A 115,343-nucleotide genomic window follows, 5' to 3' on the forward strand; every position below is an offset into this window, starting at 1 on the left:
GCCACCGTGCACGTACAACACCACCGGCAGAACGTGCTGTACACCAACAGGTTTGACGATGCGCACGGCCACGTCACCAACCGGCGCGCTGACGGTGATCCACTTCTCGTCAACCTCGGGCAGCTCCACCGGCCCCGCCTGGACACTGTCCAGCAACGCCCGCGCGCCGTCCACACCCAGCTCGTACAGCAACGGCGGCTTGGCCGTGGCGTCGGCGAAGTCCTGCGCCGCACTTTCAAGAACGTGTTCGCTCACTGTTCTGCTTCCTCTCGTCCGGCCTCGAGCCCGGCGGCCGGGGTGGGCCGACGAGCATGCTCACGGATCAAGACCAGACAGCGACGGCCCTTGTGACGACGGGCCGCGATGCCTCACCGGACCGAGCGAGGTTGCGACCAACACTCCCACCGAGCCGAGCACGACCGCGGCGATCGTGACGGCGCAAGTACTTGCCACCGGCGTGCTCGGGTGAGACGAGAATGGCGGCGGCTCATGGTGAAGACGCTCAACCGACCGGCGCTCACCTTGCCGGGTGGTCTCGTCGAGGCAGGCGGGAAGCCATGCATGTTCAGTACAGCGTCGACGCCTCCGCCGCGATGCGTTCTGCGAAATCCCTCAGAACAAGATCGCTGTCGTGCGCAACCTGCTCAGGCCTGTAAGCCCAGGACTGCTCCGAGATGTGCGCTTGGCCTGCCCGAGGGCGCGGCGCCTGTCACTCAGCCCGTCGAACCAGCTCTGTCAGGAGACGCGTGCCCTCGCTTCGCGCGCCGCGAGTCGCAAAGTCTCCGCGGCTGAGTGACCCTAGCACCGTGAATTCGTTGTCACGGATGTCGCCCTCGAATCGTACGTACCACCGTTCCGCGCCCTCCGAGACACCCGCCCAGTAGCCCAGTTCGAACTCTGGCTTGAACTGGCCCGGAAGGCTCTCTGCGAGATCCACGAGCTCCCGCAGTGCCGCCGCTGTGTCCTGTCCACGTGCTCCAAGGTAGCTCAGGCATCGGCGCTTGGACCGTCCCGTGGCACCTGCTACGGCCCGAGCACACCACCGCGATCCGCGCGCAGCTGCTGACTGTCTACGCCGCGTCGACGGCACCACGCGGTCAGGCGCCGACGCCGACCGACACGTCGACGCCGGCGAGCTGGTCGTGCTGTTCGCGTCCTGCGCGGCCGACCCGCCGCCGGCCAAGCGCGCGCAGTCGGCCTCATCCACGTCCCCTACCCAGTACGCCCGAACGAAACGCATCACCCGTAGCCGGACGTCAGATGGTGAAGCCGTCGTCTCGCTGGCGCCACCGAACAGAGCAGGACAGCAATGACAGAGCTCGCATTGCGGAACGGCGTGTCGACTACCCGGAGGCTGTCCAGCGGCGGGCCTGTCAGGGAGCGTGCAGCGCCACGTGCTCTGTACGGCTGACCGACTCAGCCGTCGCGCTTCTGGTGCCGTGGGCCATGACGATGCCGGCCTGGTTGGTGGGGGTCACGCAGAACACGGCCGACTGCCCGAGTCTGCTCGGTGCCTTCCACTGGCCGTACAGCGTCGAGGCGCTCCAGTTGCAGCGGGCCCAGACCCGGTAGGTCCCGTAGCCGGACGTGCACTGCGCCCACGCCTTGACGCGGCGGTCGACGCCCGAGCTGCAGTTGGTCGGCGGGGACGGGCTCGCGACCCTCGGCCGGGGTGGTGGTGCCGACCGTCAGGGACAGGATCACCGCGGCGAGCAGCAGGACCATCGGGACCGCGGCTGACGTCAAACCGCCCGTACTGCGCCCGTACCGTACTGCGGCCGTACCGCAGTGCCGCGCGATCCCCTTTATAGAAAGGGATACAGGCATGAGTATTGGGTTAGCCAGCGACGTACGAGATGCAGTCAATCGCGGCCCAGCACGCTGTCATCCAAGCACTGTTGCCATTGCCCGCCGGCACCTAACATTGCGCGGTGCGATCCTCCTCTTTCCCCGCCCTGACCGCGACCGTGATCTGCGCCCTGGCTCTGTCCGGCTGCGGGGACGATGGCACCGCCCAGCCGCCGGCGTCCGATGCGCCCACGCCGGTCGCCTCGGCACCGGCCTCTGTGTCCCCGTCATCACCCGCCCCCGTGTCCGCCTCGCCATCCGCCTCCGTGTCCGCGTCGGTCTCCGCGCCGCCGACGCCCCGCTCGTCGCCCACGCCCAGCCCATCTGCATCGAAGCGGCCGCAGGCCCTCCCGAGCCCCGGCAACCCCGGCGGTGACGCCACGGTCCCCGCCGCGGCGCAGGCCGTCGACACCAAACGGCCGGACCGGGTCGTCGGCAAAGGCACGCCGGCCGGCTGTACGTCGGCGGCCGTGGTCGCGGCCGTGGCAGCCGGCGGGGTGATCACCTTCAACTGCGGGCCGGCCCCGGTGACGATCACCATGAACGCCACCGCCAAGGTCCGCAACGACCACGGTCCGGACGTCGTGCTCGACGGCGGTGGCCGGGTGACGCTCAGCGGCGGCGGCAAACGCCGCATCCTCTACCAGAACACCTGCGACGAGGCCCAGCGCTTCACCACCTCGCACTGCCAGGACCAGCCCACACCCCGGCTGACCGTGCAGAACCTGACATTCACCCGCGGCAACGCGACCGGCGAGACCGCCGAGGGCGGCGGCGGAGGGGCGATCTTCGTCCGCGGCGGGCGGCTGAAGGTGGTCAACTCCCGCTTCACCGACAACCGCTGCGACAGTACGGGCCCCGACCTGGGCGGCGCGGCGATCCGGGTGCTGTCGCAGTCGGAGAACCGGCCGGTGTACGTCGTGCACAGCACCTTCAGCGGCGGACGATGCTCCAACGGCGGCGCACTGAGCAGCATCGGCGTCTCGTGGACGGTGCTCAACAGCGTGTTCACCGGCAACAAGGCGATCGGCCGAGGCGCCAATCCGGCCAAGGCCGGCACCCCCGGAGGCGGCTCGGGCGGCGCAATCTACACCGACGGCAACACGTTCACCGTGAACGTCGAGGGCACCGTGATCCGCGAGAACCACGCGAACGAGGGCGGCGGCGCGATCTTCTTCGTCAGCAACGACCGGACCGGCACGCTGAGCATCGCCAGGTCGACGCTGAAGTCGAACCCCAGCGACGGCTTCGAGACCCAGCCGGGCATCTTCTTCCTGGGAGCGAAGCTGAGCCGCTAGAAATCGCGAGCGCGATCTCGTGGGCCGAATGCGCGTAGTTGCTCGGAGCTCATACGGCTTGGGCGCTTCGAGAGAAGAGCCCGGGACCAGAGTGGCTGGTCAGCAACGAAACTGATCAGGAGCGTGGTATGCCCTTCAAACCGAGAGGATCGCGAAACGGGATCGGCAGACGACCGGACGCGGACGACCTTGATAAGCGCACTTGCGAAGGAACTGCTCCGAAGACCGAGTGGTCCTCGCCGGTGCAAACGGAGCGGACGCACTACGCCTGCTCGCGGCATGGTCCACACCGTTGGGATTCATCGCCTCGGATAAACACACGGAACACCAAGGCTGACTGTCCGCAGGTTCGGCGGCCTTGCTCCGAACCGTGCCGTACACCGCGACGTGCTCATGGCCGAGTACTGGAACCAGCCACCAACCTACCGACCGCCCTCGCGGCCGGGACCAGGCTCGCTGGGTCAAGGGGGCGACCAACGGTGCGGTCGAGTACGGCGCCCGCCATCTCGCGGCGGACCTTGCCCCGCTGCGCGTCAATGCCATCTAGCCCGGGTCGTCGACCCGGGTGCTTGGGACCGGTTGCGCGACGGCACGGCCTGCCTGCTGAGCAAGAGTGCCGCCGGAACGCACCTTCGAGCCGCAAGCGTCTGCGAGGACGGGCGCTCCGTCTGGTGCTCGGCAACCCCGCGGGGACCTGCGGACCCTGTTAGGTATGACCATGACATCGAGGCGGCCGGACATGCCGCCTCCTGCCGTGCCGCCGGGGCCGTCCGACGATGAGTTGTGGGAGGCCCTGCGCCGCTGTGAGCCGGCCGCCCTGGGAGAACTGTTCAGCCGGTACTCCGGGATCGTGCACGCGTACGCCGTACGCCATACCGGCTCCTACGGGTCAGCGGACGACGCGGTGCAGGCGACTTTCATCACGGCGTGGCGGCAGTTCAGCCGGTCGGATCCGGGGCCGTTGCTCCAGGACAGCGCCCGAGCGTGGTTGCTGACGCTCGCGCGCAACGAGCTCCGCAACACCACCCGGGCCAAGCGGCGGCTGGCGCAGTTCGTGAGTCGGCAGCCAATGCCGCTGCACCACCCGGACCATGCGGACACCGTCGCTGCCCGGCTCGACTCCGAGCGGCACATCCAGGCCGTGCGGGCTGCCTTGAAACGACTCCCTGCGCACGAACGGGAGACGGTCGAACTCGTCTACTGGGCCGAACTGCCGCTCGCCGAGGCGGCAGCGGTCCTGGGGGTCGCCGAGGGGACCGTCAAGGCGCGACTCTCCCGCGCCCGACGCCGGCTGCCGGCTCTGCTCGACCACACCGGACCGGAGGAGGCCCGATGAACCTCAGCACCCCACCGCCGGTCGAAGAACTCGACCCGGACTACGCGGACCAGCTCCGCGCCGAACTGGTGAAGAACGCCCGGCGCAGCCAGCGCAAGGCTTCCGTCTGGGTACCGGTGATCGCCGCAGCCTGCGGAATCGCCGTCATCACCACCGGCGTGGTCGTTCTCGCCCAGCCGAAAGACAACCCAGGCCCTTCGGCGGCCACCCCGTCGACCACCTCCCCGAGCCCTGCCGGAGTACAGAAGGTGCCTGCCGGCAGTTCCCCGCGGGTGTCGCTCGACCTCGGCCCGGCCTCCGCCGCCGACGCCAAGGAAGCCGCCCGGAAGTGCCTGGCGCATCGCGAGGGTCACAACGGCGCACCGAATCCGGCTCGTCCGGCCGATGCCGAGACCGCGACGGTGCACCAGGCACGCTGGCTGAAGGTGCTGCCCGGTCACAACGGTGAGCTGCGACCGGCGAGGGACAGGATGCTCACACAGACCCTGACCACCCGGGACGGCGTCTGGGCCCAGTGTCTGGACTCGGACCTGCAACAGGTGTTCGACCCGGTCAGGGCGGGGATCCCGTTCGAGCAGAGGGCGGCCCTCAACGCAGCCGAGCCGATCAACGGTCAGTGGACGATCGCGGAGGTTCCGGACGGCCGGTCCACCGTGCTCTTCGCCGACTTCAGCTTCGCCACCATGCCCGACGTGGCACGGGTCGAGGTGCGGATCCGGTGGACCGGCGGCGCCTCACCCTGGTACGGCGTACCGGTGGTTGCGGGCGGCGGCTACGTGGCCGCGTCGCAACCGGGCGCGGTCCACCGACGCCGGGCGATGGAGATCGACTTCCGTACCTTCGACAAAGCCGGCCGGCAGACCTTCGCCGGCGTCGAGTACGGGTAGCCGACCTGCCGGCCGGACCACTCTGGGGGGCGGTCCGGCCGGCGACTTCGGCTGTGACGACGTCGAACCGGCGGATCCACACATCGCCGTCCGGGTTCTCCTCGTCCACGAACGACGCAACCTCGCGCGGTGAACGTTCAGGAAGCGAGGCGCAGGACGAGCTTTCCGCGGGTGCGGTTGGACTCGCCGCGCAGATGAGCCGCGGCCACCTGCTCGAGCTCGAACGCCTCCTCGACCTCCACCATCACCTCACCGGAGTCGATCAGTACGCCGATGGCGGCGAGTGCGGGCCCGTCCGGCTCGACCAGGAACGGCGTCACCCGCCTGCCCTTCGCCTCGGTCGCGGCAGCCAGCTCGGGCGACACACCGGCCGGCACCGCGACGAGCAGGCCACCGGGACGCAACGCGTCCAGCGACCGCGTGCTCGTGTCGTGGAGATCGCCGACCAGGTCGACCACGACATCGACGTCGGAGACCACCTCCTCGAACCGTACGGCGGCGTAGTCGATCACCTCGTCCGCGCCGAGCTTGGTGAGCCACTCATGGTTGTTCGCACGAGCGGTGCCGACGACATAGGCACCGAGGTGCTTGGCGAACTGGACAGCCAGGTGGCCCACACCGCCTGCGGCCGCGTGAATCAGCACGCGCTGCCCGGACTCGACATGGGCGGTGTCCACCAGGGCCTGCCACGCGGTGAGAGCGGCGAGCGGTACGGCGGCAGCCTGCTCGTGGCTGACGGTCGAAGGCTTGCGGGCGAACTGCCGAGCCGGCGCGGTGACGTACTCGGCGTACCCGCCGGCCGCCCTCGGGAACCAGGGCATGCCGTAGACCTCATCACCTTCCCGCAAGGTCGTGACGCCGAAGCCGACCTTCTCCACGACACCGGAGACGTCCCAGCCAAGGATGAACGGCGGCTCGCCGAGCACGCCCGCCATTCCGGCTCCGGCCCGCGTCTTCCAGTCCACCGGATTGATGCCGGCGGCATGCACTTTCACCCTGACCTCCGTCGGCAGCGGTTCGGGGCGGGGCTGTTGCTGCACCGAAAGCACCTCGGGACCGCCGAGGGTGTGCTGGACGACAGCGCGCATCGAGGTGTCAGACACTGGTTCTCCTTGGATCGGTTGCAGGAAAGATCCCAGTGGGCTTTCCTTGGAGCCCGGAGAAAGTAACTGCGGGGAGATAGTTACCCGCAAGGGCTGGAACTTCCCAACGGGAAGCATCGAGGTGAGAGGCTTGCTATGCCCACTATGTGCCTGACCGGACAGCATTCCGACCACGACGTGTACGCCGCGCAATGCCCGTGCCGGGCGATGCTGGACCTGCTGGCGAACAAGTGGTCCGCGCTGGCCATCGGCGCACTCGAGGACGGACCCCGGCGTTTCGGCCAACTCCAGCGCCATCTGCAGGGAGTCAGCCCGAAGGTGCTGACCCAGACACTGCGGCGCCTGGAGGATTTCGGCTTCGTCGATCGCACGGTCTACCCGGCGGTGCCCTTGCACGTCGAATACTCACTCACCGAACTCGGCCACAGCGCGGCGGTGCCCCTCAAGATGCTACGCACCTGGGTCGAGGACAACATCGACAGCGCTGCCCACGCCGGGGCGCCCGCAGCGTCCTGCGCGACCGAAACCGCCGCGCCTCACTGACCGACCCCAGCCGACGTTCGTCTCCAGAACCCCAATGCGCTGGTGCCCCCGGCCGGCGTCTTTCGCCACATCGCGGCCAACGCGCTCGCGGCCGACCGCACCGACGCGCTGCGCACACTGAAGATCCCGACGGTCGTCATCCACGGCGACAGCGACCCCCTGGTCGACGTGAGCGGCGGACGTGCCACGGCGGACGCTGTGGCCGGCGCCGAGCTTGTGGTGATTCCCGGCATGGGACACGAGCTGCCCGAAGCACGTGGGGCCGGATCACCGACGCGATCGCGGCGAACGCCGCCAAAGCCTCAACCAAGCGGTGACGTCGACCCCTGGAAACCAGTCCCCCCGCCGGTCGACGTCTCGGGCCCGGTGGCCGCGCGCTCGAGGTGAGCGAGGAACAACTCCTCGAGCTGCGACAACGGACGATCGCGATTCCGGATGACGGTGACGGGCCGGTCGGGCGGCGCCGGATCGAGGTGAAGCTGGGCAACGCGGCCGGAGGCGAGCGCGTCGCGTACGGCGACCCGGGGCAGGCAGGAAATCCCGAGGCCCGCGGCGACGGCGTTGGTGATCGCCGACGTGCTCGCCATACTGCTGATCGTCGACCGTGGGATCCGCCACTCGGCATACAGCCGTTCCTGGTAGCGGCGAGTGCTCGAGCCGGGCTCACGGACGAGCACACTGGTCCCGCGCAGGTCGCCGGGCTCAACTCGCTGGCCCGCGAGCGGGTGCGAGCCGGACACGATCACGATCTGCTGCTCGGTCCCGACCGGTCGGCTGATCAACAGTGCCTTGTCGACGTCGTCGCCGACCAAGGCCAGGGCGAGCGAGCCGTCCAGCACCTGGCGCACCGTATCGGCGGTGTTCGACACCGACAGCGCCAGCGTGACGTCGGGATACCGCTGAAGGAAGCTCTGCAGCCGTTCCGGGAGGATCCGCTCGCCGGACGTCGTGGTTCCTCCGATGGTGAGCGTCCCGGTGACCGGTTTGGTGCTCAATCGGGCGAGCTGATCGAGCGCCGCCTCGGTCAGCGCGAGGATCTGGCGGGCGTACCCGAGCAGCGATTCTCCGGCCGTTGTCAGACGCAACGAGTTCCCGCTCCGGTCGATCAGTACGGTTCCCAGTTCAGCTTCGAGCCGCCGTAAGTGCGTGGACACCGTCGACTGGGTCAGTCCCAGCCGTGGTGCGGCGGCAGAGAATCCGCCGGCGTCGACGATCGCGACGAAAACCCTCAGCTGATGGAGATCCGGTGATCGCACGGTGGCTCCGGTCAGCCCGCGGCCGGAGCCGTGTGGTTGAGCACGAGGTCGTGGATGTCGCGGTTCCGCAGGATTCCCGCACGGTACCGCGCGGCCAGCGGTCCGGCGATCTTCTGACTGACGATGAGTGGGACCGGCTGCTCGTGCCGCCCGCCGTGAGAGCGTAGACGACGGTGTAACTGAGTCAGGTCGTGGTCCGCCGCGGACGCTCCCAGAGCCGTGTCGGCCGCCGCGGTCACCGCGAGGTCTCCCACTCGGTCCACGGGAAGTTCGTACAGCGTCGCCGCCGTCTCCGCGTCCAAGATCTCCTCGATGCCGGGTACGGCGGCGAGAATCTCACGCGCGGGGCTCCGGTGCTCGGGGTCGAGGTACAGCCACGCGAAGGAGCCGAGGGCGCCGTGGTGGCGGGGATAAGGATCGGTGATCGGCAGTACGACTTCGTGCACCGGAATCCCGGCGGCAGCGAGCAGATCCTTCAGGAACCGCACCCGAGGTCGCCCGGTTTCGCTGTCGTGCTTGGCGTTCATCCCGTGGTCGGCGGTGATCGCCACCGTGCAGCCCGCGTCGAGATACTCGCCCACCAGCCGGTCGAACTCCGTGAAGAACCGATCTGCTTCGGACTCGCCGGGAGCGTACTCGTGCTGGACCCGGTCGGTGAGCGAGACATAGAGCAGACGCAGCTGCGGTACGGCGCGGAGCGCGGCCAGCCCGAGGCGCATGCCGTAGTGGCTGGAGAAGGTGTCGTAGACGTGTGGGGCCGGATCTCCGACGAGTTCCTCGAGCGATTCGATCCCGTACGCCGGCAAACCAGCCCCCGCGGCACATTCCACGCTCACGCTCGGCACTCCCCCGTTGCCGAGCAGCTGTCGCAGTTTGTCCTTCGCTGTGATCATCAGGGTCGCAACGCCGGCCTGTTCGAAGCAGGCGTGGATGCTCGGTGCCCGGAGGTATCTGGGGTCGTTGAGCAGGACCAACTCGCCGTCCGGGGTTCGCATGTAGTTGCCGGGGATGCCGTGGAGGGCCGGCGGCACACCGGTCACGATCGAGATGTTGTTCGGGTTGGTCAGGCTCGGCACCTCCGAGGCGCCGACGCCGAACTCTCCGCCGGCCTCGAGCATGCGCTGCAGCCGCGGCATGATGCCGCGCTGCAAGCCGTCCCGGAAGTACCGCGGGTCCCCACCGTCGACGGTGAAGACGACCACCGGCCGGTCTGGCACCTGGTAGGTACGGTCGTTGGCGATGACGGTGGTCATTGGTTTTCCTCTTCCGAGTGGTTCGATCCGGTCCCCGCGCCTACTGGTTCAGGGGCGACTTGATGGGCCTGCTCCGGGTCGTTCGTAGACGTTGTCCGGTCGAGTTCGCGGACGTACCCCGGCGCCTCCCCGGTCATGATGCGCGTCACCTGCACCGGGGTGATCTCACCTTCGAAGCGAGCGATGACGAGGCCGGCGATGGCGTTGCCGAGAGCGTTCACGACCGCACGGCACTCCGACATGAAGCGGTCGATACCGAACACGAGCATCACTCCCGACACCGGGATGAGCGAGAACGACGAGATGGTCGCAGTGAGTTGGACGAAGCCGCCACCGCTGACACCGGCGGAGCCCTTCGAGGACAGCAACATCACCAGGAGCAACGCCAACTGCTGACCGAAGTCCAGCCGCAGATCGAGAGCCTGCGCGATGAACATGGAGGCCAGCGTGAGGTACAGGCAAGTGCCGTCGAGGTTGAACGAGTATCCCGCCCCGACACTGATGCCCGCCGTACCTTTCGACACCCCGACGTGCTCGAGTTTGCGGATGATGCCAGGCACCGCGACTTCGGACGAGGACGCGCCCAGGGCGAGCACGATCTCCTCCTTGAAGTAGGCGAACACCCGCAGCGGGTTCAGCCGGCTGAGCAGCAGGACGCCACCGAAGACCACCACGACGAACACGATCGACGTTGCGTAGAACGTCGCGACGAGTTTCACCAGGCCGCCGATGGTCGTGGCCCCGAAGCTGCCCAGCGTGTACGCCATCGCCCCGAACACGCCGATCGGTGCGACACAGGTGACGAACCGGACGACGGTGAAGAGCACCTCGGACAGCCGCTCGATCCCCCGGGTGATCGGCCGGCCCCGTTCGCCGAGCACCGCCAGCGCGAGGCCGAACAGCACGGCGAACACCAGGATCTGCAGGACCGCGCCGTCGGCGAAGCTGGCCACGATGTTGCTCGGAATCGCATGCGTGAGATGGTCGAACGCCGACAGCGGCTGGGCCGACTCCACCTTCTGCGCGGCGTCCTCACTGACCACGAGACTCGCGGGCGAGATGTGCAGGCCGGCACCGGGCCGCACCAGGTTGACCACGGCGAGGCCCAGCAGCAGAGCGAGCGTGGTGATGACCTCGAAGTACACGATCGATCGAAACGCCACCCGGCCCACCTGCCGCAGGTCGGCGACGGCTCCGATGCCGGCGACAACCATGCAGAACACGATCGGGCCGAGCGTCATGGTCAGCAGACTGACGAAGACCTCACCCAGCGGGGCCAGCGCCCGCCCGAAGCCGGGAGCGACGAGTCCGGTCACCGCCCCGCCGACCGCGCCCACAAGGATCCAGATCTGCAGGCGCCGGTACCACGGGCGGCTTCGCGTGCGAGCCGGCCGCAGCGATGGTTCTGCCTCCATGACGTTGTCCTCCTGGCGTTCCGACTCGCCACGGCCCGAAGGCCGTGGGCGATCGCCGAAGTTCGGCGCCACCGATCGTGGGCCGGTGCTCACGACGGTCGCTGAACGACGGGAGAAGCAACAGTGAACACGGCGGGGTCATCACCCCAGCCGTCAATGACACCTATTGACAGGGATCAGCCGAGCTGGGCGCCGGTGGGAAAGTCGGTGCTGACCGTCAGCTTCTCCCATCGATCGATGTCGGCGTCGACCGCCGAGCGACCGGCCCGGACCAGGCGAAGGGCGTCGGAGCCAAGGACCAGGTGAGCAGGCGGCTCCGGAGAGTTGAAGACCTCGAGTACGGCGGCCGCCGCCTTCGCTGGGTCGCCCAACTGGTTGCCGCTGGCGGTTTGCCGGGCGGCGCGAATCGGCTCGAAGAGTTCGTCGTAGTCGGCGATCGTGCGCTCGGCGCGGACCATGGACCGGCCGGCCCAGTCGGTACGGAACGAGCCCGGTTCGATCGCGGTCACGTGGACGCCGAAGCCGGCCACTTCCTTGCCGACGGCCTCCAGCATGCCTTCGACGGCGTACTTGCTGCCGCAGTAGTACGCCAACCCCGGCACGGTCATCAGCCCACCCATCGAGGTGACCGCGAAGATGTGCCCGGCCCGGCGGCGTCGCAGGTACGGCAGAACCGCCTGCACGGTCGCGGCCACACCGAAGACGTTCACGGCGAACTGATCGCGCAGTTGCGACAGCGGGGACTCCTCGAACACCCCCTCGTGGCCGTAGCCGGCGTTCGCGATCACCGCGTCGATCGGGCCGACCTCCTTCTCGATCTCCTCGACCAGCGCGAACACTGCCTCGTCGTCGGTGACATCGAGCAGCCGGGCATGCGCCCTGGACGGGTGCAGAGCCGTGAAGGCCTCGGCATCGGCGGGTTTGCGGACCGTGCCGATCACGGTGTGACCGGCGGCCAGTGCTCCTTCGGCGAAGGCGCGGCCCAGGCCGCTGCTCACGCCGGTGATCAGAAATTCGGGCATCAGTTGTTCCCTCGGATCGTCGCGCACCAGATCTGTGCGCAGATGTCGGCAGTGCGGTCGAGGTCGTCGCCGTTGACGCTCGCCCAGTAGAAAGTGCGCTCGGTCATCCAGCACAGCGCTTCGGCCACCGCCGGATCGGGTACGCCGGCCCGCGCGAGCACCTCCGTCATGGCGGCGGCGTACCGGTTCACCGTGCCGGTCCACAGACCGCGGATGGCCGGCGTCACCGGTGTGAGGTCGACGGCAGCGCGCATCACCAGCCCGTGCTCGCGCCACGAGTTCGCGGTGTGCCGCACCGACGCCCGGACGACGTCCTCGACGGACTCGTCCGCGGCCTCGGCGACCTCCGCCTGGGCGGCCAGCGCGTCGACCGTCCGGCCCACCAGCGCCGTCAGCACCTCCAGCTTGGAGCCGAAGTAGAAGTACAACGAGGCCCGCGAGATTCCGGCGCCCTTGGCGATCGACTCCACCGTCATCAACTCGACGCCTTCACGCCCGAGCAACTCCTCGGCCGCGTCGAGAATCGCCTTCTCGCGCAGATCTCCCTTGCGCGGACCCTGCCGTCGCTTACCGCTCGTCGCCGCAGTCACACCAGAGAGTCTACGCCGTGTTGATAAAACTCGACACCGCGTCGATTGTGATCTGAGGTACTCCCCTGCCGATCGTCAGCGGCGGGCTTGGATCTTCAAGTCGCCCCGGGTCTGGATGCGGATGTGGTCGCTCGCGAGCATGGCGTGTGGGAACCCGAGGTCGATCGCGCTGACCTCGTCCAGACGCGTCAGCTGGGACGGCGTGAGCTCGACCTCCAACGCTCCCAGGTTCTCCTGCAGCTGATCGACGGTTCGGGCTCCGATGATCGGCGCCGTCACCCCTGGGTTCTGCAGGGCCCAGGCGAGCCCCACCTGGGCCGGCGTACGGCCGGCTTCGTCGGCGACCTCCTTCACCACGTCGACGATGGCGAGGCTGCGCTCGGTCACGCCACCGAGGGCGACGTTGAAACTCTTGCGGACGCTCTCGCCCTCGCCGGACGGCGTCGCGGCCAGGTCCTGGCGGCTGTACTTGCCGGTGAGTACGCCGCCGGCCAACGGCGACCACAGCACCGTTCCCAACCCCAGCTCCTGGGCCATCGGGATGAGGTCACGCTCGCCGGTACGCTCCACCAGGTTGTACTCCAACTGCAGCGCGACGAACGGCGACCAGCCGCGCAGATCGGCGATCGTCTGCATGCGCGAGATCTGCCAGGCCGGGGTGTTGGAGATCGCGACATACAGCACCTTGCCCTGCTGCACGAGGTCGTCCAGCCCGCGGAGAATCTCATCGACGGGCGTGGTGGAGTCCCACACGTGCAGGTAGAGCAGGTCGATGTAGTCGGTGTTCAGCTGTCGCAAACTGGTTTCGACCGCCCCGAAAAGACTTTTCCGGCTCGCACCACCGGAGTTGGGGTCGTCGGGCCGACGCAGCGTCGTGTACTTCGTTGCCAGGACCAAGCTGTCGCGCCGGTCCTTCGCGAATTCACCGAGCATGCGCTCCGACGTACCGTTGGTGTAGGTGACCGCGGTGTCGATGAAGTTCCCGCCGCGCTCGACGTACAGGTCGAACAGCTTGCGTGCCTCGTCCTGCTCCGCACCCCAGCCCCATTCGTTGCCGAAGGTGGCCGCTCCGAGAGCGAGCGGCGAGACTCGCAGGCCGGAACGCCCCAGCTGCCGGTAGGTGTCGAGGGTGAGTGTCATTGTCTTCTCCTGGTGTGATTTCGAGTGCGTGGAAGAGCGTGAGTTTCAGACACCGAGCCCGTAGCCACCGGCGACGGCGACGTCCTGACCGGTGACGTAGCCGGCGGCATCGGATCCGAGGAAGGCGACGACTTCCGCGACCTCCCGGCTCGATCCGAAGCGCTCGAACGGGATGTTCGCGCGCATCGCGTCCCGGCCACTTTGGGGAACTGCGAGCTTGTCGAACAGCGGAGTCTCGGTAGCACCGGGACTCACGGCATTGACGCGGATCCTGCGTGGCGCCAGCTCGAGCGCCAGCGACGGCAACATCGCCAGCAGGGCACCGCGTGTCGCGGCCCCCAGCGTGGCGCCCGGGCTCCCGCGACGGGCTCCGATGCCCACGGTGAACACGATCGATCCGCCGTCGTTCATCAGCGGAAGGGCCTTCTGGAGCGTGAAGAACTGGCCCTTGAAGTTGACGTCGACCTGCTCGTCGAACGCTTCCTCCGTCACGTCGGCCACCGGTGCGGGCTGGAAGATCCCCGCATTGAGGAACAGCAGGTCGAGACGCCCGAACCGTTCGGACACGGTCGCCGCGAGCACCTCGGTGTCGGCCAGGACGCGCGCGTCGGATCGGACCACCAGGACGTCGCCGGGAAGTTCGCGCCGCGCTCGCGCAAGAGAGTCGGGATTCCGCCCGGTGACGGCGACCTGGTAGCCGCGAGCGTGGAGCAGTTCGGCGGTTGCCCTGCCGATTCCGGTCGTACCGCCGGTGATGAGCGCTGCGGGCATGACGGGCCTTTCGTCGGGAGCGATCGGGATGAACAAGCGGGGAGGTCCCCGATTACCTCACTGTAGACTATCCGGGGATGTCCCCGTTTCAACCCTCGACCCCACTCCTGATCGCGAAGGCCATGACACCTCCACGAAGCACCCTGCGCGCCGATGCCCAGCGCAACCGAGCGCACCTGATCGCCACGGCCGCTGAGGTTTTCGCGTCCGGACAGGCGATCTCGCTGGACGCGATCGCCAAACGCGCCGGCGTGGGCAACGCCACGCTGTACCGGCACTTCCCCACCCGGGAGGACCTGGTCGAAGAGGTCTATCGCGACCAGATCCGCCCGTTGCGCGACGACGCGCGAGCGCTGCTGGCCACCGAAGAGCCCGCCGAGGCCCTGCACGCCTGGATGCTCCGCTTCGCCGAATGGGCCGGTGAACGACGCGGCATCTGTGAAGCGCTGGTCGCGATGAGCGCCACCGGCCGCTTCGGCACCGGCCCGGTCTGCGACGAGGTCCAGCAGATCCTGGGCATGGTGCTCGAGGCGGGCGCCGAAGCAGGTGAACTGCGCCGCGACATCGATCCGGTCGACATCGGCGGCATCCTCGCCGGCGTACTGTCCGTGGCCGGCGCGCCCGACCAGCGCGCCCAGCTAGAACGCATGCTCACCGTGGTCGTCGACGGACTGCGTCCGCGCTAGGTACGGCGGGCCGTCGCCTCCGTCGTCACCATGTACACCTCGGGCGCATGCGACACGTACGTCGTACCGTCGAAACTCGTGCTCAGGATGACGTCGCGCTGCTGACCGCAGGCCGACGGCGCGAGGGCCGGGTCATCGCTTCCAAAGAATCTTGAACCGCTCGGCGACGTCCGGGTACGCCGAGAACCCGCGGGTGGGATCGAAGGTGATGTCCTCCGGACGCAGGAACTGGTGCACCAGCGCATCACCCTTGACCACGTTCGGCTGCAGCTTCTGCCCGACGATCAGGCGGGCCGCGGTGTCGATGGCGGTCCAGGCGAGCGTGTTGAGGTCCGCGCCCAGCTCGACGGTGCCCTGCTTGTCCTTCAGGTACTGCAAGTTGGTCGGCAGCGGGTTCGCCCCGACGATCTGCACGTCCTTCAGCCCGGCGACCTTGAGCTTCGCAGGCAGTCCCGTCGCCGCCGCTGAGGACTGGAAGACGACGGCACGGGTGTCCGGGTGCGCTTGGAGGTCGCTGACGATCCGCTCCGGAGCCTTGTTGCCGACCTCGGTGATCGGGATCTGCACGACTCTGGCCGTGCAGTCAGGGCACAGTTTGTCCAGCTCACTCTCGAACCCCTTCTTGACCGCCGCGGCGTAGGCGAGCTCGTTGTGTTCGTACAGCACCGCTTCGACCGACTTGTCGTTGTTGGCCACCAGCCAGGCCGCTTGCAGCCGGCCCTGCCGCTCGAACGCCGCTGCGCCGTTCGGCTGCACGAGTCCGCTGCTCGCCGGCGCCACGGTGCCGAGAGAGACGACCGGAATTCCTTCAGCAATGAGCTGTTTGCGCTGGTTGTCCCACAGGGCCGGATCGATGGCGGTGTTGATCACCGCGTCCGGACGCTGCTGGACAACGGTGCTGAACGCGGCCTGTACGCCGCTGGCCGAGGTGCCCGCGCGTACGGCGTACAGGTCGACACCGAGTTCCTTGGCGGCCGGCTGCATGAGCCGGAAGATCAGTGAGACCAGCGCGTTCCCGTTGTCGATGTAGGCGATCCGCGTGCCGGGCGGGACCGGCGAACCGAGCCGCTCGGTGATCGGAAACGCCCCGGGCCGGCCCTCGTACGGCCCGACCAGCTCCTTCGCCTTGGCCTGGGCGTCGACACTCAGAGCCGTCGCCGTTTCCTGCCCGCTGCTCCCGCAGCCGGCAACCAACGCCAGTCCGGCCAGCGTCGCGGTGGCCCCGAGGGCGAATCTACGTCTCATCATGGCAGTTCTCCTTGCAAAAGTTGTGCTTGAACGAGCTGATCGATCCGGCTCAGGCGGCACGTTCGGCGGCGACGGGCGTCGCGGCCCTGGCCGAGCGGGCCCGGCGCGCCGACCCCTGCCGACGGTTCACCGCCACGGCCACCAGCAGCGCGACGCCGTTGAAGAGCTCCGGGATCCACACCGGCGCGCCGGCCAGTTGCAGGCCCTTCACGCCGGTCGCGAGGACGTAGACCGCGACGACTGTCCCGAGTACGTTGAACCGGCCGTTGCGGAACTGGGTCGATCCGAGGAACGCCGCCGCGAACGCCGGCAGCATGTAGCCGGGGCCGATCGTCGGATCACCGGTCGCGAGCGACGAGCTGAGCAGGATGCCGGCGACCGCGGCCAGCAACGAGCAGCTCACCAGGCACGCCACCACAACCACCTCGGTCCGTACGCCGGCCAGTCGCGCCGCCTCCGTGTTGCCGCCGGTGGCGTAGACCGCCCGGCCCAGGTGGGTGTTGTCGAGCAGGTACCAGACGCAGGCGGCGAGCACGAGCATCACGTAGACCGACAGCGGCACTCCGAGGATCGGGTGGGTCGCGATCTGCTGGAAATCCGTCCCGAGATCCAGGATCTGGGCGTCGTGCGAGATCCACGAGATCCCGGCCAGGATGATCGAGCTCATGCCCAGTGTCGTGATGAACGAGCTGATCTTCGCCTTCACGATCAGCAGGCCGTTGATCAGCCCGACGGCCACCCCGACCACGAGGGTGCCCAGGATGGAGATCCACACTCCGAGGTCCTGAACCGACAGCATCCACGCCACCACGATGGCGGCCAGGCCGAGTTGCGAACCGATCGAGAGATCGAAGGCACCGGCCGCGAGCGGGAGGACCAGGCCGATGGCCAGGATCGCTGTCAGAGCCTGGTCGGCGAGCACGATCCGGACCGTGTCCACCGTCGGGAACGTCTCGGGCACCAGGATCGAGAACAGGATCACCATGGCGATCCAGATGTAGACCGCGCTGATGTTGTGGAAGGCAAGAGTGTGGCGCAGGCCGTGCCAGCCATTGCGCGTCTGGTTCGTGCTGATGGCGGACATGGGGGCCTGATCTCCTGACGTCGTGGGGTTGTTGTCCGAGGCCGGTTTCCGGCCGGTGTCGGTGGCGCTCATACCGGCACGCTCGCGTGGAGGATCCGGGCCTCGGTCAGCTCCGCGCCCGCGACTTCGTCGACGACGACCCCGTCGGCCAGGACCAGGACGCGATCGCACAGCTGCGCGAGCTCTTTCGCCTCCGAGGAGGCCACCAGCACCGCGGCACCCTGGTTGGCCGTCCGCACGATCAACTGGTGGATCACCGCCTTGGCCCCGACATCCACTCCCTGCGTGGGCTCTTCGAGCAGCAGCAGGTTCGGGTGGGTGCGCAACCACTTGGCCAGCACCACCTTCTGCTGGTTGCCGCCACTGAACTCAGACAGCGGCATCTCCGGCCGGCTCGGGACCACCCCGCACGCCGCGAACCATTCGGCGATCTCGCGTGACTCGTCGAGCTTCCTGACCCGCTGCCACCGTCCCTCGACGCCTGGGACGCGGACGGACTCGAGGTTCTCGGCCGCGGTCATCGTCATCACCGCCCCGTGCTTGTGCCGATCGCCCGGTACGAACGCGGCACCGCGGCGGATGGACTGGCGCAGGTCTCCGGGAGCGAGGTCGTTGTCGCGCAGCCGTACCGTGCCGTGGGTCCTTCGACGCCCGCCGAAGATCGTGGCGCACACCTCGTCACGCCCCGAGCCCAGGATGCCGGCCACGCCGACAATCTCTCCCGCGTGCACGGTCACGTCGAAGTCCCGGATCGCCTTGCCCTGCAGGGCCGTGACGTGGAGCACGACATCGCCACGTTCGGCAGGGCGGCGTTGCAGCTCCTCGACCGCGCTGCCGGCGACCAGTTCCACGAGTCCCGCGTAGTCGGTCTCGGAGCAGGGCAGATTGCCGACCACTGCCCCGTTGCGCAGCGCCACGACGGTGTCGGCGACGCCGAGGACCTCGTCGAGGCGATGCGAGATGAACAGCACGCCGGCCCCACGCTCGGCCACCCGGCGGACGACGGCCATCAGCCGGTCGACCTCCGTCCCGTGCAGCGCGGCGGTCGGCTCGTCGAGCACAAGGACCACGTTCCGTTCCTCGTTCCAGCCCCGAAGCGCGCGGGCGATCGCCACGATCGTCTGCTCCGCCGGCGAGAGCTCCTGCACCAGCGCGTCGACGTCGAAGTCGACCCCGAACTGCGCGACCAGCTCGATGGCCTGAAGCCGCTCGGCCGCCTTGCGCAGGCGCCGCCACGGCGGGCCGTCCGAGGCCGAACCCAGCGCGAGGTTCTCCACCGTGGACAGGGATCCGACCAGCCCCAGGTCCTGATGGATGAAGCGCAGCTCGGTCTCCTCACCGTCGTCGCCACGCAGGCCGATGGTGCCGCCGTCGGGGGTGTGGAACCCGGCCAGCAGCTTCACCAAGGTCGACTTGCCCGAGCCGTTGTGCCCTACCACGGCCAGCACCTCCCCGGCGTGCACCGTGAGGTCGACGTGGTCCAGTGCGCAGGTGGACCCGAAGAACTTGGTCAGCTGCTCGACGCGTACCAACGAACGGCGCTGCTCGCTGATCACGCGAAACTCCTGGCCGTGAACCTGGCAAAGACATCGACCCACATCTCGATCTCCCGATGTAACGTCCGCTATACGTGTATGTAACGTCCACTACACAGTAGAGGACAGCGCGCCCGCTGTCACTGCCTCGTCGGCGAACTTTCGGGAGGCGTCTTCGGGGTCAGCCGTCGACGACGCTGGAGGTGCGCAGAGCACTTCTCGAATGAACAGAATTCACACCAGCGCGACGAGAGCCAGCGGAACGCTGTACAGGAAGAGGCTGCCGGTGACGTGGCCGTACGCCTCCTCGACCACTGCGAGAATGCCTGCGCGCGTAGGGGTGGTTACCGCGCCGCTTGCTCGATGAGCTTCGTGACGGCGCCGGGACGACTGAGCATGACCGCGTGGGACGCGTCCACCTCGGTGACGCGGGCGTGTGCCCGGCTGGTCATGAAGCGTTGCAGGTCGGGGAAATGGCGTGGTCCTGACGAGTGAGCAGCGCCCAGCTGGGGATGGTGCGGAAACCCTCGGTGACGCTGGCGTCGGTGACCGCCTTGGTGTTGGCGGGCCGCTGGGTGGTGGCGAGGTCCGTCGCGGCGGTTCCGTCCAGGTCGGCGGCGAAGGCCGAACGGAACTGGGCCGGCTCGAGGCTGACCTCCGTGCCGCCCGGAACCTGGGTGGAGATCAACGGCAGCGGCGGCGTCGACTTGGCCGCGAGCTCACCGATGGTCTCGCCCTTGGCGGGGATGAAACCCGCGATGTAGACGAGCGACTTGACGTCGGGGACGGCGGTGGCGGCGTTGGTGATGACGGCGCCGCCGTAGGAGTGACCGACCAGCACCTTGGGACCGTCGATCGTGGACAGGTAGCTGGTGACGTAGGCGGTGTCACTGGTCAATCCCTGCAGCGGATTGGCGAGGGCGCGGACGGGGTAACCGTCGTGGCGCAGCCGCTCGATGACGGGGTTCCAGCTCGAGGAGTCGGCCCACGCACCGTGGACGAGCACGATGGTCGGCTTCGGCGTTCGGTCCGACGTGCCGACGGCCGACGCCACGGACGGCACGGTGGCGGCGAGCAGGGCGAGCGCGGTGGCACCGGCGACCGCGAGGCGGGAGAAGCGCAAACGCATGACGAACAGACCCTTTCGGGGAGAGGGAGAAGAAGGTTTGCCCGGTGTCCGGTCCCGGTGGATTCACCGGGGACGGACACCAGTGGGGCGGCTCAGCGGCCGTAGGCTTCCAGCAGCCGCAGCCAGACCTCGCTGACGGTGGGGAACGCCGGGACGGCGTGCCAGAGCCGGTCGAGCGGAACCTCGCCGACGATGGCGATCGTTGCCGCGTGCACCATTTCCGCGACGTCCGGACCGACCAGGGTGAATCCGACGATCACCTTGCGGTCCTCGTCGACGACCATCCGGGCGTGCCCCTGGTAACCCTCGGCGTGCAGGGACGATCCGGCGGTGGCGGCCAGGTCGTAGTCGACGACCCGGATCCGCAGCCCGGCGGCTTCGGCGGCGGCCGCGGTCAGTCCTACCGACGCGATCTCCGGATCGGTGAACACCACCTGCGGCACCGCGCGCTCGTCGGCGGTCGCCGCGTGCCGGCCCCATCGGCCGTCCTCGACCGGTCCGCCCGTCACGCGCGCCACGATCACGTCGCCGACAGCGCGGGCCTGGTACTTGCCTTGGTGGGTCAGCAGGACCCGCCGGTTCACGTCGCCGGCGGCGTACAGCCAGCCGTCGCCGTGCGGCGCGCCGTCCAGCCCGACGACCCGCATCGTGTCGTCGACCGCGAGCCACGCTCCCGGCGTCAGGCCGACGGTGTCGAGCCCGATGTCCTGGGTGTTCGGCGTGCGGCCGATCGCGACCAGCAGTTCGTCGGCGTCGAGCTGCTCGCCGTCGGTCAGGGTGATGGAGACCGAGCCGTCGTCGTTGCGCTTCACGGCAGCGGCTTCGGCGCCGATACGCACCGACACTCCCTTGTCCCGCAGCGAATCCGCCACCCGCTCACCGGCGAACGGCTCCGCGAGATGCAGTACGCCGTCACGCGCCAGCATCGTCACCGACGAGCCCAGATCGCTGAACGCGGTCGCCATCTCCGAGGCCACAACACCACCACCGATGATGGCGAGCCGGCCCGGAACCTCCTTCGCCGCGACCGTTTCCCGGCTGGTCCAGGGTGCCGCCGCGCGGAGGCCTTCGATGTCCGGGACCAGCGCGCCGCTCCCGGTCGCGACGACCACGGCGTGCCGCGCGGTCAGCGTCGTCGCCGTACCGTCGTCCGCGGTCACCTCGACGACCCGCTCGGAGCTGATCCGGCCGTGGCCGCGGTACAGCGGGACGCCCACCGACTCCAGCCACGACGCCTGTCCCTCGTCCTGCCAGTTCGAAGCGAAGGAGTCGCGACGGCTGAGTACCGCGGCCACGTCCAGGTCACCGGTCACGGCTTCCCGGGCGCCGGACACCTGACGGGCCGCCCGGAGCGCCGCCGCGCTGCGCAGCAACGCCTTGGTCGGCATGCAGGCCCAGTAGGAGCACTCGCCCCCGACCAGTTCCCGCTCGACGATGGCGGCGGTCAGACCGCCCTGCACGAGGCGGTCGGCGACGTTCTCGCCGACGGGACCCGCGCCGATGATGACGACGTCGTACGTGGTGGTCATGTCAGTTCCCCTTCGCGGCGCGGCCGAGCCGGATCGCCGAGACGAGGAAGAAGATGCCGCCGAGGATCGCGTAACCGGCGATGTTGGTCAGCTTCGGGTCCTCCGCGGAGGCGCCCGCGACGAACGACGCGCCGGCCAGCACGGACAGGCCACCGCTCAGGATCATCGGCCACTGCCCGCCCATCGCGCGACGACCGACGGCAACGATCAGCTGGACCAGCCCGGCTACGATCGCCCAGGCGCCCCACACCCGCAGGACGGCCGGCACACCGGACGTGCTGGCGATCGCCAGGCCGATGGTGGCGATCAGGCTGATCGCGATGTTCACGTACAGGCCGCGCGCGGACCGGGCCCCCTGGGACGATCGAGCGTCGACGACCGCCGCGGCGACGTCGAACAGCGGGTACAGCACGACCAGCGTGACGCCGAGCGGACCGAGGTCCGACTTGGTGGTGAACAGCAGGATCGCCCAGACGATGGCGAAGCCGAACCGCACGAAGTACAGCCGGCGCAGTGCGGCCGCTACTCCTCCGGTGGCAGGTGATTCAACGGTGCTCACGAGGTTCCTTTCGAAAGATGTGCGAAGAACGCGGTTCAGAAGTAGACCGAACGTTCCGTACACACAGCATGTCGCGAGCACCGTTCAATGTCAAGACAGAACGTTCTACCTGCTATGCCCAGCTTCGGTAGTCGTCCACGGGCAGCGGGTGGTCGACCGGGACGACCCGCGAGTGCACCGCGGTCAGGCACCCAGGGCAGAACAGCTGCCGGAAGACGATCTGGGCGTCGACGTACTCGGTCGGGTCGTGCCAGATGTGCGGGCCCGCTTCGGTCGGCGCCGCTTCACGGCGAGCCAGCGCCGCGACGAAGTCACCCCCGGCCAGCGGCCCGATCTCGGTGCCGCAGTGGGCGCAGGCCACTGTCCCGCCGTCCGGCGAGTCAAGGACGACGAGGTTGTCGTCGAGCCGGCGCGTCTCCTCGAGCTCCGGCGTGCTGATCGCCGCGGGTGGGGTGCTGGGTAGTCCGGCACCGGAGGCGCGCCTGGTCCGCAGTTCCTGGCGGAGGCCGTCGGTTGCCGCCGGATCGACCTCGCCGTCCTCGCGAAGCACGACGCCGTAGACGTCCCGCGCGGCAGCCGTCGACACCCGCACCTGGAGTACGTCGTCGCGAACGTCTTCGGCCGGGCGGAGCAGCGGGTCGCCGTACCCGCCGCCGGCTTGCCAATGCAGGTAGAGCGCGTCACCTGGCCCGAGGGTCGACTCCCCCTCGCAGGGCAGCACCTCGACGTGGCCGCCGAGCTCGTCCAGGCCGCCAGGGATGGTGGCCGCGTCGACGAGCTGGGGCAGGTCGACGTCGCGCACCACCAGGTCGAGCTGCGAGTTGCCGGGATAGCCGCCCGCCAGGCCGACGTTCTGGTTGGCGACCTTGCCTGTTCCGGACACGACCAGCGACATCGTTCCCTGCTGATCGGGGTGCTGGACGTAGCAGACCGAACCGCTCATCCCGCCCCGCTGCCGGCCCGGTCCCCCGGAGTCGGTCTGCTCGCGGCGCCACAAAGCGACCAGCGGGTAGAGGTACTCGGTCATCTCGACGTCTGGTGCCCGCGCCGAGGGGATGATCAGCCGGCCGCCGGTGTCGACACCGTCGTGATACACCTGCGCGCCGTAACCACCGGCCATCACGTCGAAGACCGGCGACACGAAGCCCTTGCTGCCACCGCCGCGCACGTCGACCCCGGACACCACACAGAGGTCGGTGGTGCCGTTGCAGATGGACTGTACGTCGGTGCGGTGGTCGGGCTCGGCGTCCAGCATCTTGGCGAGCACCTCGGCGACGAGATTGCCCGCGCCCCACGCCGGACCGAACGGCCCCTTGCCCACCGCGGCCGGGAACGACGCGTTGGTGATCGTGTCCTCGTCGGTGACGATCTCGAAGCAGCGCATCAGCCCGCCGGCCGCCCAGGGGATGTCCCCCGCGAGCAAGGGCAGCATCGTGAAGACGATCCCGGCCCGCAGCCCGGGGTAGGGACAGTTGATGATGCCGGTCTGCCCGGCGGTCCCGCGGAAGTCGAAGACCAGCCGGTCGGCCTGCTTGGTCATCGCGACCTTGATCGCGTACAGGCCGCGGTCTCCGGTCCCGGACTGCTCCTGGTAGCCGACCGCGGTCCACGTCCCGTCGGGCAGGGTCTCGAGCTTGGCCCGCAGGCGGCGTTCGGCGTCGTCCATCATCCGGCGCATGACGAGCTTGACGGTGTCGGCGCCGTACTTGGTGATCAGCCGGAGGATCTGCTCGGCCGCGTTCTTGTTGGCGGCGATCTTGGCGCGCAGGTCGAGTCCCACCAGGTGCGGCAGCCGCGACCGGCGAACCCAGGCCTCGGCGACGTCGCGCTGCAGCACTCCCCCGCGGACCACCTTCAACGGCGGTGTCGGCGCCGCCTCGCCGAACACGTCCTGCGCGGACGGGCTGAACGAGCCCGGCCGCGGACCGCCCAGATCGACCTGGTGGGCGATGGCCGTCGTCCAGCCGAACAGCTTGCCCTCGTGGAAGATCGGCGCCAGGATCGCGGCGTCGTTCTGGTGCAGCCCACCGCCGATCCACGGGTCGTTGCACAGGAACATGTCACCCTCGGCGATGCCGGGGTTGTCGCTGCGGTTGCGCAGGGTCCACACGATCGCTAGGTCCATCGAGCCGATCAGGCCGATGTTGAAGGTGCCGACCTGGACCTGTTCGCCGAGCTCGTCGCAGATGGAGAAGTTGAAGTCGTTGGACTCGGTGACCACGTGCGAGCCCGACATCCGCCGAAGCGTCTCCCCCATCTCCTGGGTGATCGCCCACAGGCGGTGCCGGACCACCTCGTACGTCAGGGCGTCGACCGCCTCGGCCCGCGCTTCGTCGACCTGGTGCAGCGGCAGGGTGGGCGAGATCTGCCGCAGCAGCTCCTCGCGGGGCATGGGCCGGCTGGTGAATTCGTCCGCACCGGGGATTCTGGAAGTCATCGAAGGTGTCCTCACTGGTAGCGCAGTACGAGGTTGCCGAGGTGGTCGACGCGACCGGTGACTCCGGCCGGCACCACGACCACCGTGGTCGGTACGTCGACGATCGCTGGGCCGACGAGCTCGTGGCCGGAACGGAGCAGTGCGTAGTCGTAGACCGGGGTCGTCACGAAGCCGATCTGCGAGTCGAGGCAGACGGAGCGATGCCCGAGCAGCGCGTCGGCGGGGTCGGGGCCATCGGCCGCCGGGATCTCCGGGAGCGTGACAGGGAAGCCGAGACTCGCCTTCGCCCGCACCCGGTAAGTGATCGCCTGGACACCGGCCTCGCGATAGCCGGAGCCGCTGCCGTTGATGCGCTCGTACTGTTCCTCGAACCGCTCGAGGATCTCGTCCCCGGTCCGCTCGCTGAAGTTCCCGTCCGGAACGGCCGTCGCGAGTTCGGTGGTCTGCATCGAGTACCGCAGATCGATCTCCCGGTGCAGCGACACGTCGTGGAACTTCACCTTCTGCCGGTCCAGCGCGCGGTGCAGGTCCGCCTCCAGTTGGGCGAAGTGCGACTCGAGCACCGTGTGGTCGACCGGGAACGTCACCGGGTCGGACAGCTCCGCGCTCAACGCGACGTCCGATGCCGCCAGCCCGTACGCCGAGAAGGCGGACGCCACCGGCCCGAGCGGCACGACGACCTCGCGCACGCCCAGGTCCTGGCAGTAGCCGGCGCAGTGCGCGGGCCCGGCACCGCCGAACGCGTAGACGACGAAGTCGCGCGGGTCGTATCCGGCCTGCACGACGGCCCGGCGTACGAGGTCACCCGCTTGCGCGTTCTGCACCTCGTGGATGGCGATGGCGGCCTGCTCGACGGTGAGGCCGAGCGGCTCGGCGACGTGCTCGCGGATCGCTTGCCGGGCCAGGTCCAGGCTCAGCGGCTTCCGGCCGCCGAGCAGCCCGCGCTCGCTCAGAATGCCGAGGACAAGGTTGGCGTCGGTGTTCGTGGGCCGGGTGCCGCCGTTGCCGTAGCAGGCCGGGCCGGGGACGGCTTCGGCGCTCTGCGGACCGAGCCGCAGGTTCCCGCCGTCGTCCACCGAGGCGATCGCTCCTCCGCCGGAGCCGATGGTGTGCACGCGGATCGTCGCCGCGTTGATCGGGAACTGGTTGACGATCGAGCCCGGCGCCATCACCGGCTCACCGTCGACGATCAGTCCGGCCAGGAACGTCGTACCGCCGACGTCGGTGGTGATGACGTTGTGGTGTCCGAGCTGCTCGGCCAGGCGCATCCCGCCGATGACGCCGCCGGACAGGACCGATCCCACCGTGGTGATCGCGTGCTCAGGTGCCCGGTCGGCGGTGATGGTGCCGCCTTCGCTCTGCATGACCAGCAGCGGTCCTTTCAGCCCACCCTCCTCCAACTGCTGCTGCAGCGGGAGCAGGTACGTGCGCAGCCGCGGCCCGATCTGAGCGTTCATGATGGTCGTGGACGTCCGTGCGAACTCGCGGATCCGCGGGCTGACCTCCGAGGAGAGCGTGACGTACAGGTCCGGCGCGATCTCGTGGATCAACTCGCGGACCCGCTGCTCGTGAATCCCGTTCTTGAACGACCACAACAGGCAGACCGCGATCGCTTCGACGCCCTGGTCCACCAGGGTCCGGGCGACCCGCCGGACCTCGTCCTCGTCCAGCGGCACCAGGATCTTCCCGGCATGGTCGACCCGCTCGGTCACCTCCAGGGCCCGGTACTTCGGGATCAGCGGCGCGGGCTTGCGACGGCGCAGCGTGTCCTGGATCTCGTGGGCCGAGCGGCCCAGGGTCCGGCCTTCGGCGTTCATGATGTAGATCGCGTCCCGGTGGCCCTTGGTGGCGATCAGCCCGACGTCGGCCACCTGGCCCTGGACGAGCGCGTTGATCGACGCGGTCGTGCCGTGCGCGATGTAGTCGGTCCGCGACAGCAGTTCACCGACGCCGATGCCGAGCTCGCCGGCGAGGTCCTCGATCGCGCGCATCACACCGACCTCGCGGTTCGGCGGGGTCGTCGGCGTCTTGGCCGACACCATCCGGCCGGCGCCGTCGGAGGCGACCGCATCGGTGAAGGTGCCGCCGACGTCGATGCCCAGTGCGTATGGCATGTGCGTTCTCCTGGTGATCTCTACCGCTGGTGGGCGGTGACGTGGCCGGTGACTGTGGTCAGGAGCTCGTCGGGACGGGCGTCCCCGCCGCCCATCCAGGCGACGTGCTGGTCGGGGCGCACGAGCAGCAGCGCGGTGGGATAGCGGTCAGGCCACTGCTGGGGCAGGTCGACCACGGTGAAGGGGATGCCGAGTTTTCGTGCGGCCGCGGTCCAGAGCTCGACGTCGCAGCCGGGGTCCGTCCTCAGCAGGGTGAAGCCGGGACCGAGAACATCGAACACCGAGCGGCCGTCGTCGAGCCAGACGTGCGGCAACCGGAACCCCGGCTGCGCGCGATCCTGGAAGCCGCCCATGGTGATCGCGGCCTGCCCCTCGCCGCCGACGACCAACGGCGAGCCGGCGTAGTGGTAGCCGAAGCTGAAGCCGTCGGGGGAATACCGGTGCCGCTCACTTGCCGCGAGCCGATCGGCGAACTCCGCCCGAGCTCGCTGCCCCTCCGGACCGGACAGATGGATGTCGGTGGAGACTTCCGCGAACGACGTCCGCGCGGCCGAACCCACCGCGTCGGCGAACTGCTCCCCCACCGGTTTGCGCTCCAGCTCGTAGGCGTCGAGCAGCTCCGGTGGCGCCCACCCGTGGTGGACCGCCGCCAGCATCCAGCCGAGCGTCGCCGCGTCCTGGATCCCGGCGTTCATCCCGAATCCCCCGACGGGGATCCAGATGTGGGCCGCGTCGCCGGCCAGGAACACCCGCCCCGAGCGGTAGCGCTGAGCAACGAGCCGTCGCCCGGTCCAGCGCACCACGCCGAGCACCTCGTGGTCCACCGGCTGCCCGACAGCGTCGTACAGAAGCTGCTCGGGATCCTCGCCCTCGGTGTCGTGATCGGGGCCGAAGGCAACGTGGTTGAGCCACAGCGACTCGCCGTCGATCGCGATCAGCGACGCGATCCGGCGGCCGTAGGTCCAGTACGTCCAGGCGCGGTCCCGGGCGGCCAGCCGTCCCAGCTCGGGCGAGCGGACGAAGGTCGACACGAACTGCTGTATCGCGTCGACGCCTTCGTAGCGGATCCCCAGCCGGCGCCGAACGGCGCTGTGGGCGCCGTCGCAGCCGACGACGTACCCGCAGTGCACGGTACGGCGCACGCCGGCGTTCTCGACGATCGCCTCGACGTGGTCGTCGTACTGCCGGAACTCGACCAACCGGGTGCCGCGCTCGAGCGTCAGCCCGGGAAGCTCGCTCGCGCGCCGCTCCAGGATGGGCTCGAGGAACAGTTGCGAGATCCGGTGCTGCGGCTCCGGCGTGGGCCAGTCGTCCTTGCCCGCACCGGCGAGGACTTCCCCGGACGAGGGCAGATCGATGCGGAAGATGTCCTCGCCGCTCAGCATCGTCCGGTAGTGGATCGAGGTGGGGTGGTCCGCAGGGAGCCCGGCCCGCCGGATCTCGTCGGCGAGTCCGAGCCGCCGGAAGATCTCCATCGACCGCGCGGACGTGGTGTTGCACCGTGGATTGACGGGTCGCTCTTCGGTCGCCTCGACGACGTGACACGCCACCCCACGCCGGGCCAGGTCGATGGCGAGGGTCAGGCCGGCGGGACCGGCGCCGACGATCAGGACGTCGACTCGGTTCGCGCTGTTGTCGCTGGGCTGTGTCATGCGCTCAGGAACTCCCCTACCAGGCCGCAGAACTCGTCCGGCCGGTCGACGTGAATCCAGTGCCCCGCTCCAGCCACCACGGCGAGTCGGCCGTCCGGCAGCGCGTCGACGAGCCGCTCGGAGACCTCGACCGGCGAGACCCGGTCGAGCTCCCCGTGCAGCGCGAGGACCGGCGTGCCGATCGACGCGAGATCGACGGGTGGAGGGCCGTCGGCGGCGTCGGCGAACATCGACCGGAACGCCGCCTCGGCGCCAGGACGCAGCGCCTGCTTCATCCGAAGGCCGGCGAGTTCGTCGAGCAGCTCCCCATGGACACTCTCGTCGGCGACCAGCCGGGCGAGCGTGGCCCGCATGGACTGCTCGGTCGGATCGTCGTAGAACGGCACCGCCGCGGGCAACGGTCCGGTTCCGGCTCCTCCCATCACGACCGCGCGGTCGATTCGGTCAGGCGCCAGGGCCAGCAGCGCGAGCGCGGCAGCTCCACCCGCGGCCGAGTTGCCCACCAGGTGCACTCGTTCGAGACCGTCGCTGTCGAGGAGGTCGAGGACCTGGCGGGCCCGAGCCAGCGCCCACGCCCGCGGCCCTTCGATCCCGCCGGTTCCGGCGATCCGCCCGCCGAACCCGAGCAGATCGGGAGCCAGGCAGCGGAACTCGCCGTCCAGCCTGGAGCGCACGCTCGCCCAGTTGCTCACGGCATCGACGCCCGGCCCACCACCGTGCAGCAGCACGACAACGGGGCCTGCGCCTGGCTCGGCTGCAGACACTGGAGCCTCCTCAACAGATCGTACGTCGGGGTCGCGGTTCACGGCAGCCGGGCGAGGAACTGCTCGGTGCTGGTCAGGCGTGAGCTCGGGAAGGATCTCCACCCCGCGCTCGCGTCGACCAGGGCCTCGCCTGCGAGCACCGCCGTCCGGGCCACGTCGATCAGCGAGCTGCTCATGCTTCCGCCTCCGCGCTCTCGCCTGTATGTAGCGCTCACTCTACGATCTCGGGAAAGCGTTGGCTAGAGCAGCGACGTCGACCACTGGACTTTTCAGACCGGCCGGCCGGTGGTGCTCTCGCGCAGTTCGAGGGTGTAACCGGCCGAGATCTCGGCCGGATCGGAACGGTCGCCGTCAAGACGGTTCAGCAGCAACTGAACGGCGTTCTTCGCGATCTGGTTCTTGTCCGGGCTGATGGTCGTCAGGCTGGGGGTGCTGTAGCGGCCGTCCTCGATGTCGTCGAAGCCGACCAGCGCGATGTCCTCGGGCACCCGCAGGCCGCGGCTGAGAATGGTGCGCAGGGCCCCGAGTGCGAGCAGGTCGTTGTAGCAGAAGACCGCGTCCGGCGGCTCGGGAAGCGCGAGCAGCTCGGCCATCGCCGCGGCGCCGTCGGCCCGGTGGAAAAACTCCACCGGGCGGACCAGTTCGGCGATCACCTCCCGGCCGGCCGATTGCAGAGCGGCTCGATAACCCTGCGTACGCAACTGACCGGTCCGGCGGGTCTCGTCGAACTGGTCGCCGATCGCGGCGATCCGCTGCCGGCCGAGGTCGATCAAGTGCCGGGTCGCCAGCTCGGCCGCGCCGACGTTGTCGATCATGATGTGGTCCAGTCCGCCCTGGACGACGCGCTCACCGAGCAGCACCACCGGCGTCGACGACGGCCGGTTGCGCAGATCCGCGTCGCCGAGCGCCAGCGGGTTGAAGATCAGCCCGTCGAACATCGCGGCCCGGCTGCCCCGCATCACCAGCTCGCGCTCGCGGACCGGATCGCCGTCGGTCTGGTCGACCACGACCGTGTAGCCGGCCACCGCGGCCTGCTCGATCACGGCCCGGGTCAGCTCCGCGAAGTACGGTACGTCGAGCTCCGGCAGCACCAGCGCGATCAGTCCCGAGCGGCCGTTGCGCAGCGTCCGGGCGACCGCGTTCGGCTGGTAGCCGAGCTCGTCGAGCGCGCGCTGCACCTTGGCCCGGGTCTCGGCCGCGACCTGGGGGAAGTCGTTGACCACGTTCGACACCGTCCGGACCGAGACGCCGGCTCTCTCGGCGACCTCGCGCAGGGTGGCGGCCACTGTGCACCTCGTCTCGTGGGCGGTGAAACCTTGACACTTGCAACGTTGCAACCTTAGCGTCTCCAGCACTACTTGCAACGTTGCAAGCTCAGCAATAGTCGTGAGGAACGACAACATGACCAATCCCCTGAGCCCCACCCCGTTCTCCCGCCGGACGCTCCTGCGCGGCACCGGCGCCGCCTTGCTCGCCGGCGGTCTCGGCGCCTGCGCTCCAGGCAACACGACCGGCAGCAACCCGCTCCCGAGTGCCGGCGTGACCAAGCCTCCGTCGGGCGAGATCACCATCTGGGACCGCACCGGCGACCTGTACAAGGTGTTCGACAAGGCGATCGCGTCGTTCACGGCGAAGTACCCGCAGGTGAAGGTCAACCACCTCGCGGTGGACGTGAACGCCAAGCTGCCCGCCACGCTGATCAGCGGCGCGGGAGTCCCCGACGGCGCCTTCTACGACGACGCGCTGCTGACCGGTGTCGCGCCCCACCTGCACGATCTCAGTCAGTTGATCGAGCAGTACAAGTCGGACATCGCGCCGTACAAGCTCGGGGTGGTGACCGTCGACGGCAAGGTGATCGCGGTGCCGTGGGACCTCGACCCCGGTCTGCTGTTCTACCGCGAGGACGTCGTCACCCGGGCGGGCGTGGATCCGGCGAGCCTGACCACGTACGACGCTCTGCTCGACGCGGCGCGCACGGTCCGGGACAAGTCGCCGGCGGCCAGACCGATCCACCTCGAGAACGACCAGTTCCTCGGCCAGCTGTGGGTCGACATGTTCGCCAACCAGCAGGGCGGCGCGATGATCGATGCCGACGGCAAGCTCACGATCGACTCGGCGCCGTACCGTACGGCGCTGACCTGGCTGGACAAGGTCCGGTCCGAAGGACTGGGCACGCTGGCGAAGTACACCCAGCCGACCGACCTGCAGACTCAGGACAACGGCACCCAGGTGTTCGTCCCGTGGGCCCAGTGGTTCGTGTTCACGCCGCAGCAGTTGCTGAAGACGAGCAAAGGCAAATGGCGGGCGACCACGTTGCCGGCGTGGCAGGCAGGCGGTGCGCGCGCGGGAGTGATGGGCGGTTCGTCCTTCGTCATCCCGGCCAAGGCGAAAAACCCTGAACTCGCCTGGCGGCTGTACGAGCACCTCGTGTTCAGCAAAGAGGGGTACACCACCGTCTACGGGCCGAACCAGGTGTATCCGGGCGGGCTGAACACCTCCATCCCGTCGTACCTGCCGGCGCTGGATCCGGACACGCCGCTGTTCAAGCCGATCGGCGCGCTCGGCGGCCAGGACCTGTGGAAGATCGCGGTCGAGGCGGGCAAGCAAGCACCGGGCGGCTACACGATTCCCACCTGGTGGGGGAAAGCCGTCGACTACTTCGGCGTCAACGTGCAGAAGCTGCTGGCCGGGCAACTGACGCCCGACGAGGTGCTCAAGACCTCGGCGACCCAGATCCAGAAGAACCTGATGGGTCCCAGCTGAATGGCGACGCTCACCGAAGCGGCAACGACCCGGCGCTCGGCCCGGCCGGTACGGCGACGCCGGGTCAGCGCGGCGCCGTACCTGTTCGTCGCACCGTTCATCCTGGTGTTCGCCGCGTTCAGCGCGTACCCGATCCTGTTCGCCCTGCAGCTGAGCTTCACCAACTGGCACGGCGCCGGCGCGTTGGAGATCGTCGGGCTGGCGAACTACCAGTTCCTCCTGACCAGTCCCGACTTCTGGCAGTCCATGGCGACGTCGGGCGCGCTGTGGCTGCTCGTCGTACCGGCGCAGGTGCTGCTGGCGCTGACCATCGCGGTCGCGTTGCGCAAGGCACGGTTCCGCGGGTTGTTCAGTGCGGCGCTGATCGCGCCGTTCGTAACACCGCTGGTGGCGATGGCGCAGGTGTGGATCATCTTGTTCGACAAGGACTTCGGCGCGGTCAATCACGGACTGACCTCGCTCGGGTTGCCGGCGATCAGCTGGTTGACGAGCGGAGTCTGGGCGAAGGTGACGATCGCCCTGCTGGTGCTGTGGCGCACCACCGGGTACGCCGTGATCCTGCTGATGGCCGGGTTGTCGTCGATCCCGTCGGACGTCTACGAGGCGGCCCGGATCGACGGGGCCGGCGCGTGGCACCAGTTCTGGTCGATCACCGTGCCGCTGGTGACGCGCACGCTCAGCTTCGTCGTCGTGATCGGCACGCTGACCGTCTTCCAGCTGTTCGCCGAGCCGTACGTCGTGACCGGCGGCGGACCGTTCAACGAAACCCGGACAGCCGGGCTCTATCTCTACAAGCACATCACGAACTCCGACCTGGGGCTCGGCGCGGCGAACTCGATGCTGCTCGTGGTGATGGTGCTGGCCTTGTCGATCGCTTCGATCCGGCTGCTGCGCTCGAGGGAGGACTCATGAAGCTCGCAAGCGCCGGTCGCTACGGCCTGCTGACCGTCGCCGGCATCATCAGCCTGGCACCGCTGCTGTGGATGGTCGCGTCGTCGTTCAAACCCGGCGCCGCGATCATCTCGAGCCCCTTCGACTTCGACCCGGGGCAACTCACGCTGGCCAACTTCCGGTCGATGCTCGAGACGATTCCGATCGGCACCGGGTTCCAGAACACCGCGATCGTCGTCGTGGTCAAGGGTGCGCTGACGATGATCTTCTGCCCGATGGCCGGGTTCGCGTTCGCGAAGTACGCCTTCGTCGGCAAACGAGTGCTGTTCGCGACCGTGCTGACCACGTTGATGCTGCCGACCCTGGTACTGCTGATCCCGTTGCTGCTGGAGATGAGCCAGCTCGGCTGGGTGAGCACGTTCAAGGCGCTGATCCTGCCCGGCGCGATCGATGCGTTCGGCGTGTTCTGGATGCGTCAGGTGATCATGGCGATCCCCGACGAGCTGCTCGACGCCGCCCGGGTCGACGGCGCGAACGAGCTGCGGATCTTCGCCAGCATCGTGATCCCGGTGATCCGGCCGGGGCTGGCCGCGCTCGGCGTACTGACCTTCATCAACATCTACAACGATTTCGTCTGGCCCGTGGTGGCGGTGAACGACGAGCAGCACCAGACCCTGCAGGTGATGCTCGCGGCACTCGCGCAGAACATCCGCTCGGGCCAGCTCGGTGCCGACTGGACCAGCGTCTGGGGGCAGTTGCTCGCGGCAAGCACCGTCGCGGCGATCCCGGTGCTGATCGTCTTCGTCGTCCTGCAACGTCACCTGATCAAAGGCGTCATGGCCGGCAGCCTCAAGGGCTGAGACCTGGAGAAACTGTGAACACACGTCCCGAGTACCCACGACCGCACTTCGACCGATCCGATCGCTGGCTCAATCTCAACGGCGAGTGGGAGTTCGCCCGCGAGGCCGACCACTTCGCCGAGACCATCGTGGTCCCCTTCCCCTGGGAGCACTCCGATTCCGGGGTGGTCGCCCACTGGCTGCCGACGGCCTGGTACCGGCGGCAGCTCGAGCGCCCAGCCGACTGGGCCGGCGAACGGACGATCCTGCACTTCGGCGCCGTACACCACCACGCGACCGTCTGGGTCAACGGTGAGCTCGCCGTCGAGCACGTCGGCGGTTACCTCCCGTTCGAGGCGGACATCACCGACCTGCTCGACGCGTCGGGGCGGGCGGAGCTCGTCGTACGGGTGGATGCGCCGGTCGACAAGCGGTTTGTCCCGCACGGGAAGCAGCGCAGCCTGCCGGCCGACGACTACGACGGCTGCGCGTTCACCCCGTCGAGCGGGATCTGGCAGACGGTGTGGCTCGAGCCGCGACCGGCGGCGTACATCTCCCGGCTCCAGCTCCGTCCGACCGACACGCTCGACGGCATCGAGGTCACGCTCACCGGCCCTTCGCCGGTGCGGATCGAGATCCCGGGCGTCGCGGTTCGCGAGTACGACGAATGGCCGGGCACGGCGATCGTGCCCATCCCCCAGCCCAGGCTGTGGAGCCCTGACGATCCGCACCTGTACGACGTGATCGTCACCGCCGGCCAGGACACCGTCCGCGGCTACACCGGGCTGCGCAAGGTGGAGTGGCACGGCAACAACCTGGCGGTCAACGGCGTACCGACGTACGTGCGCGGTGTTCTGGACCAGGGCTTCTGGCCGACCGGTGGGCACACCGCTCCGAGCGACGAGGCCTTCCGGCGCGATCTCGAGCTCGCGCGCGAGGCCGGGTTCAACCTGGTCCGCAAGCACATCAAGCTGGAGGACCCACGCTGGCTGTACTGGGCCGACCGGCTCGGCATGCTGGTCTGGGCCGAACCGCCGTCGACCGGGCGCTTCACGGCCGAGGCCGTCGCCGCCTTCGAGCAGGTGACGGCCGGCATGGTGGAGCGGGACGGCAACCATCCGAGCATCGTGATCTGGGGCGGGTACAACGAGGAGTGGGGCCTGGACTGGGACGTGCCCGGCGATCCGGCCAAGCAGGACGCCGTACGGCGGGCGTACCGGATCATCCGGGACGCGGACCCGACCCGCCCGGTCGTCGACAACTCGGGCTGGGCTCATGTCGAGACCGACCTGGTCGACTGGCACTACTACGACGACAACGCCGGCTCGTGGGCCGCGATCGTGGATCGACTGGTCAACACCGCCGACGGGACCTTTCCCGTGCGGCTCGGTCCGGACTTCGTGGCGCACAAGGAGATCGCCGCGCCCGGTTTCGACGCGACGGGCAAGCCGCAACTCAACGGCGAGTACGGCGGTGGATCGACCAGCGTGGACCGTGGATGGCACCTGCGCTGGCAGACCCAGGAGCTGCGGCGTCACCCGCTCAACGCCGGGTACATCTACACCGAGTTGTACGACATCGAGCACGAGACGGTCGGCATCTACACCTACGAACGCCGCACGAAGGACCTCGGCGGTGTGGTCCCGGCCGACGTGCACGCCGAGACCGTGCTGATCGTCGACCTGGTGCCGCAAGCCCCGGGGCGCGATCTGGTCCTTGCCGGGGACGGCCGCCCGGTCGTCGTACCGGTTCGGGTCTCGCACCACGGCCGGGATCCGTTGCTCGGGACCCTGCACTGGACGCTCGGCAGCGCCTCCGGTTCGGCGCCCGTCGACGCCAAGCCGTTCGAGGTCACCGATCCCCTCGACGTTGTGGTGCCGTCGACTTCCGGGCGACTGCTGCTCTGGGCGACCGACGCGTCCGGCGTCGTGGTCGCGCGGACGGCCGTGGACCTCGCCGACCGACGCTCCACCTGAGATCTCGCCGGCGCCCACGGGCGCCGGCGCACGGGGAACCTTCGCTCGACTCATCCGCCCGATGTCAGAGGAGGACCATGTCTACCGCCACCCGGCTGCTGGCCGCGGCAGCACTGCTCGCCGCAGGTCTCGTCGCCACACCCGCCACCGCGGCGCCATCCGGCACCGTGCTCTACAGCCCGAACCTGTCCACCTTCCCGACCGCCGACGCCAGCTACCCGCGGGCGATCCGGCTCGACCACGACGGCAACGCCGGCCGGACCGTGCTCGCGACCTTTGCCCGGCGCAACGAATCCGGTCCGAGCAGCTTCCCGATCTACCGCAGTACCGACGGCGGCGCGACCTTCGCCGCGAGCCCGATCAGCACGATCACCTCTCACACGCCTGGGTGGGACCTCGGCGCACCGGTCGTCTACGAGATCCCGCGGACCGCCAACGGCCTGAACGCGGGCGACCTGCTCGCCGCCGGTACGGCGTGGGACGAGGGCAACTTCACCGCGCAGAAGATCGAGGTGTTCAAGAGCACCGACCGCGGCGCGACCTGGCAGTACCTGTCGAACTGCACCCAGACCAGCGGCCAGCCGAACACCATCGGCCAGGGCATCTGGGAGCCGTGGTTCCTGCTCGCACCGAACAACACCCTGGCCTGCTTCATCTCCGACGAGCGCCCCGCGGGTTCGCCGACCAACAACCAGATCATCGGCCACTACACGTCCACCAACGGGGGCGTGAGCTGGAGCGCGAGCATCACCCCGGATGTCGCGTTCCCCGCCGACAACCTGGCCCGGCCGGGGATGTCGATCATCACCGCGCTCCCGAACGGCCAGTTCCTGATGACGTACGAGCTGTGCCGGGACGCCACCAACGCGGACCACGCGTGCGAGGTGTACATCAAGACCAGTCCTGACGGCCTCAACTGGGCGCCGACGAACAACCCCGGCACTCTTGTCCAGACGACTGACGGCCGTCACCTTCTGCACACGCCGTACGTCGCCTGGGTTCCCGGCGGTGGGCCGAACGGCACGCTGCTGATGTCCGGTCAACGGGTCGTCACCGGACCCACAGGCAACAAAGCAGTCATGGCGGAGTCCGGATCGGTGCTGCTGGCCAACACTTCCCTCGGCTCCGGCAGCTGGACCGAGCTGGAAGCTCCGGTCAACATCAATCCGACGGGCGGCTACGCCTCCGGCGTTCCCAGCTGTCCGGGCTACAGCTCACCGATCGTGCCCTTGGCCAACGGAACGTCGTTCCTCTACCTGGCAGCGACGTGGCTCGGAACCGGCAACCAGTGCCAGGTGCGGTTCGGAACCGGGGTCGTCGGCGGGCCGACCGGCGCGATCACCGGCCCGGCCGCCGCCGGCAAGTGCCTGGACGTCGACCACAACACCGCGGTCAACGGCAACGCCGTCCAGCTGTGGACGTGCAGCGGCGCGCCGGGTCAGCAGTGGACGATGATGGCCGACGGCACCATCCGCTCGTTCGGCAAGTGCCTGGACATCGTCGGCAACGGTACGGCGAACCTCACCAAGGTCCAGCTCTGGGACTGCGGCCCGGCCGGCGGCCAGCAGTGGCGTCCGCAGGCCAACGGTTCGTTGCTCAACCCTCAGTCCGGTCGTTGCCTCGACAGCCCTGGCGGCGCGACCGCTGACGGCACGGACCTGCAGATCTACGACTGCACCGGCCTCGATCCGCAGAAGTGGAACCTGCCCGGCTTCCCGACCGGCCCGATCACCGGGCCCGCGGCCGCCGGAAAGTGCGTCGACGTCGACACCAACACACCGACGAGCGGCAACGCCGTCCAGCTGTGGACCTGCAACGGCGCACCCGGACAGCAGTGGACGATGTCGACCGACGGCAAGATCCGTGCCTTCGGCAAGTGTCTGGACATTGTCGGCAACGGTACGGCGAACCTCACCAAGGTCCAGCTCTGGGACTGCGGCCCGGCCGGCGGCCAGATCTGGCAGCCACAGCCGAACGGGGCGCTGCGCAACCCGCAGTCCGGACGTTGCCTGGACAGCCCGGGTGGCGCGACCGCTGACGGCACGGACCTGCAGATCTACGACTGCACCGGCCTGGACCCGCAGAAGTGGAAGATCCCGGTCTAGAAGTAGATAGAACGGTCGGTCCTGCGATGCGGTAGAGTGAACGCTACATAGAGCGGCCCTTCGCTCTGGTCCGTCACTCGACCGCATCAAAGGAAACTCATGCCCGACGAAAACCCCGGCCAGGCCATCGCGGCCTCCCTTCGCGCGTTGCGCCTCCGCCTGCCCGCCGGGCAGGTCCACGACTCAGGCCCCGGCTACGACGACGGCATCGCCTTGTGGAACGGCGCTGTCCAGCGCCGGCCCGGCATCCTGCTGTCCTGCACCTCGACCGCCGACGTGGTGATCGGGGTGCTCACCGCCCGGGAGTTCGGTCTCCCCCTTTCGGTCCGCGGCAGGGGCCACGACTTCGCCGGCCGCGCCTTGGTCGATGGAGGCTTGACCCTCGACCTGAGGCCTCTGCACGGCGTACGGGTCGACCCAGAAGCACGGATCGCAAGAGTCGGTGGCGGCGCGTCTGCCAACCACCTGCTGGCGGCGGCCGACGAGCATGGCCTGGTGGCCGCGACCGGCACGATCGGAGCGGTCGGGGTGGCGGGGCTCACGCTCGGCGGCGGCTACGGGCCGCTCGCCGGACGGGTCGGCCTTGCCGCGGACAATCTGCTGGCCGCCGAACTGGTCACAGCCGACGGATCGGTCCTGCGCACTGACGCCCGACACGATCCCGAGGTGCTGTGGGCTTTGCGCGGCGGAGGCGGCAACTTCGGGGTCGTCACGTCGATGACCGTGCAACTGCACGCCGTACCGGCTGTGGTGACCGGCATGGTGCTCTATCCCTGGAAGCAAGCCGGGCAGGTCCTCGAGCGAGTTCGCGAGGCGCAGCAGGACTGCCCGGACGGCTTGACGATTCAGGTCGGTGCGATCCCCGCGCCGGACGGCGCGCCCGCGTTGCTGGTGTTGCCGACATGGTCTGGAGATGTCGCGACCGGAACGGATCCCTCGGGGCCCGTGATGGCACTGACTCGACTCGGCGATCCCCTGCTCGCCCAACTCGACGCCGTTCCGTACGCCGCGACTGTCGCCGGCAGAGACGCGATGTTTCCCGACGGCAGGCACGTCACCATCCGGACTCGCTCGGTGCCCGAGCTGAGCGACCAGGTGATCGGCATCGTCGACCGGTTCGGAGGCGAACTGCCGACACCGATGTCCGGGATCTCGCTGCACCACTTCCACGGCGCGGCCGCCAGGATCGCGCCGGCCGACACGGCTTTCGTCCTGCGCAGACCGCACCTGATGACCGAGACCATCGGCGTGTGGACGGCCGAGGACACCGGTGAGAACGCTCACCGCTGGGCCGACGAAGCATCGGCGGCGCTGGCTCGCCATGCCTTCCCCGGCGGATACGCCAACCTGCTCGGGCCGGACGCCGTCGACCAGATCCCCGACATCTACGGGGACAACCTCGCCCGCCTGCGGCAGATCAAGACAGCAGTGGATCCGGACGGAATTTTCTCGGGAACGCCGCTGCCCCTGGCCTGACGAGGGCCGGGCCGCCCTCGCCGAGGGCGGCCCGGACAACCGCCGGCGACGCGGTCAGGAGGCGCTCCAGCCTCCGTCGAGAACCAGTTCGGTGCCGGTGACAGATGCTGACTCGGGCGAGCAGAAGTACGCCACCGCGCCGGCCACCTCGTCCGGCTCGATCAGGCGCTTCACCGCCGACTTCGCCAGCAGTACGTCGGACAGCACCTCGTCGATGCCCATCCCATGCACCGCCGCTTGGTCGGCCAACTGGTTTTCCACCAACGGCGTACGCACGTACCCGGGGCACACCGAATTGCTGGTCACGCCGTGGGCCGCACCTTCCAGCGCGATGACCTTCGACAGGCCCAACAGGCCGTGCTTGGCGCTCACATAGGCGGACTTGTAGGCACTGGCCCGCAGGCCGTGCACGCTGGCGATGTGGACGATCCGCCCCCAGCCCCGCTCGTACATGTGCGGCAGGACGGCACGGCTCAACAGGAACGGTGCCTCCAGCATCAATCGCAGCATGAACGCGAACCGCTCGGCCTCGAACCGCTCGATCGGCGCGACGTGCTGAACGCCGGCGTTGTTGACCAGGATGTCGGCGTCGAAGTGCCGCTCCGCCAGGTCGGCGGTGTTGCTGAGATCGATCGCGACGGCCTCGCCACCGATCCGCTCCGCGGTCCGCGCCGCACCCTCGGCGTCGATGTCGCACACCACCACCTGCGCACCGAGTCCGGCGAGCCGGGTCGCCACGGCGGCGCCGATCCCGCTTGCCGCGCCGGTCACCAGGGCGCGGCGACCGGACAGAATCGTCCCCGGCGACGCCATGGTCACGAGGTCGGGGTCGCGAAGGGATTGGCGTCGGCGTGGTGGTGGCCCCATTCGTCCGGGCGCCCGAAGTCGTGCGGAACCCAGTCGTCACTCACCTCGATGCCACCGCAGCCGATCTCCAGGTGGAAGCCGCTGGGATTGCGGACGTAGAACGAGATCGCCTTGTCGTTCATGTGCCGGCCGAGGCTGATCGAGATCGGTACGCCGTTGGCCTTGGCCCGGTCGTAGGCCCGACCCACGTCGTCGATCGAGCCGTGTTCGAACTCGAGGTGGTGGATCGACGGCGTCTCCGCGGTGGCGAGCGCGATGCTGTGATGGGTCCGGTTGCAGCGGAAGAAGAACAGCCCGGGAGCCCGGTAGTCGGTCAGCTCGAACTCGAGGACCGACTCGTAGAGCTCGCGAAGCTCTTGGAGCTTGGGGCCGGCCAGCACGAAGTGGCCCAAGCCGGTGACGCCAGGCCCACCGGCCGGGCGATCGGCACCGAGGCGCACCTTGGCTTCGCCGACCGCGAGCTCCACCCGGTACCCGACCGGGTCGCTGAACCACCGCAGGTGGGTGGCGCCGCGCAGTTCCTTGTCCTCCGCGGACCCTTCCGCGACGGCGAAGCCGGCGTCCTCCAGGCGCTGGGTGAGCCGGTCGAGTTCCCGCGGTGAATCGACGATCCACCCCAGCTCGCGCGGAGTGTCCTCAGCGGACGGATGAAGCGCCAACCGGTACTTGAACTCGTCGAGCTCGGCCAGCACGACCTCGTTCGTACCGGCCTTGGCCGAGGTGACACCGATGCCCAGCGTGCGCCCGAGCAGGTCGGTCCACGCGTCGACGTCGGTGACGTTGAGCCCGACGTATCCCAGCTTCCTGATCCCCACGATGAGTCATGCCTCCGATGGGGCGGCTGCTCCGCCCCGCAGAAATTCGCGGACGATGTGGTTGAACTCGGGCGCACGCTCGTACTGCACCCAGTGCCGGCAGTTCGGCAGGACGCGCAGCTCGGCGTTGGGGATCCCCTCGAGAATCCGGGGCGCCCAGCTGACCGGAACGGTCTGGTCCTCGCGGCCCCACACGAGCAGGGTTGGCGCGCCGATGCGGCCCAGGTCGGGCGTCAGATCGCCGAAGTTCGGCGGGATCGGCATCTCGGGATGGGCCCGGAGGCTGGAGGCGTACCGCTCGTCGATCAGCGCCTCGGTCGCGAGGGACTCGTCGAAGACCATCAGCCGGACGAACTCGGCCATCGCCTCGCGCGAAGGCTTGTCCGCGGCCATGTAGGCGAAGAGACGCTCGAGCCCGACAGGCCACGGCGGCGCGTCCGGCGGAAGCACTCCGCCCGGCGCCATCAGCACGACTCGGTCCACGTGCTCGGGGTACTGCATCGCGATCCGCATGGCCACGGCACCGCCGTAGGAGTTGCCGACCAGGTGGGCTCGCTCGATCCCGAGCGCCGTCATCGCGCCGTACACCCGGTCGGCGGCGTGGAAGATCAGCGGTTCGTCCGTCCCGGGCCGCGGCGAGTCTCCCCAGCCCGGCAGGTCGATCACGATGTTGCGGAAGTCCTGGAAGGCGGGCAGGTTGCCGCCGAAGTTGCTCATCCCCGACGCGCCCGGCCCCGAGCCGTGCAACCAGATGACCGGGTCGCCCGAACCGGTGTCGCTGTAGGCCAGTCGCGCGTCCGCGACATCCAAGGTGCTCGTCACTGCGCCCACCTCTCTCGCTGTATGTAGCGCTCACTATACAGCGATCGGCAGTGTGAGCAAGGTCGGCTTCGAGGCCAGGTGATGCGGGGGCTGGTCTGCGTCAGCGCTTGCGCTTCGCCGTAGCGCGCCGCTGCTCCGCCAAGCCGCGGATCAGCGCGACGAACGGCTCGACCTGCGAGCTGTAGCTCATGCCGTCGAAGCTGTTGGTCACCGAGAGACCGTCTGTCAGAGCGCGCCCGAGAACGGCCAGCTGCTCGACCAGAGCCTGGTTGTTCTTACCGCCGTTGGGCGCGAAGATCGGCGTCAGCGCGTCCACCCAGGAGGCGTGCGCGTAGTCGCGGACGCGGCGTACGGTCTGCTGAACCGCGTCGGCGTCCTTGTGCGGGCCGACGCTGATCGCGACCAGCAGCCGCAGATAGTCGGGCCGCTGATCCAGCGACCGGCAGGCCGCCGTGAACCAGGCTTCGAGACGCTCCAGCGGGGGCAGGTCGTCGAAGGAGGTGGGATTCGGGAACAGGCCGTGCATCTCCTCGAAGGTGCGTTCGAGCAGCGCCGCCAGGACACCGAACTTGTTGCCGAAGTGGTAGTAGATCGAGCTCGGCGGCAACCCGGACTGCGCGGACAGGTCCGAGATGGCCATGCCGTCGTAGCCTTTTTCACCGATGAGGGCGCGTGCCGCGTTCAGGATGTTGTCTTGACTGCTCGAGCCGGCCGCAGCCGGCGCAGCGCCGGATTCCCTCACCATGCGGTCATGATAGGTCCGCGCAGGCGCCACTCCCCCAGCGGCACGCGGCCGCGTCGCCAGCCGACGTGCCTCAACTGCCGAGCCCGGCCTGGACAGTTCGCCGGTACGGACGGAAGAACTCCCTCAGCTCCTGGGCGTACAGTTCCGGTTCCTCGAACGGCGCGAAGTGTCCACCACGAGGTGGTTCCGTCGCCCGCACGGTGTTCGCCACCCGGTCGAGCCACGCCCGCGGCGGCCGGACGATGTCGCCGGAGAAGATCGCGAAACCCGACGGCACCTCGACGCGGCGGGCGAGTTGGGCCGGCGGGATCGCAGCGTTCGCCCGGTACATCCGTAGCGAGGACCCGATCGTCCCGGTCAGCCAGTAGAGCATGACGTTGGTCAGGATCTCGTCCTTGCTGTAGCTGCGCTCGAGGTCGCCGCCACAGTCGCTCCAGGCGCGCATCTTCTCCACGATCCACGCCGCGAGTCCGGCGGGGGAATCATTGAGCCCCACGGCCGCGGTCTGGGGTTTTGTCCGATGCATGGCGGCGTACGCACCCTCGGCCGCTCCCCACGACGCGGCGTTCGCCAGCCACTCGCGTTCCTCCGAGGCCAGTTCGGCCGGGTCGCCGGCGAAGATCGGCAAGCCGGCGTCCATCCGGTGCACCGCCACCACGCGATCCGGATGATCGAGCGCCAGGTAGCGGCTCACATGGCTGCCGATGTCGCCACCGGCGGCGCCGAAGCGGCGGTAGCCCAGCACGTCCATCAACTCGGCCCACAAACCCGCCACCGCGATCGAATCCAGCGGCGTACCGGGGCGGTCGGAGTATCCGAAGCCGGGCATGTCCGGCACGATCACGTCGAACGCGTCAGCGGGATCCGCGCCATGGGATCCCGGGTCGGTGAGCAAGGGGATGACCTTCGTGTACCGCCAGAACGAGTCGGGCCAGCCGTGGGCGAGAACGATCGGCAGGACGGGCCCTTCCGGGGCGACCGCCCGGACGTGCGCGTAATGGATCCCGAGACCACGCAGTGACACGCGGAACCGGCTGATCGCATTCAGCTCCGCTTCGCGGGCGGGCCAGTCGAACTCGTCCGCCCAATAGGCGACGAGCTCGCGCAGATAGTCGAGGTCGATACCGGCGGACCAGCCGGCATCTTCAGGCGCATCCGGCCAGCGGGTGGCGCGGAGGCGAGCCCGAAGGTCATCGAGAACCGCCGGCGCGGTCTGCGGAGCGAAAGGGCTTGGAGTGGACACGGGATCAATCTTACAAAGCCTTGTATAGTGGTCGTTCCATACAGACATTCGATCACGATTCTCGGCTCTCCCGAGAAAGCGAGGACAGCACTTGAGTACGAGCAGCAAGCTGGCGCGCGGCATCGCAGTCACCGCCGTGGCGGCCGGCGCGATGTCACTGGCCGTCTCCCCGGCGACGGCCACGGAGGTTCCGCTCACATCGCAGCCGTTCAGTGGCACGCTCGCGACGAACAAGTCGTTGGGCAAGCTCGGCCCGCTGACCGACCTCGTCATCGAGCGGCTTCGTGTCAGCGACGACGTGGCGGCGTCCAAGTTCGGTACCGACTCACCGATCGAGAACCCGGTCCGTGAGCAGCAAGTACTGGACCAGGTACGGGCTCAGGCCGAGGTCCTCGGGCTGGATCCGAACGACGCGGTCGCGTTCTTCCGCGACCAGATCACCGCGAGCAAGGAGGTCCAGACCGGGCTGTTCGCCCGGTGGACAGCTCACCCGGACCAAGCCCCCACCTCCCGTCCGGACCTCGAACAGATCCGGCTGCGGCTCGATCAGCTGACCACGGCCCTGCTCCAGCAACTCGCGGCCACCGTGGACGTGCGCGACAGACCGATCGCCTGCACCATCCAGCTCACCCTGGCGGTCGATTCAGGTGCTACCTCCGAAGAGCTGGACACCCTGCACCGCCAGGCGCTCGGGACCGCGGTGCGTAACGTGTGCACCACTACCGCGCGCTAGCAAATATGTTGCCGATGGCACCGGTCAGCGCGAGGGCGCGCGAGAGCGACGCGGTCGCGCCGTCAGCCCTTCGCCGCCGGTGGGCGCAACGTGCGCGACAAGCCGAGCGCGGCCGTCCGCACCGCCGGGGCGAGGTGCGCCGGCCGGAACTGTTCCCGCGGGACGGCCACCGACAAGGCGGCGACGGCAACCGCGCCCGAGAACACGGGAGCGGCGATACAGCTCACCCCGAGCGCTGCTTCCTGTTCCTCGTACGCGAGCCCGGAGACCTGGATCTGTTCCAGCGCCGTTCGCAGGCGAACCGGATCCGTGATCGAGTACGACGTCAACTGCGGCAGCGGGTCCGCGAGGACGGCGTCCGCCAGCTCGGGCCCGGAGAACGCGAGCAGCGCCTTGCCGATCGCCGTACAGGTCAGTGGCAGCCTGCCGCCGATCCGAGACGGCAGCGGGACGGCGTCGTGACCGTGAATGCGTTCGAGGTACACGACGTCGCGGTCGTCGCGGATTCCGAAGTGCACGGTCTGCCGCGTGCTCTCGAACAAGTCCTGCAGGAACGGCAGCGCGGTCTCGCGCAGGTCGTGCCGGCGCGGTACGAGCGATCCCAGCTCGAACAGCGCGCCGCCCAGCCTGTACCACTCCCCCTCACGGTCCAGCAGGCCGAGTCGGACAAGCTCGCCGACGAGGCGGAACGTGGTGGTCTTGCTCAGCCCCGCTCTGGAGGAAAGTTCTGTGAGACGGAACGATCCGCCGTCCGGTCGATAGACATCCAGGATGGCCGCTGCTTTGTCCAGCATGTTGCCGGCCGCCAAATTCCGTGTCACGGAACGAACTTTGGCACAGCCAACCGCTCCGGCCTATATCTGGGCCATCACACTCCAGACCTCGGAGGTACCCGATGAGCACTGCCGTTCACAAGGCCGCGGACCTGCTCGCGACCGCGGCCGCCACCGGCACACCGTGCCCGCCGGTCCGCGACCTGTTCACCGACGGCGACATCGACGCCGCGTACGGCGTCCAGCGCCTCAACACCGAGCGCCTGGTCGCTGCCGGGCACCGCCTCGTCGGCCGCAAGATCGGGCTGACCTCGCCGGCCGTGCAACGTCAACTGGGTGTCGACCAGCCCGACTTCGGGGCGCTGTTCGACACCATGGCTGTCGCCCACGACGGAGTGGTGCCGGCCGGGCGGCTCTTGCAGCCCAAGGTCGAAGCGGAGGTCGCGCTGGTCCTCGGTGCCGACCTCGCCGGCAGCGACTGCACCCCGGCCGACGTACGCGCCGCGACGGCGACCGTCTCCCCGGCCCTGGAGATCGTGGACAGCCGGATCGCCGGCTGGGACATCACCATTGTCGACACCGTGGCCGACAACGCCTCCTCGGGCTTGTTCGTGCTCGGGGACGCCCTGTCCCTCGGCGACGTCGAACCGGCGGACGTAGGCATGCAGCTGTACCGGGGCGCCGAGTTGGTCTCGCAGGGCACCGGGCGCGATTGCTTGGGCGACCCACTCAACGCCGCGGCTTGGCTGGCTTCGACGCTGGCGCGGCGCGGCGAGCCGCTGCGCGCCGGCGACGTCGTCCTCACCGGCGCTCTGGGACCGATGGTTCCCGTCGTGCCCGGCGACGTCTTCACCGCGGTGATCTCCGGCCTGGGCTCGGTCCGGGTCAGCTTCGCCCTGGAAAGCGACGCGTCATGAGCGGCCGGACCAAGGTGGCGATCATCGGTTCGGGCAACATCGGCACCGATCTGATGATCAAGGTGCTGCGGCTGTCGGAGCACCTCGAGATCGCCGCGATGGCCGGCATCGACCCCGACTCCGACGGACTGGCCCGGGCCCGCCGGTTCAAGGTCGCCACGACGCACGAAGGCATCGACGGTCTGGTCCGGCTGGACGAGTTCGCCGACGTCGCGTGCGTCTTCGACGCGACCTCGGCCGGCGTCCACCGGCGGCACGACGAAGTCCTGCGCGCTCTGGGCCGTACCGTCGTCGACCTCACGCCCGCGGCGATCGGCCCGTACGTCGTACCGCCGGTCAATCTGGACGAACACCTCGATGCGCCCAACATCAACATGGTCACCTGCGGCGGACAGGCAACGATTCCGATCGTGGCCGCCGTCGGCGCGGTCACGCCGGTGCATTACGGCGAGATCATCGCGTCGATCTCGTCGCGCTCGGCCGGTCCCGGTACGCGGGCCAACATCGACGAGTTCACCGAGACCACCGCGTCCGCGATCGAGAAGGTCGGTGGCGCCGCGCGCGGCAAGGCGATCATCGTGCTCAATCCCGCCGAACCTCCGCTGATCATGCGCGACACCGTGCACTGCCTCGTCTCCGGCGCCGACACCGAGGCCGTCACCGCCTCGGTCGAGGAGATGGTGGGGCGCGTGCAGGCCTACGTGCCCGGATACCGGCTCAAGCAGAAGGTTCAGTTCGAATCCGTCGCCGCCGACGACCCGCTGCGCCGGCTGGTCCCGGCCGGCGCGCCCGCCGACGCGGTCAAGGTGTCGGTGTTCCTCGAGGTCGAGGGCGCCGCGCACTACCTGCCGGCGTACGCAGGCAACCTCGACATCATGACGTCAGCAGCCTTGCGAACCGCCGAGCGTATCGCCGCCCACCGGCAGGAGAGCCACCGATGACCGCGTTGTACCTCCAGGACGTGACCCTGCGGGACGGCATGCACGCCATTCGGCACCGCTACACCGTCGAGCAGGCGCGGACGATCGCCGGAGCCTTGGACGCCGCAGGCGTTGCCGCAATCGAGATCGCCCACGGGGACGGACTGTCCGGCTCCAGCATCAACTACGGCGTCGGCGCCCACACCGACTGGGAGTGGATCGAGGCGGTCTGCGACGTCGCCCAGCAGGCCGTCCCGACCACCTTGCTGCTGCCCGGCATCGCGACCTTGCACGACCTGCGGCAAGCGCACCGACTCGGCATCCGGTCGGTCCGGATCGCCACGCATTGCACCGAGGCCGATGTCGCCGCGCAGCACATCAGTGCCGCCCGCGAACTGGGCATGGACGTCGCGGGATTCCTGATGATGTCGCACCTGGCCGGGCCGGCCGAGCTCGCGTGGCAGGCCCAGCTGATGGAGTCGTACGGCGCCCACTGCGTCTACGTGACCGACTCCGGCGGCCGCTTGACGATGGACGGCGTACGGGACCGCATCCGCGCTTACCGCGACCTCTTGAACCCGGAGACCGAGATCGGCATCCATGCCCACCACAACCTCGCCCTCGGCGTCGCCAACAGCGTCGTCGCGGTCGAGAACGGCGCGGTCCGGGTCGACGCGTCGCTCGCCGGTCAGGGCGCCGGAGCCGGCAACTGCCCGCTGGAGGCGTTCATCGCCGTGGCCGACCTGATGGGCTGGAACCACGGCTGCGACCTGTTCCCGCTGATGGACGCCGCCGACGACTTGGTGCGCCCGCTGCAGGACCGCGAGGTCCGGGTCGACCGCGAAACTCTCAGCCTGGGCTACGCCGGGGTGTACTCCAGCTTCCTCCGCCACGCCGAAGCCGCGGCAGCACGCTACGGTCTCGACACCCGCACGATCCTGGTCGAGGTCGGCCGGCGTGGCATGGTCGGTGGTCAGGAAGACATGATCACCGACATCGCGCTCGACCTCGCCGCCTCGAGAAGCTGACCGGAGCCGCTCATGTCACAGGAGACCCAGATGACGATCAGCGCCGAGGACGTGTACGCGCTCGCACCGTTCGCGCGCACGCTCGGCGTGGAATTCGGTGAGCTGAGACCCGACACACCGGTCAGCGCCCGGCTGGCCTACCGCCCGGAACTGTCCACCACGAACGGCGGTCTCCACGGCGGCGCGCTGATGAGCCTTGCGGACATCAGCGCGGCTGTTTGCGCCGTCCTGCACGCGCCTCCCGGCGCGCTGCCCGCGACAATGGAGTCCAGCACCCACTTCATGAACCCGGTACGCGGCGACGCCTCGGCAACAGCCACCGCGCTGCATCTCGGACGCTCCGCGATCACCGTGAACGTCGACGTCACCGACCCTGAGGGCAGGCTCTGCGTCCGGGTCACACAGCTCGTCGCGGTGCGCGTACCCGGGTGACCTGGCGGCTTGCCCCTGGCCTCGGCGAGCCAATCGAGCATGTGCCGACGGACAACTAGAAGACCGAACGTTCTATCGCTAAGATAGAGCGCATGACCCCAAGCGAAACCGAAACCCGGCCGTCCGAGGCGCGGCAGCGGCTGCTGGCCACGGCAACCAGGATCTTCTACGCCGAGGGCATCCATTCGGTCGGCGTCGACCGGCTCATCGCCGAGGCGAAGGTGACCCGGGCGACTTTCTACCGGCACTTCCCCGGCAAGGAAGACCTCGTGCTCAGCTACCTGCGCGAGGTCCACAAGATGGAGCGCACTAGGGTCGAGGCGGCGATCGCCGACAACCCGGACCCGGTGGACGCACTCCTGGCCATCGCACGGTCAATTGCCCAGGGCATCCAGTCGCCCGGGTTCCGCGGATGCGCCTTCCTCAACGCCGCGGCGGAGTATCCGGCCACCGACCAGCCCGTCCACCAGGAGATCATCGCCCACCGGCAGTGGTTCCTGGACACGCTGACCACGATGATGGCGCAGGTTCACCGCGACACCGCGGACGCGGCCGCCCGCCACTTCGTGATGCTGCGCGACGGCGCCATGGCCGCCGGCTGCCTTTTCGACCCCGCCTTGGTGGCCGAGACGTTTCTGCGCGGGATCGAAGGTCTGCTTCGAATCAACGCCGAGCGCCAGTCATCGGAGTCCGCCCGCTAGCCCCACGGCCTGATCTCAAAAGAGATAGAACGATCGGTCTTGACAGGGGTGATCTCCCCACCTATCGTCGATGTGACAGAACGTTCGTTCCACCATCCCGGCGGATCGGACGGCCACTCGGCAAGGAGACCTCATGCCCACCAAGATCACGCTGATCATCGACAACCCCGCGAACCCGGACGAGTTCGAGCGCGCCTACGCGGACATCAAGCTGGCCGCGGCGAAGTTCCCGAAGCTGCAGCGACTCGAGTCGGCCAAGGTGTGGCCGAAGGAAGACGGCACCGCCACGCCGGCGTACCGGACGCTCGACCTCTACTTCGACAGCTACGAGGACGCCTCCGCGGCGGTCGCGACGCCCGCCGCCGCTGATCTGTTCGGCACGCTCATCGGCACCGAGGTGCCCTTCAAGGGTTTGTTCTCGGACCTCGAGCAGGCGTAACGCCGCACCGGCCTCGCTGCCCATCCGGCCATTTCGGACAAGACCTCCGGCGAGTTGTGAGCTGCTGACGCACGCACGACCGGAGGTCTTCGGCGTTTCGACTCGATCTCCGTTCTTCACCTTCACACCCGCGGACCTCGCGGAGCGCCCGTGTCCGGGCCTGCCCCGGGGACCGTTCGGGTGTGGTCACTGCCCTGGAAAGGCATGTGCGGACCGACCCGAGCCCGGCTGCGACGAATCGGGCTCGGCGAGGGCACGCAGCCGCGGTTCACCGACCTGGGTCAGCATGTCCAGATGTAGCGGTTTCCACCCCAACTCGGCGCGGCTGCGAGGGTCGCGCGAGCGGCTGCACGCGGAGTAGATCATGGTTGCTTCGGGCCCGAACATCTCGTGGGCCTGCTCGATGGACAAGCTGCGGGCCTGCACGCCGAGATCTCGGGCCACGGACTCGGCGATCCAGCGCCACGGGATCTCGCCGCCGGCGGCGTGATACAGGGCCCCGGGTACGCCCTTCTCGATCGCCAACGAGTACAGCCGCGCCAGGTCGGCGCTGTGGACGTTGGAGTAGGCCGCCAACCCGGGGCCCACATAACAGGCCGCCCCGGTGGTGGCGACGGTGCGGTACACCCGCGCGACTTGGCCGTTGTCTCCCGGACCCCAGATGACCGGCGGCCGTACCACCATGCCGCGGAAACCGCGGTTCGTCGCCGTACGCACGGCGCGTTCGGCGTCGACTCGGTCGGCCATCATCACGCTCGGCTCGAACGGGTCGTCCTCGGCCAGAGCCTCTGAACTCCATTCGCCGCGATTGTCTTTCATGAACACCCCGCTGCCAGAGGTGAACAGCAGCGTCTTGCCCGTTCCCGCCAACGCGCTGCTCAGCTGTTCGACGACCCCGGGTTCGCGTTCGAAGGCGACTTGCGCGGCGTAGATCACCACGTCGGTCTCGCGCACCGCTGCCAGCAGCGAATCGATGGCGTCGTCGAGATCGCCGACGACCGGTGCGATGCCGTCGGCGGCGAGTGCGGCGCCCGCCTCGTGCGACCGGGCCGACCCCGACACGTGGTGGCCCTCACTGACGAAGTGGCGCGCGAGCACGCCACCGAAGTATCCGGTAGCACCTATCACGAAGACGTTCTGGGGCACGGTGATCCTTTCGAATGGAGGACTGGTCGAGCGACGGAGTCAGGTCAGACCGGCGTGCTTGATACTTCTGCGACGAGGTCGAGGTGCTGAGGTGACCAGCCGAGCACGCGACGTGCCTTGTCGCCCGATGACTGGCTGTTCCCGGCCCAGTAGTGCGCCATCGCTGGCATGCCCAAGGCTTCTTCGAGCTCGGGCAGCGACATCGCGGTGGTCTTGCCGCCCAGACCCATGCCGTGGCTGATGGCGGTAGCGATGTCCCCGGTGCGAATGCCGCTTTGCGCCCCGGCGTGGAACAACTCCCCGCCGGGGGCCTTCTCGACAGCCAGGACGAACAGATCGGCGAGGTCGTCGACATGGACGAAGCTCCATCGATTGAGCTCTGTGCCCACGGCGTACGGCACCGCGCCCAACCGTTGTGCGGCGGCGCGCAGCATCCAGAACACCATCTCGCCGTCACCTCGCCCGTAGACGTTGGGTGGACGCAGCACGACCCCGCGCAACTCTGGTGCGGTGAGCACGGCCTGCTCCACGTCGAGCCGCATCTGCAGCGCTTTGACCGCAGGGTTGTCCGCCGGGGCGATGGGGGTGTCTTCGTCGTAGACGACGTCACCGGTGTTTCCCAGCACGCCCGTACCGCTGGTGAGGACGAGCGGCTTGCCGCTGCCCTGCAGTCCGGCGATCAGGGCGTCGACCGCCTTGGCTTCAACCGCGTTGGCGGTCGCGAAATCACCGCTGCTGGTGTCGAACGCGGTATGGATGGTCCCGTCAGCCGCTCGGGCCGCGATGGTGAGGGTGTCGGGCAGGTTGACGTCGCCGCGGTGGGGCGTGATGCCTCTGTCGGTGAGCGTGGCCGCGGATTCGTCGGATCGGGCGAGCCCGACGATCTCGTGTCCGGCGTGGAGCAGTTTCTCGGCGATCACGCTGCCGATGTATCCGGTGGCGCCGGTCAGGAATATCTTCATGTCTTCTCCTCGAAGGTGTTGCGGCGGCCAGTCATCGGACTTGCCTCGGACGTGTTTTCGCAGCATCGCTTCGTCGGCCGTGGCGGCGTTGGCGAAGGGGTGGTGGTCGGTCACGCCGTCGGCGGACGCGCCGCTGGAACGTAAGCCTGCTCGTCGTCGGCAGATTCACGCCGGCGCACCAGTGACGTGTCGTGCACCGCCACTGGCGTGAGTGGCGGTGTCAGGTGAGGACGGACAGAGCTGCGGGATCGAAGCCCTGAAGGGGTCCGTCGTCGTGGCCTTGGGTCTTGAGGATCCAGCGAGGGTCGGTCAGCAAAGCCCGACCGACGGCGATCAGATCGAATTCGTCGCGTTCCATCCGCTCGACGAGCCGGTCCAGCCCGACCGTGGCCGACTTCTCGCTGCGGTTGGCCGAATCGTTGGCCAACCCCACCGACCCCACCGAGATCGTCGCCGCACCGGTGAGCTTCTTGGCCCAGCCGGCGAAGTTCAAACCGTTGTCCCCATCGACCTCGGGGAACTCCGGCTCCCAATACCTGCGCTGCGAGCAGTGCAGGATGTCCACCCCGGCCGCCACCAGCGGCCCCAACCACTCGCTCATCTCCGCCGGGGTGTGGGCCAGCTTCACCGTGTAGTCCTGGGCCTTCCACTGACTGACCCGCAGACTGATCGGGAAGTCGGGACCTACCGCCGCACGCACCGCGGTGATGATCTCCACCGCGAATCGCGACCGCTGCTTGATCGAGGCGCCACCGTAACGGTCGGTGCGCAAGTTGGTCCCCGCCCAGAAGAACTCGTCGATCAAGTAGCCATGCGCTCCATGGATCTCGACCAGATCGAACCCCAACTGTTGGGCATCGGCGGCCGCGCGGGCATAAGCGGCGATCGTGTCATCGATCGCCTGCGGACTCATCGCCTCCCCCCGCCGGATGCCGGGAGCCAGCAACCCTGACGGGCTCTCCACCGGAGCTTCCGGTTCCCAGTCCGGGTGCCTGGTCGACCCGGTGTGCCACAATTGCGGGCCCATCCGCCCGCCCGCACCGTGCACGGCCTCGATCACCGTCTTCCATCCCGCCAGAGCTTCCCGCCCGAAGAACGACGGCACGTCCGGATGGTTGCGTGACGCCGGGCGTTCGATCACCGTGCCCTCGGACAGGATCAGCCCCACCTGTGCCTCGGCGCGCCGTTGGTAGTACGCGGCGTTGGCTTCCCTGGGAATCCCACCCGGGGCCATCGCGCGCGTCATCGGCGACATCACAACCCGGTTCTTCACCTCCAGACCCTTGATCGCGAACGGCCGGAACAACGCGCTGGTATCAGGAGACGACATTGGTATGACTCCTTTGCACCGTTGGGTCTAGCGGGATCCGCCGCTGGCCAGCAACCGCTCGCCGGTGAGCCACCGAGCGTCGTCGGAGGCCAGGAAGACGGCGATGTCGGCAATGTCGTCGGGCTGGCCGATGCGACCCAGTGGCGTCTGCGACACCGCCATCTGTTCGATCTCCGAACCCACGAAGCCCTTGGAGCGATTGCCTTCGGTGTCGACCATTCCGGGAAGCAGGGCGTTGACCCGGATCTTGCGGGGACCCAATTCGTTGGCGAGCACGCTGGTGATGCCTTCCAACGCCCCCTTCGTACCGGTGTAGACAACCGAACCGGGAGGGTGAACGCTGGTGGCGCTGGAGGAGATGTTGATGATGCTGGCACCTTCGCCGAGGTGCTTGAGCGCTGCTTGGGTGACCAGCAGGGGCCCAAGGACGTTCACGTCGAACGACCGGCGGTAAAGGTCCTCGGTGACGTCCTCGAACTTCACGATGTCCCAGATGCCCGAGTTGTTCACCACCACGTCGAGGCGGCCGAACTGGTTGACCGCGGCGTCGACCAATCCCTGGGCATGGTCGGCCTGCGAGACATCGCCGCCTACGGCGATGGCTTCGCCGCCGGCTGCGGTGATGGCCTGGACCACGGCATCGGCGCCGTCCTTGCTCGAGGAGTAGTTCACCACCACTCGCGCACCCGCTGCCGCGAATGCCTTGGCGATCGCCGCGCCGATTCCCTTGGAGGAACCGGTGACGATGGCAACTTTTCCGGTCAGATCAGACATGTCGAAATCTCTCTATGAGTGCTACTGGCTGGTTGTTGTGAGTCACGGTGGTGTTCGAACTTGACCTTGGGTCGCCTCCGGCTGGCGCGCGACACGGACTAGGCGTACGACGCCTGGCCGCAGTGGTTGCTCCGCCCGCAGCAAGGCCTGACTGCGTGTTCAGTCGGGCTTGGCGGCCATCAGGGGTTCCAGTAAGCGAAGCTGAACTTCGTACGGGACGTGGCCCGAGGTGAGATCCCACATGATGTGGTCGATGCCGAGGTCGGCGGCACGCTGGAAATCAGCCTTGACCTGCTCCACAGACCCGGACAAAGGCGTGCGGTCGGCGTCGTCGAGCGGGGTCTCGGTGATGGCGTTGTTGACCCGGACGATGACCGGACCGGGCCGGCTACCGGCCGGGGTCGATTCCCGGAAGAGCGCGAGTTGGTGTTCGAAGGAATTCCAGTCGTAGATCAGCGGGTGCAGGCCGAGCCCCATCCGGCCGGCCCGCTCGACCGGCGCCTCCGATTGCGGCAGGACCCCGATGAGGATCGGCAACCCGTCCGGCTGCAACGGCTTCACGCCCACCTCGGAGGGGGGAATGCGGTAGAAGCGTCCTTCGAAACTCACCGGGTCAGGACCCCAGGCGGCCTGCAGCGCTTCGATGAACTCGGCGAAACCGTTGCCGCGACGCCGCATCGAGACGTTGGCCGTTTCGAACTCGTCGGCCGACCACCCCTGGCCGAGACCGGCGAGCAGCCGTCCGCCGCTGAAGTGGTCCAGTGTCGCGAGCCGTTTGGCGAGCACGACGGGCACGTGGAACAGGGCGTCGATGACGCTGGTGCCGAGGCTGATCGTGGTCGTGTGGGCGGCGACGTAGGTCAGTGTCTCGATCGGGTCGAAAACCTTGGCGTAGTACTGCGGCGGGCGCATGCCTTCCCACGGCGCGTTCTTCGGTTCGAGCGGACGGAGCAGACGCTCCAGCGCCCACAACGAGTCATATCCCAGAGCTTCGGCTCGGTGGGCGAACGTGACGAGCCGGTCCGGTCTGGCTTCATCGCTGTAGTGGGGCAAGCCCAGACCCAGTTTCACAGGAACTCTCCATTCCGACGGACGAATTTGCTTCTCGGACGTTTTCGACAACGGTGGTCGGCGATCACGGCTCGGTGCGGGTCAGGAGAAAGACCGGGATCACGCGGGTCGTTCGGGTCGGGTACTCGGCATAGTCGGGGTAAGCAGTCACGGCGCGGTCCCACCACAGGTCGCGTTCAGCACCGGCCAGTTCCTGGGCGGTGTAGTCGTGCTTTTCCGGGCCGTCCTGCAATTCGACCTGGGGGTGCTTGCGCAGGTTGTAGACCCAGTCGGGGTTTTGGGGCTTGCCGCCTCGTGAGCCCACCACCGCGTACTGCCCCTCGTGCTCGACGCGCATCAAGACGTTCTTACGCAAGGCACCGCTTTTGGCGCCGACGCTGGTCAGCACGATGACCGGTCGCCCGCCGAGCTCCAGGCCTTGCGTGCCTCCACTCGACTCGATCAGGTCGGCTTGATCCCGGGCGTAGGTAAAGGTGCTGGGGATGTATTCGCCCTCGAGTGGCATAGATTTTCCTGTCCTTGCTGAATGAAGATGACTGTTCACGAGACGGCGGTGGGCCTCTCCCGTGGGAGGGCAGGGCAATTCCCCGCCCTGGACGCCCAGGAGCGGTCTGGCGACGTAGCTGTTGCGGTGGTCGACCAAGCGCACGACTGCCGCGGTTTCTTCGGGGTCGCCGGGGGTTTCGTCCCTTGAGCGCGCACTGGCCCGGACCTGACCGACCCCATTCTGGGTTGATGAACCCAATCTACTGGCAAACTTTGGGTCGCGCAACCCAGTCCGGTAGAGTGGCGACGTGGCACTGACACGCAAGGGCCAGGCGACCAGGGAGCGCATCCTGGAGGCGGCGACCGAACTCATCGCCCGGCAAGGAGTAGCCGGCACCAGCACGGAAGACGTGCGCAAGGCGGCCGGTATCGGTGGTTCGCAGCTGTATCACTACTTCGACAGCAAGCAGGCCTTGATCCGGGCAGTGATCACCCGTCAGGCCGAGGCACCGCTCGTGCCCGGTCAGCCGCTCATGGGCGCCCTGGACAGCTTCGACGCCCTGCAAGCGTGGGCCGACGCCGCAGTCGAAAACCAGGAGCACAACAGTGGCCGCGGAGAATGCACGCTGGCCTCTCTGGCCGGCGAGCTGAGTCCCACCGACGAGGAGACCCGCCAGGACCTTTGCAACGTCTTCGAGCGCTGGCAGTCCCTGCTGCACAACGGCCTGAAGGCTATGCGCGAGCGAGGGGACTTGCGTCCCGACGCTGACCTCGATGAGCTCGCGATGACGCTGCTCACCGCCCTCCAGGGTGGCACTCTGCTGAGTCAAACCCTCCGGACCGCTCAGCCGATGCGAGCCTCCATGAACGCAGCACTCGCCTACGTCCACTCATTCGCGCCCTGACGCTCGCAGCGGTTGGCCGAGACACCCATCTCGAGTATCCGAAGCACGGGCCACGACGGCCGACTGTTGCCAGACGCTCAGCCACGTCTCCACGAAGTTGCACCGACCCTCGAGATCTCCGGAGGTTGGCGTCCTTGCCTCCTCGTATTGGGGGTCGGCGACCACTCGCCATATCTCGACCGACCGGTATCCGCCGACGTCGGCCTCTGAAAGGGTTCGGGGATGAGAGCTCCGTTGCGCGTCGTCCTCTGGTTCTACGTCGCGTTCAACCTGCTGCAGGCCGTGGTCCTCACCTTCGACCCTGAGCTCACCGACCGCGCCTACCGCGGCGGCGAGATGACCCCGACACGCCACTTCCAGTGGTACGCCGTCGCCGGTTACCACGTCCTGATCATCGCCGTCACAATCATCGCGATGACACTGTCCCGCGCCGCCGATCGCCGCAAGTTGGTCATTGTCAACGCGCTGATGTATTTGCTCTGGGACGCGACCTCGCAACTTGCCTACTGGGGCCACGAGATCGGGATGGCCACGTCCGACCTCGTCATCAACGCCGGCGTCAGTATCGTCACCGCGCTGGCCCTCTTCGCTGTCGCCTACTTCGACCGAGATCCCGCGACCTCCGCACCACGCTGACCCCGTTGACCAGCGTTCGGCTCGGTCAGTCGCGGTAAGACTGTCGCAGAGGCCTGGGCCACTCGGACAGCTCGGTGATGATCGGCGGCAGAATCGCTATCCAGACTCGCGATCGGCATGGTCAGATCCCAGCGACGCGTTGGCGGCACCGACCAGCCGGTCGATCCGGTCGGCATGGGGGCCGTACTTCGCAAAGATCGTGTCGGAGTTCCGGACCGAGTTCCGCACCCGGATCTCGTTCGAGAACAGGACGGTCCCTCCGTCGGGATCGTAGTGCCCGGCGGGGCCCTTGAACGGCACGAAGCGGTAGCCGACCTGGAAGTCGTTCATCCACGCGCGCAGGCAGAGCTCGTCGTCGAAACAGATGCCTGGTTCGCCGACCTCGGAGAACGAGTAGTCCCAGCCTCCGAGCGCCTCGTAGCAGCGCCGGCGAACGAAGTACGGGCCGATGTTGACGTGGTGGACGAAGCGGAACGTGTCATCGCCCCAGATGCGCTTGGCCTTTGCGGGGTCGGGATCGAAGCTCTCGAATCCCATGAACCCACCGAGAATCGCCAGCCGGGGATGCCCGGCGAAGCACGCGAGCGCTGCGTCCAGCCAGTCCGTCTCGCGGGGGACGAGATCGTCGTCCTGGACCAGGCACACGATGTCCGCGCGAGCGAACCTGATCGCCCGGTCGAGAATCCTGATCTCGTGCAGGTCGTTGGAGTGGATCAAGAAGTCGTTCGGCCGATCCAGGTAGGACATCCACTTGTCGTGCGAGCCGTCCAGCGAGCCGTCCTCGCAGACGATCAACTCATGGTTGCCCAGGGCCCGTAAACCGCCGATCAGCTGCTCGATGTTGGAGATCCGGTTGAAAGACTGTACGACGAAGGCCAGGTGCGGCCGGTCCTGGTAGGTCCGGGCCGACGACGCGCGTCGCTCCTTGTCCGCCTTGACGCGGTCGATCGTCGCCTGGTCGACGCCGGTCATGATCCGCTCCCCTCAGGCCGGTGCCCGCGAACGGCGCCGGCCGGCGCTTCCGTTCCGTCCGCCGATCTGTAGTGAGTGTTCGTGTGTGGCAGGTCCGGAGCATTCAGCAGGACCGTTCGGGCCAGGCTCGATCCGTTGTGCACCAAGTAGTCGCAGCGGCTCAGCAACAGATACTCGACGATCGCGTCCTCCCCGTTCTTCGCCGCCACGTCGGCGTCAGCGGCGATGTAGGCCGGCATGATCCATCCCGTCGGCCCTTGGCCGGCGGGCTCACCGCCGTGGTGCCGGACACTGTCGTGCGCGACGACCCGGCCGGGGAACGCCGCCGCGAGATGGTCCACCGACGACTGCTCGTCCGACGCGACGAAGATCTTGGCCGTCGGCTCGAGCTCCAGCAGCCGCTCGATCTCGGCGCGGTATCGCGACAGGACACGCGAACCTCGGCGGAAGGCGCGAACCTCCTGCGGCGAGACCGCATCGGTCCCCCGCACATGGACGCCGACGACGTACTGTCCCGCCAGGTGTTGTGCGAAGAAGCTGTCCGCCTTCTGCGTGAGGTAGTCGCGCGGACGGATGTACTTGTCGAGCACAACCTTCGCCGCGGCTCTAAGCCTGTTGTCCGGGTCCTCCCACTGATACGGGATGCGCAGGGCGGCACCTTCGAGCAGCGGGTGATCACCGAAGTGACTGGTCACGAAGATGTGCTCGTCGAGGTGATAGCCGGTCTCGAACGGCGACGGCGGCTCCGCGCCGATCAGCGCCTTGACGGATGCCGGGAGCCGGGCCGCCGGGTACGCCGGGTCCAGCGGTTCGAAGTAGTACTCCCAGACCGTCTGCCTGCCCCGGTAGCCACTGGGCGTCCAGTAACAGGTCCGTGGTCCGAAGTGAACCACCGGAACGCGGTTCTGGGTCACCGCCCAAGGGATGTTGGCGATGACCTGCTGGATGAGTGAGAACAACCCGACGTCACGCTCGCACACGATGTGAAGTCGCATCGGCGTCTCGGTCATGCCGCGTCCAGGGAAGCCACCTGCTGGGCGATCCAGTGGTAGGTCGGCTCGAGTCCTTGGCGCAGCCCGACCACCGGCTCCCACTGCAAGATCTCCCGGACTCGCCGGTTGTCGGAGTTGCGGCCCCGAACACCTTGTGGGCCGTCGATGTGCTTCAGGGTGATGCCGCACTTGCCGGACAGATCGATGATCAGCCGAGCCAGCTCGTTGACCGTCACCAATTCCTCGCTGCCGAGGTTGAGCGGATCGCGGCACTCCGACCGCATCAGCCGGTAGATCCCTTCGACGCAGTCGTCCACGTAACAGAACGACCGGGTCTGCTCGCCGTCACCCCAGATCTCGATCTGTCCACCCGGCCGGGCCTGGGCGACCTTTCGGCACAGCGCCGCCGGAACCTTCTCCCGGCCGCCGTCGTAGGTTCCGTAAGGGCCGTAGATGTTGTGGAACCGCACGATCCGCGTCTCGATCCCGTGCTCCTCGGTGTAAGCCAGGCAGAGGCGCTCGGCGATCAGCTTCTCCCAGCCGTAGGCGTCCTGCGGATTGGCCGGGTACGCGTCCTCCTCCCTGAGCGCGGTGACGTTCGCCTCGGTCTGCAGGAAGTCGGGATAGACGCAGGCCGACGAGCTGAACAGGTACCGCGAGACGCCGTTCATCCGCGCTGCTTCGAGCGTGTGCAGATTGATCAACGCGTTGTTGTGCAGGATCGTCGCGTGGTTGGCCGAGATGAATCCCATCCCGCCCATGTCAGCGGCCAACGCATACACCTCGTCGATGCCGCGGCTCGCCAGCAGAGCTTCGTCGAAGCGGCGAAGGTCTCGCAGCTCGAACTCGTCGGCGTCGACCCCGGTGTAGTCCGGAGGGTGGAGGTCGACGCCTCGGACCCAGTACCCCCGAGCCTTCAGTGCCGTCACCAGATGGTGCCCGATGAAGCCACCGGCCCCGGTCACGAGAATGCGTGCATCACTCACAGCGCTCACTTCGCCCCTCCGTGTCGATGGGCTCCCCCAGAAGCGGCCACCTGCCGTTCACAGCAACCACGAGTCCCAGGTGAACACCTGATGCCCCAGGTCAGGTCTTCGCTGGATGATTCGGTACGGGTACCCCCGATCTCTTACCGGTACACAGCCGCATCGGGAGCCGTTGGGCCTGGCACCGCAGCCCGGGGCCGTCCGGCTTCGCGATCGAGGTCCTCGGACTCTGGGGCAGGGTGTAGAGGACTGGTTCTTGAGAGCAGAAACAATCGGAGGCATGTGATGAGCAGCGCGTGGCAGCGTGGTAGTCGGTGATCTGGCGCATCGAGTGAGTCGGCGGCGCCGGGCGCTGGGGCTCAGTGTGGGTGAGGTGGCCGGCCGGGCGCCGATGACGTCGAGCGGATCGAGAAGCGGCCGGTCGCGTTGACCGTTGACCGGAGGAAGGAACGACGACCACGCCGTTCGACTTGGTCGTCCGCACCCGGGTCTCGCGCTACCACCTGGTCATGGATGCGCTGAACAACCCTCCGAGCCGCCTCAAGGCCTGGTGCGAGCAGCACCTAGCCGAGCACGCGACGTACGTCGTGCAACACCTGCAGGGCATGTCGGAGGTGCGCGACTGGGTCCTCGACCCGTCACCCTCGCATTGACGAGGACGACCTCGACCCCTGTTGGCGACCACCGCAACAACCGACGGGCGACCGAAGCCATCAGTGGGCTGCGGTCGCCCGGTGCGGCCGCCCGCCCAATCACCAGGGCCGAAAGTCACCCCACATCACCATGAGCCCGCATCCCCGGATGCACAGCTGACAAGGCCCCGAACACAAGAACGGGGTTCAAGTCCCTAGAGACTTGAACCCCCCATGTGTCCGAGGGGGGACACGCACCTTAACCACACGCCTGAGCCTGGCCGTATAGCGCGCAGGCCGCGGCCTGGGCAACCACATATTGCGCGAGGCAACCCGGGAGACGGCTTCGACTGGGGTGGCTCGCCTCTAACCTCTGGTCGGCCAGTAAGGATCCGCGGGGCAGTCCGCGCAAGTAGGACGCCGGCGCCGAAGGGCAGCGTACGGAGAGCATCCGGCGGGCACTGGTCGGCCAGGAGCGGCCACCGTCGGGGCCGTGGCTCCAGTTCCGGAGTTCTTCGTTTCGGTCGCCGCAGACGCCGGAGTGGTCTTGGAGGTCTTTAGGTTGGGCGGAGCCACCGAGGATGAGGCGGATGGTGACTGCGTCCCACATCGCTGCGGCGGCTTGTTCACCCCAGCGTTCGCGGGCCTGGGCAAACGCTTCAACCTCGACACCCATCCCGCCTCTCGAACCCCGTAACACGGCTTTCTCTTGCCAGGCTTGTCAGTGCTGGGCGATTAGGCTCAATCCTGGCCATGAGCTGCCTGTATGGCGTCTCGATCGCGAACCAAAGGCAGCGAGCAGCCATAGTCGCCCCTCGCCGCCAGAGGCCGCACAACCGCATTGCCGGTCATCACTAACGCGTTGGCGCTGAGCAGGGCACCTGCCCCCGCCCAGAGCCCGTTGCGCCTACACGACGACCTTTCGACAGCGTCCAGGGCTGATGCGGGGGTGGGAGCCCGATGATTCAACCGACGACGGCTCAGTTGGAACTGTTGTACGACCTGACGACATCATCGCGTTTGCAGCAGCCGCCGAACAGCTCGCTCGTCACCTGGTCGAGGGCGCTCCGCTTCCAGCCGTCGGCGAGTACATGTCGAGATCTTCGCCGTGACCTGGTCTGGTCCTAGCTGAACTTCAGGGTTCGCAGACCTGTGCGACAAACTCGTCCCGCGCCCGCGCCCGCGCCAACGCCAACGCCATCCGACGACCTTCGGATGTTCTTCAGCGATCCCCACCGTCATTCGCCACCCAGGCCGGCTCGGGCGGTACTCCGGCTCTCATGGCATCGCGAAGCTAGACGGCCTCTCGATTGGCCAGTGCGCGATTGGCCAGCGCAATGGAAGCGCCTGTCTTGGCGAGCCGGTCGGCCAGGTCTGGCCTAGCGCGGCGTAGTGTGTCGAGACGGACGCGGAATCCTAGGATCTGGTCCCAGGACACGCTCCTGCCACTTTCGAGCATCTCCAGTGCGATATCTGCCCGCTCCGCCGCGAGCGCCGCCCCGGCGGCCTGGGCGGCAAGTCCGCTCCAGTTCTTGAGAATCCGATCTCGGCCCGTCGTAGTCAGACCGTGCCAAGCCACTTCCGGCAGCAGACGGATGGCGAACTCGTAGCAGGCGAGCGCGGTCGTCGTGTCGCCCATCCGGGACGCCAGATCAGCCGCATTTCGCGCGGTACCAATGCGCATCCCTGCCCAAGTGGTTGGCAGGGAGGCTGCCACTTTCCAGGTGGCGATCGCGCGACGACCGTGATCAGGTTCGCCAGTTTGATCGAACTGGGCTTGATACGCCAACCCAAGATTCAGAAGAACCCGGACCCGGTCGGTGTGGCCGAGCGGCAGGGCGTCTAACGCCGCCTTGTCGTGGTCGATCGCTGCGTCAAGGTCGCCGGGGTGCCGACTGATTTCGAATCGAGTCCACAATGCGGAGGCGAGATTGCTCAACCGACTGCCGTAGCTGGGGTTGTCGGCCGGCGTCAACGCCACTGCGGTCTCCAGAAGGCGCACTGACTCATTGAGATCGTCTACTGCTCCGATGCCCCGCTCATATCGTGTCCACATGGCCTGGCCAAGACTGGTGAGGAAGGCGGCGCGGTGCGATCCATGACCGTCGAACTGCGTCAGCGCCGCCTCGAGATGGGTGATCGCCTGGGCGATGTCGTCGGGGTCTCCTCGATCCTCGAATCGCATCAGGTGCGATTCCCCCAACGACAGGAGTGCTCTCGGCAGTACGTCGTCGTCCGGCAGTCGGAGCCGTACCGCTGTCTGCTTTAATGCGATGCCTTCATCCATATCGTCAGGCTCGCCAGTTGATCTCGATCGAGTTGTCAGTGCTGCAGCCAGCACTGTCAGAGCGGACGCGTCTTCAAGCGTATGGAATGGGCCATTACCGGCCGCGCGGCGTCCGGCGTCGACTGCGGCATCGATGTCGGCGCCACGACCGGAAAATAGTGGCGTCGGCGCAGTGCGTAGCTGAGGTCGATCAGCCGCTGCCGGTAACCGTCATCCGGCCTGGAGACGATCGTGTTCAGGCTTTCGATGGCTGCGTCGAGCTCTGCGGCGCGACCAAACCGGTCGTACGCGACGAGGCGCGATAGCGCGTTGTTTGCGGCAACAGTTGCCCTGTCATGAGCGCTGCGCAGTGAACCGCCCATGGCCACGCGCATATGTTCAGTCGACTCGGCGAGATCCTCATCGTCACCGGTGAGGTTGTGCCGCGCATTGAGGGCAATAGCAAGCACAGTGTGTCGTACCGCCAAGTCTCGGCCGCGCAGCTTGAGATCCCCAACGCTGCGGCGGCCCGCAACAACAGCCTCGTCGAGCATAGTTCGCTGTCCAGTGGGCCCGCCATGCATCGTGAGTGTGCGGGCCAACTCCGACTGAATCCAGCCATACTGCCGGTGGTCCGGCGGCGTTGCATTCGCTGCGCTCCATACGAGGTCGAGCGCTCGCTCCAGATCCGCCGGATCGCCACGCCGTTCGTACCGCTCCCGGACCGCGATGGCCAACGCCGCTGCAACGTAGGGAAACTGGTTATGCCCCTCTGGCAGTCGGGCAAATGCCTGTTCCAAGGACTTCACGCTTTTATCCAACAGCCGGGCGTCGCCAGTGCGGATCGCAGCGTTGATACTCGCGGTGGCAAACGCGATCTTCATCGCCATCAGCATTCGACTCAACCTCCCTCCGCTAGAGTGCCAAGGATGGTCAAGGAAGCTCCGTTTCGCTTCCGGCGAGTCCAGGCCCTCCCTGGTGCGGATCAATCGTCGGCAAGGTTGCGGCGATACCCGCTAAGCGAGAGGAACCGTCCACGCGAGCGATCTGGTCTCTTACTGTCTCTAGATGGCTCAGGAGCTCGGGTGCAGCCGAGGCGAGAGCGCGCAGGTCCGTGCGGGTCTCCACTGACTGGGACCAAAGCACCGCCCGCCCGTGCTCGAGGCTGACCAGCGCATCCCCGGGACGTTCGGCCGCGAGCATGGCGGCCGCGGCCATGCCGGCCAGACCGCCGTGTCGAGTCAGTTGATTCTCCTGGCTCCGGCGGGCCGTTCCTCGCCACGCGAGCACTGGAAGGAGCTCGATGGCAGTCGTGTAGGCCCCCGAGGCTAAGTCCCAGTCGCCTTCTTCGGTGGCGACCAGCCCCATCTCGGAGGCAGCGCCGACGCGTACCTGGATAGGCGCTCCCGCGGCGTTCGACGCGCGGGTCCACATCGTGACCGCCTCGTCGAGCCATACTCGGTCAGATGTCAGCTTATACATGTCCCACAGGGCATTCCCCAGGTTCGACAACGTTTGCACCCACAAGGGGCTGGCGGCAGGCAGGGTCTCCAGCGCTCGACGCCAGAGCTCGATCGCTTCGGAGAGACTCTTCGCCTCTCTGAACGCGCGGTACCTGTCCTGGAGCCCGTTGGCCAGGTTGATCTCGACCCGCAGACGTAGCTCCGGCCGGACCTCCCCAGTAAGCGCGGTTCGCCATTGACTGATCGCGCCCTCGAGATCCAGGGGATCCCTGGACAGGTGGAAGCGCTCGCGCAGCGCATTTCCCAGATTGGCTCGCATGACCGCGATCTCCGCGACATCGTTGGCCGGCACGCCGTTCAGAGCGGCCGTTGCCGCCTTGATCGCGTCATCGATGTCGACCACGTTCCCCAGACGTTCGAAGCGCGCTCGAAGCGCGCTCCCCAGACTCGAGTAATAGGCGTACCTGGATGACTCCTCCGCACTGCCCAGCAAGGCTTCCCGTGATACGGCGATCGCCTCGTCGAGATCGCCAAGGTTGCCGGTCAGCCGGTACCGGTCACGCAACGCGAGGGTGAGGGTGTGCTGCCGGGCCGATTTGCCAGGCTCTGCCGAGTCTCCGCAAGCCGCAGCCTCACGGCACAGCGCCACGGACTCGTTGATGTCGTCGGCTCGCCCTGAGAACTCGAAGCGGGTTTGCAGCACATATCCGAGATTGGCCACGTTGCGGGACCAATCGGGGTCGTCCCTCGGGAGAGCTTCAAGCGAGCATCGTGCGCAGTCGACCGCGTCGTCGTAGTCATCGGCACTCGCAGCCTCGCGGGCCCGGTACTGCAAGACTATGCTGAGCTTGAAGAACCAGTAGCCACGCGACCGGTGCTCCTTGGGTGCTGCATGGAGTGCGGCACGCAACAAGTCAATGCTTTCGTCGAGGGCCCAACTGGCATCGGCTGCCCGGATCAGCGAATCCCCCGCCTCGTCTGCGAAGTAGAGTCCGAGTGCCGCCTCGAACACATACAGCGGCGCCGGAAACGGGCCTGTACCCCCAAGTTTCGCAAGGCTGAGCACCATGAACGCCGAGTAGACCAGGTCCTCGTCGTTGTCCGCTAGCAACTCGTGTCGCCACCAGAAGAACCAGCCGAGGGCCAGCGCCGCGCGCTCCGGCGGGATGTCAGGTGCCTTGATCAACTGCAGCAACGCGGTGACTTCGGACCGGGCCTCAGGCGCAAGGATGTGCGCCTCGTCGGCAGTCCTGCTGTATGCCGTCAGTCGACGCTCGATCGCCTCCAGCAAACGCAGCTTCTCTGTCACCTCAGGGCTGATCCCATCCGTCGGGTTCATCGAGAATACTGGACAGACGACACGGGACGGTAGCGCAATCCTGGAGCTCAGCCAGGAGGACCACGTGCTGCTGCGGCGCGGCTGCTGGCAACGTCTGTCCTGTAGACACAAGCGCTGAGGTCAGCGCCGACCTCACCTCACTGGCAACCAAGGTACCAACCCCGGAGAAGCGCCTTCGCGATTTGAGCCGTGGCTCAGCCGCCGACGTGGGCATCCACCACGTTTGAAGGGCTACTTCCCAGCAGACCCGCTATCTCGATCAGACGATCCGCCATCACAGGCGAGTACCCACGAACTCGGTCCAAGTCACGCCGCAGATTCAGGGACTGTTGCCACGACACGGACCGACCGGTCTCGAGCGCTTCGATCCCCACCGCCGGATCGGCACTTTCGATCGCCATCGCCGCAGCTGTGCCGGACTTCTCCTGCAGACCCGCCAGCACGCTCTCCCGCGATTGCCTCGCCAAACCGTGCCAGGCTACCGTCGGGAGCAGCCGCATCAACCGCGCGTAGGCCGCGGTCGCGCCCGACCAATCACCCTGTTGCGCTGACGCCTCGGCCAGCGCCTCGGCGGCCAGTACCCGAATCCCAGGGCTCGACGCACGTACGTCGATCGCCTCGTCCCAGGCGGCAAGAGCCGCGGCCAGATCGTCGACGGCGCCGCTTTGCTCGAAGCGAGTCGCCAGGGCGTTTCCCAGTCCGAGCAGCAACGGCGCCCGGTCCGGGTGATCTGCCCAGTACGAAGAAATGACTGCCTGCAGTACGGCGACTGATTCATCGACGTCCGCAGGCGATTCGGTCGCTTCGCCCCGTTGCCGGAGGGCCATCCCTAAGTTCGACCGGTACAACTTGTGATCGGGATGCCCGTTACCGGCCAGCTCGACCGCACGGCGAAAGGTCTCGACGGCCTCGTCCAGATCCGTCGTCCGTTCACCAACGTGATACCGAGTGGTTAGCGCCAGGGCAAGGTTCGACAGGTACGCCGGAAGCGCCGGATCGCGGTCAGACGTCGCCTCGGTTGCCTCCCGGGCAACCGCCACCGCCTCGTCGGCAGCCGCCGGATCAGCTGCAGTGATCGCGCCGGCCCGCAACACGTTGGCCAGGTTCGAGAGCCGTCCCGCCCGGAACGGGCTCGTGTGTGGTGTGACCGCGACGGCGCGGCGGGAGGTCACGATCGCCTCGTCCAGATCCTCCGGCGCGCCGCGCAACTCGAACCTGGTCAGCAGACAGTTACCCAGATTGGTCGCGGCGGCCCCAGAGGTCAACGGGCCGGCCGTTTCGGCGTTCGCAACCCGCGCTGCCCGGACGGCCTGATCAAGACTCACCAGGTCGGCGCGCACCTCGTACCTAGCCAACAGACACGCAGCAAGATTCGAGAACCGGCCGCACCGCGCCGGCTCACCGGGCCTGGTATCGTCAGCGACCTGCTGCGCCGTAGCGAGTGCCCAGCTGAGGTCCGCTTCGTCGCCCGACGCCGAGAACAGGGTGCGTCGGCATGCACTGAGTTCGGCCAGGATGTGCGTCCTTGCCGTTCCGCGGCTGCCTGCCAGTGCCTCCTCGCCGGTCGCGATCGCACGGTCGAGATCTTCGGCATCGCCGAGCAGTTCGAATCGCTGCCTCCACGCGAGGCTTGTGTTGGCGAGGATCGCAGGCCGGTCGGGCGAGTTCGGGGGCAACACCTCGAGAGCGTCTCGTGTGAGCTCCAACGCGCGCTCGAGATCCGCCACGGTCCCGTCGCGTTCGAAGCGAGCGGAGTGCGCGTTGGCGGCGTTTGCCAGCAGGGCCGCCTCGTCGAGGCCGCTGTCCGTTGTCAGCTCCAGCGCACGGTCGAGCGCGTCGATCGATGCTTCGAGGTCGCCGGGAAGCGACGCCGATTCGTGCCGCGCCAGCAATGCGGCGCCGAGGTTGGACAGCAGCAGCGCCTGCGATGCTCCGTCGACTGCGGCCGACTCCTCGATCAGTTCGATCGCTTCGTCCAGATCGGCGACATCGCCATCCCGGTCGTACCTGGTGGACAGAATGTTCGCCAGGGTGGAGGCGTGCCGGGAGCGCTCGGGCTCGCCGTGAACCGCGGCCCGCGCGAGCCCGAGCGCGGTGTCCAGATCCGTACTCTCCTCGAACAGCTCGTACCGAAGAGCGAGACAGACGGCATGACCGGCAAGGATCTCTGGCGGCGCTTCGGCGGGACCACCACAAAGCTCGACCGCTTGCCCAGACACCACCGCCGCCCGATCCAGGTCCGCGGGGTCGCCGAGGAATTCGTAGCGGGCCAAAAGAGCAGACTTGAGCATCATCAGCGGACCGAGCTGCGACTCGACGGCGCTCGCGCCGACCGCCGTCTCGCCGGACTCGACCGCACCACCAAGCAACGCCGCGTCGCGCAACTCCTCACCGAGCAGACGCTGTGTCAGACTGAGGTTCGACCAGTACGTGGGCAGGTCGGCGTCGCCGGCCACCGCCACCGTGGCGGCCTCGTGGGACACGTCGACCGCGTCGATCAGCTGTTGCCGATGGCCGGTCCGGACGAATTCCTGAACCAACATGGCGCCAAGGGTGCTCGCGAACATCGCACGATCGCGATGTCCGTCGCCTGCCAGCTCCACCGCGCGTCTCGCGCACTCGATGGCTTCTGGCAGGTCACCACCGACGTCTCGGGCTCGCAAGGCATGAGAGAGATTGGACCAGTACGCCGGATTGGCTCTCCCCGATCCCTCCGTCGCCAGCCGACACGCTCTGACCGCATCGTCCAGCAGATCTGCTTCGTCGAATGCTTCCGCCGCGGCACGCAAAGCGTTGCCCAGCGTGGTGGCGATATCGCCGTGCGAGGATTCGCCCTCGTTCATCGTGTCCAGGACCAGGCCGAGCCGGTTCATGGCCACCACGAGCAGGACTGGCCGGCCGGTCGCGTCGTACGCGTCGACGGCTGCCATCCCGACGTCCACCACCAGTTGCATTTGCAGGCCTGTGCAATCGTCTTCGGCGGCCCGCCACAGGGCATCGTCGTCGATCTGTTCGGGGCTCGTCCGCAGTTGTTCGTACAGTGTCTGCTCAACCGCTTCGCGGGAGTTCACCGAGGATCTCGATCCGTCACTTCGTCCGCAAAGAGGGACCGCCTGCCCAGGACCTCAAGGGCCTCAAGCCGCGCCCGTACTTCGAGAAGCCGCTCGGCCAAGGCAAGATCGACCGCGGCCAGCCGGTCCACCTCGCTCGTCCGCAACCGGTCCCCCCACAGCACGCTCCGGCCGTGTTCGGAGCAGCGAACGGCGTTGTTCCACTGGTCGCCCGCGACGCAAGCACCGGCCGCATCGTCCGCCAGACCGGCGAGTTCGGCCAGTCGGCGCTCGCGTTCGTTCCGCTGGAGGCCGGGCCAGATCAGCTCATTCAGGCGGTCAAGAGCCAACTGATATCCCTCGACCGCACTAGCTGGATCATCTGTGACCATAGCCCACTCCCCCGCGATCCGGCCCGACATGGTCCGTTGCCCAGGCGACCCGGAGCGCTGGCTCGCCGCGGCCAACCGCGCCTCGACGGCACGCCGGGCGTCGTCTGGCGCTCTCAGTCGCTCGAATCGCATCCAATGGGCGCGCGCGAGACCCGACCAGCACGTCACCGCGTCAGGATCGTTCACAGCCAGCACCGCTGTGGCTGCCGCCGAACGATCTACAGCCTGGTCGATCTCCTGACGGCTCGCCGTCGGCAAGCCCGCTTTCGCTCGTGCGACCAACCCCAGATTGATCAGCGCAGTACGACGATCGACGTGCGCCGGGTCAGCTATCGCCGCCGCGCCCTGCAGCATTGTCTCCGCCTGCTCCAGGTTCCGGGCAGTGTCGGTGATTCGCGCCAGCTCAACGGCGGCCAGGCCGGCGTTGATGAGCAGGCCTGGTCGATCGATCGCCAGGCTGCCTGGAAGTGTCGTAGCGTCCAGAGCGAGTTGCCGGGATTCCCGCAGTACGTCCACATCGCCGCGGGCGGCGCCGTACAGGCGTAAGGCGATCGAGAGGTTCGAGGCGATCCGGCTGCGCTGCGGCTGAGTGGTACCGACCGCGTCCAACGCCCGGTCACCCAGCACGATCGCCTCCTGGAGATCCGGCGGCCGGTCCAGCAACTCGTAGCGCAACCGCAACGCGAACGCGAGATTCGACAACCGCTGAGCTCGAATCAGCCCGCTCGGCGAGTCGTCCAGGCCCTGCCTGCCGTACCGGACCGCCCGTTCGAGGTCGGCCCGCACTCCAGTTGCCTCGTACCGCAGGCGACAGGCGTTTCCCAGATTGGCCGACTGCCGAGCGCGCGCGGACTCCGAGGCCGCCTCGCGGACCGCCTGCTCACCCAGCTCGATCGCCTCGCTGATCGAGAGAACCTCCCCCGATTGCTCGAATCCGAGCTGAAGGCCGACGATCAGATCGGTGCGCGCCGCCGACAGCCATGCCGGCGGCGCCGCTAGGTAGAGCCACCGAAAGGTATCGACCGCCCACACCAGCTCCTGCGGACGGTCCTCGTTCTGGTAGCAATCGATCCAGTCCTGCGCCGCGTTACGCAGCACGGTACGCAGCGTCCCGTAGTCGTCGGCAGTCATTGACCAGACGTCCGATCAGGGTTTCGCGGGGCCGCAACTGTCCGCGGTTCGAATTCCGATTGCTTCCGCCATTCGCACGGCGACCTCACCACTGTTGGTCTTCAGCGTCAGGACACCCTGCTCGAGTCGCTGGACCGAGCCGCAGCGCTCGCCCTGAGGAGTCAGCACAACGATCCTCGTGGCGTCCTTCCCCGGACCGTACCAGGTGAGACCCACCGCGCTGATCAGCAGAACCGCACAGGCCGCAGCCATCCAGCGTCCCCGGCGGAGCGCGTCCAGCGACGCTTCGGTCTCAAGTCGTTCCGCGTCCGCCTCCGGATCGGGCGAATCGACCAGGTCCGACATTGGTAGGCCGTGCGGACTCCCATGGGCCGCACGTAGGAGCAGCGCGGCCGCAGTGCCGCCCGCCAGTATCGACAGGACGAGCAGAGCTCCGACGGCGGCTGCGTACGGCGACGCGAGATCGCCGACGTCCGTCCTTCCCTTGATCAGACCGAAACCGATCAGCGCTGCCAGTACCGCCCCGAGGCCGTTGCGCCAGGCAAGTGCCATCGCGCGAACCGTCGGCAGCTTGCCGGTCCCGAGCCGACGAAGTGCCTTTGCACGGCGGCGATCCTGCGGCCCACTGATGGACGCCGGCACCAAGGTCATTGCGGTAACACCTCAAGGGACCAGAAGGCGCCGCAGCCTTCCTCGTCGTCCGGCCGGTCGCGGTGCTCGAACCTGCAGGTGCAGTACATCGGCAGCGGCCCTTTCGCGATGGGCTTGGACGCCTTGAACCGAGGCAAGATCCCTTTGTGGACCAGTTTGCTGTAGTCGAAGGTCATCGGATGGGAGCATCGAGGACAGTGGCCACTCACCACGACGCTCCCCCGGGTGTCAAGCACGCGATGCTCTTGGGAAATGAAAAGCCCCGCGAAACCGGGATCGGAGATCTCCTCGAACCAATGCTCATCCGGAGCTGTCACAGCTTTGTCCTCCTTGACTCGTCAGGGTCCCGTGTGCGTGAACGGCGTCCAGATCTGAGGTGATTCCGGACACTTCGCGCGCAAGGCGCGGACAGCCTCGTGCAACGCGACCGCGGCCAGCTCGGGCCTTAGTACCTCGTCCGTCACGATCTGCTGGTAAAGCGAGCCGAATATCTCTTCCGCGGCTTGTTGCTCCACCGACCACAACGTCGCCACGACGTGCCGATAGCCCATGTAGTGGAAGGCGGCGGCCAGCGTGATCGCCTCGTCGAGCAACTCGATCCCGCCGATCGCCGTCTTGCACGCGGACAGGCCGGCGAAGTCCCCGTGGAACCGCTCCGCGCTGAGGTCGGCGATACTCAGCTTCCCGTCGCTCAGCCACAGACCACCACTCGACGGATCCAGCAGATCCTGGTCGCCATGGCACGTGAAGTGCGCCCATCGGTGCTTCGCCAATTCCGACCGGACAACGTCCCGGGTCGCCTTCTTGTCTGGCAGATCGGTCAGTGAGTGCCGGAACAACCCATGGAGCAGTTCGCGCTCCGCCTCGGTCTCGAGCGGTACCTGACCGTCGACATTCCCAGCCGACACCAGGAGCATGCGGTCCTCAACGTCCTGATCCGGCCGGTTCCGAGCGTCGAGCAGTGCCCGCAGGGTCGGCGTGTACGACGAGACCACGCGATCCAGCACTGTCCGTGGCGGACCGTCTCCGGTGTCCGCATGATGGCCTGCAGTGTGCAGCGGCAGTACAGTCAGCGCACCCGTCGGACACCACCAGACGCGCGGCCAGCTGGTCGGCTCACCGGGGGGAGTCTCCTCTCGTCCCAGCGCGGTCAGAACTGGGCCGGCGATCACGTCCCACATCCAGACCTGCAGGTCAGTCAACATCTCGTCGACCGCCGCCATCGCCGCGTCGAGCCGTTGCTTTGCGCGCCGGTACCCAACGATCAACGGGCGACTCGACGCGTTCGACACTTTGTGTTCGGCCTCGACCAGTTCACCCAGAGCCACTTCGGCGGCGTGCAGCACCGCAAGGTAAGTCGAGGCCCGGCGGGCGGTCTCGTCCAAGGTCAGCCGTTCCAACGGAACTGCCCGAACACCGCCCAGCTCGACGATCAGCGCGTCGCACCGCCAACGACTCACGTTGACGACCACCACTGGCCCCCCGGCGGCAGCAGGTAGCAGCTGTTCGATCTTCGGCGGCCGTAAGAAGTCCTCGAAACCCTCAATGGCCTGCACCTGCTCGACGAGCTCGTCCCACTCCCGCGCCAGCGCCATCCGCCGATCGACGATCCGGTCCTCCGAAAACTCCTCTACCACCGCTCCCCCTACCGCGCCCGCCGTCGCCCGGACGACGAGTATGGCACTTCGGCCTGGCCGCCAACAGAGCGTGACGATCACGACCGCCGTGCGACTCCGCGCCTTTGACCTGGCATCTCTTTGCCACGTACCCGCGAACTCGACCGGGCCGACGATCATTGAACGACCACCGCTCGAGGCAAATCACCCGCCAAGGCCCCGAGTGCCTTACTGTTTCGGCGTCCCATCGACCTGCAAGCTCGACAGGCAGCCGGGATCTTTCGCGCTACTAACACTACTCACCTCGGGCTGACCAACAGGCCGTCGTTCCACTCCGAGTATCGCAATCCCCCGATCTGAGTGGTCCAGGTGCTAGTTCAGCCGAGCAGGGTCCACCGACCGGTCGAGCTGTTCACGGATCCAAGCGAGCTTGGCAGCTAGTCCAGATGCGACTTTCTGCAGCCGCCATAGGTCAGAGCGGGTTTCGAGCGACTGCGACCACAACACACTCCTGCCTCGTTCCAAAAGCTCGATTGCCCGATCATGCTGGTCCGCCGCGATCGAGGCAGCGGCTGCTTGCGCAGCCAATCCACCTCGGCCGGCGAGGGACTGCTCCCTCGTTGCGCGGGTCGTTCCCCGCCAAGCGACCAACGGCAGCAAGTCCACCGCAACGCCATAGCCGTCTGCCGCCTCAGGCCAATTCTGTTGACTTGCGCAGACCTCCGCCCACTGCTGGGCAGCAGTCAATCGTTCCATTGACGGCCCGCCGCGGAGCACCGCTGCCTCCTGCCAACCGGCGACGGCGTCAGCAAGATCCGAGCTATTGCCCATCCAGACCGACCTCGCACGCAGTGCGATGCCGAGATTTACCAAGACGTTCACTCGCCATGGATGACCCGGACGCATCGCGGCCACAGCTGCACGTCCAGCTCTGACGGCTTCAGCGATATCAACCAGCCTCGATGACAATCTGGCGGACGCCTCGAACCGGGCCACCAGGACGGCGACCAGATTCGACAGCATGGCAGCCCTGACTGGGTGATCCAGAAGAGCCGCAGCCACGGACGCGCGAGCAGTAGTGATGGCCTCGTCCAGATCAGCCCATTTCTGCTCGCCCTCGAACTTGGCCCGCAGCGCCAGACTCAGGTTGCCGAGATAGATGGCCTGCTCGGAGTGGCCCTCGGGGAGCGCGGCCAAAGCTTCGCGATCGAGCGAAGTTGCCTCGTCGATGTCAGCAGTCTGGCGCTGCCACTCGTACCGGATCTTCAGACCGGTGGCGAGGACCGAGATGTATCTCGTTCGGTCGATCACCCCCGGTCGGCACGCCTCGACGGATTGACGACCGGCGGCAATCGCCTGGTCGAGGTCGGACAGCTCGCGAAGCAGGTTGAACCTGTGGCGTAGCGCAACGCTGAGATTGCACAGCAGATTTGGCCGGATTGCATGGTCGGCACCGGCGGCATCGACCGCTGCGCGCGCCCAGGCGATTGCCTCGCTAGCGTCGCCAGGGTCAGTTGTCCGCTCAGAGCGAGCCCGCAGGCAAACTCCCAGACTTGTGAAGATCCCGGCGCGACGGGTGTGACCGGCGGGCATCGCGGCGACGGCCTCGCGAGCCAGCGCGATAGCTTCGTCGATCTCGGTCAGGTCGTCCGAGCGATCGAAGCGAGCCCGCAGGGAGATGCAAAGATTGGAGAGCAGATCGATCCGATTTGGATCATCGGCCGGTGTTGCGGTGACCACCTCTCGACACAGGCTGATCGCCTCGTCGATGAAGCTGATGTCGCCGACTCGATCGAATTTCTTCCCGAGCGCACTGGCGAGATTGCTGCACTCGCTGATTCGGTCAGGATGGTCAGGCGGAATGGCCGCCAGTACCTCACGCGACGTCGCGATCGCCTCATCGAGGTCGTCCAACTGGCCCGACACCTCGAACCGGAGCTGAAGCGTCATCGCTACGCCGGACAAGCACCCAACTCGGGCCTCCGGATCCGCTGAATCCGCCGCGGCGCGAACCAAGCCAATGGCCTCATCGAGTTCGTCCATCCGGCCGGTCTGTTGGAATCGGCTTCGCAGGGACATGCCGAGGTTGCCCTGAATGGTCGGTCGCCAATGGCTATCGGCCGGCACCACCATCAATGCTTCCCGACCTAGCGCGATGGCGGTATCCAAGTCGCTCAACCGACCGTGCCACTCGAAGCGCAAGTGCAACGCCACCGCGAGGTTCTGTAGGTACCCCGCCCGACGGGGGTGCGCCGCCGACGCCGCGGCGACAGCCTGGCGCCCGACGGTGATCGCTTCCTCGACGTCTTGTGCTCGTCCCCTCATGTCAAATCTGTAGCCCAGCGCGCCCCCAAGGTTCGACAAGTAGCCTGGCAGATCTGGATGGCCGGACGGGAGCAGGTGAACTGCCTCCCGCAAGGCATCGACCGCTGTGTCGAGGCTCTCTAGATCACCTGTGCTCCGCGCTCGATCGAACAGCGCCCTGCCCTCATCTGCCCAGCGTTGCCCGATCATCCCCCGCAGTTCGGACGGCACCAATGCGACCTCCGTCCTGGCGATCGCCCCAAACCACTCGAACGCTTCCTCGAAGTCGTCCCGACTCCCGCCTGGCATTGCCTTATGACGGCACCAGTGAAACGACGCGACGATGTAAGCGACATTCAACGGGACGTCTCCGAACTGAAGCCGGGCAAGCTCAAGCAGCCGTATGGTCTCCGCAACCCCTCGGGAATCAAGAAGTAGTGCCGAGTCACCGCGTTCGGAGAATGTCCGAATGCGCACCCGAAGAGCCCACAGCAGGAGGTCTTCTTCTGACATCCAATATTTGTATAGGCGCGACGATCACTGATGGAAGGGCGAGGCGTTCAGTTTCGGCCCGAAGGGTGATGCTCGCGGTTCGCGCGACGCTGGAGCGCATCGCGAGAGGGGTGGGAGCGTCGAGTGATGAGCGACGGAGAAGCGAGCGGCGAGGCGGCGTGGGTTACTTGAGTTCGGTGGAGGCTTTGCCGACGAGTTCGCGGGCGATGATGAGCTGCTGAACTTGCGGGGCTCGGCCACGTTCGCCGTCGCTCTAAGACTCGGGACTGTCGGCGGGCGTCATTAGCCTTGCAGCATGGTGAGTCTGAGCAAGGACCAGCAGGTGAAGGCTGTAGTGGAGGGCCTGGCCCTCGGCACTTTGGCCATTGGGGTCCAGGCAGTGACATCGTCGAAGCTCAGCCTCGAGCTCGCGATCGCTCGCGCCCTACGGGAGTGGTCTTTTGCCGGCCAGTTCCCGAGCCTCGCCGGCCGCGGTGGCGCAAGTTCGATCTGGATCGGCATTCAGAAGTCGGAACGCCGCCGCGCGGTCCTCGCGGCCTGGACGGGCAGCGGGTGGCTGACGCCGTACATCGTCATGGACGACTGGTCTGTGGAGGAGTGCACCGAAGTCCTCGCCGAAGACGGACCGGTCCCCACGACGGGTGGGCGGAGCTCGCACAACTGTTTGTCGAACGACTCGGAGACAAGAGTACTCAACCGCGAGGACGCCTCGCTAGCGTTAGTCTCTGGCACTCTGAGGATCGGCACGACGTATCGAGTTTCTGCCATCAGAGCCCAGCGCAGCCGGAACCTCGCCGGACCCGGGATCTCGTCGACGCTCGACCGGTCCGGACCGTCAACCGCTGCCTGCTTCTCCGTATCGTATTACCCGGACTCACGGTGCGGATCTCAGTGCCCCTGACCTCGGTCATGTGGTCGGTGGTCCGGGTCATGCGTGCCATCGGGGCGGCGGGCCGAAGCCGAGCGGGTCCGGGGGCCCGACGTGAGCTCCACACCGGCGACCCGTCCTGATCCCACCGCACCTCATCCACAACGCGGTGAACATCGGCTCGCTCAAGACAAGATGCTCCACCTACGTCAACAAGCACGGCTAGCCACTGGTAATCACCCCCTGACCGCTTGCGGTCTCTGAACGAGCCCGTATGTGGAGTCGCAACTGCCGAAATCAGTGCCGGGGCGCGCGCAGATCATCCATCCAGTCGCCGAAGTCCAAGGTGACCAGCGGCATCTGTACGGTCGCGACGAGTTCCGCGAAGTCATCCGACCGGCCCCACCACTCGTTGACATCCAGCGGCGGGCCACCGTCGAAGGTCAAGTGGTAACCGTCCGGCACACGCTGATCGGTGTTGACGGGTTCGACCACGACCACGGCGAGCAGACCGAAGATCGTCCGGTCCGAGAAAGTTCGTGAAACGGAAGTTGTTACGGCTCCGCCCCGCGACCTTGCCGGCGGTGCCGTCGACCGCGTTGCAGGCATGCATCATCGCCGATTCGAGGTCACCGGACTGCCACTCGTCGAGAGCCTTCCTGACCGAGCGTCCGACCTCCATGGCCCGCACTCTACCGATGAAGCGAGCCCACCGGCGAGGGCGGCCACCAGCAAGCAAACCAGTGCGAAGAACGGCATCAGCCGGGATCGACGGTCGACCGATCCCGGCCTCGCTACGCCCCGCGCCAACCCGTCCGCTATTTATTGCCCTGCGCAAGGACAGTGATCACGTCGGCAGTTGTTCGCTGCGGTTGCGCAACAGGTGACGACGACCAGCCCGCATTGCGGCACTGTCCCCCGCATCGAGCACCTTGGCGTCGGGGCTCTGCAGGAGCAGATCGGCCCCACAAGACGTTGGTGTCCAGCACCACAATCAGCATCGTTGGCTTCCCTCCCTTGAAGATCGCAGTGGATGTATCGCGAACAGGTCACGTGTCACCCGACGTACCTCGAGCACATACTTATGTCGAGCTCTCGCCACGCGCCCCAAAGGCCAGATCGAATCCAACTGACAGTCCGCGATGCCCAGAAGGCGCAAGAGTACTGCTCGATCGGGCAATGTGTCGGTCGGCTCTGCTTCGATCTCGTCGTTCGACGAACGAGGGAGATCATGAGCGGTTGGGACGAAACGGGCGAGGCGATGGTCTGGGCCATCCTCGGAGCCCTCTGCGTGACAGTGGCACTCTGCTGGTTCCTGGTCCTCGTCTGGCCGTGGTACGCCGCGGCGTTCACGGGTGACCCCGAGTCCGCCAAGAGGTCCCTCGAGCCCGAGAGCAAGGAGCGTTACGCCAGGCACCGGTTTCGAGCCTTTCGCCGGGCGACCGTCCTTGGTCTGGTAGGCCTCTTCTTCGGCGGCAAGCTCGCCGTCGGGCTGATCCACCTCGACCCCAGGGCCGGAGTCATCGCAACGGTCGCAATCGCGGGGCATTCGATCGCCATGCTGATCATCGTCCCCAGGACGGTCAAGCGATCGGTGAGTGCGAGATTCGGCTGGCTCAAGGAACACGGTTTAAGCGAACCTCAGGTCGGGATTCTCGCGAAGTCCCAGATGCTGTCCATCGCCACGACGAGTGCGGCCTACACCGCTTGGGCAACGACCTTCATGATTCCTCTCGTGACGCTGGTGAAGAGCCCGGCCGGCCTGCTCAGCATGATGATCTTTGCGCCGGTGGTCCTTCTGACCGAGTACTTCGACATGAGGACTCGACTCGCGTACCAGCTCTTGCTCCGCCTCGCCCTCGCTCGCGACCCCGATACCGCATCGGTGCCCGTGTCGCTGCGCCGAAGGAACGATCCCGACATCACCCCCTACGAGCTGTGGCACCACAATCTCCCCACCGAACGGCTTGCGCTGCTCGAATCCGCCGCCCTACTCCACGATCTCCTCCGACACCGGACAAGGCGCTGGCGCAGCCTCGACCAGCGCGCGTTGCTTGACGCCGCACAACCACTTCTTGACGACCTCACGGCACTGGCCGCCAGCACAACTCCGATAGCATCCAGCGCGGCGATGGACAAGGTCGTTCGACTCGCCTTCCTTGGCGACCCCGCTGCCCTCAACGCCGGCTGGGCCAAGCCCCACCGCGCAACTGACCACCGCGCATGGCGCCCATGGACGATCAAACGGCTCGCAAGGACCGCCGTCGGAACTGTCGGCGCCGCAGGTGCGGCAGCCGGATCCGTCGTGGCCATCATCAAGGCCATCTCCTCCTGAGTCATGCCCTCGAACGTTGCCAGCGACATCGGCACAGCCCTGTGTCCGGAACCAACCACTACCCAAGGGATGGTCTTGTCTTGAGGCATTTCACACGCCGAGCGCGGTACTGGTTGTGTGTACCTTGGCGGCTGACCGATCAGGGCATCGCGTGGCTGGCGCTCGGCCATGTCTACGAGCGTGTCACGGACGAACGCGAGTTCACCGACATCCGCAGTACGGCACCGGCGAAGCGGATCAGGGTCGCTCAGTCGTTCAGTCGGGAGATTGCTCGGGAGACGGCTGCCGAGCGCTGGTACTCGTATGTGGCGACGGTCTGTGCGCTCCTTGCCCTTTGGGTCTTCGCGCGCATCATGTTGCGTCAGTGCTTTGCCGTCGGAGACTGGCTGAACAACCATACGGAGGACTCCGTAGGCGAGATCCTCCGCGCCGGCGGGGCCGCTGCCGTGGACGCCGGCAGCCTCACGGTAGCTCTCATCGTCCTCGCGAACGCAACACTCCTTCTTGGGCTTCGCTCGGTCATCCGCTGGGTGGAGAACGTGGCTCGGACCTGGATTGGTCGCGTCGAAGCACTGGCGTTGCCCCGTCTGCGAATCGCGGTGAACGCCGAGGTCACCAGAGCTTCACCGACACGTCTCCAGGCGACGTCGGTTCAGGGTCTGGCGGAGGCGGACACTCCTGGACGATGGATCGAACGGGAGGCGAGTCAACGAATCATCCGTCTCATCACTGAGCTCGGAGCGACCTCCGTTGCTGTGAGCGGCCGAAGAGGAATGGGCAAGACAACGCTGCTCAAACACACCCTGGGCTCAGTGAAGACGCGAACTCTCGATCCTCGGGAGGACCGTAGGTCGAGTAGAGGAACACCGGTCTCCGTCTTTGTACAAGCACCGGTCGACTACGTGCCCCGCGACTTCCTACTGGATCTTTTTGCCCAGCTCTGTGAGTCGGTGATTGTTGCCGACGGAAGCGACCACTACCAGGAACGAACGTCGACCGGACGCACGGCGCTTCGGATGATCCGCTTCCTGGGACGCACGGCGTGCGTGGTCCTGGCGCTGGCGACTTTTGTCATCGTCCCTGAACCGACATCCAATCGAATGACGGAGGTGGCCGAACTCATCGTCGGTGCCGCAGGCCTTGACCCCAACGCCACGCCAGGTCCGAAGGGACTCGTTCTCCTTGGTCTCATCGGCCTCTTCGTCGCATTCGGCATGGCCGATCGAGGATCATCAGGCGCGCTGGCCCGGCAGGCGACCGCCGAACTGTCGCGGATTCGATACCTGCAGACGCTCCAAAGCGAACAGGGAGCGAGCTTTGCACGAGGACCCATGAGCCTCAGCTGGCGCAGGGCACGCCAGCTCGCACAGCAACCGATCACCTTGCCAGAACTCGTACGTCGCTACAGGACGTTCGCCGAGAAGGTCGCCGCGACCCCACCCGGAGGCCACGGGGTGGGACTGATCGTGGCCATCGACGAGATGGACCGAATCGCGAGCGCCCAGGCTGCTGAGAGCCTCCTCAATCAGATCAAAGCCACCTTCCACGTACCGGGGTGCATCTACCTCGTCACGGTGTCAGAAGAGGCATTGACCCAGTTCGAGCGCCGCGTCGCCACGGCCCGCACTGCGATCGATACATCGTTCGACGAGGTCATCTGGCTGCCCGAGCTCGATCTCTCCGAGTCGCTCGCGCTCCTCAGACGGAGAGTCACCGGATTTCCCGACCTGTTCCTCGCGTTGTGTCATTGCCTCTCCAGTGGTGTCCCCCGAGATCTCGTCCGTGCGGCGCGCAGCCTTGTCGATGCCCGCGGCGAAGCCGAGAGCGATGAACTGTCCGCGCTCACCAAGGTCTTGGTGAACCATGAGATCGCGACCTACCTCCGCGGCGTAACTCGTGACCTGCAACAACCGACCACCTCGCAGCCGGCGCCGGCGATGTCAGCACGGGCGACGCAACACGCGCACGCCGTCGAAGACCCATTGCTCCGGCTCTTGCTCAGCCGCGAGCACGCCACAGACGCCTCAGAACTTCACGCCGAGGCTTCGAACCTTGCATCTCAAGGCAGCCGCCGAGCCGCGGAGCTCACCGCTGTACTGGCCTACTACGCCCTCATCCATGATCTCTTCGTCGACCACCGAAACGTGGTCGAGGCCGCAATCAGCGAGCCGACCTCTTCGCGTGAACGTGCACTGGTCGAGGCCATCGCCTCCGTCAGGCAGCACCTGGCCATCAGCCCAGAATTCGCAACCGACACGCTCACCGACCTACGTCACCGGCTGACACAGGGAATCGTCTGACCGCCTTGCGCCGCGCGGAATCGAAGCGGGTTCTGCTGGGTGAGGCGGTCATCCTGGGCACTCCCCCGTCATCAGTCATCGGCTCGGAGGAGGTCGATGACGGTGGTGACGACGTCGTCAAGGTGGGTGACGAGGTGGAAGTGGCTCCGGGGGAGGACGGGAGTGCGGCGGGAGACGCCGGGGGGACACGCACATTGAACCAGACGCCCGGAACTCAGCGCTAGATGTACTCGGTCATGAGGTTGGTCGCAGCGAGCTGGGTTCGACAGCCTGGCCCGACCTCACTTTCACACGTCGCAGGCGAGCTGGCGAAACGCACGGAGGTGAACGAGGCCCTGCGCGACGTCGCGACCGAGCTCGGGGTCGTCCCGGCTGGCAGCGAGCTGCGAGGCCTGGCCGGGGAGCTTCAGACAACGGCCGGCTATCTGGCACCGTGTGGCGCCTGGTCCGCTACAAGACGTTGGCCGTCACGCTGGCAGCCACGGTCTTCGTACTGGCGATGTCGACGCCGGCTTTGCTCCTGCGTTCCGGTTCTGGGTGGCTGGGGTCGGTAGCGACCGCGATCGGGTCCGTCTGGGCGATGGTCATCGCCGCATCCGAACTGATTCGGCGCGCGGACCAACTGGTCAACAAAGGTCTGGCCAAGGTCGATCGGCTATCACATCGCATCCGAGGTGGAGGTGACAGTCAGGTCCGAGCATGATCGCGACGAACGAATGCTCGACCTGACCCTCACCGAGAAGGATCACGAGGTCACCCAAGCGACCCAGGCCATCGCCGCGCTCGACGAGAAGATCGCGGCAACCCCGGCGACGGCCGGAGCACTGACAGTCGGCCGCCGGCTGTACGACTTTCTCGCCGACGGCTACCAGAAGCACCAGGGCGTGGTCGGCATGATCTGAGCGCCGGACCGTCGAAGGTATGCCACTCGTTGAGATCGAGACAGGGCTCGGCATGCTGAGCCGTCTGCTACGTGGGTCATTGGTTGAAGGCTGGTTCGGCTCGTGGCTGGACGTCGGCGTCACCCCCGCTCACGACCCGGCCGTGGGATGGCTATCTCGTCGTAGAAGTGCGCGAGAGCTCCGGCGCCCGCGAGCGTGCGTTCGGCTCCTTTGCGTGCTGAGGTGGCGATCGGGTCGGTCCTATCGCTGGTTAGGTTCAGGACGGCGATTGCGCAATCGATCAGGAGCTCTTCCGAAGCCCCTTCGGGTAGGGATGACCACCTGTTGGCTTGGAAGCCGCCGCTTCCGTGCTGCAGTTGAAGGGTCAGGCCTTCGAGCCAAAGGTCAAGCGCGTCGTCTGCACTGATCCGGTGGCGGTCGCTAGGCCTGACGGCGTGTGGAGTACTCCAGATCTCTGCGGCCGTGGCCAGGATTCCCCCGGCGCGGCCTAGGCGTTGCCCTTCGGCGATGTCGCGTCGGGCCTCGCCGACGAGTGCTGTCCAGTCGAGCGAGTTCTTCACGGCTGTGTACGAAGCCGCATCCATCCAGTACGCGGCCCTGTCCCAGGGCGCGAGGCTTGCGTCGATCCTGGAGTCGTCGGCGTTGGTGTCGTCGTCCCAGGCGAGAAAGGTGTCGAGGACGCGGGCCGAGGGAGTTTCAGCGAGCACGCAGAACGCCCAAATTAGCGACTCGATCTGGCTAGGCGTGTCAGGTAAGGAATCGGGCTGACGTGCGTTGATGATCGCTTCGGCCAGCGGCAGGGAGAGGTGGGTGGCGGGCGGATCGAGGTGCCAGCTCCCGTCACCAGGGAAGCCATCGAAGTAGGAGGCTGCTCGAGCGAGGTGCACCCAATCTTTCTCCAGCGGCTCAAAATGCGTCCATCCGACTTCCTGTTCCAAGTCGGCTGCCAGAAGCCGGACGTCTTCAGGGTGGAGCGGCCCAGTCATCTTGGCAGCTAGACGAACGTAGTCGCGCCGCCCGCTGTTGTTGTAGAGATGGATAGCAACAGCGAGAGCTATCCGCGACGGAAGACCGGACCGCTTCGCCAGTTCAGTCATAAGGGGCTCGTCCAAGCTTCTGAGCTCCCAGGCGCTGAGGACTCCTGGGCCATGAGCGATCTGACCGATCAGCTCATCGGCCATGAAGACGAGGATCTCGGGCGGGCAATCGTCAACGTTAGGCATGGAGATCGTGCCTGTCATACGGGCGGCCTGAACGGCAAGGGGCCACCAACGGTGGGGGTCGCTCGCTACCCGCGCGTTCCACAATGCTTCCGTGCCCCTGTACATGGCGGCAAGCAGTCCGGCTTGGTGAAGTCGTTCAAGGAGTGGCAGCGTGCGTGTGGCCGGATGAGACGCGAACAGCCAGCTTCCATACTGCGAGAGGTCTGCTTCACCGGACAGCAGCGCATCTGTGGTGGTTTCGGGCTCCAGTTGGAAAGCCGAACTCACGGCGCCGCTTGCAGCAAGGAAGCGAGCGATCCGACGTCGTCGGCGGCGGCAGGTGCAGTACGGGGCCAGAAGCTCAAGTCCACCAGCAAGCCCGCGGTTCGGGGTGTCACGCGTCTCTGCTCGGTGCTGCAGGTCATCGAGCAGAGAATGCAGGTCCGGTGTTTCGAAGAGCAGCTGCCCTGTTTGGTGCAGGGTGGCTGACCAGCTGGGATGCAGGACGGCGAGGAGCAGGTCGGCCCAGGCTTCCTCGCTGGTGCCGCCGGTGATGAGGCGGGCCAGACGGCGTGCTGTGAAGTGTTCGTGGATAACGCGGTGGAGCCATCGCACCGACTGGTAACGCTCCGACGTCGGGGCGACCCTGCCGTGCGCGATCAGGAGTCCGGCTGCATAGACCATTTGCGGTGCGTCGACGGAGGAGCTCAAATCCTCGAGCTCGGCCAGGGTGGCCGCGTCGGTCCAGCGTTGCTGGTAGGCGCCGTAAGGAATGCGCGACATGGCCCAAGCAAGGTCGGTCGCTGCGAGAGTGATCGCAGCGACGCGGGCACTGTCGGTGATCCAATGGTCGGGTTCGTGCCAAGACCGTCGGATGAAGTGATCAATGAACCTCTCGAAGATGGCGGCTTCGGTTGTGGGGATTTCCTCGTGCATCGCGACGAAGCAAACGAAGCCAAGGGTGAGTGGGTTCGTCAGGACCGAGGCAATGGCGGGGTTTGACGCCGCGGTGGCGTGACGTTGTCGGGCGACGTCGTCCCCAGTCAGGGAGAACCACCGATCGGCGAAGCCGGCTGGTGATGGAGCGATCAGTGGCAGGACCGCCAGGTGGACGGCCTCAGCCCACGGGGCGGTGTACCCCGATATCCGGCTGGTGATGACGACGGTGTAACCGTGATCGGAGAGGAGGGCGGCTAAGCGCTGGATTTCGTCGCGTCCCGACGCGCTCGTCACTTCGTCGAGTCCGTCAAGGACGATCAAGGGGGACGGCTGACCAGGCTCAAACGCCAGGAAAGAAGGACTGACGGTTGCGCGGATCGCATGACTCATCGACGCCGCGACCACGGCAAGGCCCACGTCCAGCACGTATGTGGATGCGCCACCTTCGAGCCTAGTTTCGAGGTCGTCGAGGCGCGCATAGGCCGCCGGAAGCCGCTGGCCTATCCGCTGGAGGGTGAGGTACTTGGCGAGCGTGGTCTTCCCCGCGCCGGGGTTGCCGAGGATGACAGCCAACGAGTTCGCCGCCAGGACGTCATCGATCTCTTCCGGAGCGCCGTCCAGATAGCCATCCCAGTACAGGCCATGGGAGTCAAAGCCGCGCGTCTGGACGTCGATCCTTGCCACGGCAAGGTCGGCAGCCAGGTCCTCGGTAGTGAAGTCCAAGGGATAGTACGCCGGAGGCGCTCCAAGCGCCCGCCATGCTGCCTCTGCGATAGCCTCGCCGTCCCGTCCCTCCGATGGGGGATCGGCTGCGCTGGCGTGGTCGGTCGCGCCAGGAGCGTTGACCTGTGACTCCCGTAGTTCGCGGGTCGCGTCGACGCTGTCCGTGATCCAGGCAGGGGTTTGCGCCTGGTTGCGGAGCAGTTGCCCGACTCCGGCGGCGGTTGCGTGGGCTCGAGCGTTCGAATCGTCGAGGTACCAGCCGCACGTCAGTTCCGCGACCCGATGGGCAAGCGCACGGAAGTAGCCTTGCTCGTTCTCGCTCCACTGCGTGAGCTCGGAGACGGTCTCGTCGTCCGTGACCAGCCGCACGAGCTGATCAGGTCCAATCAACGCGGCAACAGGAATGTCACCCTTCCGCGTGGCAGCAGCCCGCGTGAACGCCTGCACTAGGAGGTGCTCGGCCGGGCTGCGCTCTGCATGGCTCGGTAGCGCACGGAACTCCTCCGGTCCTGTGTCGGAGAGATCTATGACTGCCTGAGCCACGAGGGCTTTGACCCGCTTGCGAGACAGACCGGTCAGGTCGGCGATCGCGTCGGCGAGATCGGCCCCACCGACGAGCCTCAAGGCGGCCTTCACCACTGCGGCCCCCATCGGCTTGCCGGTCGCTGAACCTGGCAGTCCACCCTCCATAGCAGCGAACCCTAGACCAGCCACATCCGCAAACGGCACGCACCCACGGCGAGACACAGCGCCGCCCGGCTGATCTATCTGCGATGGCTGGCCAACGACCTGGCCACCGAGGCTTCCGTCGGCTGGAGCTGGTCGCCCGCCGTCTACCGCTTCCGCAACACAGCCGTAGTGCTGTTCGGGTGGGTGCAACACACAGACACAACCATCATCGAGCGGCTCCTCGTCGAGCGAGTCACTCCCCCGTCTACCCGCCACCCCCGCAGAACCAGTGGCACGACACCGCTACTGCCCCCGACCTCAGACGCAGCCACAAGCGCAGACCCCTGTACCTCCTCGTGTCGCAGATCAATCAGGCCTGCACTCGGATCACTGAGACCGAGTCCTTCGCGGACACCCTTCCGCTGGTCGACCTGATGGCACGCAGCCTGCACGCGTTGAGAAACGAACTCCGAGCCGCCGCCGACTGCACTGACGCAGTATTGGCCATGGCCCGCGAAGCCCAACCCACAGCACTCGCACAGCGCGACGCGCCGTCAGCGCAAACGCTGGGTCTGCACCGACGGAGATTTTCGGACAGAGTCAGCGGTCGGTGGCGAAGTATGCGGTCCGGACCGCGATCGATTGTGGCGCCGGGAGCGACTTGGCGGTGTCGCTCAGTTCGCCGATCCGGACGACCCAGGTGGGCTTGGACTCGTCGACGTCCGGGTGCTTTCCGGTCGGGTCCGACAGGACGACAAATTCTTTGCCTTCACATCCGTAATTCGGGATCCATCCGTCCGGACGGCCGGACCAAGCTCCTCCGATCCGACGGCGGCACTTCGTCCCATCCGCAAGTACCACACCCCAAGGGCGCGGGTCCGTTCGTGGCTCTACCGCCGGGAGAGGCCACTCGCTCAGCGGCCACTGCCTCAGTGTCCGGTTCCATGGCTCTCCACCGCAGTACGCGTCAGGCGAGCCTTGAGGTACCCAGCAGACATCGGCGTACGAGGCCGTCCCACCACACTCGTAGATTCCTCCGCTGACGGCCGATGGCGAAGCCGACGGTCCGAACGAACAATCGAGGGCGCCATCGGTCACCGGTTGGACCTGGTAGCCGGATTTGACCTTGCCGGTTGCCGACAATGGGTTGATCTTCACGATCTGGGTCGGTACGGACGTCGGCGTCAGGCGGATCAGGTAGATGGGATTGCTCTTGCCGCCGAAGCTGGCCAGCGAGTCCCAGATCTCTCTGATACTCACCACCAGCAGCTTTACGGCGGTGATGACCGCGGTGACCACTGTCATCACCGCGTCGAGAATCAGGCTGCCGAAGAAGATCAGCGGACCGGACTCGCTGGCCGAGATCTTGCCCATCGCGACCACGCACTTGCCCGCCATCGTGATGATCGCTCCTGCGGTCTTTCCCGGTTCGACCGGTTCGGTCAGCTCGTTGGTGAACTCCTCGGTGAAGGACTGCAGACAGTCACGCCCCGCCTCACCCCAGGCGTCGAGCTTGCCGGTGCCGTTGATCAGCCGGATCAGACGATCCAGCCCGTTCTTCCCCAGTTGTACTCCGGCCAGCTCGGCGACCTTCGTCTCGACCTGAAAGGCGAGCCCGAGGATCTCGAACGCGTAGGCGTAGAAGCTGATCTCGGCCAGGACCCGGGCATCGGCGCCGGACGGCAGACTGAAGCTGACCGTTTTCCCTTTGTCTATCAGGATCACGGATTTCCCCGGCCGCGTCAGGGCCTGCGCCGCCTTCGTCGCGGTGAACTGGGTCAAGGCATCGAGGCTGATGCCGTACCGCTGCCCCGACAGCACCTTCCACGACGACGGGTAGGTGATCTGGGTGTAGGTGATGCGGTTGTTCGCGATCTTCAGCACCGTCTTGCCGCCCTCGACACCGAGGCACCACTTCACGCTGTCGCCGCCATCGGACGACACCCGGACCTTCGCGCGGGCGGTGTCCTGTGCCGCACACCGAGGTGCCGCGACGTCTGCTCGCCCGGTCATCCAGGACGTGAACCCCTTCAACGCGTCACCCGCGAGCGCACGCACGTCCAGGCTGCCCAGGAATCCCGAGGAGAAGTGATCGGTCTGTGCGGTCGCGCTCAGCTGACCTGGCGTCCACGTCGTCGGCAGCCAGCGCCAGCCACCGTGGCCGTCCTGCCAGGCGATGATCGGGAGCAGTCGCTGATCCCACTGCGCCGGCACCGGGAACGAGACAGTCGCCACACCTTTCAGCTGTCCGCCATCGAGGTCGACGCGGACACCTGTACCTACGCGCCGCAGACCAACCGCAGTCTCCGGGGCCGGTGACGACGCCGCCGTCATCCGCCCTTCACCACCGACCGCATGGCCCGGCACAGATACCGTGAAGCCACCAATCGTGGCCGAGGCATCCACCCCAGGCCGAACCGGCACCTCGGCGGCCCCCGAGGTGGGCGCGGAGGAGGGCGGCGACTTCGCCTCCCCTTTCTCAGACGGACTGCTGCAACCTGCCAAACACAGCAAACTGCCCAAGACCACGAACACTATGGATCCACGACGCCGCTGCATGGTCCTACTCCCCCGGAAGCCTGCGATAACCCACCCCTGGGGCAAGCTCCCACCAGGCATATCGCAGAAAACTACAAAGCGTTACGTAACGGAGTACCCGCCGGTGCGATGAACACGGTACGGGGGAAGCACGGGGCGGAAGTCTTCTGAGGGGGATGCGGTATGGGAGCGATCAACCGATCCGTGGGAGTCGTGGTTCTCGCATGCTGCGTCGTTCTCGTGAGCTGCACTCAACCCAAGACCGAGGCAAAGGATCCATCCGCGCCCGGCCCCACTGCGACAGTCTCCGGCGAGACCGAAGGACAGGTCGGCCGCGACGGCGGCGTGGTGACCAGCAAGGACAACGCCATCACGCTGACCGTCCCACCAAACGCCGCGGCCGATGGCACGGTGGTGCGCATCCGCCAGTCGGCCACACCGGCCGGCATCACCGGGTTGGCCACCATCAACGATCTCGATATCACCCCGCTCAAAGGCGCCTTGCGGCGTGGCCGGGTCACAGTCCACTACGATCCCGCGGCGGTCGAGCGAGCAGGTGGCAGCGCGGCAACCCTGGTGATGCTGTTGCAGGATGACGACAAGAAGTGGCAGGCACTGCCGATCCGGGTCGACGCGGCGAACCAGACCGTGAGCGCCGACTGGCCCCATTTCTCCCGTGGCGTCCTCGGCGCGTTCAAGTCGGGCAAGTGGTGGGTCGACAACGTCCTGACCTTCAACCTCGGGCCGGAGAAGAAGCCGGACTGCGACAACGACGATCTGCGAATCGACCCCGGCTGGTCGTTCCGGACGACGAACGATCAGGGCGGCAAGATGCATGTGGCGCCGCTCGACGGCTGCGTCGCTCTGGCGAGCGCCTCGGAAATCCATCGTGGCAAGATCGCAAACCGGTACTGGTATGCGTTCCGGGCACCCCTGCCGCAAGGCGTGACCACGGAATTCGGTGATCTGCTGGCCTACAACGAGATTCAGGACCTCCTGATCGGCCTCCCCTACCGCTTCTTCGGTAACGCGATTCTGATCCCCGGCCAGGGCGAGGCGCAGTTCTCGGTCAGGCAGGAGCAGGAGGGTCAGTTTGTCCGGTTCCATGCGACCGCCGAGCCGGTCTCGATCGTGCTGGCAGCGGTGACCACCGCGATCGACGCCGCATCCTTGGGTACGGCCGCAGGGGCTCGGGTGGCGACCCATGCGGCGATCGAAGCGCTCTGGGACGAACGCAAGGCCGGGAAGATCGCCATCCACGAGATCAACGAGTTGATGGCGAAGAAGGCCTGGCGCGAGCGCGTCATCGCCGAACATGCGCCTGGCCAGCCCACCGAGATCCTCCGCCGCGCCGATCGCGTGCTGCAACTGATTCTCGCGGTGAACTGTGCCTACCAGGCCGTCAACGACGGTCTGACGGCGTTCAGCGCGGACCAACTCGCCGAGAGCATGAAGAAGGTCGCCACTACATGCGCCAAGTTGCTGGTCTCCGCGGCGATGGGCGCGGTGTACGACTCGGCCGACCCTGACAAGCGAGTCCTGATGGCCGCCGGATTCGTCAAAGGCCTGCTCGACGTCAAGCCGTACATGGCGACCAACGAGGCCTCGTTGGCCAGTTGGGCGCAGAAGGTCGGCCTCGACTACTGGCATGCAACGCTGACCGCGACGCAGGCCAGGGATCCTCGAAAGGGTCCGCTCAGCCCGCTACCGGCAGACGCGTTCTTCGGCGGTGCCGGCATCGACCCGGTCCACGAGGTCGGCCGGATCGAGTCCGTCAGCACCTACCCCGACGGAACGGCCGAGATCACAGTCGATCGAGTGACCTGGCACTGGTGTCACAAGGATCCCGAGCCGTGGCCCGCCGAATGCACCAACGACCACTGGGTGAAGAACGACAACACCTTGCTACGCCGGTACACCGTGAAGTCCACGGCGCTGCTGCGATTCCTTCCTCCGACCGGCGAGCACGTGTGGTCCAAGGGCAAGCTTAAGGACCTGCAAAAACACATCGAACAACGCGAAGCGCTGTGGGACATCCGCCACAACGCTGACTCGACCGTGTCCGGACTCGGCGAGATCTGGACTCCCTAGAGTCAGTGGCCTTCATACCAGTTCAGCAGTGACTTCCTGTTGACATCACATGCTCACATGCGTTCACTCAGAGCGGGGGTGGGACTCATGGCGATCAAAGCCGAGCCCGAACGTTTAAGCGATGGTAGGAATATCGACCAAGAGGCGTACCGGTCCCAGACCGGCGACATTGCGGTCCGGCGTGAACCAACCGTCGATGAGTTCACTGGCATCGTTGTGCAGACACCGGCTCTTCTCATTCCCATAGGAAGTCGGTACACACGCTCCTAGCCCGGCTGATCCCAACCGGCTCCCACCGGCCTTCGCAGATCGACGTGATCTACGGCGCCGCCCCCGCTGTCACTTTTCCGGGCGGGACTGGCGAGGCTTACGCGAAGATCGGCATGACTGCGGTCCGGAAGGGGGACGACGTCTACTACGTCTCCCCCACGCCTGCGAACTACTCGGACGACAAGCTGGTCATCCAGACGGTGACCCCGGAAAAATCATCTCCGGGCCTCGATTTCGTGGATGCCAAGGTCTACAAGCGAGCCGACTTCGGGAACGTGGTACCGGTCAGCGGCGGAGGGCAAGGCAACTCACTCGACTCGAAGCTGAAGAGCCTGCCCTCTCAGCTGGTCGCCGGCTACAAGCTGGACGCGGGACAGTTGGTGGATGACGTCATCTACCTCCACTTCCACGTAACGACCGACCAGAGACCGCTCGAAACCAGCGGCGTGGTGTTCGGCTACCGGCAAGACGGCAAGTCCTTGACGCAAACGCTCGCGGCAGTCCTCCAACTGGAAGATGCATCGGCCGGATACTGACGAGGCACTATCAGGAGCTTCGGGTGTCGGGTCGCTCTCTATGCGATCCGGCGCCCGACCTTCCATCTGCTCCAGTCCGGGCCTTCCATGTGGCACCTGTGGCTGCTGGCCGCGGGGCTCTACGCCTTCATGTTCGCGGCCATCCGCCGCGAGTTGCGGGGCGAGTGATGAGCACGACAACGGAAGTAGCCCGCCAGATCGCCGTGTCTGCGTGTGGTTTGGGGAGCACAAGATCGTGGAGCACGTCTCGGAACCCGAGTACGCGGCGAGGTTCGAGGTCGCCATGCTTCGCCACTTTGCCAGCTGCCGCGTGACCAACGAGCCGGCGGCGGTGGCAGATGACCAGCCGTGAAGGGCAAGCGTCGTCGGCGCTGGTGGACGGTGCTGCGGGAGCAACTCCACACCGCTTTCCGGCAGTGGCGCGACGAGGATCTGGAGTGACCGACTACACCCGGCCGCTGCTGCTCGGCTACATCCTCAAGCACTTGCTCATGACCGCTGGGGAACTGGCCAAGACCAAGGACCGGCTAGGGGCCTTCGCCCAGGTCGACGGCTTCACCATGGGCACCATCTACGTCGAGAACCCCGACACCACCCCAGCGGCCTTTGAGGCGCTGGTCGACGCGGTGATCCGTTACGAGGCGACGGCAGTGGTGGTGCCCAGCCTGATCCACCTAGTAGCGCCGGGTTTTACCCATGACATCAAGGCCACCCTTCGAGCGGGCCACCGGTGCTCGCGTCCTGATCCTCCCCGACCCACCCCACCCCTGATCTGGCGGAGCCGGCGCCGCTCCTCATCTCTCACATGGGTGGACCTCACCGCCCAAGGCATCGGCTCCGTCACCACCCGTCCCTGTCCGAGCCACCCCGAGTTCCCCTGTAGCCCCTGAGAGCTCGGACAGGGGCCCACTACCCGGCTGGCGTACGTACTGGAGTTTCCGTCTGCGTACGCCAGCCGTTCCACCTCTTCGCCCAGGCGTGGACGGATGCCTGACGAAGCGGCCCCGCCGTTCCTCGTCCCTTCAGCCCAACGAGGGACGGCGTCGGCCAGACCACAGCCGACCCAAGTGAGGCTCATACTGGCCGGATGTGCTGATTAAGGATTGCTGTAGCTTAGCGAGAGCAAGAAGGAAATATTTCTTTCTGCTTGACCCAATGAATCCATCCCTTGCGACATCCGAGGATAGTCAGTAGCATGGGGAAGCCGTATATTCAATGGGGTAGAATGGCGGCAAGGCTTGGGCGGTGCAATGCAGACTACGGGCTGGAGTAGAACTCGAAATGTCGCCTAGGCAGGGCGGGGAAGCTGACAAACTAGGCAACAAGTATGAGGCTGCCTGGGCGATCCGCCACGCCCTCTATTGCATTCTCGACCCAACCCAATCTCTTACCGCCGAGGACATCGACCCGGATGCGGGGCAAGGGTCAGAGTTCACCTATGTGAGCGGTGCAGTCGAGGCACACCAGCTCAAGCGCCAGAACGGCAACAGTAACTACTGGAGCATCAAGGCGCTATCTGGTCTAGGCATCTTCAAGTCGGCAGCAGCACATGTGGCCCAGAGCCGGCAGTATCATTTTGCTTCTCTTATCCCGTGCGGTCCTTTGAAGGAACTTGCCGATCGTGCGCGTAAGTCAGCCGATCTCGCTGCCTTCACGCAGTCGTGGCTCACTAGCGATCCTTTGAGAACTGCCTTCGACGAGTTGGCGGCCGCCGAGATACTTGGGAGCGCGGGGGCAGCATGGACCACGCTGCGAGGGATGTGGTTCGAAGTTCACGATGAGGATGACGTCATCCGGATGAACGGCATGCTTGCTGGACTCAGCCTTGAAGGCACCACTGGTCACTTGATCTGTCTGGCAATCGGTGACGTCCTGCTCGACAACCTGGGCAAGCGCCTGACCCGGACCGAGCTACTTGAGGAGCTGGCGAAGCACGGCATCACGCCACTGACCGCTGGTTCGCACGCTTCGACCCAGGAGCAAGTCGCCGCAGTGACAGGCAGCTGGGTCGGCACAGTTCAGCGGGAGCTGCTCGACCCGCCGATTGAGCGCGCAGAGGTGGAGCAGATCGCCGCGGCACTCGTCAGCGATCGCTTGTGTCTGATCACCGGCACCGCTGGCGGCGGGAAGAGTGGCGTTCTCGAGCAAACGGTCGCCACACTCGGGGCCTCCGGAGCGGAGGTCCTGGCGTTCCGACTCGATCGACTTGAGCCATTCGCGTCCACGACCGAGCTAGGACGCCAGCTAGGGCTGGAAACGTCGCCCGCCGCCGCATTGGCGCTCGCAGCGGGCGGTCGGGATGCCTACCTCATCATCGACCAAGTTGACGCCGTCAGCCTCGCATCCGGCCGGATGCCGCAGAGCTTCGATGTTGTCGTGGATCTCATCGGCGAGGCACTCTCTGTGGGCGGCGTGCGGGTGATCCTGGCATGTCGTGAGTTTGACGTCGAGAATGATCACCGTATCCGTGCTCTGGCGGCGCGTTCCGATGTGCGCAAGGTATCCATTGCCGACCTGCCCGGCGACGCGGTGAAGGCAGCTGTCACGACCATGGGCTTGGACGCCTCGAAGCTGAAAGCTACGCAGTTAGCTCTGCTACAGAGTCCGCTGCACCTCGTCCTCCTCAGCACCATCGCAGACCAAGGAGACGCGCTCGCCTTTCAGTCGAGGGGCTCACTGTTCGCAGCGTTCTGGGAACGCAAACGCCAAGCCGTGAAGGCCAGGCGCGCAGAAGTGCGCTTTAACGATGTGATCGCCCGAGTGGCTAACGGCGCTAGCGATCGACAGACACTGTCGGCACCCGTTGAGCTGCTCGACGAGGGAGATCTCGTCGACGACGCCAACGTCCTCGTCTCGGAGCATGTTCTAGCGCGGGACGGGGACCGCATCGCGTTCTTCCATGAGACCTTCTTCGACTACGCGTTCGCACGCCAGTGGGTCTCTCGCAACGAGTCACTCTGTGAGTTCCTGCTGCGCGACGAACAGGAGCTGTTCCGTAGGGCACAGGTCCGTCAGATCCTCCAACACCTGCATGAACGGGAACCCGAGCGTTTCCTGCAAGAGCTTGAGGAACTGCTGACCAGTCCCGACATCCGGCTTCATATCAAGGAAACGGCATTGTCGGTGTTCGCCAACCTGCCGACGCCGACCACCGAGGACGCAGATCTCGCCCTTCTTGTCGCAGCCACCAAGCCGTCGTTTGAGGAACGGATCTGGCAGCAGTTGCGGCGCGCACAATGGCTCCGTCGCTTCAACGCCGATGGGCGCGTTGCGGCCTGGCTTGACAGTGGCGATGAGGTGCTGGAAGCTCGTGCCATCAACCTCATGATCAGCGGATCTAAGGTCTACGGCGACGATGTGGCCGTGCTGCTGGAAACCAGATCCGCCGCGCCCAAGTACCACAGCTGGGTGCGTTGGGTGCTCCGATTCGCGGACGTCCACACTAACCGCCGGCTGTTCGAGATTTTCCTGGCGAACGTTCGGGCAGGTGCATACAGCGGAGCGGACCACGAGCTCTGGCTTACCGCCCACGAGTTGGCCAAGCACGAGCCAGGTTGGGCCATTGAGTTGCTACGGGCCAGATTTGTCGACCAGGTCGGTGCCTTGGCTCTCGACAGCGAAGGCAAGGTGGCTGCACTCACTGTCCGCGACTATCAGGCAGCCGAACTTATTTGCAACGCGTCTGCCGCCGAGCCCCTCGCGTTCATTGAGGCGATCATGCCGTATCTGCTCGACGTCATGGCGGCCACCGAGTACACGGCCAGGGAAGAGGCGCGGATCGCTGACCGGCACTTCACCCACCGGTTCCCCGACAGAGACAGTCACAACCGCGATATCGATGACACCTTGCTGAGCAGTACGACTCAAGCACTTGAGACCATCGCACGATCCAATCCTGAAGCCATCAGGCCGTTGATAGACACGCTCACGAACGATCCGCACGACGCCGCGCAGTTCCTGCTCTACCGTGCGCTGACAGCCGGCGGCGAGACCTTTGCCGCATTGGCAGCCGAGTTGCTCCTTGAGGGCGGCAGTCGACTCGACTGCGGATACCTATCGGATGCCGACTGGGTCGCCCGGGAACTGGTGAAAGCGATCGCACTGCACGTCAGCGATGATCTCCACCGCCGGTTGGAGGACGCGTTCCGCGACCTCCGCAATCCATACGAGCGGCGACAGAGCACGGGACACTCGGCCTTCACCTTCCTCTCCGCCCTTGATGAGAGTCGCCTTAGTCCGGAGGGAGTCCGTCGGCTGGGAGAGTTTCGGCGAAAGTTCAACACGGATGAACCACCTCCACCGCGCGGCGTCACCGGGGGCGTTGTCGGGTCGCCAATCAGCGGCACGGCTGCTGCCAAGATGACCGATACCCAATGGCTTGGTGCTATGGCACGGTACGACAGCGCCGAACACGGTTGGGCCACACTCAAAGGGGGAGCGTCCGAGCTGTCACACCAACTACAAGAGCAGGTCAAGACAGAGCCGGACCGTTTTGCCCGACTGGCGCTGCGACTCACGTCGGATCTCAACCGGGCGTATGGCGACGCCATCCTGATGGGCTTAGGCGATGCGACCACCACAGAGAGTGAGTTGGTATTCGCGGCTGTTCGGCACATTGCCGGGCTCGGGCACGCCGAGAATGACCGCTGGCTTGGCATGGCTCTACGCAGGTACTACCGACAGGCTCCGCTCGACGTCGTCGAGCTAGTTGTCGAACGCACGCTGCGTTCGACAGATCCGGCCGACAACTCCCCTGTGGTGGTCCGCGACGGCGACGACCGGCAGGCAGCAAATCTCCGCATGAACGGCATCAACACCGCCCGCGGCAGTCTTGCGGAAGCGCTCGGCGACCTCCTGGTCTATGACTCGGATGGCGAACGAACACGATTGGTCGTACCTCACCTCGTCGAGCTGGCCAACGACCCCATTCTCAGCGTTCGATCCTGTGTCGCACACACCATTGCGGCCTGCCTGCGCTACGCACGACCGGAGGCGATCAGCGCGTTCCAGCAACTGATCGACACTGAGGACCTGCTCCTGGCGGCGGAGCTCGTACAGCGGCTCATGCTCTACATCGGCAACGTGAATCCTGAAGTGGTCGATCCTGTTATTCAGCGGATGCTTTCGTCCGAGGACGTCGAAGCGCGCGAGGCCGGAGGTCAGATCGCAGCCTTCGCCGCCTTGGAATGGCAGCGGCCCGAACTCATGGACCAGGCCATGTCACTCGATGCACGGGTGCGACAAGGAGTAGCTCAGGTCTGTTCACGCCACGTCGATCGGACCTCAAACGCTGCGTTAGCCACGACCATACTGATGCGGCTGATGAACGATGAGGATGACGAAGTACGAAAGGCAGCGGCCGAGGTAGCCCCGCACCTGCGTGAGCACCCACTGCGGCCTTTCGCAGATTTGTTGGAGGCGCTCATCGATTCGCCCTCGTACGAACATGCGACTCCGCAGCTCCTCCTGACCCTGGAGTACGCGCCCGACAAGGTTGATGACCTTGCGCTGAAAGCGGCGCAGAGGTTCCTGAAGGTCTACGGCGAAGAGGCGGGAGACCTCAGCACCTCGGCTGCTGGCGACGCCCACTACATTAGCGAGCTAGTCGTGCGCGGCTTGGCTCAGTCGCGCAACCCACAGCACAGGGCAGCACTACTAGACGTTCTGGACTCACTACTCGAGCTGGGCGTGTACGGCATCGGAGATGCGATTGCTGCATCAGAGCGTCTGTAGACGGTTCGTCACCAGCGGGCGCATTCCTTCGATAGCTGATGCGTTCGCTTAGCGAAACCGCGGCCCGCGATTCCTTTGCCGAGTCGACCCTGCGCAGCTGCCACGGATCGAAGAGATGACCAGCGACGCGGAGGCGCGCCTAGTCGAAGCCAAGGACCGCGCGTGGCTTGGTGAGGTCGCCGCGCTGGAGGAGTCGCTGCGGCACCTGCGTCAGCGCCGAGCCGACGCCGAGCAGCAGCTCCGAGCGCTGAGCTCGGGGGTGACCGCGACTTGACTCAGCTAGTCGGGCAGCGTGTCCACGTCGACTGGCTCGAGGTCGCTGCGGTGCCGGATCAGGCGCAGTGGGTGGCGGTAGTGGCCGGCCTGCAAGGCGGCGTCGGCGGCGACCTCGACAACCACGGCCGGGCGGACCTTCATGATCGGTGTCTTGCTGCCCCGGCCCCAGTGGGTGCTGATCTGGTCCGGCCACGGATGCCGCGCTCCGGCCGGCTTTAACAGCTTCCCGATCGCGGCCGACTGGGCGTCGGTCAGCTTCACCGTCCGGCCGACGACCTCAAGCTCCTTGCCGCGGTACCGTCCGACGACCAGGAGCTCGGGGCGCTGCAGTGAGCCGGTGACTGCGCCGATGATCGCTTCGACGGTGTCGCGGGTCTTCCATTTCACCCATTCGCGGCGGCCGGGCTGGTACCGGGTGGTCGCGCCCTTGATGACCAGGCCTTCGACGCCGGAGGCCTTGAACGCCTCCAGCCACTCGCGCGCTTCGGCGATGTCGGCGGTGACTGGCGACAGCTGCAGCGGCGGCCGCCAGGCTTTCGCGAGCTGTTCCAGGCGGGTACGGCGGGCCGTCCAGCGCATCGGCCGTACGTCGACCGTGCCGACGGACAGGACGTCGAAGACCACCAGGGAGGCCGGCTGGTCGCGTGCCAGGCGGCGGCGCACCGTCGCGGCGGTGTTCACCATCCGCCCCTGCAGCGCGTCGAAGTCCATCCGCTCCCGGGTCCACACGACCAGTTCACCGTCGAGCACGCAATCGGTGCCGACCTGGCCGGCGAGGGCTGCCTGGATGTCGGGGAACTTCGCGGTGAAGTCCTTGCCGTTGCGCGACCACAACCGCACCTCGCCTCGACGGCACACAGCACCGACCCGGAAGCCGTCCCATTTCAGCTCGAATCTCGAACCGCCCGGCATGGCGTTGGGCCCGGGGAGTTGTTCTTCGGCCCGGGCCAGTTCCAGTGCTACCGGCCCGAGGAGATCGGGACCAAGTTCGGCCACGCTCTCAGTGTTGCTGTAGGCAAGCTTTCGGTCCATCACACGTGCGTGTCAGGCCGGTTGCACCGCCGAGCAACTACCTGGCTCCTGCGCCCGCAGCTCCGCCGGCATCGGCTGAGCGGCCGGAGCGCGCCTGTGGGCGGCTCAGTTGCTGATGCCGGGGGCGGCGCCGATGTAGCGGTCATCGTCGACCTGGGCGGCGGTGAAGGCGGCGATGTCAGCGCGGGTGACGTTGAAGCCGAGCTTGTCGTGGCCGTAGAACCCCTGCCGTAGCTGACCGCGGGCGGGGCCGTTCTTGGGAGCGAGGAACCGCACGATGGTCCAGTCGAGGCCCGAAGTCATCACGATCTGGCTCATCTGGACGATTTCGTCGTAGGCGCGGCGCAGGAACGTCTTGGCCATGAAGGTCGGGAGCCGGGTCTGCCAGGTCGGCTTCTCCCGCGGATCGAGAATGCTGGGGGTGGCATTGCCGACGTACCGTCGCACGCCGTGGCGCTGCATCGCCGCGACGATGTTGCGGGTGCCCTCGACCAGCGGCAGCCCCGTCGCCTTGCGGTCCATGCTCGGACCGAGTGCGCTGACCACTGCGCCGGCGCCCTGGACGGCTTGGTCGATCGCGGCGGCGTCGCTGAGCTCACCGACCACGACGGTGACGTCGTCACCCCAGCTGGTGGGGACCCTGGCCGGGTTGCGCACGTAGGCGGTGACCATGTGGCCACTGGTCCGCAGTTGGTCGACGACCGCGGAAAGCGCAGGAGGGGTACCGGCTGCGGGTGCTGGCGATCGACGAGGTCGCGGCACCGGTGGTCCAGCGGATCTTCGGGCTGTATCTCGAGGGGCTTGGGATCAAGGCGATCGCTGCCGTACTCAACTTCGAGCATGTGCCATGCCCGTCGGCCCATACGCCGTCGCAGAATCGGCACCGCAAGATGGACGGCTGGCAGCACGGCACGGTGCGGGCGATTCTGGACAATCCCCGCTACACCGGGTACGCGATCTACGGGCGGTGGCAGAAGGTCGAGGAGCTGCTCGATCCCGATGACGTCGCCGCCGGCCACGTTGTGCGATTCCGGCGGTCGGCGCAGGCCAAGATCGTCCGGTCGCGGGAGCCTGCTCACCCGGCGATCGTCTCGGTCGAGGACTTCACTCGGGTGCAACTGGTGCTTCGGTCACGGCGTGGGTCAGGACCCACCAACTTCTCGAAGCGTGAGCGCAACAGAGTGGCCGAGAAGCGCGTCTGTGTCTTTCGGTCGACGATTCGGTGCTCCCAGTGCGGACGGAAGATGGAGGCGGCTCCCCGCAGCCACGCGATCTTCTACCGGTGTGCCGCGCGGACGCTCCTGCCGGAGACCCGAATCGCGCTCGAGCATCCTCCGACGGTGTATGTCCGTGAGGAGCACCTCGCGCGTCCGATCAACAAGTGGATCGCGCAGCTGTTCAGCCCTGCGCATCTGCAGACCACGGTGGACGCCCTCGTCGGCGCAGAGGAGGAGGACGAGAGCGAACAGCAGATTGCAGTCGCTCGTCGGCGGATCGCTGAGGCTGAAGCGACGATGAGGCGGCTGCAGCGTGCACTCGAAGCTGGGTGGGACCCCGATGGCTTGACCAGTCAGTACAACACCGCGGCTCTGGACAAGCGTGCCGCTGAGGCGGCGATGGCCGCGATCAAGCCGGCGCAGCGGCTGACAGCCGATGACGTCAGACAGATGATCGCTGAGCTCGGCGACATGGCTCGGGTGCTGGACAGCGCGGATCGGATGGATCTCGCCGAGCTCTACAAGGCACTCGGACTGGCGATCGTCTACGACAACGACCAAAAACGGGCTGATGTCTCCATCAGCCCGTGTGTGGTTAAGGTCGGTGTCCGAGGGGGGACTTGAACCCCCACGCCCCGTAAAGGGCACTAGCACCTCAAGCTAGCGCGTCTGCCTATTCCGCCACCCGGACAGGTGGTCTGGCCACTTCTCAGTGGCGCCGACCGGAGAACAGTAGCAAACGTTCTGGGGGAACTTCACATCGGGGGCTCGGGGGTGTCGCGGTGGGGTGGGTGAGGGTGGTGGGGCGGGTGGGGTCAGTGCTGGCGGAGGTGGTCGTGCAGGGCTCGGGCGGTGGTGGACATCAGGGCTTCGGCGGCGGGCTGGACGGCGGCGGGGACCTGGGAGGCGGTGAGGGCGGCGATGGCGTAGCGCTGGCCGTCGGGGTGTTCGGCGACGCCGATCTCGTGGCGGAGGTTGAGCAGGGTGCCGGTTTTGGAGGACCAGGTGGTGGCGTCGGAGCTGAAGTCGGGGGTGAGACGCTGGCGGTGGACGTTGTGGGCCATCAGGGTTCGTACGGCGGCGGCCACGTCGGGGTGGATCCGGGACGGCGTCCAAATGGCCTGGAGCAGGTCGACGTGGGCGCGGGCGCTGCCGGAGCTGGCGCGGGTGGTGTCCAGCTGCGGGACGCGACCGTTGCTGCCGGCATCTATTGCCAGAGCTTGGGCCAAACCAGGTTCGGGCAGGTGATCGGCGGGGGTGTCGGTCAGCGGATGCATGGTGTGGCGGATCGAGATGCCGTCGAGGTTCCACTCGCGCAGCAGACCGGCGACGTACGCCGGTGGGGTGAGCGCGAACAGCGCGTCGGCCGCCGTACCGTCGCTGAGGCAGGTGCTGAGGTAGACGAGATCCTCGATCGCGATCCACGACGGGTGCCGGAAGCGGCTGAGGCCCGTGGGGCCCGGGGCGGTGATTCGGCCGGGCTGCACCTCGACGGTCGTCGAGCCGTCGAGGTCGCCGCGTCGGATGCGTTCCAGCGTGGCCAGCGCGAGCGGGATCTTGACCAACGACGCGGACGGGAGCTGGACGTCGGGGTCGATGCCGAGCTCGTCGCCGGTGTGCAGGTCGCGGACCAGGATGCCGGCGCGCAGCCCGCCGTCGGCGAGGTCCTGGCGCAGGGTTTGCAGCAGGTGTTCGGTCGTCATCGCGGTACTCCGAGGCATCGGGCGACGGCGTCGGACAAGTGAGTCTCGAAGAGGTCGACGTTGACCGCGGGCGCGGCGGTGAGCGCGAAGCCCCGGGTGAGCGTGAGGTCCCCGATCGGGCGCCAGGTCAGGCCGAGATCATCCGCCTGGTCGGGCGAGCAGAGCAGAAGGTCGCGGGAACACAGCGTCTCGGCCGCGGCCGTCGTCAGGTCGGGCGCGACCGCGACCTGGGCGGGACGCAGCCCGACGGCGTCGCGCAGGCGGGTGAGCGGATCGCGGATGTGCGGTACGTCGTCCTCGGGCTGGATCCAGATCCGCCGCGCGGAACCGGCCCGCGTCCGGCTCGGCCGCAGCGTCGCGACGTACACGCGGCTGACCTTCAGCTCACCCGCGAGCCCCAGCGGCACCGACCACCGAGCCTCATCAGCCGGTACGGCGAGCAGCGCGGCCCGCACCTGCTGCGAGTGAACCAGCTCGGCCCGCTCCCCCGCGGCCGCAACCTGCACCTCCAGCACGACGCCATGGGCACGCGCCTCGGCGATCAGCTGCGCCAGTCGCGCGGTGCCGCAGGTGGTGGGCACAGCGAGTCGCCACGGCCGGCGCTTGGCGACCTCCGCCTCATGATCCAGTACGCCGGCCGCCCGGACCACCTGGCGAGCCGCGGGCAGCAGATCGCGCCCGAAGGGAGTGAGCACGGCTCGTCGGCCTGTGCGCTCGAAGAGGCGTTCGCCGTACCTTTCCTCCAGCGCAGCGACACGGCGCGACGCCACCGACTGCGACATCCGCAGCGCGGCGGCGCCGACGGTGAAGCTTCCCCGTTCGCTCACGCTGACAAAGGCGCGGCATGCTCCGACCAGATCCACCTGCCTCATGCTATGCGGATCCGGCATCAGACCAAGCGTTTCCGCATTGGACCGGCATGGGTTCGAACCGGTGAAGTGGAAGCAGCACTCGATCCCGGAGGTGGAACATCATCCAGCACACCCGCACGGTCCTCGCAGCACTGGTCGCCCTCACCGTCACCCCACTGGCCGCTTGCACCAGTGGCGACGACTCCCCCACAAGCGCAACGACCACCACGGCAGCAACCCCGACCCCCACGACGAGCACACCGACCACCACCCCGTACGCCGCCGACTTCCAGCGCCTCGAGTCACGCTTCGCCGCCCGCCTCGGCGTGTACGCCGTCGACACCGGCACCGGCCGGGAGATCGCCCACAACGCCGACGCCCGCTTCCCCTACGCCTCGACCTTCAAGGCCCTCGCCGCGGGCGCCGTCCTCCGCAAGAACAAGCTCGCGGGCATGAACAAGGTCGTCAAATACTCCACGTCCGATCTCGAACCCAACTCCCCCGTCGCCGAGAAGCACGTCGCCACCGGCATGACGCTGCTGGCGCTGTCCGACGCGGCCGTCCGCTACAGCGACAACACCGCCGCCAATCTCCTGTTCGCCGAGCTCGGCGGACCCAAAGGTCTTGAGGCGATACTGCGTGAGCTCGGCGACAACGTGACCTCCATGGTTCGCGACGAGCCGGAGATGAGCGATTGGGACCCGAAGAACCCCCGCGACACCAGTACGCCGCGCGCCTTCGCGAAGAACCTGCGAGCGATGGTGCTGGGCGACGCCCTCGCCAAGCCCGAGCGCGACCAGCTCATCACCTGGCTGAAGACCAACACCACCGGTGCCGAGCTGATCCGGGCCGGTGTCCCGAAGAGCTGGGTCGTCGGCGACAAGACCGGAACGGCCGGCACGTACGGCGGGCGCAACGACATCGCTGTCATCTGGCCGCCGGGCCGGTCGCCGATCGTCGTCGCGGTGTTCTCCAATCGGCGCGCGCCCGAGGCGGAACCGGACAACCGGTTGGTTGCCGAGGCGGCGAAGGTTGTCGCGTCCACCCTCAACTGATGCAACAGGCAACTACCGGCGTGCGCAAACCCTTGCCCAGCAGGAATCCCCGCGCTGACCAGCGTGTTCGCGCGATTGCGTTTGGCAACGGACTCGATGGGCACCAGTGCGTCGTACGACCTGTCAGCAGCGTTCGGCTTCGCTGCCCTGCGGAGGGGGCGATGAACCGGCCGGACGCGTTCACCAGGAAGGAAGTCGGGCGACATGGGTGTTTTCGACAACCTCAAGGACAAGGCCACCGGCGCCGTTGACGACCACGGCGACAAGGTCAGCGGCGGTCTCGACAAGGCCGGTGAGATGGCCGACGAGAAGACCGGCGGTCAGCACGGCGACAAGATCGACCAGGGCACCGACTTCGCCAAGGACCGGCTGGACGGCCTGGACGGTCAGGACGACGACATCCAGTAACGGCACCATCTCTCGGACGGGCCGCGGGCGATCTGCCTGCGGCCCGTCCGCAGGTCAGGGCAGCAGCGGCCGCATGAAGGTCCGGTCGTAGCGCAGGACGCAGCCGGACTCGTCCCTGATCCGGTCGGCGGCGACGAAGTCGGGATCCACGCCGAACAGCTGCCGATATTGCTCGTACGCCGCCAGGCTCGGGAAACTGAACAGCGCGAGCGCCTTGTCCGAGGCGCCTTCGGACGGCAGGAAGTAACCGTGGTGCGTGCCACCGTGCCGGTTGACCAGCTCGATCCACCGCTGGGCGAACTCCTCGAACTGCTCGATCTTGGCCGGGTCGATGACGTACTCGACAACGCAGGTGATCATGGATCCGCACAGTAGCCTCGGGCGAACGGGAAGGCGACGATGGACGACCTCCGCGAGATCCTGGCCGCCGAACGATCGAAGACGGCCGACCGGATCGCCGCGCTCAGCGCGGACGTGGAGGCGGTGATGGAGGCCTCGCGCTTGGTCGCGACCGACGACGAGCACGATCCCGAAGGTGCGACGATCGCGTTCGAGCGGTCGCAGACCTCGACACTGCTCGAAGACGCCCGGCAACGACTGGAAGAACTCGACCGCGCACTGGCACGGCTGGAGGCCGGCGAGTACGGCGTGTGCGCGCGATGCGGACAGCCGATCGCCGTCGAGCGCCTCCGCGCCCGGCCCACCGCGACCACCTGCATCGCCTGCGCAACGTGAGACCGGCCGTCAGGCCCGAGAGGCCACCCGCGCCGGCTCCGTCGCCGAGTCACGCACGATCAGCTGGGTCGCAAGTTCGACGTGGTGCGAGTCGACCTTCTCCCCCGCCGCCAGCCGCAACGCCGTTCGCAGCGCGACCGCGCCCATCTCCCGAATCGGCTGCCGTACCGTCGTCAGCTGCGGCGAGGCCAGCCGCGCGACCTGGGTGTCGTCGAAGCCCACGACGCTGAGGTCCTCCGGCACGCGCAGTCCCCGCGCCCGCGCCGCCTCCATCGCGCCGAGCGCCACCTCGTCGCTGCCGGCGAAGATCGCGGTCGGCGGCTCGGGCAGGTCGAGCAGCGCCGCGCCGCCGGCCAGGCCGTCGTCGTACAGGAACTCGCGCAGCCAGATGTACTCCTTCGGCACCGGCAGTCCGGCGGCCTCCATCGCGCCGCGGTAGCCGTTCATCCGGGCCTGGTTGCAGCCCGACGTGGGCGGTCCGCCGAGGTACGCGATCCGCCGGTGGCCCAGCGACAGCAGATGCTGGGTCGCGGCCATGCCGCCGGCGAAGTTCGTCGAACCGACGCTGGTGACATCAGGCTGTACGACGTTCATCGGGTCGACCACGACCAGCGGCAGCCGGGCGCGTGACAGCGCGGCCAGGTCGGCGGCGGTCAGCTCGGAGGTGATCCCGATCGCGGCCCGGCGGCCGTTGGCGGTGAGCTCGCGGATCCACGGCGCGGCGCGGCCGGCCGTCCGGCCTTGCCCGCGAGGCGGATGGCAGCTCACCACGACGTCCACGTCCGCCGCCTGGCCGGCCTCGACCACGCCCTGGATCACCTCGAGCGAGTAGCTGTTCAGCACGCCCTGGTAGAACAGCTCGACCCCGGCCCGCTCGGTCGCCGGTTCGGGCCGGCGGCCGACGTACTCGTGCTCACGCAGGATCTCCTGGACCCGGGCGCGGGTCGACTCCGAGACGTCGCTGCGTCCGTTGAGCACCTTGGAGACCGTCGCGACCGAAACCCCGGCAGACGCCGCGACGGTGGCCAACGTGACCCGGCCTCTCAACGGCGGCACCTGCTCACACTCCTCCTGCTGCGCTGACCGGAGCCAGCCCGACGGGGGTCACCATCGTACGATCGTGGCCCACCACACGGGTCGGCCCTGTGAGTCGCACGCTACCCCGCGCGGGCAGGTCGATCGAGCTGTTTCCGGCCAGCAACTCGATGTCGCCCGCCTCCACGATCCGGCGCAGGTCGGGACCCGTGTACGCCGTCCGGTCGGCGTCCACCCGGAACGTCACGTCCACGGCCGCCCCCGGCTCCAGCGACACCCGCGCGAAGCCGATCAGCAGCTTCAGCGGCCGCGCCACCTGGGCCACGACGTCGTGCAGGTACAGCTGCACGACCTCGTCCCCGGCCCGCTGCCCGGTGTTGCGCACCCGCGCGGTCGCGGTGACCTCGCCGTCGGTCGGAATCTCGGTCGCGCTCAGCCGCAGCTCGCCGATCTCGAAGCTCGTGTACGACGCGCCGAACCCGAACGGGAACAACGGCACGGTCTCCAGCCCACTGATCCCCGCGCTCTCCACGCTCCCGAGCGCCGGCTGCAGGTACGTCCCCGGCTGGCCGCCGACGTGCCGCGGAATCTGCACCGGCAGCTTGCCGCCGGGCATCACCCGTCCGCTGAGCACTCCGGCGATCGCCGCTCCGCCTTCCTGCCCAGGCATGAACGCCTGCACCATGCCGGCAGCCCTCTCCGCGAACTCGCCCAGCGCGTACGGCCGACCGGAGACGACGACCACGACCACCGGCGTACCGGTGTCGAGCAGCGCGTCCAGCAGCTCAGCCTGTACGCCGGGCAGTCGCAGGTCCTCCGCGTCGCAGCCCTCGCCGGACGAACCGTGACCGAACAGGCCCGACAGGTCTCCGACGTACGCGACGCACAGGTCCGCACCTCGCGCGGCCTCGACCGCTGCCGCGATCCCGGACCGATCGTCGCCCAGCACCGAGCAGCCGGCCTCGTGCACGATCTCGGCCGGGGCCAGTTCGTTGCGCAGGGCATCGAGCGCCGACGGGACCTCGATGCCGAGGTCGCGGTCCGGATAGCGCGGCAGAACGTGGTTGGGGAAGGCGTAGCAGCCCATGAACGTCTTCGGGTTCGCAGCGCACGGGCCGACCACCGCGACGCGCCCCAGCGCCGGGCGGTCCTCGCCGAGCAGCGGCAACGCCGTACCGGCATCGAGCAGTACGACGGACCGCTCGGCGACCTCGCGAGCCAATTCGCGGTTGGCCGGTGAGTCGAGATCGACCGGCTTCACGGAGGTCTCGGGCGTCCAGTCGGCGTCGAGCAGCCCGAGGCGTACCTTCTGCACCAGCAGCCGCCGCGCGGCGCGATCGATCAGCTCCTCGGACAGCTCCCCCGACTCGACCAGCTTCAGCAACCCTTCGCCGAAGCCGATCGTGTCGGGCAGCTCGACGTCCGTGCCCGCCGTGAGCGCGAGCACTCCCGCGGCATCGGTGTCGGCGGCAACCTTGTGCATCGTCGCGAGGAACGGGACAGCCCAGTAGTCCGAGACCACCGTGCCGTCGAAGCCCCACTCCTCCCGCAGCAACTGCGTGAACAGCCACGGATCCGCACCCGCCGGCAGCCCGTCGAGGTCGGAGTACGACGTCATCACGGAGCCCGCGCCGCCGGTGGCGATCGCGGCCTCGAACGTCGGCAGCACGATGTCGAGCAGCTCGCGCCGCCCGATCGACACCGGGCCGTGGTTGCGTCCGGCCCGGGACGCCGAGTAGCCCGCGAAGTGCTTCAGGGTCGCGATCACCCCGGCGCTCTGCAGCCCCCGCACGTACGCCGAACCGACCATCGCGACCAGGTACGGGTCCTCACCGATCGTCTCCTCGACCCGGCCCCACCGGTAGTCGCGCACGACGTCGAGCACCGGCGACAGCCCCTGGTGCACCCCGGCCGCGGCCAGGTCGCGGCCGATCGCGCCGGCCATCCGCTCCACCAGTTCGGGGTCGAAGGTCGCACCCCAGGCCAACGCGGTCGGGTAGACAGTCGCGCCGTACGTCGTGAAGCCGGTCAGGCACTCCTCGTGCACCAGCGCCGGTACGCCGAGTCGCGACCCGGCGAGCACGATCTTGTGCTGGCGTACCACCTCCGCGATCCCCTGCTCGACGGTCAGCGGGACGCTGCCCCACACGCGGGTCAGGTGCCCGAGTCCGTGCCGGCTCGCGTCCTCCAGCGAGACCGCACCGCCTTGCGCGAAGGCGTCCTGCATTGGCGCGACGTTCAGGGCCTCCTCGGCCTCTGCGGGCCGGTCCTGCTCGGCCATGTCGTTGCCGATCCAGCGGCTGCCGAGCTGCGCGAGCTTCTCCGGCAGCGTCATCTCGTCAAGGAGCAGCCCAGCCCGCTCCTCGGCCGCGAGCGCGGTGTTCTGCCACGGCCGAACGTCTGGAGCTGCCACGAAATTCTCCCTTTGGATCGATCAACAGAAGGCAAAGTTTCGAAATGTTTCGAGACTTTACGGGGCGTGCATCGCTAACAGTGCAGGCTGAAAGTCGAAAGTTTCAAGACCTTGACAGCAACATCACCGAAACCTACGTTACGAAACACAGTTTTAACCGCCGTGAAGTCTTCGCGGCCAGGATTTCGGAGATCAGGGTGGATCCCATGACGACTTCTCGGCGTACTTTCCTCCGCCTGACCGGCGCCGGCGCCGTCGCGGCCGGCCTGGCCGCGTGCGGCACCTCGGGCCCGCAGAGCTCGGGCAGTTCGACCGGTGGTGGTGCCGCCGCCGGCACCGGAACGACCTACTGGTTCCTCACCGGGCAGCCCCAGCAGGGCATCCGTGAGGGCCAGGTCAAGCGGTTCAACGACGCGAACCCGAGCACGCAGATCAAGACCACGCAGTTCCAGAACGACGCCTACAAGCAGAAGATCAAGACCGCGATCGGCGCCGGCCAGGGCCCGACGTTGATCTGGGGCTGGGGCGGCGGCGGCCTGAAGAGCTACGTCGACGCCAACCAGGTCGAGGACCTGACCGGCTTCTTCAGCCAGAACGCGGAGTTGAAGAGCCAGATCTTCCCGTCCGCGTTCGGCGCGGCCACCGTGAACGGCAAGATCTACGCGATGCCGGTCGAGTCGACGACGCCGATCGTGCTGTTCTACAACAAGCAGGCGTTCGAGAAGATCGGGGCCGAGCCGCCGCAGTCGTGGGGCGACATCATGGACCTGGTGCCGAAGTTCAACGACGCCAAGATCGCGCCGTTCTCGCTCGGCGGCCAGTCGCGCTGGACCAACATGATGTGGCTGGAGTTCCTGTACGACCGGATCGGCGGCAGCGAGGTCTTCCAGAACATCTTCGACGGCAAGCCCAACGCCTGGTCCGACCCCTCGTCGCTCAAGGCGCTCGAAGAAGTCCAGAAGCTGGTCAAGGCGAACGGCTTCATCAAGGGCTTCTCGTCGATCACCGCCGACTCCAACGCCGACCAGGCCCTGCTCTGCACCGGCAAGGCCGCGATGATGCTGCACGGCGCGTGGACCTACGGCGGTATGAAGGCCGACGGCAAGGACTTCGTCACCGGCGGGCACCTGGGCTACATGAACTTCCCGCCGGTCGACGGCGGCAAGGGCGATCCGACCACCTCGGTCGGCAACCCCGCCGCGTACCTGTCGATCTCCTCCAAGGCCAGTGACCAGGACAAGGAGGTGGCCAAGAAGTTCCTGGCCAACAACACCTTGGACTCCGCCTCGGTCGACGCCTGGGTCGGCGCCGGCAACATCCCGGTGGTCAAGAGCGCCGAGGCCAAGCTGCCCTCGGTCCAGGACAAGAACGACGCCGCCTGGCTGAAGTTCGTCTACGACACCTCCAGCAAGGCCAAGAACTTCCAGCAGTCGTGGGACCAGGCCCTCAGCCCGACCGCGGCCGAGGCGCTGCTGGACAACATCGCCAAGCTGTTCCAGCTGTCGATCAGCCCGCAGCAGTTCGCCGACAGCATGAACGGGGTGATCGGGAAGTGACGGCCGCCGCTCCCCCGGCTCCTGCGCGGGCCGGTGGGCGGACCCCGGTGGGAACGCGCGCCGCCGGGCAGGTCGGGCGGAGCGGCCCGGTCGCGTGGATGGCGCTGCCGGCCCTGGTGTTCTTCCTCGTCTTCGGCGTCGTACCGCTGTTCGGCGTGCTGGTGCTCAGCTTCACCCAGTGGGACGGCATCGGCGCGATCAATCCGGCGGGGCTGTCCAACTGGCGCTCAGTACTCAGCGATCCCGGACTGCCGCACGCCCTGTGGGTGACGTTCGAGATCATGATCCTGTCGTGGCTGGTGCAGACCCCGCTGAGTTTGCTGCTCGGGGTCTTCCTGGCCGGCCGTCAGCGGTACCGGGCGTTCCTGGCGGTCCTGTACTTCGTCCCGCTGCTGCTCAGCTCGGCGGCGATCGCGATCACCTACAAGGCACTGCTCGACCCGAACTTCGGTCTCGGCGCCGGCCTGAACATCGGCTTCCTCACCCAGGACTGGCTCGGCAAGGACAACCTCGCGCTCGGCGTGGTGATCTTCGTGGTGTCGTGGCAGTTCATCCCGTTCCACTCGCTGATCTACCAAGGCGGCGTGCGGCAGATCCCGACCACGATGTACGAGGCGGCCTCGATCGACGGCGCCGGGCGGCTGCGGCAGTTCTTCAGCATCACCGTGCCGCAGCTCAAGTACACGATCATCACCTCCTCGACGCTGATGGTGGTCGGCTCGCTGACGTTCTTCGACCTGATCTTCGTGCTCACCGCCGGTGGTCCGGGCGACGCCACCCGGGTGCTGGCACTCGACATGTACAAACGAGGCTTCCAGGCCAACCTGATGGGACCGGCGAGCGTGATCGCGGTCCTGCTGGTGCTGATCGGACTCGCGCTGGCCCTGATTCTGCGCCGGCTCGGTGGCAGCACGACGGCCAGCCAGCAGGAAGGTGCGTGAGATGGCGGTGGCGACCAGCGCCCAGGCAACGAGCCGGCGCGAAGCCCCGGGGACGTCGTACGGGCGCAAGCTGCTCCGGCTGAACTGGCTCGGCGGTACGGCGGGCTGGTTGTGGCTGGTGATCGTGATCGTACCGATCTACTGGATCGTGATCACCAGCTTCAAGGACCAGAGCGCGTTCTTCGCGCAGAACCCGTTCGCGTTGCCGGCCGAGCCGACGCTGGCCAACTACCAGCTCGTGATCGAGTCCGACTTCCCGCGGTACTTCCTGAACAGCGTGATCATCACGGCCGGAACGATCATTCCGGCGGTGGCGATCGCGTTCATGGCGGCGTACGCGATCATCCGCGGCGCGGGCAGCAAGTTCCTTGCCGGGGTCAACGGGTTGTTCCTGATGGGACTGGCGATCCCGCTGCAGGCGACGATCATCCCGGTCTACCTGCTGATCATCAAGATGCACCTGTACGACAGCCTGCTGGCGATCATCCTGCCGTCGATCGCGTTCTCGATCCCGCTGTCGGTGCTGGTGCTGACCAACTTCATCCGCGACGTGCCCAAGGAACTGTTCGAGTCGATGCGCGTCGACGGCGCGACCGAGTGGGGCATGTTGCGCAGCCTGGCGCTGCCGCTGACCCGGCCGGCCCTGGTCACGGTCAGCATCTACAACGGCCTCGGTGTCTGGAACGGCTTCCTGCTGCCGCTGATCCTGACTCAGAGCCCCGACAAACGTCCGCTCCCGCTGGCGCTGTGGACCTTCCAGGGCCAGTACTCCGTCAACGTCCCGGCCGTCCTGGCCTCGGTCGTGCTGACAACGTTGCCTATCGTGGTCCTGTACGCGATCGGCCGCCGGCAGCTGCTCAGCGGGCTCACCGCGGGCTTCAGCCGCTGACCACCACTCTTCCCCCTCGAGAGGATCTTCCATGACAGACGCCGACTACACGCCCACCCGTGAGGACAAGTTCTCCTTCGGCTTGTGGACGGTCGGCTGGCAGGGCGTCGACGTGTTCGGCGGCGAGGTGCGCCCGGTGCTGGACCCGGCCGCAGCCGTCCACAAGCTGAGCGAACTCGGTGCCTACGGCATCACTTTCCACGACAACGACGTGTTCCCGTTCGGCAGTACGGCGGCCGAGCGCGACGCACACCTCAAGCCGTTCCGGGCCGCGCTGGACGAGACCGGGCTGAAGGTCCCGATGGTGACGACGAACCTGTTCTCGCACCCGGTCTTCCGCGACGGCGGCTTCACCAACAACGACCGCGACGTACGCCGGTACGCGATCCGCAAGACCGCCGACCAGCTGGACCTCGCCGCCGAGCTGGGCGCGGAGACCTTCGTCGCCTGGGGCGGCCGCGAGGGCGCCGAGTCGGGCGCCGCCAAGGACGTCCGGGCAGCACTGGACCGGTACAAGGAGGCCTTCGACATCCTCGGCTCGTACGCCGTGGAGCAGGGCTACGACATCCGCTTCGCGATCGAGCCGAAGCCGAACGAGCCGCGCGGCGACATCCTGCTGCCGACGATCGGGCACGCGCTGGCCTTCATCGAGACCCTCGAGCACAGCGAGCGGGTCGGCCTGAACCCCGAGGTCGGGCACGAGGAGATGGCCGGGCTGAACTACGCCCACGGCATCGCCCAGGCGTTGTGGCACGGCAAGCTGTTCCACGCCGACCTCAACGGCCAGAACGGCCCGCGCTACGACCAGGACCTGCGCTTCGGCGCCGGCAACGCCCGTGGTGCCTTCTGGACCGTGGACGTCCTGGAGCACGGTGGCTACGAGGGCCCGCGCCACTTCGACTTCAAGCCGCCGCGGACCGAGGACATCGACGGCGTCTGGGCGTCCGCGGCCGGGTGCATGCGCAACTACCTGATCCTGCGCGCCAAGGTCCGCGCCTTCCGCGCCGACCCCGAGGTCCAGCAGGCCCTGCGCGACGCCCGCCTCGACCAGCTCGCCCAGCCCACACTCGCCGCCGGTGAGTCGGTCGCCACGCTGCGCGCCGAGGACTTCGACCCCGAGGAGGCCGGCCGCCGCGGCATGGCCTTCGAGCAGCTCGACCAGCTGGCGATCGAGTACTTGTACGGCACCCGGTCCTGACCCGACATCGGGACTGAGTGCTCAGGTGGTGCGGGCGGCTTCGGCCGCCTGCACCACCTGTTCTGTTTCGGCCCTCTCCTGAGTAGTACCACTTGTCTTTAGTCGGCGCCTGCAAGTATTGTCGACGCCGGTAACAGTCGTACTCATCAGGAGGCTTTTTCATGCCGCTCGCTCTGCTCGCGCTGGCCATCGGCGCGTTCGGCATCGGCACCACGGAATTCGTCATCGCCGGGCTGCTGCCCGAGGTCGCCACCGAGTTCGCCGTCTCGATCCCGGCGGCCGGCTGGCTGATCACCGGTTACGCGCTGAGTGTCGCCGTCGGCGCGCTGCCGATGACCGCACTCGGCAACCGGATGCGCCGCAAGCAGCTCCTGCTGTTGCTGATGGCAATCTTTATCGCCGGCAACGTGTTGTCCGCGGTCGCGCCGTCGTACGGCGTGATGATGGCCGGGCGGATCGTCACCGCGCTGTGCCACGGCGCGTTCTTCGGCGTCGGCGCGGTGGTCGCCTCCGACCTGGTCAAGCCGGAGAAGAAGGCCAGCGCGATCGCGCTGATGTTCACCGGCCTCACGGTCGCGAACGTGCTCGGCGTGCCGATGGGCACGTTCATCGGGCAGGGTCTCGGCTGGCGCGCGACGTTCTGGGTGGTCGCCGGGCTCGGCATCGTCGGGCTCATCGGGATCGCGGCGCTGGTCCCCGAGATCGCGCGTCCCGCGGGCGGCAACCTGCGCGCGGAGTTCGCGGTGTTCCGCAGCGTCAAGGTCTGGCTCGCGGTCGGAACCACGGTGCTCGGCTTCGGCGGCGTGTTCGCGTCGTTCACCTACGTCGCGCCGATGATGACCGAGGACGCCGGGCTGCCGGAGAGCGCGATCTCCTGGTTGCTGGTGCTGTTCGGCATCGGCATGGTGTTCGGCAATTTGCTCGGCGGACGCTTCGCCGACCGCGCGCTGATGCCGACGCTCTACACCTCGCTCGGCTCGCTCGCGCTCGTGCTCGTCGTCTTCGGGTTCACCGCGCACTGGGCGGTGCCGGCGATCATCACCCTGTTCTTGCTCGGGGGGTTTGCGTTCTCGACCACGCCGCCGCTGCAGCTGCGTACGCTGGCCAGCGCGTCGGCGGCGCCGACGGTCGCCTCGGCGGTCAACATCGGTGCTTTCAATCTCGGCAACGCGTTGGCGGCCTGGCTCGGCGGTCTGGTCATCGCGGCCGGCTACGGCTACGCGGCCACCAACTGGGCCGGCGCGGCGATGGCCGTGGGCGCGCTGGTACTCGCGCTGATCTCGGGTCGGCTGGATCGGCGTGAGTCGTCCGCGGCGGCGGACACGGGGCTCGCGACCGTCGCCTAGATCCGCTGCTCGGCGAGGTCGACCCACGTGTCGACCTCGCCGGCCGGGAAGTGCCGGATCGCCCAGTCCACCATGCGCAGACTCATGTGCGCCCAGGATGCCCGCAGTACGTCGTACGGGAGTTCGTCGAGCAGCGCATCGAGTCGCGCGACCACGTCGTCCGGTCTCTGGACGCCGAACCGCAGCGTCACCAAGTCGAACCCCCGATGCCCGCGCCCCGCGCCGTCCCAGTCGATCACCCCGCTGATCCGCCCGTCGGTCTGCAGCAGGTTGCCGGGATGGAAGTCGACGTGCAGCGCGTCGTCGCCCACGAGCACCTCCGCGTCGACCGCCGAGATCCGCCGCTCGAGGTCCGCCGTCCGCGCGCTGAACTCCCGCAGCGGCCCGTGCAGGCAGAAGCCCGGCCCGTCCTCGTGCAAGTACGTCGGCAACTGCTCGATGTCCGACCCTTTCAACCGGTCGGCCTGCAGGGCGTTCAGCTCGAGGATCTGATCGAGCAGGTCGAGGCTCAGCCGCTCGACGGTTGCCCCTGGCATCAACTCCTGCACGGTCACCACCGCCGTACCGACCTGCACGGCCAACTCGGTCCGCGGCGCCGGGTATCCCTCAGCCCGCAACACCTCGACCACCGCCAGCGGTCCCCGCTCGAACTCCTCCAGCTGCACGCCGGGCCGCCACTTCAGCACCGATCGGCGCCCGTCCTCCCATCGCACGAACGCGGCCCCGACCTCACCGCCGCCGCACGGCCCCTCCACCACCAACCGAATCCCGGCCGTTTTGGCGATCTCCGCCGCGGCCCAGTCCGCATCCAGCCGCGCGACCCGCTGCCACACCCGCTCCTGTCCACCCACCCCCTGATCATCTCGTGGCGACCGCGGACAACAAACGGGGACCCCGGACAGCGAATAACCTGTCCGAGGTCCCACCGACTTGTCCGACGTGCCGCGGAGCGGAGCCGGCTAAAGCCGGATCGACTTCTTGTTCATGAACTCCTCGATGCCCGCGGGCCCCAGCTCGCGCCCCATCCCCGAGCGTTTGATCCCACCGAACGGCAGGTCCGCCTGCGAACCACCCGCGCTGTTGAGGTAAACCATGCCCGCCTCGATCTGCCGGGCCACCCGGGTGTTGCGCTCCGGATCGGTGCCCCAGACGCTGGCCCCCAGTCCGAACGGCGAGTCGTTCGCGATCGCGATCGCCTCCTCCTCCGTCTCGGCCTTGAACACGAGGACCACCGGGCCGAAGATCTCGTCCCGGTACGCGTCCATCTCCGGCGTGACGTCGGTCAGCACGGTCGCCTCCAGGTAGGCGCCGGGCCCGATCCGGTGCCCGCCGGTACGCAGGGTCGCGCCCTGCTCGATCGCCTTCGCGACCTGAGCGGCTACCTCGTCCGCGGCCGAGACCGACGCCAGCGGCGGCAAGGTCGTCTTCGGATCGGCCGGGTCGCCGGCCACGTAGTACTCCGAAACCCGTTTGGTCAGCCGGTCGACGAACTCGTCGTACAGGTCGGCGAGCACGATCATCCGCTTCGGCGCGTTGCAGGACTGGCCGCAGTTGCGCATCCGGGCCGTCGCGGTCGCCTTGACGGTCTCGTCGAGGTCGTCGGTGTCCAGCACGATCAGCGGGTCGGACCCGCCGAGTTCGAGCACGGTCTTCTTCAGGTTCTTGCCGGCCTCGGCGGCCACCGAGATGCCGGCCTGCTCGCTGCCGGTCAGCGAGACGCCCTGGATCCGCGGGTCGGCGAGGATCCACGGCACCTGCCGGCTGGACGCGAACACGTTCACATAGGCGTCGTCCGGTACGCCGGCGTCGTACAGGATCTGCTCGATCGCAACCGACGCCCGCGGGCAGATCGACGCGTGCTTGAGCAGGATCGTGTTGCCGAGCACCAGGTTCGGCGCGACGAACCGGGCCACCTGGTAGACCGGGAAGTTCCACGGCATCACGCCGAGCAGCGCGCCGATCGGCTCCTTGGTGATCACCGCACGGCCGCCCTTGATCGTGATCGGCTCGTCGGCGACCAGGTCCGGGCCGTGCTCGGCGTAGTACCGGAAGATGTCGACCACGATGCCGACCTCGCCGCGGCCCTCGTTGATCCGTTTGCCCATCTCCAGCGTCATGATCGCCGCCAGTTCGTCGGCCCGCTCCGCGAACAGCTCCGCCGCCCGCGCGACGATCGCCGCCCGTTCGGCCACCGGCCGCCGCCGCCACGCCGAGAACCCGGCGTGCACCCGCCCGATCGCGGCCCGAACCTGCTCGTCGCTGGCGTTCTCGATCTCCTCGA

99 protein-coding genes, 1 tRNA gene and 1 pseudogene (2 of these 101 cut by a window edge) are annotated in these 115,343 nt (G+C 67.3%); 40 read left to right on the forward strand and 61 right to left on the reverse strand.

The window, feature by feature from the left end:
• A protein-coding gene (locus BWI15_RS11900; protein WP_077014379.1) for an alpha/beta hydrolase crosses the window boundary here: on the reverse strand, nucleotides 1-255 show its 5' end (the start). It extends 696 nt beyond the left edge of the window; only the first 255 of its 951 coding nucleotides appear in the window; the start codon lies at nucleotides 253-255; its stop codon lies beyond the left edge, outside the window.
• A 1,191-nt stretch (nucleotides 256-1,446) separates the two neighbouring features.
• Between BWI15_RS11900 and BWI15_RS40455 the strand changes: the two genes are divergently transcribed.
• Nucleotides 1,447-1,572, forward strand: coding sequence for a hypothetical protein (locus BWI15_RS40455; RefSeq protein WP_269087163.1), 126 nt, complete (start codon nucleotides 1,447-1,449; stop codon nucleotides 1,570-1,572).
• Nucleotides 1,573-1,918: 346 nt separating this feature from the next.
• On the opposite strand, the gene BWI15_RS40035 is transcribed toward BWI15_RS40455, so the two are convergent.
• Nucleotides 1,919-2,389, reverse strand: coding sequence for a hypothetical protein (locus BWI15_RS40035; protein ID WP_237771231.1), 471 nt, complete (start codon nucleotides 2,387-2,389; stop codon nucleotides 1,919-1,921).
• Here BWI15_RS40035 and BWI15_RS11905 point away from each other — a divergent pair.
• The 3 genes from BWI15_RS11905 to BWI15_RS11920 all read left to right on the forward strand — a co-directional run bounded on the left by BWI15_RS11905 (nucleotide 2,376) and on the right by BWI15_RS11920 (nucleotide 5,369).
• Nucleotides 2,376-3,146, forward strand: a complete 771-nt coding sequence (locus BWI15_RS11905; RefSeq protein WP_237771232.1) for a hypothetical protein — start codon at nucleotides 2,376-2,378, stop codon at nucleotides 3,144-3,146. The two genes, BWI15_RS40035 and BWI15_RS11905, sit on opposite strands and share 14 nt — an antisense overlap.
• 718 nt (nucleotides 3,147-3,864) lie before the next feature.
• The gene (locus tag BWI15_RS11915; protein ID WP_077014380.1) at nucleotides 3,865-4,482 is read left to right on the forward strand and encodes an RNA polymerase sigma factor; all 618 of its coding nucleotides are present in this window, start codon (nucleotides 3,865-3,867) and stop codon (nucleotides 4,480-4,482) included.
• Nucleotides 4,479-5,369, forward strand: coding sequence for a hypothetical protein (locus BWI15_RS11920; protein WP_077014381.1), 891 nt, complete (start codon nucleotides 4,479-4,481; stop codon nucleotides 5,367-5,369). Before BWI15_RS11915 ends, BWI15_RS11920 begins: the two co-directional genes overlap by 4 nt.
• A 137-nt stretch (nucleotides 5,370-5,506) precedes the next feature.
• Here the strand turns inward: BWI15_RS11920 and BWI15_RS11925 are convergent, their stop codons facing one another.
• Nucleotides 5,507-6,472, reverse strand: coding sequence for an NADP-dependent oxidoreductase (locus BWI15_RS11925; RefSeq protein ID WP_237771233.1), 966 nt, complete (start codon nucleotides 6,470-6,472; stop codon nucleotides 5,507-5,509).
• A gap of 144 nt (nucleotides 6,473-6,616) precedes the next feature.
• Here BWI15_RS11925 and BWI15_RS11930 point away from each other — a divergent pair, with 144 nt between their 5' ends.
• On the forward strand, nucleotides 6,617-7,015 hold the full coding sequence (locus tag BWI15_RS11930; RefSeq protein ID WP_202817623.1) for a winged helix-turn-helix transcriptional regulator: 399 nt from the start codon (nucleotides 6,617-6,619) through the stop codon (nucleotides 7,013-7,015).
• 302 nt (nucleotides 7,016-7,317) lie between these two features.
• Here the strand turns inward: BWI15_RS11930 and BWI15_RS11940 are convergent, their stop codons facing one another.
• The 7 genes from BWI15_RS11940 to BWI15_RS11970 all read right to left on the reverse strand — a co-directional run bounded on the left by BWI15_RS11940 (nucleotide 7,318) and on the right by BWI15_RS11970 (nucleotide 14,462).
• Nucleotides 7,318-8,271, reverse strand: a complete 954-nt coding sequence (locus BWI15_RS11940) for a LysR family transcriptional regulator (protein WP_077014385.1) — start codon at nucleotides 8,269-8,271, stop codon at nucleotides 7,318-7,320.
• An 11-nt stretch (nucleotides 8,272-8,282) separates the two neighbouring features.
• Nucleotides 8,283-9,524: an alkaline phosphatase family protein gene (locus BWI15_RS11945; RefSeq protein WP_077014386.1), complete on the reverse strand. Its 1,242-nt coding sequence runs from the start codon at nucleotides 9,522-9,524 to the stop codon at nucleotides 8,283-8,285.
• Nucleotides 9,521-10,939 carry a cation:dicarboxylate symporter family transporter gene (locus tag BWI15_RS11950; RefSeq protein WP_077014387.1) on the reverse strand — a complete coding sequence of 473 codons (1,419 nt, stop codon included), beginning with the start codon at nucleotides 10,937-10,939 and terminating at the stop codon, nucleotides 9,521-9,523. The genes BWI15_RS11945 and BWI15_RS11950 overlap by 4 nt, the downstream gene beginning before the upstream one ends.
• 176 nt (nucleotides 10,940-11,115) lie before the next feature.
• Nucleotides 11,116-11,961 (reverse strand): oxidoreductase, encoded by an 846-nt coding sequence (locus BWI15_RS11955; protein WP_077014388.1) that lies wholly within the window; start codon nucleotides 11,959-11,961, stop codon nucleotides 11,116-11,118.
• The gene (locus tag BWI15_RS11960; RefSeq protein ID WP_077014389.1) at nucleotides 11,961-12,551 is read right to left on the reverse strand and encodes a TetR/AcrR family transcriptional regulator; all 591 of its coding nucleotides are present in this window, start codon (nucleotides 12,549-12,551) and stop codon (nucleotides 11,961-11,963) included. The genes BWI15_RS11955 and BWI15_RS11960 overlap by 1 nt, the downstream gene beginning before the upstream one ends.
• Before the next feature lie 75 nt (nucleotides 12,552-12,626).
• Nucleotides 12,627-13,691 carry an aldo/keto reductase gene (locus BWI15_RS11965; RefSeq protein ID WP_077014390.1) on the reverse strand — a complete coding sequence of 355 codons (1,065 nt, stop codon included), beginning with the start codon at nucleotides 13,689-13,691 and terminating at the stop codon, nucleotides 12,627-12,629.
• A gap of 45 nt (nucleotides 13,692-13,736) precedes the next feature.
• Nucleotides 13,737-14,462: an SDR family oxidoreductase gene (locus BWI15_RS11970; RefSeq protein ID WP_077014391.1), complete on the reverse strand. Its 726-nt coding sequence runs from the start codon at nucleotides 14,460-14,462 to the stop codon at nucleotides 13,737-13,739.
• A gap of 77 nt (nucleotides 14,463-14,539) precedes the next feature.
• On the opposite strand from BWI15_RS11970, the gene BWI15_RS11975 reads away from it, so the two are divergent.
• Nucleotides 14,540-15,148, forward strand: coding sequence for a TetR/AcrR family transcriptional regulator (locus tag BWI15_RS11975; protein WP_237771234.1), 609 nt, complete (start codon nucleotides 14,540-14,542; stop codon nucleotides 15,146-15,148).
• Between the two features lie 132 nt (nucleotides 15,149-15,280).
• On the opposite strand, the gene BWI15_RS11980 is transcribed toward BWI15_RS11975, so the two are convergent.
• From BWI15_RS11980 to BWI15_RS12030, 12 genes are all read right to left on the reverse strand, one after another.
• A complete protein-coding gene (locus BWI15_RS11980) occupies nucleotides 15,281-16,396 on the reverse strand; it encodes a sugar ABC transporter substrate-binding protein (RefSeq protein ID WP_077014392.1) in 1,116 nt (371 codons plus the stop codon).
• A gap of 49 nt (nucleotides 16,397-16,445) precedes the next feature.
• The gene (locus BWI15_RS11985; RefSeq protein WP_077014393.1) at nucleotides 16,446-17,480 is read right to left on the reverse strand and encodes an ABC transporter permease; all 1,035 of its coding nucleotides are present in this window, start codon (nucleotides 17,478-17,480) and stop codon (nucleotides 16,446-16,448) included.
• A 68-nt stretch (nucleotides 17,481-17,548) separates the two neighbouring features.
• Complete coding sequence (locus tag BWI15_RS11990; RefSeq protein ID WP_143465507.1) at nucleotides 17,549-19,036, reverse strand: sugar ABC transporter ATP-binding protein; 1,488 nt, start codon at nucleotides 19,034-19,036, stop codon at nucleotides 17,549-17,551.
• 427 nt (nucleotides 19,037-19,463) lie between these two features.
• The gene (locus tag BWI15_RS11995; RefSeq protein ID WP_237771235.1) at nucleotides 19,464-20,144 is read right to left on the reverse strand and encodes an alpha/beta fold hydrolase; all 681 of its coding nucleotides are present in this window, start codon (nucleotides 20,142-20,144) and stop codon (nucleotides 19,464-19,466) included.
• Nucleotides 20,145-20,236: 92 nt separating this feature from the next.
• Nucleotides 20,237-21,673: a dihydrolipoyl dehydrogenase family protein gene (locus BWI15_RS12000; RefSeq protein ID WP_077014394.1), complete on the reverse strand. Its 1,437-nt coding sequence runs from the start codon at nucleotides 21,671-21,673 to the stop codon at nucleotides 20,237-20,239.
• A 1-nt stretch (nucleotide 21,674) separates the two neighbouring features.
• Nucleotides 21,675-22,232, reverse strand: coding sequence for a hypothetical protein (locus BWI15_RS12005; protein WP_077014395.1), 558 nt, complete (start codon nucleotides 22,230-22,232; stop codon nucleotides 21,675-21,677).
• Between the two features lie 112 nt (nucleotides 22,233-22,344).
• The gene (locus BWI15_RS12010; protein ID WP_077014396.1) at nucleotides 22,345-24,669 is read right to left on the reverse strand and encodes a hydantoinase B/oxoprolinase family protein; all 2,325 of its coding nucleotides are present in this window, start codon (nucleotides 24,667-24,669) and stop codon (nucleotides 22,345-22,347) included.
• 11 nt (nucleotides 24,670-24,680) lie between these two features.
• The gene (locus BWI15_RS12015) at nucleotides 24,681-26,783 is read right to left on the reverse strand and encodes a hydantoinase/oxoprolinase family protein (protein WP_077014397.1); all 2,103 of its coding nucleotides are present in this window, start codon (nucleotides 26,781-26,783) and stop codon (nucleotides 24,681-24,683) included.
• A 20-nt stretch (nucleotides 26,784-26,803) separates the two neighbouring features.
• Entirely contained in the window at nucleotides 26,804-28,435 is a 1,632-nt protein-coding gene (locus tag BWI15_RS12020; RefSeq protein WP_077014398.1) for an FAD-dependent monooxygenase, read from the reverse strand.
• The gene (locus BWI15_RS12025; RefSeq protein ID WP_077014399.1) at nucleotides 28,432-29,199 is read right to left on the reverse strand and encodes an alpha/beta fold hydrolase; all 768 of its coding nucleotides are present in this window, start codon (nucleotides 29,197-29,199) and stop codon (nucleotides 28,432-28,434) included. Before BWI15_RS12025 ends, BWI15_RS12020 begins: the two co-directional genes overlap by 4 nt.
• A gap of 38 nt (nucleotides 29,200-29,237) precedes the next feature.
• Nucleotides 29,238-29,375, reverse strand: coding sequence for a hypothetical protein (locus BWI15_RS39335; RefSeq protein ID WP_168197297.1), 138 nt, complete (start codon nucleotides 29,373-29,375; stop codon nucleotides 29,238-29,240).
• 93 nt (nucleotides 29,376-29,468) lie between these two features.
• Nucleotides 29,469-30,485 (reverse strand): LacI family DNA-binding transcriptional regulator, encoded by a 1,017-nt coding sequence (locus BWI15_RS12030; protein WP_077014400.1) that lies wholly within the window; start codon nucleotides 30,483-30,485, stop codon nucleotides 29,469-29,471.
• A gap of 115 nt (nucleotides 30,486-30,600) precedes the next feature.
• Between BWI15_RS12030 and BWI15_RS12035 the strand changes: the two genes are divergently transcribed.
• The 6 genes from BWI15_RS12035 to BWI15_RS12060 all read left to right on the forward strand — a co-directional run bounded on the left by BWI15_RS12035 (nucleotide 30,601) and on the right by BWI15_RS12060 (nucleotide 39,249).
• Nucleotides 30,601-31,962 carry an ABC transporter substrate-binding protein gene (locus BWI15_RS12035; RefSeq protein WP_143465509.1) on the forward strand — a complete coding sequence of 454 codons (1,362 nt, stop codon included), beginning with the start codon at nucleotides 30,601-30,603 and terminating at the stop codon, nucleotides 31,960-31,962.
• Nucleotides 31,963-32,874: a carbohydrate ABC transporter permease gene (locus tag BWI15_RS12040; protein WP_077014401.1), complete on the forward strand. Its 912-nt coding sequence runs from the start codon at nucleotides 31,963-31,965 to the stop codon at nucleotides 32,872-32,874.
• Nucleotides 32,871-33,713 (forward strand): carbohydrate ABC transporter permease, encoded by an 843-nt coding sequence (locus tag BWI15_RS12045; RefSeq protein WP_077014402.1) that lies wholly within the window; start codon nucleotides 32,871-32,873, stop codon nucleotides 33,711-33,713. The genes BWI15_RS12040 and BWI15_RS12045 overlap by 4 nt, the downstream gene beginning before the upstream one ends.
• 14 nt (nucleotides 33,714-33,727) lie before the next feature.
• Entirely contained in the window at nucleotides 33,728-35,668 is a 1,941-nt protein-coding gene (locus BWI15_RS12050) for a glycoside hydrolase family 2 protein (RefSeq protein WP_077014403.1), read from the forward strand.
• Between the two features lie 77 nt (nucleotides 35,669-35,745).
• Nucleotides 35,746-37,773, forward strand: coding sequence for a ricin-type beta-trefoil lectin domain protein (locus tag BWI15_RS12055; protein WP_077014404.1), 2,028 nt, complete (start codon nucleotides 35,746-35,748; stop codon nucleotides 37,771-37,773).
• Nucleotides 37,774-37,872: 99 nt separating this feature from the next.
• Nucleotides 37,873-39,249 (forward strand): FAD-binding oxidoreductase, encoded by a 1,377-nt coding sequence (locus tag BWI15_RS12060; RefSeq protein WP_077014405.1) that lies wholly within the window; start codon nucleotides 37,873-37,875, stop codon nucleotides 39,247-39,249.
• A gap of 54 nt (nucleotides 39,250-39,303) precedes the next feature.
• On the opposite strand, the gene BWI15_RS12065 is transcribed toward BWI15_RS12060, so the two are convergent.
• From BWI15_RS12065 to BWI15_RS12085, 5 genes are all read right to left on the reverse strand, one after another.
• On the reverse strand, nucleotides 39,304-40,062 hold the full coding sequence (locus tag BWI15_RS12065; protein WP_077014406.1) for a 3-hydroxybutyrate dehydrogenase: 759 nt from the start codon (nucleotides 40,060-40,062) through the stop codon (nucleotides 39,304-39,306).
• A gap of 2 nt (nucleotides 40,063-40,064) precedes the next feature.
• On the reverse strand, nucleotides 40,065-40,931 hold the full coding sequence (locus BWI15_RS12070) for a VOC family protein (protein WP_077014407.1): 867 nt from the start codon (nucleotides 40,929-40,931) through the stop codon (nucleotides 40,065-40,067).
• Nucleotides 40,932-40,937: 6 nt separating this feature from the next.
• Entirely contained in the window at nucleotides 40,938-41,753 is an 816-nt protein-coding gene (locus BWI15_RS12075; protein ID WP_077014408.1) for an alpha/beta fold hydrolase, read from the reverse strand.
• Nucleotides 41,754-41,853: 100 nt separating this feature from the next.
• Complete coding sequence (locus tag BWI15_RS12080) at nucleotides 41,854-42,498, reverse strand: TetR/AcrR family transcriptional regulator (RefSeq protein WP_077014409.1); 645 nt, start codon at nucleotides 42,496-42,498, stop codon at nucleotides 41,854-41,856.
• 70 nt (nucleotides 42,499-42,568) lie between these two features.
• Nucleotides 42,569-43,789: an epoxide hydrolase family protein gene (locus BWI15_RS12085; protein WP_077014410.1), complete on the reverse strand. Its 1,221-nt coding sequence runs from the start codon at nucleotides 43,787-43,789 to the stop codon at nucleotides 42,569-42,571.
• Between the two features lie 43 nt (nucleotides 43,790-43,832).
• Here BWI15_RS12085 and BWI15_RS12090 point away from each other — a divergent pair, with 43 nt between their 5' ends.
• Nucleotides 43,833-44,474: a chorismate mutase gene (locus BWI15_RS12090; protein WP_202817624.1), complete on the forward strand. Its 642-nt coding sequence runs from the start codon at nucleotides 43,833-43,835 to the stop codon at nucleotides 44,472-44,474.
• A gap of 62 nt (nucleotides 44,475-44,536) precedes the next feature.
• On the opposite strand, the gene BWI15_RS12095 is transcribed toward BWI15_RS12090, so the two are convergent.
• Entirely contained in the window at nucleotides 44,537-45,295 is a 759-nt protein-coding gene (locus BWI15_RS12095) for an IclR family transcriptional regulator (RefSeq protein WP_202817625.1), read from the reverse strand.
• Nucleotides 45,296-45,369: 74 nt separating this feature from the next.
• Between BWI15_RS12095 and BWI15_RS12100 the strand changes: the two genes are divergently transcribed.
• From BWI15_RS12100 to BWI15_RS12125, 6 genes are all read left to right on the forward strand, one after another.
• Nucleotides 45,370-46,164 (forward strand): 2-keto-4-pentenoate hydratase, encoded by a 795-nt coding sequence (locus BWI15_RS12100; protein ID WP_077014412.1) that lies wholly within the window; start codon nucleotides 45,370-45,372, stop codon nucleotides 46,162-46,164.
• Entirely contained in the window at nucleotides 46,161-47,105 is a 945-nt protein-coding gene (locus BWI15_RS12105; protein ID WP_077014413.1) for an acetaldehyde dehydrogenase (acetylating), read from the forward strand. The genes BWI15_RS12100 and BWI15_RS12105 overlap by 4 nt, the downstream gene beginning before the upstream one ends.
• The gene (gene dmpG / locus BWI15_RS12110; protein ID WP_077014414.1) at nucleotides 47,102-48,112 is read left to right on the forward strand and encodes a 4-hydroxy-2-oxovalerate aldolase; all 1,011 of its coding nucleotides are present in this window, start codon (nucleotides 47,102-47,104) and stop codon (nucleotides 48,110-48,112) included. Before BWI15_RS12105 ends, dmpG begins: the two co-directional genes overlap by 4 nt.
• A gap of 30 nt (nucleotides 48,113-48,142) precedes the next feature.
• Nucleotides 48,143-48,544: a PaaI family thioesterase gene (locus BWI15_RS12115; RefSeq protein ID WP_077014415.1), complete on the forward strand. Its 402-nt coding sequence runs from the start codon at nucleotides 48,143-48,145 to the stop codon at nucleotides 48,542-48,544.
• Between the two features lie 92 nt (nucleotides 48,545-48,636).
• Nucleotides 48,637-49,245, forward strand: coding sequence for a TetR/AcrR family transcriptional regulator (locus BWI15_RS12120; protein WP_077014416.1), 609 nt, complete (start codon nucleotides 48,637-48,639; stop codon nucleotides 49,243-49,245).
• Between the two features lie 133 nt (nucleotides 49,246-49,378).
• Nucleotides 49,379-49,684 carry a hypothetical protein gene (locus tag BWI15_RS12125; RefSeq protein ID WP_077014417.1) on the forward strand — a complete coding sequence of 102 codons (306 nt, stop codon included), beginning with the start codon at nucleotides 49,379-49,381 and terminating at the stop codon, nucleotides 49,682-49,684.
• Between the two features lie 186 nt (nucleotides 49,685-49,870).
• Here the strand turns inward: BWI15_RS12125 and BWI15_RS12130 are convergent, their stop codons facing one another.
• The 6 genes from BWI15_RS12130 to BWI15_RS12155 all read right to left on the reverse strand — a co-directional run bounded on the left by BWI15_RS12130 (nucleotide 49,871) and on the right by BWI15_RS12155 (nucleotide 55,472).
• Complete coding sequence (locus tag BWI15_RS12130) at nucleotides 49,871-50,830, reverse strand: NAD-dependent epimerase/dehydratase family protein (RefSeq protein ID WP_077014418.1); 960 nt, start codon at nucleotides 50,828-50,830, stop codon at nucleotides 49,871-49,873.
• A gap of 44 nt (nucleotides 50,831-50,874) precedes the next feature.
• Nucleotides 50,875-51,906, reverse strand: a complete 1,032-nt coding sequence (locus BWI15_RS12135; RefSeq protein WP_083750707.1) for an NAD-dependent epimerase/dehydratase family protein — start codon at nucleotides 51,904-51,906, stop codon at nucleotides 50,875-50,877.
• Nucleotides 51,907-52,012: 106 nt separating this feature from the next.
• Entirely contained in the window at nucleotides 52,013-53,122 is a 1,110-nt protein-coding gene (locus BWI15_RS12140) for an NADH:flavin oxidoreductase (RefSeq protein ID WP_077014420.1), read from the reverse strand.
• A 27-nt stretch (nucleotides 53,123-53,149) separates the two neighbouring features.
• Nucleotides 53,150-53,896, reverse strand: a complete 747-nt coding sequence (locus BWI15_RS12145; RefSeq protein WP_077014421.1) for a glucose 1-dehydrogenase — start codon at nucleotides 53,894-53,896, stop codon at nucleotides 53,150-53,152.
• Nucleotides 53,897-54,055: 159 nt separating this feature from the next.
• Nucleotides 54,056-54,967, reverse strand: coding sequence for a TIGR03619 family F420-dependent LLM class oxidoreductase (locus tag BWI15_RS12150; protein WP_077014422.1), 912 nt, complete (start codon nucleotides 54,965-54,967; stop codon nucleotides 54,056-54,058).
• A 64-nt stretch (nucleotides 54,968-55,031) separates the two neighbouring features.
• Entirely contained in the window at nucleotides 55,032-55,472 is a 441-nt protein-coding gene (locus BWI15_RS12155; RefSeq protein ID WP_077014423.1) for a nitroreductase family deazaflavin-dependent oxidoreductase, read from the reverse strand.
• A 289-nt stretch (nucleotides 55,473-55,761) separates the two neighbouring features.
• On the opposite strand from BWI15_RS12155, the gene BWI15_RS12160 reads away from it, so the two are divergent.
• Together BWI15_RS12160 and BWI15_RS12165 are read left to right on the forward strand one after the other, a co-directional pair.
• Nucleotides 55,762-56,358, forward strand: coding sequence for a TetR/AcrR family transcriptional regulator (locus tag BWI15_RS12160; RefSeq protein ID WP_077014424.1), 597 nt, complete (start codon nucleotides 55,762-55,764; stop codon nucleotides 56,356-56,358).
• Between the two features lie 222 nt (nucleotides 56,359-56,580).
• Entirely contained in the window at nucleotides 56,581-56,994 is a 414-nt protein-coding gene (locus BWI15_RS12165) for a hypothetical protein (RefSeq protein ID WP_143465511.1), read from the forward strand.
• A gap of 96 nt (nucleotides 56,995-57,090) precedes the next feature.
• Here the strand turns inward: BWI15_RS12165 and BWI15_RS12170 are convergent, their stop codons facing one another.
• The 3 genes from BWI15_RS12170 to BWI15_RS12180 are packed head-to-tail and all read right to left on the reverse strand — an operon-like array spanning nucleotide 57,091 to nucleotide 59,944.
• The gene (locus BWI15_RS12170) at nucleotides 57,091-57,966 is read right to left on the reverse strand and encodes a glycosyltransferase family 2 protein (RefSeq protein ID WP_077014426.1); all 876 of its coding nucleotides are present in this window, start codon (nucleotides 57,964-57,966) and stop codon (nucleotides 57,091-57,093) included.
• Entirely contained in the window at nucleotides 57,963-58,976 is a 1,014-nt protein-coding gene (locus BWI15_RS12175; RefSeq protein ID WP_077014427.1) for a hypothetical protein, read from the reverse strand. Before BWI15_RS12175 ends, BWI15_RS12170 begins: the two co-directional genes overlap by 4 nt.
• Nucleotides 58,973-59,944 (reverse strand): NAD-dependent epimerase/dehydratase family protein, encoded by a 972-nt coding sequence (locus tag BWI15_RS12180; protein ID WP_077014428.1) that lies wholly within the window; start codon nucleotides 59,942-59,944, stop codon nucleotides 58,973-58,975. Before BWI15_RS12180 ends, BWI15_RS12175 begins: the two co-directional genes overlap by 4 nt.
• Nucleotides 59,945-60,396: 452 nt before the next feature.
• Between BWI15_RS12180 and BWI15_RS12185 the strand changes: the two are divergent.
• Nucleotides 60,397-60,597: pseudogene (locus BWI15_RS12185) on the forward strand (hypothetical protein); the annotation flags it as partial.
• Between the two features lie 238 nt (nucleotides 60,598-60,835).
• Here the strand turns inward: BWI15_RS12185 and BWI15_RS40715 are convergent.
• The 10 genes from BWI15_RS40715 to BWI15_RS12235 all read right to left on the reverse strand — a co-directional run bounded on the left by BWI15_RS40715 (nucleotide 60,836) and on the right by BWI15_RS12235 (nucleotide 75,301).
• Nucleotides 60,836-61,252, reverse strand: coding sequence for a TraM recognition domain-containing protein (locus BWI15_RS40715; protein ID WP_077014430.1), 417 nt, complete (start codon nucleotides 61,250-61,252; stop codon nucleotides 60,836-60,838).
• 618 nt (nucleotides 61,253-61,870) lie between these two features.
• Nucleotides 61,871-62,863, reverse strand: a complete 993-nt coding sequence (locus BWI15_RS12195; protein WP_143465514.1) for a hypothetical protein — start codon at nucleotides 62,861-62,863, stop codon at nucleotides 61,871-61,873.
• 56 nt (nucleotides 62,864-62,919) lie between these two features.
• Entirely contained in the window at nucleotides 62,920-63,738 is an 819-nt protein-coding gene (locus BWI15_RS12200; protein ID WP_077014432.1) for a hypothetical protein, read from the reverse strand.
• A gap of 37 nt (nucleotides 63,739-63,775) precedes the next feature.
• On the reverse strand, nucleotides 63,776-65,644 hold the full coding sequence (locus tag BWI15_RS12205) for a tetratricopeptide repeat protein (RefSeq protein ID WP_083750709.1): 1,869 nt from the start codon (nucleotides 65,642-65,644) through the stop codon (nucleotides 63,776-63,778).
• A 194-nt stretch (nucleotides 65,645-65,838) separates the two neighbouring features.
• Nucleotides 65,839-68,715 (reverse strand): tetratricopeptide repeat protein, encoded by a 2,877-nt coding sequence (locus BWI15_RS12210; protein ID WP_077014434.1) that lies wholly within the window; start codon nucleotides 68,713-68,715, stop codon nucleotides 65,839-65,841.
• Nucleotides 68,712-70,217, reverse strand: coding sequence for a hypothetical protein (locus BWI15_RS12215; RefSeq protein ID WP_077014435.1), 1,506 nt, complete (start codon nucleotides 70,215-70,217; stop codon nucleotides 68,712-68,714). Before BWI15_RS12215 ends, BWI15_RS12210 begins: the two co-directional genes overlap by 4 nt.
• A 15-nt stretch (nucleotides 70,218-70,232) precedes the next feature.
• A complete protein-coding gene (locus tag BWI15_RS12220; RefSeq protein ID WP_077014436.1) occupies nucleotides 70,233-70,868 on the reverse strand; it encodes a hypothetical protein in 636 nt (211 codons plus the stop codon).
• On the reverse strand, nucleotides 70,865-71,185 hold the full coding sequence (locus tag BWI15_RS38755; protein ID WP_143465515.1) for a hypothetical protein: 321 nt from the start codon (nucleotides 71,183-71,185) through the stop codon (nucleotides 70,865-70,867). Before BWI15_RS38755 ends, BWI15_RS12220 begins: the two co-directional genes overlap by 4 nt.
• Before the next feature lie 21 nt (nucleotides 71,186-71,206).
• A complete protein-coding gene (locus tag BWI15_RS12230) occupies nucleotides 71,207-72,505 on the reverse strand; it encodes a CHAT domain-containing protein (protein ID WP_077014438.1) in 1,299 nt (432 codons plus the stop codon).
• 351 nt (nucleotides 72,506-72,856) lie between these two features.
• A complete protein-coding gene (locus BWI15_RS12235) occupies nucleotides 72,857-75,301 on the reverse strand; it encodes a tetratricopeptide repeat protein (RefSeq protein ID WP_143465517.1) in 2,445 nt (814 codons plus the stop codon).
• Between the two features lie 295 nt (nucleotides 75,302-75,596).
• Here BWI15_RS12235 and BWI15_RS12240 point away from each other — a divergent pair, with 295 nt between their 5' ends.
• Nucleotides 75,597-76,202, forward strand: a complete 606-nt coding sequence (locus BWI15_RS12240) for a hypothetical protein (RefSeq protein ID WP_077014440.1) — start codon at nucleotides 75,597-75,599, stop codon at nucleotides 76,200-76,202.
• Nucleotides 76,203-76,466: 264 nt separating this feature from the next.
• Here the strand turns inward: BWI15_RS12240 and BWI15_RS12245 are convergent, their stop codons facing one another.
• Nucleotides 76,467-76,670: a hypothetical protein gene (locus BWI15_RS12245; RefSeq protein ID WP_077014441.1), complete on the reverse strand. Its 204-nt coding sequence runs from the start codon at nucleotides 76,668-76,670 to the stop codon at nucleotides 76,467-76,469.
• 730 nt (nucleotides 76,671-77,400) lie between these two features.
• On the opposite strand from BWI15_RS12245, the gene BWI15_RS12250 reads away from it, so the two are divergent.
• Together BWI15_RS12250 and BWI15_RS12255 are read left to right on the forward strand one after the other, a co-directional pair.
• A complete protein-coding gene (locus BWI15_RS12250) occupies nucleotides 77,401-78,504 on the forward strand; it encodes a hypothetical protein (protein WP_077014442.1) in 1,104 nt (367 codons plus the stop codon).
• Nucleotides 78,505-78,584: 80 nt separating this feature from the next.
• Nucleotides 78,585-80,804 carry a P-loop NTPase fold protein gene (locus BWI15_RS12255; protein WP_143465519.1) on the forward strand — a complete coding sequence of 740 codons (2,220 nt, stop codon included), beginning with the start codon at nucleotides 78,585-78,587 and terminating at the stop codon, nucleotides 80,802-80,804.
• 450 nt (nucleotides 80,805-81,254) lie between these two features.
• On the opposite strand, the gene BWI15_RS39340 is transcribed toward BWI15_RS12255, so the two are convergent.
• On the reverse strand, nucleotides 81,255-81,392 hold the full coding sequence (locus BWI15_RS39340) for a hypothetical protein (protein WP_168197299.1): 138 nt from the start codon (nucleotides 81,390-81,392) through the stop codon (nucleotides 81,255-81,257).
• 92 nt (nucleotides 81,393-81,484) lie between these two features.
• Between BWI15_RS39340 and BWI15_RS12265 the strand changes: the two genes are divergently transcribed.
• Entirely contained in the window at nucleotides 81,485-81,706 is a 222-nt protein-coding gene (locus BWI15_RS12265) for a hypothetical protein (protein ID WP_143465521.1), read from the forward strand.
• A 119-nt stretch (nucleotides 81,707-81,825) separates the two neighbouring features.
• Here the strand turns inward: BWI15_RS12265 and BWI15_RS12270 are convergent, their stop codons facing one another.
• Nucleotides 81,826-85,260 (reverse strand): NACHT domain-containing protein, encoded by a 3,435-nt coding sequence (locus tag BWI15_RS12270; protein WP_143465523.1) that lies wholly within the window; start codon nucleotides 85,258-85,260, stop codon nucleotides 81,826-81,828.
• A 579-nt stretch (nucleotides 85,261-85,839) separates the two neighbouring features.
• Nucleotides 85,840-87,774: a hypothetical protein gene (locus tag BWI15_RS12275; protein ID WP_143465525.1), complete on the reverse strand. Its 1,935-nt coding sequence runs from the start codon at nucleotides 87,772-87,774 to the stop codon at nucleotides 85,840-85,842.
• Between the two features lie 186 nt (nucleotides 87,775-87,960).
• On the opposite strand from BWI15_RS12275, the gene BWI15_RS12280 reads away from it, so the two are divergent.
• The 5 genes from BWI15_RS12280 to BWI15_RS12300 all read left to right on the forward strand — a co-directional run bounded on the left by BWI15_RS12280 (nucleotide 87,961) and on the right by BWI15_RS12300 (nucleotide 96,681).
• Nucleotides 87,961-89,868, forward strand: coding sequence for a hypothetical protein (locus tag BWI15_RS12280; protein ID WP_143465527.1), 1,908 nt, complete (start codon nucleotides 87,961-87,963; stop codon nucleotides 89,866-89,868).
• A 314-nt stretch (nucleotides 89,869-90,182) separates the two neighbouring features.
• Nucleotides 90,183-90,674 (forward strand): hypothetical protein, encoded by a 492-nt coding sequence (locus tag BWI15_RS12285; protein WP_077014449.1) that lies wholly within the window; start codon nucleotides 90,183-90,185, stop codon nucleotides 90,672-90,674.
• Between the two features lie 437 nt (nucleotides 90,675-91,111).
• The gene (locus BWI15_RS40045) at nucleotides 91,112-91,564 is read left to right on the forward strand and encodes a hypothetical protein (RefSeq protein WP_237771236.1); all 453 of its coding nucleotides are present in this window, start codon (nucleotides 91,112-91,114) and stop codon (nucleotides 91,562-91,564) included.
• Nucleotides 91,565-91,955: 391 nt separating this feature from the next.
• A complete protein-coding gene (locus BWI15_RS12295; RefSeq protein ID WP_077014450.1) occupies nucleotides 91,956-96,407 on the forward strand; it encodes a hypothetical protein in 4,452 nt (1,483 codons plus the stop codon).
• A gap of 115 nt (nucleotides 96,408-96,522) precedes the next feature.
• Entirely contained in the window at nucleotides 96,523-96,681 is a 159-nt protein-coding gene (locus BWI15_RS12300) for a hypothetical protein (RefSeq protein WP_202817626.1), read from the forward strand.
• 5 nt (nucleotides 96,682-96,686) lie between these two features.
• Here BWI15_RS12300 and BWI15_RS12305 read toward each other — a convergent pair whose 3' ends face one another.
• Nucleotides 96,687-97,679 (reverse strand): ATP-dependent DNA ligase, encoded by a 993-nt coding sequence (locus BWI15_RS12305; protein WP_077014860.1) that lies wholly within the window; start codon nucleotides 97,677-97,679, stop codon nucleotides 96,687-96,689.
• Between the two features lie 141 nt (nucleotides 97,680-97,820).
• Nucleotides 97,821-98,477, reverse strand: a complete 657-nt coding sequence (locus BWI15_RS12310) for an NAD(P)-dependent oxidoreductase (RefSeq protein ID WP_077014451.1) — start codon at nucleotides 98,475-98,477, stop codon at nucleotides 97,821-97,823.
• Here BWI15_RS12310 and BWI15_RS12315 point away from each other — a divergent pair.
• Nucleotides 98,450-99,556: a recombinase family protein gene (locus tag BWI15_RS12315; RefSeq protein WP_077014452.1), complete on the forward strand. Its 1,107-nt coding sequence runs from the start codon at nucleotides 98,450-98,452 to the stop codon at nucleotides 99,554-99,556. The genes BWI15_RS12310 and BWI15_RS12315 overlap by 28 nt on opposite strands.
• Here BWI15_RS12315 and BWI15_RS12320 read toward each other — a convergent pair.
• From BWI15_RS12320 to BWI15_RS12330, 3 genes are all read right to left on the reverse strand, one after another.
• Nucleotides 99,538-99,623 (reverse strand) — tRNA-Leu (locus tag BWI15_RS12320). The two genes, BWI15_RS12315 and BWI15_RS12320, sit on opposite strands and share 19 nt — an antisense overlap.
• Before the next feature lie 124 nt (nucleotides 99,624-99,747).
• On the reverse strand, nucleotides 99,748-100,635 hold the full coding sequence (locus tag BWI15_RS12325; RefSeq protein WP_077014453.1) for a serine hydrolase: 888 nt from the start codon (nucleotides 100,633-100,635) through the stop codon (nucleotides 99,748-99,750).
• Nucleotides 100,632-101,525: a LysR family transcriptional regulator gene (locus tag BWI15_RS12330; protein ID WP_330359528.1), complete on the reverse strand. Its 894-nt coding sequence runs from the start codon at nucleotides 101,523-101,525 to the stop codon at nucleotides 100,632-100,634. The genes BWI15_RS12325 and BWI15_RS12330 overlap by 4 nt, the downstream gene beginning before the upstream one ends.
• Nucleotides 101,526-101,605: 80 nt before the next feature.
• Between BWI15_RS12330 and bla the strand changes: the two genes are divergently transcribed.
• Nucleotides 101,606-102,541: a class A beta-lactamase gene (gene bla, locus BWI15_RS12335; RefSeq protein WP_441327591.1), complete on the forward strand. Its 936-nt coding sequence runs from the start codon at nucleotides 101,606-101,608 to the stop codon at nucleotides 102,539-102,541.
• 204 nt (nucleotides 102,542-102,745) lie between these two features.
• Entirely contained in the window at nucleotides 102,746-102,949 is a 204-nt protein-coding gene (locus BWI15_RS12340) for an antitoxin (RefSeq protein ID WP_077014456.1), read from the forward strand.
• A gap of 54 nt (nucleotides 102,950-103,003) precedes the next feature.
• On the opposite strand, the gene BWI15_RS12345 is transcribed toward BWI15_RS12340, so the two are convergent.
• A complete protein-coding gene (locus BWI15_RS12345; protein ID WP_077014457.1) occupies nucleotides 103,004-103,309 on the reverse strand; it encodes an NIPSNAP family protein in 306 nt (101 codons plus the stop codon).
• A gap of 39 nt (nucleotides 103,310-103,348) precedes the next feature.
• Here BWI15_RS12345 and BWI15_RS12350 point away from each other — a divergent pair, with 39 nt between their 5' ends.
• On the forward strand, nucleotides 103,349-103,684 hold the full coding sequence (locus BWI15_RS12350) for a TraR/DksA family transcriptional regulator (RefSeq protein WP_077014458.1): 336 nt from the start codon (nucleotides 103,349-103,351) through the stop codon (nucleotides 103,682-103,684).
• A 9-nt stretch (nucleotides 103,685-103,693) separates the two neighbouring features.
• Here the strand turns inward: BWI15_RS12350 and BWI15_RS12355 are convergent, their stop codons facing one another.
• Both BWI15_RS12355 and BWI15_RS12360 read right to left on the reverse strand, forming a co-directional pair.
• On the reverse strand, nucleotides 103,694-104,740 hold the full coding sequence (locus tag BWI15_RS12355) for a LacI family DNA-binding transcriptional regulator (protein ID WP_077014459.1): 1,047 nt from the start codon (nucleotides 104,738-104,740) through the stop codon (nucleotides 103,694-103,696).
• A gap of 4 nt (nucleotides 104,741-104,744) precedes the next feature.
• Complete coding sequence (locus BWI15_RS12360) at nucleotides 104,745-107,132, reverse strand: beta-glucosidase (protein ID WP_237771238.1); 2,388 nt, start codon at nucleotides 107,130-107,132, stop codon at nucleotides 104,745-104,747.
• Between the two features lie 206 nt (nucleotides 107,133-107,338).
• Here BWI15_RS12360 and BWI15_RS12365 point away from each other — a divergent pair, with 206 nt between their 5' ends.
• From BWI15_RS12365 to BWI15_RS12385, 5 genes are all read left to right on the forward strand, one after another.
• Nucleotides 107,339-108,688 carry an extracellular solute-binding protein gene (locus tag BWI15_RS12365; RefSeq protein ID WP_077014461.1) on the forward strand — a complete coding sequence of 450 codons (1,350 nt, stop codon included), beginning with the start codon at nucleotides 107,339-107,341 and terminating at the stop codon, nucleotides 108,686-108,688.
• Between the two features lie 47 nt (nucleotides 108,689-108,735).
• The gene (locus BWI15_RS12370; protein WP_202817628.1) at nucleotides 108,736-109,629 is read left to right on the forward strand and encodes a carbohydrate ABC transporter permease; all 894 of its coding nucleotides are present in this window, start codon (nucleotides 108,736-108,738) and stop codon (nucleotides 109,627-109,629) included.
• 1 nt (nucleotide 109,630) lies between these two features.
• A complete protein-coding gene (locus tag BWI15_RS12375) occupies nucleotides 109,631-110,518 on the forward strand; it encodes a carbohydrate ABC transporter permease (protein ID WP_077014462.1) in 888 nt (295 codons plus the stop codon).
• Between the two features lie 31 nt (nucleotides 110,519-110,549).
• Nucleotides 110,550-111,716, forward strand: coding sequence for a xylose isomerase (gene xylA, locus BWI15_RS12380; RefSeq protein WP_077014463.1), 1,167 nt, complete (start codon nucleotides 110,550-110,552; stop codon nucleotides 111,714-111,716).
• 161 nt (nucleotides 111,717-111,877) lie between these two features.
• Nucleotides 111,878-113,062, forward strand: a complete 1,185-nt coding sequence (locus BWI15_RS12385) for an MFS transporter (protein WP_077014464.1) — start codon at nucleotides 111,878-111,880, stop codon at nucleotides 113,060-113,062.
• Here BWI15_RS12385 and BWI15_RS12390 read toward each other — a convergent pair.
• Both BWI15_RS12390 and BWI15_RS12395 read right to left on the reverse strand, forming a co-directional pair.
• Nucleotides 113,059-113,913 carry a phosphotransferase enzyme family protein gene (locus BWI15_RS12390; RefSeq protein WP_077014465.1) on the reverse strand — a complete coding sequence of 285 codons (855 nt, stop codon included), beginning with the start codon at nucleotides 113,911-113,913 and terminating at the stop codon, nucleotides 113,059-113,061. The genes BWI15_RS12385 and BWI15_RS12390 overlap by 4 nt on opposite strands.
• Before the next feature lie 108 nt (nucleotides 113,914-114,021).
• Nucleotides 114,022-115,343, reverse strand: partial view of an NAD-dependent succinate-semialdehyde dehydrogenase gene (locus tag BWI15_RS12395; protein WP_077014466.1) — the 3' portion only. 37 nt of this gene lie beyond the right edge of the window; the window shows 1,322 of its 1,359 coding nt (coding positions 38-1,359); its start codon lies beyond the right edge, outside the window; its stop codon occupies nucleotides 114,022-114,024.

Origin of the sequence: Kribbella sp. ALI-6-A (assembly GCF_001984195.1) — a bacterium.
GTDB lineage: Bacteria > Actinomycetota > Actinomycetes > Propionibacteriales > Kribbellaceae > Kribbella.

Excerpts from the sequence above, each read along its gene's own strand:
- BWI15_RS12035 (WP_143465509.1), top strand. The coding sequence starts at position 30,601 with ATGACCAATCCCCTGAGCCCCACCCCGTTCTCCCGCCGGACGCTCCTG.
- BWI15_RS12015 (WP_077014397.1), bottom strand. The coding sequence starts at position 26,783 with ATGCCATACGCACTGGGCATCGACGTCGGCGGCACCTTCACCGATGCG.
- BWI15_RS11920 (WP_077014381.1), top strand. The coding sequence starts at position 4,479 with ATGAACCTCAGCACCCCACCGCCGGTCGAAGAACTCGACCCGGACTAC.
- BWI15_RS12195 (WP_143465514.1), bottom strand. The coding sequence starts at position 62,863 with ATGGATGAAGGCATCGCATTAAAGCAGACAGCGGTACGGCTCCGACTG.
- BWI15_RS12105 (WP_077014413.1), top strand. The coding sequence starts at position 46,161 with ATGAGCGGCCGGACCAAGGTGGCGATCATCGGTTCGGGCAACATCGGC.
- BWI15_RS12145 (WP_077014421.1), bottom strand. The coding sequence starts at position 53,896 with ATGTCTGATCTGACCGGAAAAGTTGCCATCGTCACCGGTTCCTCCAAG.
- BWI15_RS12165 (WP_143465511.1), top strand. The coding sequence starts at position 56,581 with ATGAGAGCTCCGTTGCGCGTCGTCCTCTGGTTCTACGTCGCGTTCAAC.
- BWI15_RS11985 (WP_077014393.1), bottom strand. The coding sequence starts at position 17,480 with ATGTCCGCCATCAGCACGAACCAGACGCGCAATGGCTGGCACGGCCTG.
- BWI15_RS12080 (WP_077014409.1), bottom strand. The coding sequence starts at position 42,498 with ATGGTGAGGGAATCCGGCGCTGCGCCGGCTGCGGCCGGCTCGAGCAGT.
- BWI15_RS12270 (WP_143465523.1), bottom strand. The coding sequence starts at position 85,260 with ATGGAGGGTGGACTGCCAGGTTCAGCGACCGGCAAGCCGATGGGGGCC.
- BWI15_RS11945 (WP_077014386.1), bottom strand. The coding sequence starts at position 9,524 with ATGACCACCGTCATCGCCAACGACCGTACCTACCAGGTGCCAGACCGG.
- BWI15_RS11975 (WP_237771234.1), top strand. The coding sequence starts at position 14,540 with ATGTCCCCGTTTCAACCCTCGACCCCACTCCTGATCGCGAAGGCCATG.
- BWI15_RS12220 (WP_077014436.1), bottom strand. The coding sequence starts at position 70,868 with ATGACCTTGGTGCCGGCGTCCATCAGTGGGCCGCAGGATCGCCGCCGT.
- BWI15_RS11915 (WP_077014380.1), top strand. The coding sequence starts at position 3,865 with ATGACATCGAGGCGGCCGGACATGCCGCCTCCTGCCGTGCCGCCGGGG.
- BWI15_RS11970 (WP_077014391.1), bottom strand. The coding sequence starts at position 14,462 with ATGCCCGCAGCGCTCATCACCGGCGGTACGACCGGAATCGGCAGGGCA.
- BWI15_RS12300 (WP_202817626.1), top strand. The coding sequence starts at position 96,523 with ATGACCAGCGACGCGGAGGCGCGCCTAGTCGAAGCCAAGGACCGCGCG.
- BWI15_RS11980 (WP_077014392.1), bottom strand. The coding sequence starts at position 16,396 with ATGATGAGACGTAGATTCGCCCTCGGGGCCACCGCGACGCTGGCCGGA.
- BWI15_RS12240 (WP_077014440.1), top strand. The coding sequence starts at position 75,597 with ATGGTGAGTCTGAGCAAGGACCAGCAGGTGAAGGCTGTAGTGGAGGGC.
- BWI15_RS12055 (WP_077014404.1), top strand. The coding sequence starts at position 35,746 with ATGTCTACCGCCACCCGGCTGCTGGCCGCGGCAGCACTGCTCGCCGCA.
- BWI15_RS12375 (WP_077014462.1), top strand. The coding sequence starts at position 109,631 with ATGGCGGTGGCGACCAGCGCCCAGGCAACGAGCCGGCGCGAAGCCCCG.
- BWI15_RS12280 (WP_143465527.1), top strand. The coding sequence starts at position 87,961 with ATGGGAGCGATCAACCGATCCGTGGGAGTCGTGGTTCTCGCATGCTGC.
- BWI15_RS12200 (WP_077014432.1), bottom strand. The coding sequence starts at position 63,738 with ATGCTGATGGCGATGAAGATCGCGTTTGCCACCGCGAGTATCAACGCT.
- BWI15_RS12155 (WP_077014423.1), bottom strand. The coding sequence starts at position 55,472 with ATGCCACTCGAGGGCGAATACATCCCCAGCACCTTTACCTACGCCCGG.
- BWI15_RS40715 (WP_077014430.1), bottom strand. The coding sequence starts at position 61,252 with ATGGGTGTCGAGGTTGAAGCGTTTGCCCAGGCCCGCGAACGCTGGGGT.
- BWI15_RS12060 (WP_077014405.1), top strand. The coding sequence starts at position 37,873 with ATGCCCGACGAAAACCCCGGCCAGGCCATCGCGGCCTCCCTTCGCGCG.
- BWI15_RS12115 (WP_077014415.1), top strand. The coding sequence starts at position 48,143 with ATGACGATCAGCGCCGAGGACGTGTACGCGCTCGCACCGTTCGCGCGC.
- BWI15_RS12045 (WP_077014402.1), top strand. The coding sequence starts at position 32,871 with ATGAAGCTCGCAAGCGCCGGTCGCTACGGCCTGCTGACCGTCGCCGGC.
- BWI15_RS12100 (WP_077014412.1), top strand. The coding sequence starts at position 45,370 with ATGAGCACTGCCGTTCACAAGGCCGCGGACCTGCTCGCGACCGCGGCC.
- BWI15_RS12125 (WP_077014417.1), top strand. The coding sequence starts at position 49,379 with ATGCCCACCAAGATCACGCTGATCATCGACAACCCCGCGAACCCGGAC.
- BWI15_RS12295 (WP_077014450.1), top strand. The coding sequence starts at position 91,956 with ATGTCGCCTAGGCAGGGCGGGGAAGCTGACAAACTAGGCAACAAGTAT.
- dmpG (WP_077014414.1), top strand. The coding sequence starts at position 47,102 with ATGACCGCGTTGTACCTCCAGGACGTGACCCTGCGGGACGGCATGCAC.
- BWI15_RS12120 (WP_077014416.1), top strand. The coding sequence starts at position 48,637 with ATGACCCCAAGCGAAACCGAAACCCGGCCGTCCGAGGCGCGGCAGCGG.
- BWI15_RS39335 (WP_168197297.1), bottom strand. The coding sequence starts at position 29,375 with ATGAGCAGCTCGCTGATCGACGTGGCCCGGACGGCGGTGCTCGCAGGC.
- BWI15_RS12365 (WP_077014461.1), top strand. The coding sequence starts at position 107,339 with ATGACGACTTCTCGGCGTACTTTCCTCCGCCTGACCGGCGCCGGCGCC.
- BWI15_RS12385 (WP_077014464.1), top strand. The coding sequence starts at position 111,878 with ATGCCGCTCGCTCTGCTCGCGCTGGCCATCGGCGCGTTCGGCATCGGC.
- BWI15_RS12345 (WP_077014457.1), bottom strand. The coding sequence starts at position 103,309 with ATGATCACCTGCGTTGTCGAGTACGTCATCGACCCGGCCAAGATCGAG.
- BWI15_RS11955 (WP_077014388.1), bottom strand. The coding sequence starts at position 11,961 with ATGCCCGAATTTCTGATCACCGGCGTGAGCAGCGGCCTGGGCCGCGCC.
- BWI15_RS12140 (WP_077014420.1), bottom strand. The coding sequence starts at position 53,122 with ATGTCGTCTCCTGATACCAGCGCGTTGTTCCGGCCGTTCGCGATCAAG.
- BWI15_RS12215 (WP_077014435.1), bottom strand. The coding sequence starts at position 70,217 with ATGACTGCCGACGACTACGGGACGCTGCGTACCGTGCTGCGTAACGCG.
- BWI15_RS12325 (WP_077014453.1), bottom strand. The coding sequence starts at position 100,635 with ATGACGACCGAACACCTGCTGCAAACCCTGCGCCAGGACCTCGCCGAC.
- BWI15_RS12350 (WP_077014458.1), top strand. The coding sequence starts at position 103,349 with ATGGACGACCTCCGCGAGATCCTGGCCGCCGAACGATCGAAGACGGCC.
- BWI15_RS12020 (WP_077014398.1), bottom strand. The coding sequence starts at position 28,435 with ATGACACAGCCCAGCGACAACAGCGCGAACCGAGTCGACGTCCTGATC.
- BWI15_RS12175 (WP_077014427.1), bottom strand. The coding sequence starts at position 58,976 with ATGACCGAGACGCCGATGCGACTTCACATCGTGTGCGAGCGTGACGTC.
- BWI15_RS12340 (WP_077014456.1), top strand. The coding sequence starts at position 102,746 with ATGGGTGTTTTCGACAACCTCAAGGACAAGGCCACCGGCGCCGTTGAC.
- BWI15_RS12010 (WP_077014396.1), bottom strand. The coding sequence starts at position 24,669 with ATGACTTCCAGAATCCCCGGTGCGGACGAATTCACCAGCCGGCCCATG.
- BWI15_RS12065 (WP_077014406.1), bottom strand. The coding sequence starts at position 40,062 with ATGGCGTCGCCGGGGACGATTCTGTCCGGTCGCCGCGCCCTGGTGACC.
- BWI15_RS11995 (WP_237771235.1), bottom strand. The coding sequence starts at position 20,144 with ATGCGTTTGCGCTTCTCCCGCCTCGCGGTCGCCGGTGCCACCGCGCTC.
- BWI15_RS39340 (WP_168197299.1), bottom strand. The coding sequence starts at position 81,392 with ATGACCATCGCCCAGACGGACCCGATCGCGGTCGCTACCGACCCCAGC.
- BWI15_RS12250 (WP_077014442.1), top strand. The coding sequence starts at position 77,401 with ATGAGCGGTTGGGACGAAACGGGCGAGGCGATGGTCTGGGCCATCCTC.
- BWI15_RS12170 (WP_077014426.1), bottom strand. The coding sequence starts at position 57,966 with ATGACCGGCGTCGACCAGGCGACGATCGACCGCGTCAAGGCGGACAAG.
- xylA (WP_077014463.1), top strand. The coding sequence starts at position 110,550 with ATGACAGACGCCGACTACACGCCCACCCGTGAGGACAAGTTCTCCTTC.
- BWI15_RS12085 (WP_077014410.1), bottom strand. The coding sequence starts at position 43,789 with ATGTCTGTATGGAACGACCACTATACAAGGCTTTGTAAGATTGATCCC.
- BWI15_RS12000 (WP_077014394.1), bottom strand. The coding sequence starts at position 21,673 with ATGACCACCACGTACGACGTCGTCATCATCGGCGCGGGTCCCGTCGGC.
- BWI15_RS11930 (WP_202817623.1), top strand. The coding sequence starts at position 6,617 with ATGTGCCTGACCGGACAGCATTCCGACCACGACGTGTACGCCGCGCAA.
- BWI15_RS11950 (WP_077014387.1), bottom strand. The coding sequence starts at position 10,939 with ATGGAGGCAGAACCATCGCTGCGGCCGGCTCGCACGCGAAGCCGCCCG.
- BWI15_RS40035 (WP_237771231.1), bottom strand. The coding sequence starts at position 2,389 with ATGGTGATCGTCACCGGGGCCGGCCCGCAGTTGAAGGTGATCACCCCG.
- BWI15_RS12040 (WP_077014401.1), top strand. The coding sequence starts at position 31,963 with ATGGCGACGCTCACCGAAGCGGCAACGACCCGGCGCTCGGCCCGGCCG.
- BWI15_RS12205 (WP_083750709.1), bottom strand. The coding sequence starts at position 65,644 with ATGAACCCGACGGATGGGATCAGCCCTGAGGTGACAGAGAAGCTGCGT.
- BWI15_RS11965 (WP_077014390.1), bottom strand. The coding sequence starts at position 13,691 with ATGACACTCACCCTCGACACCTACCGGCAGCTGGGGCGTTCCGGCCTG.
- BWI15_RS12235 (WP_143465517.1), bottom strand. The coding sequence starts at position 75,301 with ATGTCAGAAGAAGACCTCCTGCTGTGGGCTCTTCGGGTGCGCATTCGG.
- BWI15_RS40455 (WP_269087163.1), top strand. The coding sequence starts at position 1,447 with ATGACGATGCCGGCCTGGTTGGTGGGGGTCACGCAGAACACGGCCGAC.
- BWI15_RS12330 (WP_330359528.1), bottom strand. The coding sequence starts at position 101,525 with ATGCCGGATCCGCATAGCATGAGGCAGGTGGATCTGGTCGGAGCATGC.